Source organism: Achromobacter sp. MUI-25009338 (assembly GCF_057359325.1).
Genome location: NZ_CM170627.1, coordinates 1,938,393 through 2,051,112, shown reverse-complemented (window position 1 = coordinate 2,051,112; position 112,720 = coordinate 1,938,393). Strand labels below are relative to the sequence as shown.

The window sequence follows — 112,720 nt, the reverse complement described above, 5'->3', positions numbered from 1 at the left end:
ACTTCTGGATTCGGGGTCCTGCATTGCTTGAATCGTTGGAGAAAGTCTAAGCCCGTGCTGCAGAGCAAGGTAGGCATATGTCTTATACAAGACAAAAAATATTATTCAATATAATCAATAAGTTATAAACTCAATTTCGTATCACGAAACGCAATTGTCATCTGTGAAATGCACTGACGCTGCTGCGCAGCAGGCACTTTCACATGGCGAGGGTTACATTTCACGATGCGAAAAACAAGGCGCCGCGGAGCGCCTAAAATACGCCCATTCCCCTGCTTTCCAGATACCGCCATGACCTTGTCCCACGGTCCGCTCGGCCAGAGCGTGTCCTACGTCTCGCAATACGATCCGACGCTGCTGTTTCCCATCGCGCGCTCGCACAACCGCGCCGCCCTGAACCTGGCCGACGGCAAGCTGCCGTTCAAGGGCGTGGACCTGTGGAACGCCTATGAGCTGTCGTGGCTGGACGCCAAGGGCAAGCCGCGCATCGCCATGGCCACGTTCTCGGTGCCGGCCGACAGCCCCAACATCATCGAGTCCAAGTCGTTCAAGCTATACCTGAATTCGTTCAACCAGACCCGGCTGGTCAATTCGGCCGCCTTGCGCGGCCGCCTGGAGCGCGACCTCAGCGCCGCGGCCGGCGCGCCGGTCGGGCTGGACTTCTTCCTGCCGCAGCGCTTTTCCGAATTGCGGATGGGCGAGCTGGACGGGATCTATATCGACAAGCTGGACATCGAGATCGACACGTACGAGCCGGCGCCCGAGCTGCTGCGCACGCGCGCCGGCGATCCGGTCGAGGAAACGCTGGCTTCGCGCCTGCTCAAGTCGAACTGCCCGGTGACCGGCCAGCCCGACTGGGCCAGCGTGCAGATCCGCTACCGCGGCGCGCCCATAGACCGCGAGTCGCTGCTGCGCTATATCGTGTCGTTCCGCCAGCATGCGGAATTCCATGAACATTGCGTGGAACGGATTTTCACCGACATCATGCAGGCCTGCCGGCCCGAGCAGCTGACCGTGTATGCGCGCTACACGCGCCGCGGCGGGCTGGACATCAATCCGTGGCGCAGCAATTTCGAGGCGGCGCCGCCGGCGGACCTGCGCACGGTCCGCCAGTAGCGCCGCCCTGCCCCAGCCCGGGCCTTACTTCACGAAGGGCTCGGGCCGCGGGGTGTCATCGGCCGACGGCGGCAGTATCGGGTACTGGATCGCCGGCTGGTCGCCGGTCAGCGTCTTCAGGAAGGCCACGATCTGCCCGTTCTCGTCGGGCGTGAAGGTGCGGCCCAGCTGGAGCCGGCCCATGATGTCCACGGCTTCGGTCAGCGTGGCGGCCTCGCCGTCATGGAAGTACGGATAGGTCAGCGCCACGTTGCGCAGCGTGGGCACCTTGAAGTTGAAGCGGTCGGCGTCCTTGCCGGTCACCGCCGCCCTGCCCTCGGCCTTGTTCTCGGTCTGATATGGCATGACCAGGCCCATCTTCTGGAACGAGTTGCCGCCCACCGCCACGCCGTTGTGGCAGGCGACGCAGCCGCTGTTCTTGAAGAGTTCGTAGCCGGCCAGCTCGCGCACGGTCAGCGCCTTCTTGTCGCCGCGCAGCCATTGGTCGAAGCGCGAGTTGGGCGTGACCAGGGTTTCCTCGAACGCGGCCAGCGCGCCGGTCACTTCCTCGATGGTGATGCCGTCCTTGCCGAAGACCTGCTTGAATTCGGCGCGGTAGCCGGGAATCGAGCTCAGCACCTGGATGGCCAGTTCGTGCGTGGACGCCATTTCCATGGGGTTGGCGATGGGGCCGCCGGCCTGCTCGCGCAGGTCCTTGGCGCGGCCGTCCCAGAACTGCGCGATGTTCAGACTGGAATTGAGCACGGTGGGCGAATTGATCCCGCCCTTCTGCCACTGGTGGCCGATGGAGGCCTTGAGGTTGTCCGAACCGCCCATGCCCAGGTTGTGGCAGGAATTGCAGGAAATCGCGCCGGACCGCGACAGGCGCGGATCGAAGAACAGTTTCTTGCCGAGTTCGACCTTGGCGGGGTCCTTGACGACGGCGGGTTCCACCGGCTGTATCGGTTCCTGCGAGGCCGCCGAAGCCAGGGCGTTCCAGCCGCCCAAGGCGATCCCCGCTGCCAGCAACACGCTTGCCTTCTTCATTTGCTTCTCCTGGGTAATGACCTTTATGACTACAAGGTCATTACATCAGGCTGAAGCCGGGCGGGCTTTGCGTCGTGTCAAGAGGCGGCCGGCGGGCGCCGGCCGTGCGCTCAGGGGCGCGCCACCGCTCCGCCGGCGGCGGCGGGTTCGGCGCGGCGCGCCTGCACCGCGATCCACTGCGCCAGCAGGGCCGCGGCCGCGAACGCCACGCCGGCGCCGACCCACGGGCCCTGGCGCAGGCCGGCGTCGAGCAGCAGGCCGAAGGCCAACGGCCCCAGGGCCGAGCCCACGTCCATGCCGGAATAGACCAGGCCGTAGACCGAGCCGGTGGCGCCCTTGGGCGTGACGCGGCGGATCAGCATGTCGCGCGAAGGCGCGGCCACGCCGGAGCAGAAACCGGCCAGGCCCACCACGGGCGCGGCCAGCACGGCCGGCACCAGGCCCAGCGCCAGCACCACCAGCGTCAGGCCCGCCAGGATCAGCGCCACCATTACCGTGCGCTCGGTGCGCGGATTGGCCGACACCAGAAAGCCGCCCGCGGCCATGCCGACGGCCGAAGCCACCATATAGCCCGACAGCGCCGAGCTGGCGGCGACCTTGGACAAGTCGTACAACTGGCCCAGCAGCGGGATGGTGTAGTTCTGCACCGAGGACAGCGCGATGGAGGTGCAGGCGAAGAACAGGAACGCGCCCCACAGCGCCGGCTTGGACAGCAGCGTGGCCAGCGTGGTCAGCACGCCTTCCTGCGGCTTGGGCGAGGTCTTGCCGGCGGCGGGCTTCGGTTCGGCCTCGCCCTGTTCGGCCTGCGGCAAGGGGCCGCCGAGCAGGTCGCGTCCCAGCACGGTCAGCAGCAGCACCAGCGCGACCAGGCCGGCCGCGCTGTAGGCCGCGACGCGCCAGTCGGCCAGCAGCGTGATGGTGGTCATGAACACCGGCGTCAGCGCCCAGCCCAGGTTGCCGGTCAGCCCGTGCGTGGAAAACGCGTGGCCCAGCCGCGGCGCGGTGATGCGGTGATTGATGATGGAATAGTCGGCCGGATGGAATACCGAGTTGCCGACGCCGCCCACGACGGCGGCCGCGACCAGCATGGCGTAGCCCGTGGCCGAACCGATCAGCAGCCCCGACAGCACGAAGCAGGCCAGCCCGAACCACAGCACCGGCCGCGCGCCGACCCGGTCGACCACGAAGCCCGAGGAGGCCTGGCCGATGCCCGACACCACGTAGAAGGTGGAAACCAGCAGCCCCAGGCGGGCGAAGTCCAGCCCGAATTCATTGCCCAGCGAAACGTACAGCGAGGGCAGCACCAGCTGGAAAAAGTGCGAGGAGGCATGGGCCACCCCGATCAGCAGAATGATTTTCCAGTCGCGCCGGCGGACGGCGGCGTCCACGGCCAGGGTATTCGCAGCGGTATTCATCGCAAAAGGCCGCCGATAGCGGCAAAGTGCGCAGCGCCCGGGGCGCCGCGCGGGTTGTCTCCGGCCGACGTCCGGCATGGGCCCGGCGTCGGATTCTGGTTGAGGTTCAGGGCCGTGACGGGCCCGGCCGCTACATGGCCTTTTCGCGGATCGCGGGCCAGGCGCGCTGCAGGTAATACAGCATAGACCAAACGGTCAGGACCGCGGCGATGACGATCAGCACGTCGCCCAGCAGCTTGGCGTCGATGCCGTAGATCGGCTGGTTGTACAGCAGACAGGGAATCGCCACCATCTGCGCGGCGGTCTTGAACTTGCCCAGGCGGTGCACCGCCACGCTGGCGCTGGCGCCGATCTTGGCCATCCATTCGCGCAGCGCGGAAATGGTGATTTCCCGGCCGATGATGATGAGCGAGATGAAGGCGTCCACCCGGCTCAGGTCCAGCAGCACGATCAGCGCGGCGCAGACCATGAGCTTGTCGGCCACCGGGTCCAGGAAGGCGCCGAACGCGGAAGTCTGGTTCCAGCGGCGGGCCAGCCAGCCGTCGAACCAGTCGGTCAGGGCCGCGATGATGAAGGCCCAGGCCGCGAGCGTATCGCGCGTGGGCACGGACATCCAGCTATCGGGCAGGTAGAACAGCCCGACCACCAGCGGGATCATGGCGATACGCAGCCATGTCAGGATAATGGGTACGTTAATTGGCATAGTGTCCGTATGCTAACCCGGATGGCCCCCCCCCGAAGCGCCTGCGGCGCTTCCCCCCCAGGGGGGCGCCGCTACAGACCGGCGGAGCCGGATCTGTGCGGCCTGGATTGTGGGGCGGCGGTTGCTTGCGGGGGGTGGGGTTCTTTGGTTAATTCCTGGCTTGGAAGTGTGGCACGGGAAGATTAATGCGGGGCTTCAGCGCAAGGCTTCATAGATTCTTATCGCTAGGTCGTAGGAGATGCCGTCTACCGAGGCCAGGTCTTCTATGCTGGCCGACGCCACGCCGGAGAAGCCGCCGAAGCGGGCCAGCAGGCGCTGGCGGCGGCGGGCGCCTACGCCTTCTATTTCTTCCAGGCGCGAGACGTTGCGCGCCTTGGCGCGGCGCGCGCGCATGCCGGTGATGGCGAAGCGGTGGGCTTCGTCGCGGACCTGGGCGATCAGCATCAGGGCCGCGGATTCGCCGCCCAGGGCGACGGGCGGGCGTTCGTCGGCGAAGACCAGGGTTTCCAGGCCGACCTTGCGACCCTCGCCCTTGGCCACGCCCACCAGGGTCTGGATGTCCAGGCCCAGTTCCGCGAACACCTTGCGCGCCACCTCGACCTGGCCCTTGCCGCCGTCGATCAGCACCAGGCCGGGCATCGGCGCCTCGCCGTCGGCGACCTTGGCGAAGCGGCGGGTCAGCACCTGGCGCATGGCGGCGTAGTCGTCGCCCGGCGTGATGCCGGCGATGTTGTAGCGGCGGTACAGCGAGGGCTGCATGTCGTGGTGCTCGAACACCACGCAGGAGGCCTGCGTCGCTTCGCCGGCGGTATGGCTGATGTCGAAGCACTCGATGCGCAGCGCGTCCAGCGCGGCTTCGTCGGTGTCCAGGTCCAGCGCCTCGGCCAGCGCCAGCGTGCGGGCCGCGCGCGCGCCGGATTCGGTGAGCGCGCGCGCCAGGGCCATCTCGGCGTTCTTGCCGGCCTGCTCCAGCCAGGCGCGGCGCGTGCCTTGCGGCCGGGTCAGCACCCTGGCGGGCCGTCCGCCGGCCTGCTCGACCAGCAGTTCGATCAGGCCGGCGTCCGGCAGCGCGTGCGAACACACCAGCACGGGCGGCATGACGTTGTCGGTGTAGTGCTGGGCCACGAAGGCCTCCAGCACCTGGGGCGCGGCCTCCCCCTCGGCATGCGAGGGAAAGAAAGGCTTGTCGCCCAGGTGGCGGCCGCCGCGCACCATCGCGAGATTCACGCAGACCTTGCCGCCGGCGATGGCCACCGCGATGATGTCGGTGTCCTCGCCGCTGACGTTTTCCATGGTCTGCTGGTGCAGCACGCGCGCCAGCGACCCCATCTGGTCGCGCAGCGCCGCGGCCTCCTCGAAGCGCAGTTCGCTGGAGGCCTGCAGCATGCGGCTTTCGATCTCGCCCATCACGTCCTTGGCTTCGCCGTTCAGGAAGCGCACGGCGCGCTGCACGTCGCGTTCGTATTCCGCGGCCTCGATCGCGCCCACGCAGGGCGCCGAGCAGCGACCGATCTGGTGCAGCAGGCAGGGCCGCGAACGATTGGCGAAAACCGTGTCCTCGCAGGTGCGCAGGCGGAAGACTTTCTGCAGGATCTGTATGGTTTCGCGCACCGCCCAGGCGTTGGGGAACGGGCCGAAAAACTGGCCGCGCTTGTTGGTGGCGCCTCGGTAGTAGGCGATGCGCGGCCAAGCATGGCCGGTGATCAGCAGGTACGGATACGACTTGTCATCGCGAAACAGGATGTTGTAGCGCGGCTTCAGGCTCTTGATGAGGTTGTTTTCCAGGATCAGCGCCTCGGCCTCCGAGCGCGTGACGGTGACCTCCAGCCGCGCCACCTTCGCCACCATCTGGGCGATGCGCGGGCTGGCCAGGTTCTTCTGGAAATACGACGAGACGCGCTTTTTCAGGTCGCGCGCCTTGCCGACATACATGACCTCCCCGGCCGCATCCAGGTGCCGGTACACGCCCGGCAGATGCGGCAGGTCAGCCAGGAACGATTTGAGATTGAAGTCGTCGGGCATTCTGGTAACGGGTTTCGGCCTGCAGGGCGTCCCAGTCCGGCGCCGCGTAGCGCGGCATCAGGCGGCGGATCCGAGCCACGGATTCGGGCGGATGCTCGAATTCCAGGCGCGCCAGCAGATCGTCGGCCAGGTCGGGCCGGTTGCACACCAGCACCATATCGCAGCCGGCGCCCAGCGCGGCCTGGGCGCGGGCCAGGATGTCGCCGGCCACCGCGGCGCCTTCCATGGTCAGGTCGTCGGAGAACACCACGCCATCATAGGCCAGGCGCTTGCGCAGAATGTCCTGCACCCAGCGCCGCGAAAAGCCGGCCGGCTGGGAATCGACCTTGGGATAGATCACGTGGGCGGGCATCACCGAGGGCAGCACGGCGTCGCCCAGCCAGGCGTACGGCGCGGCGTCCTCTTCCAGGATGCGTTCCAGCGGGCGTTCGTCCACGGGAATCTCGTGGTGCGAATCGGCCTCGACGAACCCGTGGCCGGGGAAATGCTTGCCGCAGGCCGACATGCCGGCCAGCAGCAGGCCCTGGATCAGCGCGCGCGAGAGCATGGTCACCACGCGCGGATCGCGGTGGAAGGCGCGGTTGCCGATCACCTTGCTCACGCCGTAGTCCAGGTCCAGCACCGGCGTGAAGCTCATGTCCACGCCGCAGGCGCGCAGCTCGGCGGCCAGCACGTAGCCGGCCTCGGTCGCCAGGCGCATGGCCATGAGCGGGTCGCGTTCCCACAGCGCGCCCAGCTCGCGCATCGGCGGCAGCGGCGTGAAGCCGTCCTCGCGGAAGCGCTGCACGCGCCCGCCCTCGTGGTCCACCAGGATCAGCAGCGGTTCCTTGCGGGCCTTGTGGATCTGGCGGGTCAGCTTGGTGAGCTGGCGGCGGTTCTCGAAATTGCGCGCGAACAGGATCACGCCGCCCACCAGCGGGTGGCGCAGGCGCTGCTTTTCTTCCTTGGTCAGCGAGTAGCCCGCCACGTCGACCATCACGGGGCCGGGCGGCAGCGCCTTGCTGGATTTTTTCTTGGCCATGTCAGGCTGTCCTTCTGTCTGTGTCCGGCAAGCCGGCCGGCGAAGCCGGAATCAGGGCTTGCGTTCGACCACCACGTAGGCGGCGGCCATGTCGGATTCGTCGGTAATGGAAACATGGGCGGCGCCGAAGCGCTGCGCATACCAGTCCTGCAATTCGGGCGCGATCACCAGCACCGGACGTCCGCCGGGCGCGTTCAGCGTCTGCACGCGCCGCCAGGTCATGGGCATGCGCATGCCCAGGCCGATCGCCTTGGAAAACGCTTCCTTGGCCGCGAAACGCGTGGCCAGAAAGCGCAGGCCGCGCGCCGGATCGCGCGCGCGGCGGGCGTGGAATTTCTGCAATTCCTCGGCGCCCAGGATTTTTTCGGCGAAGCGGTCGCCGTGGCGCGCCAGCGCGCGCTCGATGCGGTCGATGCGCAGCAGGTCCATGCCGATGCCGGCGATGGCGCCTGCGGGAGCGGGAACGGGAGCAGCCATGCGAAGCCGGGGCTCAGCGCCCGCGCAGCGCCTGCAGGCGGGCCTGCACCATCAGCGCCTTCATGTCGCGCACGGCCTTCTCCCAGCCGTCGAACACCGCCTGCGCCACGATGGCGTGGCCGATATTGAGCTCGGAGATGCCGTCCAGCGCGGCCACCGGCGCGACGTTGCCGTAGTGCAGGCCGTGGCCGGCGTTCACGCGCAGGCCGTGGCGCAGCCCCTCGGCCAGCGCCACGCGCAGGCGTTGCAGCTCGGCCTCGGCGGCCTGGCCTTCGGCTTCGGCGTAGGCGCCGGTATGCAGTTCGATCACCGGCGCGCCGGCCTTGGCCGCGGCCTCGATCTGGACCGGGTCCGGATCGATGAAAAGCGAGACGCGGATGCCGGCTTCGGAGAGCAGCGCCACGGCGTCGGACACCGGGCCCAGGGCGCCGGCCACTTCCAGCCCGCCCTCGGTGGTGAGCTCGGTGCGCTTTTCGGGCACCAGGCAGACGTCGTCGGGCTTGACCGCGCAGGCGATCTCCAGCATTTCGGGCGTGACCGCGCATTCCAGGTTCATGCGCGTGCGCAGCTGCGGCCGGATGGCGTAGACGTCGGCGTCCTGGATGTGGCGCCGGTCTTCGCGCAGATGCAGCGTGATCAGGTCGGCGCCGGCGTCCTCGGCGCGCAGCGCGGCGGCCACCGGGTCGGGATAGGCCGTGTGGCGCTGCTGCCGCAGCGTGGCGACGTGATCGATGTTTACACCAAGTTCTATCATTGCACTTTCGTCGTTGCTTCCCAGCCGCCGCCCAGGGCCTTGTACAGTTCCACGCGGTTGATCAGCGCCGCAAGGCCGGTCTGGACCAGCGCGAGCTGGGCATTGAAAAAGTCCACCTGCGCGGTCTGCACCTGCAGGTAGCTGTCGATACCATTGGTATAGCGCAGATTCGACAGTTCCAGGGTGCGCGCCGACGCGGTCTGCAACGCGCGCTGGGCGTCGAGCTGGGCGGAATAGGTGGCCTCGCCCGCCAGCGCGTCCGAGACTTCGCGGAACGCCTGCTGGATGGTCTGCTCGTACTGCGCCACGGCGATATTGTCGCGCGCCTTGGCCAGGTTCAGCCCTTCGCGGATGCTGCCGCCGGCGAACAGCGGCGTGGTGATCGAGGGCGAGAAGCTCCAGTACCCCTGCCCGCCCTTGAACAGATCGCCCAGCGACGGGCTGGCCACGCCCAGCAGGCCGGTCAGCGAGATGGTCGGGAAGAACGCCGCGCGCGCCGCGCCGATATTGGCGTTGGCGGCCTTCAGCTGGTTCTCCGCGGCGACGATGTCGGGGCGGCGCTCCAGCAGGTCGGACGGCAGGCCGGCCGGCACCGTGGCCAGCAGCTGGTCGCGGCCGAACGTGGCCGGCGCCGGCAGGTCCTGCGGCAGCGGCGTGCCCACCAGCAGCACCAGGGCGTTGGTCGCCTGGGCCTGGGCGCGCGCCAGCTGCGCCAGGTCGGCCGAGGCCGAATCCAGCAGCGACTTGGACTGGTTCAGGTCCAGTTCCGAGGCCACGCCGCCGTCGAAGCGGCGCTTGACCAGGTCATAGGACTCCTGGCGCGAGGCCAGCGTGCGCTGCGTCAGGTCCAGCTGGACCTCGGCGGCGCGCAGGTTGAAATACGACTGGGCGACCGCGCCCACCAGCGTGATGTGCACGCTTTTCTGCGCCTGTTCGGTCGACAGGTATTGCTGATAGGCGGCCTCGGACAGGTTGCGCAGGCGGCCGAACAGGTCGATCTCGAAGGTCGTCAGGCCGATGCCGGCCTGGTAGGAGCTGCTGATCGAGCCGGCGCCCGGCATGCGCATGTTTTCGGGCAGGTGCTGGCGCTGGCCCTGGATGCCGGCGCCGATGCTGGGCCATTGCGCGCCGCGCTGGATGCCGTACTGGGCGCGGGCTTCTTCGACGCGCTGCACCGCCACGCGCAGGTCGCGGTTGTTGACCAGCGCCAGTTCGATCAGGCTTTGCAGGCGCGGATCGCGGAAGAAGTCGCGCCAGCCCAGGTCGGCCGCGGGCGTGCCGTCCTGCGGCATCACCCCGGTCGACGGCTGGGTGCCCAGCGTGGTGGGCTTGGCGTAGCCGCCGTACTGCACCTTGGGCTGGTCGGGCCACAGGCCCGACACCGGGGGATCGGGACGCTTGTAGTCGGGCGCCAGCGAGCAGCCGGCCAACGCCACCGCCACGCAGGCGGACAAGGCGGTCTGTCTGAACTTCAGGGCCATCATTGCTTGCCCTCCGGGCCACCATTGGGTTGTGCGGGTTCCTGCGCGGACTCGCCGGCAGCCTTCCTGGCGGCCTGCTCTTCCTCGAAGGCGCGCAGTTCGGCGCCCAGCAGGCGCGGGCGGGTCTTGAACAGGCCCAGCACCACCACGAAGAAGGTCGGCACGAAAATCACGGCGAACGGCGTGGCGGCGAGCATGCCGCCCAGCACGCCCAGGCCCACCGCGCGCTGGCTGGCCGCGCCCGCGCCGGTCGCCATCGCCAGCGGGACCACGCCCAGGATGAAGGCCAGCGAGGTCATCAGGATGGGGCGGAAACGCAGCCTGGCGGCTTCCACCGCGGACTCGTACAGCCCCATGCCGCGGGCGTACTGGTCCTTGGCGAACTCCACGATCAGGATGGCGTTCTTGGCCGCCAGGCCGATCACGGTCACCATGCCCACCTGGAAGTACACGTCGTTGGACATGCCCAGCGCGCTTATCAGCGCCACGGCGCCCAGCATGCCCAGCGGCACCACCAGCACCACCGACAGCGGGATCGCCCAGCTTTCATACAGCGCCGCCAGCACCAGGAACACGACCAGCAGCGACAGGCCCATCAGGATGGGGGCCTGGTTGCCGGCCTGGCGTTCCTGGTAGGACAGGCCGTTCCACTCGAAGCCGAAGCCCTGCGGCAGCAGCCCGACCAGGCGTTCCATCTCGGCCATGGCCTCGCCGGTGGTGTAGCCCGGCGCCGCGTCGCCGCTGATGCGCATGGACTCGTAGCTGTTGTAGCGCACCACCTGCACCGGACCCTGCTGCCATTCGGCCTTGACGAAGGTCGACAGCGGCACCATGCCGCCCTGGGCGTTGCGCGCGTTGAGCTGCAGCACGTCGTTGAGCTGCATGCGGTACGGCGCGTCGGCCTGCACCCAGATGTTCTGCATCCGGCCCATGTTGGGGAACTTGCTCAGGTAGGCCGAGCCCACCGCCGTGGAGATCAGCGAGGCGGCCTCGTTGAAGTCCACGCCCAGCGCGGCCGCCTTGTCGCGGTCGATCGTCAGGTTCAGCTGCGTGCCGGCGCCCAGGCCGGTGATGCGCACCTGCGACAGCACCGGGCTCTTCATGGCCTCGCCCATCAGCTGGCCGGTGGCCGCGGCCAGCGCGGCCGAGCCCGCCGCCGCGCGGTCCTGCAGGCGGAAGTCGAAGCCGGTGGCGTTGCCCAGCGACGAGATGGCCGGCGGCACCAGGGTGAACACCTGCGCGTCGTGGATGCCCATCAGCTGCGTCTCGAAGGCCTTGAACGCGATCGCGCCGGCGGAATCCTGGCGCTCCTTGCGCTCGGCGAAGTCCTTGAGCGTGACGAAGGCGATGGCGGCGTTCAGGCCGTTGCCGTTGAAGCTGTAGCCCTGCACCGCGATCACGTTCTCGACGGCCGGCACCTCGGAGAAGTATTTCTCGACCTGTTCGATCACCTCGACCGTGCGGTTGGCCGTGGCGCCGGTGGGCAGCTCGATGTTGCTGACCACGTAGCCCTGGTCTTCCTCGGGCAGGAAGGACGAAGGCAGGCGCAGGTACAGCCAGCCCAGCAGCACCACCAGCAGCGCGAACACCAGCATCATGCGCCCGCCGCGGTGCAGGATGCGCGACACCCAGTTCTGGTAGCCGTGGGTGGTGGCGTCGAACTTGCGGTTGAACCAGCCGAAGAAACCCTTCTTCTCGTTGTGGTGGCCCTTGGGCACCGGCTTGAGAATGGTGGCGCACAGCGCCGGCGTGAAGGTCAGCGCCAAAAGCGCCGAGAAGAAGATCGACACGGCCATGGCCACGGAGAACTGGCGGTAGATCACGCCCACCGAACCGCTCATGAAGGCCAGCGGCAGGAACACGGTCACCAGCACCAACGTGATGCCGATAATGGCCCCGCTGATCTGCGGCATGGCTTTCTTGGTCGCTTCCTTGGGCGGCAGCCCTTCGGTCGCCATGATCCGCTCGACGTTCTCGACCACCACGATGGCGTCGTCCACCAGAATGCCGATGGCCAGCACCATCGCGAACATGGTCAGCACGTTGATGGAGAAGCCCAGCGCCAGCATCACCGCGAACGCCCCCAGCATGGCCACCGGCACCACCAGCGCCGGGATCAGGGTGTAGCGCACGTTCTGCAGGAACAGGTACATCACCAGGAACACCAGCACCATGGCCTCGACCAGGGTGTGGACCACCTGCTCGATGGACACCTTCACGTAGGGCGCGGTGTCGTACGGGATGGAATAGGTGATGTTGCCGGGGAAGTACTTCGACAGTTCTTCCATCTGCTGGCGCACGCCCTGCGCGGTGGCCAGCGCGTTGGCGTCCGGCGACAGCACGATGGCGAAGGCCGCCGTGGGCTTGCCGTTCAGGCGGGCGCCGAACTGGTAGTTGTCGGCGCCGACCTCGATGCGGGCGACGTCGCGCAGCAGCACCTTGGAGCCGTCGGTGTTGGCGCGCAGCACGATCTGGCCGAAGCCCTCGACCGTGCTCAGCTGGCCGTTGGCCGTGACCGTGGCGGTGATGCGCTGCGAATCCGGATTGGGCGGCGCGCCGATGCTGCCGCCCGAAATCACCACGTTCTGGCTGGCGATGGCCTGGTTGACCTGCGACATGCTCAGGTTGAAGCCCACCAGCTTGGCCGGGTCCACCCAGACGCGCATGGCGCGCGGGGCGGCGAACAGCTGGAACTGGCCCACGCCGGGCACGCGCGACACCGGGTTCTTGATGTTGCGGGTGATGTAGTCGGCCAGCGCGGTCTGGTCCAGCGAACCGTCGGTGGACGACACCGCCGCCACCATCAGGAAGCCCGTGCTGGTCTGCTCGTATTGCAGGCCCTGCTGCTGCACGGCGGTCGGCAGCTGCGCGACCACGTTGGACACGCGGTTCTGCACGTCCACCTGCGCGAGGTCGGGGTTGGTGCCGGGCCGGAAGGTGGCGGTGATGGTCGAAGTGCCGTACGAGTCGCTGACCGACTCGTAGTAGATCAGGCCCTTGGCGCCGTTGAGCTGGTCCTCGATGATACTGGTGACCTGCTCGGCCACTTCGTTGGCCGAGGCGCCCGGATAGGTGGCCGTGATGGTGATCGCCGGCGGCGCCACGTCCGGATACTGCGAAACCGGCATGTTCGGGATGGCCAGTATCCCGGCCAGCAGGATGAACAGGGCGACTACCCAGGCGAAAATCGGTCTATCGATAAAAAATTGCGGCATGTGGGCTGACTCTGAAAGCGATGCTCACGAAAGAGGAACGCGGCGCAAGCGCCGCGTGCCGCTTAAGATTTCTGGCCTGCGGGCTCGGCCGGCTTGGCTTCGGGCTTGGCTTCCGGCGCTGCGGCGGGCTGGGCGCCCGGCGCGGGCGCCGCGCCCTGCTGCTTGGTCCAGGGGCTGGCCTTGACCGGCGCGCCCGGGCGGACCTTCTGGAAGCCTTCCACGACCACCACGTCGCCGGCCTTCAGGCCGCTGGTGACGACCCATTGGTTCTTGATGGCGCCGCCGGTGGTCACCGGCACCTGCTCGATCTTGTTGTCCTTGACCAGCATCAGGCTCTGCATGCCGTCGGCCGTGCGCTGCAGCGACTGCTGCGGCACCATCAGCGCCTTGTCGTCGACGCCCTGCTCCAGGCGCACGCGCACGTACATGCCGGGCAGCAGGATGCCGTCGGGGTTGGGCACTTCGGCGCGCAGGTTGACCTGGCCGGTGGACGGGTCCACGGTGATGCCGGTGAACAGCAGCTTGCCGGGATGGTCGTACTCGGTGCCGTCTTCCAGCACGATGGTGGCGCGCGCCATGTCCTTGCCGACCTGCTGCAGCTTGCCGCTGGCGAAGGCGCGGCGCAGCGACGCCAGTTCCGCGGTGGACTGGGTGAAGTCCACGTAGATCGGGTCGAGCTGCTGCACGATGGCCATCTGCGTGGCGGACGTGGCCTCGACCAGCGCGCCCTCGGTGACCAGCGGCTTGCCGATGCGGCCCGTGATGGGCGAGGTGACGTCGGTGTAGCCCAGGTTGATGGCGGCATTGTCCTGCGCCGCCTTGGCAGCGGCGACCGCGGCGTCGGCCTGGCGGTACGAAGCCACGGCGTTGTCGTATTCCTGCTTGCTGACGGCGTTGGCCTTGACCAGCGGCGCGTAGCGGTCGGCCAGCAGCTTGGCGCTGAACAGGTTGGCCTGCGCCTGCTTGAGCTGCGCGGTGGCCTGATCGTAGGCGGCCTTGTAGGGCGCCGGGTCGATCTTGAACAGCAGCTGGTTTTCCTTGACGTCGCCGCCCTGCTCGAAGGTGATCTTCTGCACGATGCCGGTGACCCGCGAACGGATCTGCGCATCGCGCACGGCGTCGACCCGGCCCGGCAGCTCCGACACGATGGGCGCGCGCTGCGGCTGGATCGTGATGACGCTTACCTGCGGCATGCCTGGATTCATCTGCGGCTTTTCGCCGCAACCCGCCAATATCAGCGCGAGGACGCCGCCCGAAAAAGCCAGCCTCGAAACACGTTTAGGCGAAAACCGCATTGAAACCCCCGCGTAGGTATCCGTAGTCGCGACAAGCAAGCGCGTTATTTTTCCGCGACTTTTGCCCGCGGTCAAAATAACGCATTCGTCATCAAGGTGTTTGAATAGCCCGTTAATGTAACTCAGTTATCGGGGAAACCACGGATTTTCATCTCGCAAAATCGCCCGCGCGCGCCGGTTTGCGGCATGGAATCAACAATCTGCGCCCTCAGGTGCGCGTGCCATTGCGGTGTATGTCGTGGGTCACGAAGCAGCTGTTCTCGGTGGGCCGGTCCAGGATGCCGGGCTTGGCGAGGGTATGGCGTATATCGGCCAGCCCCGCTTCCCAGTGCTCGCGCATGGCCTCGGTGCCGAATTCATAATCCTTGGAAAATCGCTCTTCGTGCTTGGATTCGTATATCAAGTTGACGATATTGGTGGCCGGCGTATGCGAGAGCTTGCGCAATTCCGCCAGGTCGGCGGCGTTGCGCTCGGCCTCGGGCAGGCGCTCGAGCAGCCGCTGCAGCCCGTGGCGCAGTTTCAGCACGCGCCGCAGCTGGTCGGTGACCAGGCGGGTCCGGCTCGAATACTGGATGTCCTTCTGGCGCTCGGCCACGTCTTCCAGCGAGGCCGGCAAATTGCCGCGCGCCGGCCATAGATCGACCTGGAACGCCAGGGTGTCGCGCATGGTGTCGGTGGTCAGCACCTGCGCCAGCGGCGTATTCGAGACAAGGCCGCCGTCCCAATAATGCTGGCCGTCGATTTCGACCGCCGGAAAACCCGGCGGCAAGGCGCCCGAGGCCATGATGTGCTCGGGTTCCAGCTTGTGCTTGAGGCTGTCGAAATAGGCGAAGTTGCCGCTGCGCACGTTGACCGCGCCGAAGCTGGCGCGCACCGCCCCGCTGTTGACCAGATCGAAATCCACGAATTGCCGCAACGTCGCGGCCAGCGGCGTGGTGTCGTAGAAACTGGTGGAGGCCGCGCCCTGCCCGCGCACCAGATACGGCGGCGGCACGCGCGGCTTGAAAAACCCCGGCTGCCCGGAGAACAGGGCCTGCATCGCCGATATCTGCCCGTTGAGCACCGGCGAGCCGAAGCCGAACGGCACGCCGGCGAACATCTGCGCCAGCGTCTCGCCCCAGGGCAGCGCGGCGAAACCGGCCGGGCGGCAGATGCTTTCCCAGAAGCCGCGCAGCCGCTCCACGCGCTCGTCCTCGGGCGAGCCGGCGATGATGGCCGCATTGATGGAACCGATGGAGATCCCCGAGATCCAGTTGGGCCGGATGCCCGCCTCGTGCAGCCCCTCGTAGACCCCGGCCTGGTAGGCGCCGAGAGCGCCGCCGCCCTGCAGCACCAGGGCGACGACTTCGTAGGGCGGCGTATCGCCGGTGTTCCTGGACTGTGCCTTGCGGCGTGCGCTCATGCGGGAATTCCTTGCTGCTAGGGTTTGCTCTGCTTGTCCGGCACCTGGGGCGCGGCCACGCCGGCGCGGAACGGATACTTGGCGAAGATCTCGGCGACGACCTGGTCCACCTTCTGGGTGGAGCCGGTGCTGTCCGGGTCCTGCACCTCTCCCACCGCCACGCCTTCCCACACCAGCTGCCTGCGGCGCGCGTCGACCAGGTCGATGTTCAGGGTGCCCTCAGTATATTGATAGACGTCCTCGCCCCAGCCGTAGCCGGGCCAGCCGCCGTAGAAGCCCGCGCGGTAGCCGTAGTACGGCCCCATCGGGGCGGCCGGGGTGACCTGCGTCTTCTGCTGCATCTTGGCGCCGAAGTTGACCAGCAGGTCGGGACTGGAGGCGCTATAGGTGTAGCCGCGCATCTCCATCTGGCTGCGCGTAGCGTTCTTGAGCCGCTCGGTCAGCAGCGTGCTGTAGCCGGCCCGGTCTGTGCCCAGCGGCGTCATGAAACCGAACGTGCGGTACTGGGCGAAATCGGCCTGGTGGTCGTAGTCGCCTTTCACCGTGGGGCCCGAGGCGCAGGCCGCCAACAACCCCGTCATGGAACCCGCCGCCAGCCATTTCAACGCTTTCATGTCGTTTTCTCCGAGAGCCCAAGGCGCAAACATAGTGCCGCGAAGCCCGCGAAATATCAACAGAATCTCATTCTCACCGTGCCCGCGCGGCGCGCCGTCCAGTACACTCTGCGCCTGTTTACACACCGCACAGGCCCGCTACCGATGTTGGAACTCGACGGCTCGATCTGGTTTCGTTCCGGCGCCCAGACCTGGGGCGGAAAAAACCGCATAGACCTGCTGGCGCAGATCGACGCCACCGGCTCGATCACCAACGCCGCGCGCGCCGTGGGCATGAGCTACAAGGGCGCCTGGGACGCCATCGACGCCATGAACAACCTGGCCGGCGAACCGCTGGTGATCCGCGCGGCCGGCGGCAAGGGCGGCGGCGGCACCCGCCTCACCGACCGCGCCCGCCGCCTGATCGCGACCTTCCGGGCGCTGGAGGCGGAACACCGCAAGTTCATGGAAAACCTGACCCGCGCCGGCCTGGACGCCAGCGGCGACATCGACCTCATGAGGCGCTTCATGCTCAAGACCAGCGCGCGCAACAAGCTGTTGGGCACCGTCATCCAGGTGCGCGCCGGCGCCGTCAACGACGAGATCGTGCTGCGCATCGCCGGCGGCCAGGCCATCACCGCCACCATCACCCGCGAAAGCACGCAGGAACTGGACCTGGCCGTGGGCAAGGAGGCGATCGCGCTGATCAAGGCCTCGTCGGTCATCGTCGGCGCGCCCGGACCGGGCCTGCGCCTGTCGGCGCGCAACCAGCTGCCGGGCACGATCTCGGCGCTGCATCCGGGCGCGGTCAACAGCGAGATCCTGATTGCGCTGGAGGGCGGGGTCACGCTGGCGGCCATCGTCACCAACGAAAGCGCCAAGGACCTGGGGCTGGACGTCGGCGCGGACGCGGTGGCGATCTTCAAGGCTTCGAGCGTGATTCTCGGGGTGCTGGATTAAAGCGGTCCGGGAGATTACACGCCCACGTCCCCGTCATAGCGGCGCACGCTGCCCTCGCGCACTTCGAACACTTCGTCGGCCAGGGCGTCCACGTCGGCGGGGTCGTGCGTGATCAGCAGCATGGGCACGTCCAGCTGGCGCTGCAAGGCGTTGAGCTCCAGCCGCATTTTGCCGCGCAGCTGCGCGTCCAGGGCCGAGAACGGTTCGTCCAGCAGCAGGATGTCCGGCTGCAGCATCAGGGCGCGCGCCAGCGCCACGCGCTGCTTCTGGCCGCCGGAGATCTCGGCGGGATAACTGCCTACGATGGCGCCCAGTTCGAACGCTTCCACCCAGCGGCGCGCCTGCGGGCCGACCTCGCGTCTGGGCGGGTTGAGCCAGCCGCGGCGCAGTCCGAACGCGATGTTCTGCGCCACGGTCAGGTGGGGAAACAACGCGTAGTCCTGGAACAGATAGGCCACGCGGCGCGACTGCGCCGGCAGGCAGATGCCGGCCGCGGCGTCGTACAGCACGCGGCCATTGATCTCGATGCGCCCGGCGTCCGGGCGCAGCAGGCCGGCCACCGCGCGCAGCGTCAGGCTCTTGCCGGCGCCGGACGGGCCGAACAGCGCGATGCGCTTGGCCGAGGAATCGAAGGCCACGTCCAGCGAAAAACGCCGTTCGCCCGACTGCATCTGCTTGCGCACCTGGATGCTGACGCTCATCGCGCGCCCTCCTCGCGCCGCCCGCCGGCCAGCGGCACCAGCCTGCCGGCCAGCAGCAGCACCACGATGCAGGTCGCGGAAGTCACCAGCACCAGCAGGTTGGCGGTGGCGTCGTCGCCGGCCTGCACCGCTTCGTAGATCGCCACCGACAGAGTCTGGGTGCGTCCGGGCAGGTTGCCGGCGATCATCAGCGTGGCGCCGAATTCGCCCAGCGCGCGGGCGAACGCCAGCAACACGCCGGCGGCGATGCCGCGCGCGGCCAAGGGCAGCGTGACGCGGAAGAACACGCCCGCTTCGCACACGCCCAGCACGCGCGCCGCGTTCTCCAGCTGGTCGTCCACGTTCTCGAAGGCGGCGCGGGCCGACTTGAACACCAGCGGAAAAGCCACCACGGACGCGGCGATCACCGCGCCCTGCCAGGTGAATACCAGCTCTATGTCCCAGCCGGCCAGCGTCTCGCCGATGACGCCGCGCCGGCCCAGCAACACCAGCAGGTAATAGCCCAGCACCGTGGGCGGCAGCACCAGCGGCAAGGTGAAGATGGCGTCCAGCAGGTCGCGGCCCGGCCAGCGCCAGCGCGACAGCGCATAGGCCGCGGCCGTGCCGGACACGGCGGCCAATAGCGTTGCCCAGCCCGCCACTTTCAGGGAAAGCAGCAGCGGGACCCAAACCGGATCAGTCATCGGCGCCTACGATTCAACAGGTCTCAGGGCTTCTGGAAGCCGTAGCGCGACAGTATCGCCTGACCGGCGGGAGACAGCACATAGGCGACGAAACTTTCGGCTTGGCTTGCCGCCGCGTCGCGCGCCGTGATGGCGATGGGATAGGTCACCGGCGTCTGCGAGGGCACGCGCACCGCGATCCTGACCTTGTCGGGCATGATGGCCGCGTCGGTGGCGAACACGAAGCCCGCGTCGACCTCGCCGCGCGCCACGTAGTCCAGGCTCTGGCGCACGTTCTGGGCCAGCACGCTCTTGGCCTGCACCGCGTCCCACAGGCCGGCGGCCTCCAGCGCGCCCTTGGTGTAGCGCCCCACCGGCACCGAGGCCGGGTTGCCGTAGGCCACGCGCTTGATCTCCGGGCGCGTCAGGTCCTCGAGCGCCGCGATGCCCGCCTTGCTGTCGGCCGGCACGATCAGCACCACCTGGTTGGCGGCGAAGTCCACCCGCGACGCCGGCCGCACCGCTTTCTCGGCGACCGCCCTGTCCATGGCTTTCTGGTCGGCCGAGGCGAACACGTCGGCCGGCGCGCCCTTGATGATCTGCTGCAGCAGCACGTCGGAGGCGCCGAAATTCAGGATCACCTTGGCGCCGGCGTGCGCTTTCTCGTAGCCCTGCGCCACTTCCTTGAACGCGTTGGTCAGGCTGGCGGCGGCCGACACCACCAGCTCGCCGGCGTGGACGCCGCCGCCCCAGGCAAGGGCAAGCGCCGCGGACAGCGTGACGAGGGGACGTTTGAACATAGTTTTCTCCGTGCAGATTCACGAAATATATATAGGTATATAACGATCGTCAATTTGGCTCTGCGCGGGAAATTGAGCCAGATCAAGCAGAGAGGCGGCCTCAGCCGCGCGCCACCGTGGTGACGTTCACCGACTCGGGCGCCAGCAGTTCGCGCAGCCGTTCCAGCGCGAGTTCGGGCCGGGCCGCGCCGCACATGAAGATGTCCAGGGCCGCGTAGCGGTGCTCGGGCCAGGAATGGATGCTGATGTGGGATTCGCTCAGCATGACTACGCCGGTCACGCCGGCGCCCTCGCCGAAATGGTGGAAATGGGCGCTCAGCACCTGCGCCCCGGCGGCCCGGGCCGCGTCGACCAGCTGCCGCTCCAGCGCCTGCGGATCGGACAGGCGCCCGGCCTGCACGCCGCGGAAATCGGCCAGCAGGTGGCGGCCGGCGGTGGCGTGCACGGTCACTTGTGGAACCCGCCGGAAGACCAGCCGGAACTGCCCGAACTGCCGCCCCAACCGCCGCCGCCCCGATAGGCGCCGCCGGGGGAGCTGGCGGCGCTGGTCGCGGCCAGCACCACCACCACGGCATAGATGGCATACAGGATCTTGCCCATCGCGCTATTCGTCCTTGCCGGAAAATCTGTCCGCCAGCACGGCGGGGACCCAGAGGAACGCCATGCCGATCACGATGGGCATGAAGTGTCCGCTGAAAATCTCGTCCAGGTTGAGCGCGCCCAGCCCGATCATGGCGATCCAGGCCCACTTGCGGTAGCCGCCGTCCTGCGCGGCGCGGCGCGGCGCGGCCTTCTGCCCGGCCAGCTGGGGCTTGCCGAACCACCGCGCCACCTGGGCGGCCCCCACCGGCGTGCTTGCCGACCAGCCCAGTTCGGTGTCGGTCAGTTCGCGCGTGAGCTTGAGGCTGGTGGCCTGGTAATCCGTGATCGCGGTGCTGTCGCCCACTTTCACGCGCCAGTTGAAGGCGCCCAGCGCCAGTTCGACGCGCGAGGTGTAGTCGTACAGCTTCTTGTACAGCTTGGAACGCCAGCGCACGCTGGTCGCGTCGTTATGGCTGGGCCAGCTGTCGCAGACCTGCACGCGCTCCCAGCCCTCGTCCGTCTCGACCAGCCAGATAAAGCCCTTGGTGGGATTGAACAGCAGGTATTCGATCCAGTCCGAAGGCTCTTCGGGATCGGGATCGGCGCACTTCATCAGGCCGATGATGGTGTAGGCGGCGCCGTCGATCTCGGCGCGCGCGCCCAGCGCCAGCGTGGTCTGGATCGCCTCGACCTTGCGCGCCTTCTCGATGACCTCGGCCGTGGGGCCCGAGCAATCGACCGCCGCCGCGCACGAGGGGCAGATCACCTGCGTGGCCAGGGCCGCCACGAAGCTTATCGGGGCGCCGCAATTGGGGCAGTCCAGCGCCTTGATCTGGCCGCGGAACCGGCCGGCGGTTTCCTCCACCTGCTCCGGGCTGCGCAGCGACGCCGCCTGCATGGCGGACAGGTCGAACGCCTTGCCGATATAGAGCACCGGCTCCGGCCCGTCGGAATAGTCCAGCGTCAGGAACGTGTCCAGGCTGCGGAAGTCCGCGGCCCTGGCCTGCCAGCCGTCGCCGGGCACGAAGGGCAGCTCGCCCTGCGCGCCGCCGGCCTGGCTGACCCGCACGTCGGCGGCCGTGTAGCGCTGGCCGTCCAGCTTTATTTCCACGCCTGGCGCGATTTCCTCGAACGGCGGCATGCCGTGCGCGTCCTTGACCTTGCGCCGCCGGGTCACGGCGTACTGGCCCGAAGCGTCCGACAGCCAGCCGTCCGAGCCGTCCTCGAACCACAGGTACCACTCGTTCCAGTAGCCTTCTTCGTAGCGCAGCTGGATGCGGCCGATGACGTCGAAGCGCTTGTCCTCGTACTTGCCGGCCGCGCCCAGGCACAGCGGCGAATAGTCCTCCAGCACCTCGGCCGTTTCGCCGATGCGCCGGACCGAGTCCGCATCCTTGAGCAAGGTGCTGCGGCACGCGCCGCAGACCGCCATCACGGAAACCGTGGAGGTGAATTTGACGGGAGCGCCGCACTGCGGACACAGAACCTGTTGCATGCGTGGGCCAGGTCCTAGCTGGTGAGTTTCTTCAGCACCTCGGCCTTGGCCGAGTCATAGTCGGCCGCCGTGATCAGCCCCTTGTCCAGCAGGTCCTTGAGCTGCTGCAGGCGCTGCACCGGGTCCGCGCCTGCCGCGGGCTGCGCAGGTTGCTGGCCCGGCTGCGCGGGCGGCTGGCCCTGCGCCGCGCCCAGCCCCTGCGCCATGGTCTGGCCCAGCGCCGCGCCGGCGGCCAGGCCCGCGCCGATGCCGGCGATGCCGCCTTCGTTCTGCGCGGCCAGCGGAATCGAGGTGGCGGTCTGGTACTGGGTGAACTTGCCGAGGTCGCCGGCCATGCCCATCGAGATCCGCGTGTCCAGCGCCTTCTGCAGTTCCTCCGGCAGCGAGACGTTTTCCACCGTGAAGTTGTCCAGCCTGACGCCGTAGCGGTCGAACACCGGCGCGAGCTGTTCGGCGATGCTTTGCGACATCAGGCCCTGGTTGCCGGCCATGTCCAGGAACGGCACCTTGGAGCCGCCCAGCGCCGTGGTCATGGCCGCAACCACCATGTTGCGCAGCTGCGCTTCCAGGTCGTCGACGGTGTATTCGTCGCGCGTGCCGCTGACTTCGCGGTAGAACTTGCCCGGGTCGGAGATCTGATAGGAATACACGCCGAACGCGCGCAGCCGCACCATGCCGAATTCGCTGTCGCGCAGCGTGACCGGCTGCGCCGTGCCCCAGCGCCGGCCCAGCTGCAGCCGCGTGCTGAAGAAGATCACGTCCGACTTGAAGGGCGACTCGAACAGCTTGTCCCAGTTCTTCAGGTAGGTCAGGATCGGCAGCGTCTGCGTGGTGAGCTTGTACATGCCGGGGCCGAACACGTCGGCCACCTTGCCTTCGTTGACGAACACCGCCATCTGCGACTCGCGCACGGTCAGGCTGGCGCCGTACTGGATCTCGAAGTCCTGCATCGGATGGCGCCAGGCGAGCACGCCGTCGCGATCCTCGTTCCATTGCAGGATGTCGATGAACTGCTTGCGGATGAATGAACCGAGACTCATGGAAAGTCCTCCTGTCGGGTCGGAGACTGCGCGCCTTGCGTATCAGGTCAGGCAGGCGGCGTTGACGATGCCGGCGGCGATCGAGATCGAGCCGATCAGGCCGCCCATGGCGATATTGTTTTCCCTGATGGCGTCGTTCATTCCGCGGATGGCCTGCGCCACCACCACGTAGACGACGATCTGCACCAGCATGGCGGCCAGGCCCCAGACCAGGAACATGACGAAGCTGGCGTGCAGCGCGATGCTGGAGCCCAGCGTCAGGCTGAAGCCCACCAGCGCGCCGCCGTAGGACAGCGCGGCGGCGATGTTGCCTTCGTGGATCAGCTCGAATTCCGGGTAGCGCGTCACCGCCGTGTAGACGGCCGTGAAGACGCCCAGCATCGCGAGCGCCGAAGCCATGTAGATCAGATAGGTCACCGCCGGATGCATTGCTTCTCCCATTGCCAGCCCTCCAATTGCGCGCAGTATATACGCCGGCTTCGATATACTGCGAACGCTCTTCGTGTCGGACATCCCATGCGCGACCGCGTACTCATTCTTTCGGTATTGATCGTCGCTTCCTGCGGCCTGGGCTACGAGCTCATCAGCAGCGCGCTGGCCAGCTATCTGCTGGGCGATTCCATCCTCCAATTCTCCTCCGTCATCGGCTGCTACCTGTTCGCCATGGGCATAGGCTCGTGGCTGTCAAAATATGTAAAAGACGAAGACGTTTTGAATCGATTCATCGACGTGGAGCTGCTGGTCGCGCTGCTCGGCGGCGTATCGGCGGCGGTGCTGTTCCTGGTCTTCGCGTGGCTGTCCGCGCCGTTTCGCGCCGCGTTGTACGTGGGCGTGTTCGTCATCGGCATGATGGTCGGCATGGAGATCCCGCTGGTGATGCGGGTGTTCAACCAGCGCAAGGCCGAGTTCCGCGAGATCGTCAGCCGCGTGCTGACCTTCGACTACCTGGGCGCGCTGGCCGTCTCGCTGGTGTTCCCGTTGCTGCTGGCGCCCAAGCTGGGGCTGCTGCGCACCAGCTTCCTGTTCGGCATGCTCAACGCCGGCGTGGCGCTGTGGACCACCTGGCTGTTCCGCAGCGAGGTCCGCCGCCCCGGCGAGCGCGCCATCCGCGCCAGCGTGGTGATGGGGCTGCTGGGCCTGGGCTTTCTGTATTCCGGCAACATGACGGCCTGGGCCGAGAAAGGCCTGTACGGCGACGAGGTGGTGCATGCCGAAACCACGCCGTACCAGCGCCTGGTGGTCACGCGCTGGCACGACGACCTGCGCCTGTACATCAACGGCAACCTGCAGTTCTCCTCGCGCGACGAACACCGCTACCACGAATCGCTGGTGCATCCGGGCCTGCAGGCCCTGCCCTGGGCGCGCAACGTGCTGGTGCTGGGCGGCGGCGACGGCCTGGCCGTGCGCGAAGTGCTCAAGTACAAGCAGGTCGAGCGCGTGACGCTGGTGGATCTGGACCCGGCCATGACCGGCCTGTTCTCGCGCTCCGAGCCGCTGACCCGGCTGAACGGCGGCTCGCTCACCGACCCGCGCGTCACCGTCGTCAACGAGGACGCCGGCCGCTGGCTGGAAACCCATGCCGAGGTCTACGACTTCATCATCGTGGATTTTCCCGACCCGTCGAACTTCGGCCTGGGCCGCCTGTACTCGGTGCCCGTCTACCATCTGATGGCGCGCCACCTGGCCGAGAACGGCTATCTGGTGGTGCAGTCCACCTCGCCCTACTTCGCGCCGCGCTCGTTCTGGAGCGTGGACGCCACGCTGAAAGAGGCCGGGCTGAACACCTGGCCTTACCACGTCTACGTGCCCTCTTTCGGCGACTGGGGCTTCATCCTGGCGGGCAAGCGCCGCGACTACGCGCCGCCCGAGAAGATCACGGTGGCCACGCGCTACCTCGACCCCGCCACGACGCGCGAGCTGTTCCATTTCCCGGCCGACATGCCGGCGCTCGCGATGCCGCCCAACCGCTTGAATGAGCAGTCGCTCGTGCGCTATTTCGACGAGGACTGGCGCCAGGTCATCCGCTGATGCGCCGCCGCAGCTTCCTGTTGGGCGCGGGCACGGCCGCGATCGCCGGCGCCACCGCCGGCTACTGGCGCTCGCGCATCGTCGAGACCACGCCCCAGGTGCATTACCCCGGCATGCAGGCCGGCCACGCGCTGCGCGACGGCGCATCCTGGCCGCAGCCGGCGTCCGTGCGCCGCCACGGCGTGGCGATCCTGGGCGCCGGCGTCGCCGGCCTGTCCTGCGCCTGGAAACTGGCGCGCGAAGGCCATACCGATTTCATCGTGGTGCAAGGCCCGGAGTTCGGCGGCAACGCCGCCGGCGGCCGCCGCGACGGCCTGGACTATCCGCTGGGCGCGCACTACCTGCCGCTGCCGTCGCTGGCGTCCTCGCACGTGCGCGAAATGCTGGCCGACTTCGGCGTCATCCAGCGCGGCGCGAGCGAGGAGCGCCCCTACTACGACGAGGCCGTGCTGGCGCACTCGCCCCAGGAACGTCTGCTGCGCGACGGCCGCTGGGAAGACGGCCTGCTGCCCATGACCGGGCTGCCCGAGGCGGACCTGACCCAGCACCGGCGCTTCCTGGCCCTGATCGAGCGCCTGCGCGGCGCCACCGGCAGCGACGGCCGCAAGCTCTTCTGCATTCCGCTGGCGCTGTCGTCGCGCGATCCCGCGTGGCGCGCGCTGGACACCATCACGTTCAAGCAGTGGCTGCAGCGCGAAGGCTATACCTCGCCGGCGCTGCACTGGTATCTGGACTACTGCTGCCGCGACGACTATGGCGCGCGCTACGACGTGGTCTCGGCCTGGGCCGGCCTGCATTATTTCGCCAGCCGCGACGGCCATGCGGCCAACGCCGCCGAGGGCGCGGTGCTGACCTGGCCCGGCGGCCTGTCGGTGCTGGCGGCCAGGCTGCGCGACGCGGTCACGCGCAAGCTGGGCCATGACCGATGGCTCGTGGCCGGCGCCGCGGTGCGCGTCCAGGACACGCCCGCCGGCCCGCTGGTCACCTGCCTCGCGCCCGGCCCCACGGCCTCGGCCTACAGCGTGCAGACCCGCCGCACGGTGTGCGCGATGCCGCTGTTCGTGGCCCAGCGCATCCTGCCCGACATCCGCGCCTACGGCTACGATCCGGCCGTGCACGCGTCCTCGCACGCGCCCTGGATGGTGTCGAACTTCGTCATGGACGGCTACCCGGCCGAGGCGCCGGGCGAGCCGCTGTCCTGGGACAACGTGGTCTACGGCGGACGCGCGCTGGGCTACGTCGTGTCCACGCATCAGCTGCTGCGCGTGGCGCCGTCGCCGCGCAGCGTGTTCAGCGCCTATCACGCGCTCAGCGGCCAGACGCCGCGGGCCGCGCGCGAATGGCTCGCGTCCGCCAGCCCCGAAGCCCTGCGCGACGAAGCCGCCGCCGACCTGATCGCGGCCTACGGCAAGGCGTTCTGGCGCAACGCGCGAGCGCTGGAGATCACGGTGCGCGGCCACGCGATGGCCTCGCCGCTTTGCGGCTACCTGGCCAACGCCGGGCTGGCGGCGCTGCGCGAGGTCGACGGCCCGGTGCTGTTCGCGCATGCCGACCTGTCGGGCTATTCCGTGTTCGAAGAAGCCGCGTGGTGGGGCGTGGTCGCCGCCGGCCGCATCCTGGGGCAGGCGCCGCCCACGGCCTGAGGGGGCTGCAATACAATTCGGCGTCCCGCCGGCGGCCCGGCGGCTTTTGGCGGAATCCCTATGGCAGCGAAGCAGGTCATCGTTCTCGGCGCGGGCATCGTGGGCGTGTGCTGCGCGCTCGAACTGTTGCGCCGAGGCATGTCGGTCACCCTGGTAGACCGGCAGGAGCCCGGGCGCGAAACCTCGCTGGGCAATGCCGGCGTGATCGCCCGCAGCTCGCTCATGCCGTTCAACCATCCCGGCCTGTGGACCCAGCTGCCGCGGCTGCTGAAAAACGACAGCGTGCAATTCCGCTATCGTCTGCGCTATCTGGCGCGCAACCTGGGATGGGCCGCGCGCTTCCTGCTGAACGCCCGGCCCGCCGTGTTCCAGGAAACCGCCGCGGCGCTGGACGGCCTGATCCGCCTGTCCGCCCCCGAGCACCTGCGCCTGCTGGGCGAGGCCGGCGCCTTGCCGCGCCTGCGCGACACCGGCTGGGTCTTCCTGTACCGCTCGCAACAGGCCTGGGAAGGCGCCGAAGCGGCGCGCCGCGCTTATGCGCAGTTCGATGTGCCGACCCAGGCGCTGAACGCCGCCGAACTGGCCGCGATGGAACCGGCGCTGGCGCCCATCTTTCCGCGCGCGCTATGGATACAGGGCTCGTATTCCGTCGACGACCCGCACGAAGTCACGGCCGCCTACGCGCGGCTGTACCGCGAGCGCGGCGGCGCCTATACCCGCCTGAACGCCCGCGCCATCGGCCGCGACGGGCAACGCTGGACGGTGCGGGGCGACAGCGCCGCGCTATCGGCCGACCGGCTGGTGGTGGCCCTGGGCCCGTGGTCGAAAAGCCTGCTGGCCACGGCCGGCATCGGCCTGCCGATGGCGTTCGAACGCGGCTATCACATGCACTACAGCGGATTGAACGGCGCCAGCCTGTCGCGCCCGGTGTACGACACCGGCGGCGGCTACGTGCTCTCGCCCATGGCCCGCGGCCTGCGGCTGACCACGGGCGTCGAGCTGGACGCCTGCGAGGCGCCGGCGCGCGGCGTGCAGCTGGAGCTGGCCGAGGCCCGCGCGCGCGAGGCCTTCCCGCTGGACCGGCGGCTGGACGCCAGCGCCTGGCTGGGCCGGCGCCCCACCCTGCCCGACAGCCGCCCGATGATAGGCGAGGCGCCGCGCCATCCCGGCCTGTGGCTGGCGCTGGGCCATCAGCACATCGGCTTCAGCACCGCGCCGGGCACGGCCAGGATACTGGGGGAATTGATGGCCGGCGAAGGCGACGCGGCGCGCCACGCGGCCTTCCGGCCGGGGCGCTTCCTGTAGGCCGCCCCGGGCCGCCGGTCAGCCCAGCAGCAGCGCGTCGTCCGACAGCTTCTCGCCGCGCACGCGCTCGAACATCTGCAGCAGGTCCGGCACGTCCATGCCGCGGCGCTCGTCGCCGGAGACGTCCAGCACCACCTGCCCCTGATGCAGCATCACGGTGCGGTCGCCCACGTCCAGCGCCTGGCGCATGCTGTGGGTGACCATCATGGTGGTCAGGTGGCTTTCGGCCACGATGCGGGCCGTGAGCTGCAGCACGAAGTCGGCGGTGCGCGGGTCCAGCGCCGCGGTGTGCTCGTCCAGCAGCAGGATGCGCGACGGCTGCAGCGCCGCCATCAGCAGGCTGACCGCCTGGCGCTGGCCGCCGGACAGCAGGCCGATGCGGTCGGAGAGGCGGTTCTCCAGGCCCAGGCCCAGCGTGGCCAGGCGTTCGCGGAAGCCCTCGCGCATCGAAGCCTTGACCGCGCGGCTGTAGCCGCGGCGCGCGCCGCGCATCTGCGCCAGCGCCATGTTCTCTTCGATGGTCAGGTCTTCGCAGGTGCCGGCCATGGGGTCCTGGAACACCCGCGCCACGCTGCCGGCGCGCGCCCACACGGGCTGGCGCGTGACGTCCACGCCGTTGATGTCGATGCGGCCCGAATCGACCGACAGGTCGCCCGACACCGCGTTCAGGAAGGTGGACTTGCCGGCCCCATTGGAACCGATGACGGTCACGAACTGGCCCTGCGGGATTTCCAGCGACAGGCCGCGCAGCGCGCGCGTCTCGATGGGCGTGCCGGCGTTGAACGTGATTTTCAAATCTTTGGCGGACAACATTTCAGTACTCCATTAATACACTCACCGCCTGAACCCTGCACGGCCCGATCGGGGCCGCCGGGGAGCCGGCTCTGCCGGTCCCCGCGCGGCGCCCCCCGGGGGAGAGGCGCCGCAGGCGCTTCGGGGGGGTTACTTCCTGACTAGACGGCGCTTGAGCATGGGGATCACCAGCGCGATCGTCACCAGCACCGCGGTCACCAGGTTCAGGTCCTGCGCCTTCAGGCCGATGAAATCGCTGTTCAGCGCCAGCGCGATGAAGAAGCGGTAGACGATGGCGCCGATGATGACGGCCAGCGTCGCCAGCACCAGCTTGCGCGACGGCAGGATGCTCTCGCCCACGATCACGGCGGCCAGGCCGATCACGATGGTGCCGATGCCCATGGAGATGTCCGACCCGCCCTGGGTCTGCGCGAACAGCGCGCCGGCCAGCGCGACCAGCGCGTTCGACAGCGCCATGCCGCTCAGGATCATGCGGCCGGTGTTCACGCCCTGGGCGCGGGCCATGCGGCCGTTGGAGCCGGTGGCGCGCACGGCCAGGCCGGTCTGGGTGGCGAAGAACCAGTCCAGCGCGAGCTTGGCCAGGATCACGATGACGACCAGGATCAGCGGCCGCGCGACGTAGTCCGACAGCCATGCGGGCTGCAGGATGGTGAATACGGTGGGTTCGGTGATCAGCGGCACGTTGGGCTTGCCCATGATGCGCAGGTTGACCGAATACAGGGCGATCATCATCAGGATGCTCGCCAGCAGGTCCATGATCTTGAGCTTGACGTTCAGCCAGCCGGTGACCAGGCCCGCGCAGGCGCCGGCGATGGTGGCGATGACGGTGGCCAGGAACGGGTCGGTGCCCGACGCGATCAGCGTGGCGCAGACTGCCCCGCCCAGCGGGAAGCTACCGTCGACGGTCAGGTCCGGGAAGCGCAGCAGGCGGAACGAGATGTACACGCCCAAGGCCACCAGGCTGAAGATCAGTCCGATCTCCAGTGCGCCCAACAACGAAAACAATGACATGGGTCAAATCCAGATGAGGTAAGAAACGAGCATATTAAAGAGTTGAAACGTCGGACTTCTTGCGTTTGCGGGTCAGTTTTACCCCAGCTTTCGCAATAAACGTTTCCCGAATCGCGATTTTCTCTCGTTTCCTGCCAAAAGCTCTCCCGCGCCGGGCGTAGTACGCCGGCGAAACTCAGAATCATCCGGGGAGACAGGCTAGACAAAAACGCAAGAAAAACCCCGCTCACGCTGCTGGAGCATGGCGGGGCTTGTACGATTCCGGTTTACTTCACGACCACCGCAGCCGACTTGAGCACGTCGTCGGACAGGGTCACGCCCTGCTTGGCGGCCGCGCCCGGGTTCACGTAGAGCTCGAGCTTGGAGCTGGTCTCCGAGGCGATGGCGCCGGGCTTCTCGCCCTTGAGGATGCGCACCACGATCTTGCCGGTCTGCACGCCCAGGTCGCGGTAGTTGATGCCCAGGGCGGCGATGCCGCCGCGCTTGACGCTGTCGGTGTCCGAGGCGATCAGGGGGATCTTGGCGTCGTTGCCGACCTTGACCAGCGATTCGTAGGCCGACACCACGTTGTTGTCGGTGTTGGTGTAGATGACGTCGACCTTGCCGATCAGGCTGCGGGCGGCGGAAGCCACGTCCACCGAGCGCGGCGCGGCGGCCTCGACCAGGCTCATGCCCGACTTGGGCAGGATTTCCTGCAGCTTCTTGACCACCACGACCGAATTGGCCTCGCCCGGGTTGTAGACCATGCCCACGCGCTTGGCGTTGGGCACGATGCGCTTGATCAGCTCGACCTGCTTGTCCAGGGCCAGCAGGTCCGACACGCCGGTCACGTTGGTGCCCGAGGCTTCCATGCCGGGAACCAGCTGGGCGGCGACCGGATCGGTGACGGCGGAATACACCACCGGCACGTCCTTGGTGGCGGCCACCACGGCCTGAGCCGACGGCGTGGCGATGGCGACGATGGCGTCGGGGCGGTCGCCCACGAACTTGCGCGCGATCTGCGCGGCGGTGCCGTTGTTGCCCTGCGCGCTCTGGTATTGCCACTTCAGGTTCTTGCCCGGCTCGTAGCCGGCCTGCTTGAGGGCGTCCTGCACCCCGTCACGCACCGCGTCCAGCGCCGGGTGCTCGACGATGGCGGTGACCGCCACCGACTTTTGCTGCGCGGCCACCGGCGCGGCGATAGCCAGCGCCAGTGCCATGGCGCCAACCGTCAGAAAATGTTTTTTTCCGATCAGCATAGGTAAGCTCCTTGAACCCTTGGTTTTTGTCGATTATTACGGCGCCGCCGGCGGCTACCCGCCGGCCGGGCCACCATAAAGCCGTATAGTCTAACTTGCCGCCAAGCAAAATGACTTCGGGGAATCCCTGTGACGAAACATGTCGCCGCGCCCCGTCAACCGCTACAGAGGCCTCATCATGATCAAACGCGCACTGGGCCGTTCCGGCCTGCAGATTCCCCCGCTGACCTTCGGCGGCAACGTCTTCGGCTGGACCGTCGACGAGGCCGGCACGTTCTCGCTGCTGGACGCGCTGGTCGACGCAGGCCTGAATTTCATCGACACGGCCGACGTGTATTCGCGCTGGGTCAAGGGCAACCAGGGCGGCGAATCCGAAACCCTGATCGGCAAATGGCTCAAGCGTTCGGGCAAGCGCGACCGCGTGCTCATCGCCACCAAGGTCGGCATGGAGATGGGACCCGACGCCAAGGGGCTGGCGCCGGCCTACATCCGCCGCGCGCTGGAAGCGTCGCTGGCGCGCCTGCAGACCGACTACGTGGACCTGTACCAGTCGCACGAGGACGATCCCGACACCCCACTGACCGACACGCTGGCCGAATACGCCAAGCACATCGAGTCCGGCAAGGTGCGCGCCATCGGGGCCTCGAACTACACCCCGGTGCGCCTGTCGGAAGCGCTGATCGCCAGCGAGCGGCACGGCCTGCCGCGCTACGAGAGCATCCAGCCCGAATACAACCTGTACCGCCGCGAGACCTTCGAATCCGGGCTGCAAAGCCTGGTGAAGACGCAGCAGATGGGCACGATCAACTATTACGCGCTGGCCAGCGGCTTTCTCAGCGGCAAGTACCGCACGCAGGAAGACGCCGGCAAGAGCGTGCGCGGCCGCCTGATCGTCAAGACCTATCTCAACGACCGCGGCCTGCGCATCCTGAAGGCGCTGGACGAGGTCTGCGAAGAAGCCGGCTGCACGCCGGCGCAGGCCGCGCTGGCCTGGCAGATCGCGCAGCCCGGCATCACCTCCCCCATCGTCAGCGCCACCTCGCTGGATCAGCTGGACGAACTGGTCAAGGCCGCCAGCCTGACGCTGACGCACGAGCAGCTGGCCAAGCTCAGCCAGGCCAGCGAGTGGCGTTGACCGGGCGCTAGAAGCGCTGGGTCAGCGTGACCAGCGCGGTGCGGCCCTCGCCGTAATAGACCGAGTTGTAGAAACCCATCGCGCGGTAGTAGCGCTTGTCCGCGAGGTTGCTCACGTTGAACTGCAGCTGGGTCTGCGGCCCCAGGTCGTAGCGGGCCATCAGGTCGAACAGCGCATACGGCGCCTGCTCCACCGAGGCGGACTGCTCCCCGTAGTACCCCAGCGCCCGGGTGCGGCTCTGCCAGCGCACCCCGCCGCCCACCACCAGCCTGTTCAGGACGCCCGGCAACCGGTAGGCGGTGCTGACCTTCAGCATCTGCTCGGGCTGCGTGGTCTGAACCTTCCTGCCCTGGTTGTCCTTCGACACGCGGTAGGTATAGCCCAGGAACAGGTTCCAGCCGGGCGTCATTTCTCCGGCCAGTTCCAGTTCGAACCCGCGGGTGCGGGTGCCGTCCAGCATCTCGTACCAGGACTCGTTGCGCGCGACGTCGAAGCCGCCGTATTCGGCCACGTCCTTCTGGTTGGTCTGGAACACGGCGAACGAACCGTTCAGGCGGCCTTCCAGGTAAGACGCCTTGATGCCCGCCTCGTAGTTGTGGCCGTAGGCCGGGCCGGTCATTTCCCAGTCTCGGGTCTTGTACATCTGCGGCTGGAAGATGTTGGTATAGCTGGCATAGGCGGTATAGGTGTCGTCGAGATCGTAGGTCACGCCCAGGTAAGGTGTGAGTTCGGAATAGCGCTGCGATTGCGACAGCGTGGTCGGGACCGCCTCCGGGGACCATTGGTTCCAGCGGTATTCGTCGGCCTCCCAGCGCGTCCAGCGCGCCCCCGCCAGCAGATGCAGGCCGCTGGCGAGATTGAAACGCGCCGTGCCGAAAATGCCGGTCTGCGTGGTGCGCAGCTGCTGGTCCGAGACCGCCTGGTCCCAAACCGGTTCGGGCCAGTCGCCGCTCCAGTCATGGATGTTGGGAATCGGATAGCTCGCCTGGTCGGAAGAGTTCCAGCCCTTGGTGCGACTGCGCGTCCTGGAATGCGAGAAGCCCAGATTGAATTCATGCGTTGCGCCAAACAGGCCGAAGTCGCCGTTCAGAGAGCCTCCGTAGACGTCCTGTTCGCTATTGCCGCGGTATTTGCGCAGGGTCGGCGTGCCAGACAGATAGCCGGTTTCGGCGTCGACCGGGAAGTCCGCGGCGAACAGCAACGAGGCGTCGAAATCGTTGTCCAGGCGCGAATACGACAGGCGGCCTTCCCAGCCGTTGGCGAAACCATGTTCGAGCTGGGCGAAGTATTCGGTGGAGTCGGTGTCCCAGGTGGTCCACTTGGCGCCCACCGTCTGCCCCTTGCGCCAATCGACCTGCTCGCCGTTGGTGTCGAATATCGGCAGGCCGCCCCACATCACGCCCTTGGGACGCGAGCGCTGCGCGGACGCGCCGGCGCTGAGCGTGGTCGATTCGGCGATGTCCGCCTCGACGATGCCATAGGCCACGTCGCGCTTCTTGCTGTAGAGATCCAGGGTATCGCCGCGCCGCTCCTTGGCTCCGACCACGCGGGCGCGCACCGCGCCCGAACCGGTGAGCGGCGCCGACAAATCGACCTCGCCGCGATAGGTGTCGTAGCTGCCGCCCATGGCCCTCAGGCTGCCCTGGAACTCGCGCGTCGGCCGTTTGCGAATGAAATTGACCGACCCGCCCGGATTGCCGGTGCCGCTCATCAGGCCGGTCGCGCCGCGGATGATTTCCACGTGGTCATAGATGACCGGGTCCAGATTGCCTTCGCCGAACTGGTAGGTATTGTCCAGCGGCTTGACCACGCCGTCGAACTGCATGGTGTCCATCTGGAAGCCGCGCGAATAATAGCTGAGCCGGTCGGTCTCGCTTTGCTGGACGTTCATGCCGGTGGCGTGTTCCATGACGTCGCGCACGCTGCCCATGGCCTGATCGTCGAGCTGCTGGCGCGTCACGATACTGGTGGACTGGGGCGTGTCGCGCTGCGTCAGCACCAGGCCGTTGGCCGACCGCATCCAGTCCGCGGTATAGGAGCCGCTGCCTTCGGTGGTTGCGCCGGCGCCCAGCACCACCACGGCGTCGAGTTCGGCCGCCTGCGCGCCGGGGGCATGCTGCAGCAGATAATCGCCGTCGGCGCGGCGCACGGCTTGCAGGCCGGTGCCGGCCAGCAGCGCCGCGAAGCCCTGCTCCACGCCATAGGCGCCGTGCAGCCCGGCGGTCTCCATGCCCGCGGCCAGCGCCGGGTCGAAGGACAGCAGCACGCCGGCCTGCCGGGCGAAACCGGACAGCGCCGCGCCGAGCGCGCCGGCCGGCACGTCCACCGAATGCAGCGCCGGCACGGCGCCCGCAGGCTGGGCCAGCGCGGGCAGGACCGCGGCGCCGGCGGCCGCGGCCAGCGCCAGCGCGGCCAGGGCCTGCATGCGCGGGCGCGCCGGCGCAACGGGACGGGAGGAGGAAAAAGGCAGAGACATATCGTTGGTTCCAGGCGAAGTAATTCGATGCTTCACCTGTATGCCAATCGAAAACCGGAAAGTGACAGCCGTTCCACCGGGCAGGCGACGCCAGCCGGATCAGCCTGCCGGCCGCAGCACCACCCAATAGCGCGTATGGCGTTCCACGCGCACCGGCAGCGTGCGCGCCACGGCGGCCAGGGCGCGGTCGGTGTCGTCCAGCGGGAACGAACCGGAAATGCGCAGCGCCGCCACCGCGGGATCGCAGGCCAGCCTGCCGGGCCGGTAGCGGGCCAGTTTCTCGACGAAGGCATCGAGCCGCATGCCGTCGGCGTACAGCGCGCCGTGCAGCCAGTCCTCGGCCTGCGCGACAGGGACGGCCGGCTGCACCGCGCGCCGGTCGAAGTACGCACCCGAGCCTGCCTGGAGGACGCGCGCCGCGCCCCCGTCCGCCGCCGGTTCGATCCGCACGGCGCCTTCGGTCACGGCGATCCATGCGCCTTCATCGGCCAGCCGGACCGTGAATCGGGTTCCCAACGCGGTGACGCGGCCGGCCGGCGTGGACACGGCCAGCGGCCGCGGCGGCGCCAGCGCATCGGCGTGCGAGGCGAGGTGCAGTTCGCCGCGGCGCAGGACGACCAGGCGCCGCGCCGCATCGAAGCGCAGATCGGCGGCGCTGTCGGAATTGAGGGTGAGCACGCTGCCGTCGGGCAACGTCGCGCTGCGCCGCTGCCCGACCGCGGTGGCGTAGTCGGAAGTCCATTCCGTCCAGGGCAGGCCCGCCGCCGCCAGCCCGCCCGCGCCCAGCACCAGCGACAAGGCCTTCAGCGCCCGCCGCCGGCCGCGCCGGGGCGTGCGTTCCAGCGCCGCGAGACCTGCGTGCGGTTCTATCAGGCCGAACTGGCGGCCCAGCATTTCCACGCGCTCCCAGGCCTGCCGGTGCGCCGGGCTGGCTTCTATCCAGCGGCGGCAGGCGGCGCCGTCCTCCGCGGTGGCGTCATCGGCGCCCAGGCGGACGAACCAGAGGCTGGCCTCGCGGATGACCGACGCCGGCAGCTCGGCCGGGCCCGTGGCGCGCCCGCTCACCACGCCGCCAGGCAATGCTGCATGGCGCGGGCCAGGTACTGGCGCACCGAACTGACCGACACCTGCATGCGTCCGGCGATCTCGGCGTGCCGCAGCCCTTCCAGCTGCGCCAGCAGGAACGCCTTGCGCACCTTGGGCGGCAGGCCGTCGAGCAGGCGGTCGATTTCGATCAGGGCCTCCAGGGCCAGGGCCCGGCGCTCGGGCGACGGCGCGGCCGCCTCTCCGAGCGACGCCAGGCTGTCCAGGTAGGCGCGCTCGATGTCGCGGCGGCGGAACAGGTTGACCATGAGCCCGTGCGCGATGGTCGTCAGATAGGCGCGCGGTTCGCGCAGGCTGCGCGTGTCGTCCTCGCGCACCAGCACTTTCAGGTAGGTATCGTGGGTCAGGTCCGCCGCGTCGAAGGGGCAGCCGGTCTTTCGGCGCAGCCAGTCGCGCAGCCATGACTGATGCTGTATGTAGAGCCCTTCGACGGGCGCTGGGGTTCCGCTGTGACTCATGGCATTCGACGGGCCGGACCGCAAATTCAAAATTGATAACGATTATCAATATTAATTCAAAATCCGGCCCGCGCATGCCTCAATCCAGCTTCACCCCCGAGTCCTTCACCACCTTGGCCCAGCGTTCGACTTCGCTGTCGACGAACTTGCCGAACGCCGGTCCGGTCAAGGTCGGCACGGCCGAGCCGTTGCTGGTCCAGGTTTCCTTGATCTTGGGCGCGTTCAAGGCCTTGGTGATTTCGGCGCTCATCTTGTCCACCGCTTCCTGCGGCGTGCCGGCAGGCGCCCAGATCGCGTACCAAGTCGAGACCACGTAGTTGGGCACGCCCGCCTCGGCGGCGGTGGGCACGTCGGGCAGCGAAGGCGAGCGCTCGGCCGCGGCCACCGCCAGCGGCTTGATCGTGCCGGAGCGGATATGGCCGGCCGAGGAGCCCAGGCCGTCGAAGGCCAGGTCCACCTGCCCGCCGATCAGCGCCGACAGCATCGGCCCGGCGCCCTGGTACGGCACGTCCACCAGCTTGATGCCGGTCTGCATCGCGAACAGCTCGCCGGCCAGGTGGTGGGTGCTGCCCTTGCCGGCGGTGCCGAAGTTGATTTCGCCCGGACGCTTCTTGACGTAGGCGATCAGCTCCTGCACGGTCTTGACCGGCAGCTTGCCCGGATTGATGACGATGACCTGCGGCGGCTGCGCCACCAGCGCGACCGGCACGAAGTCCTTCTGGATGTCGTAGCTGAGGTTCTTGTAGAGCGAGGGGGCCAGCGCGTGGTGGGCGCCGCCCATGAAGAAGGTGTAGCCGTCCGGCCTGGCCTTGGCCGCCACGCCGGCGCCCACGGTGCCGCCGGCGCCGCCCTTGTTGTCGATGACCACGGTCTGGCCCAGCTGGGTGGTCAGTTGCTGGGCCAGCGGACGGGCGAAGGTGTCGGTGCCGCCGCCGGCCGGGAACGGCACGATCAGCGTGATCGGACGTTCCGGCCATTGGGCGGCGGCCGCGCCGCCGTAGCCCGCGGCGCAGACGGCGACCAGGGCCGCGGCGATAGTGCGATATTTCATTTTGTCTCCTCTTGCTGCAGCTCGGGGAAGCCCCTTGGGGTCTTCCGGTTTTTTTATGGAATGATGCTGCTCGGTCTTTGGGGCTTTATCTTGGCATGGGCTCCTGGGAAAAGGATTCGGGACGGGCGAACGGCCTCACAACGTGCCGTACGTTTCGCGCAGCACGTTCTTCTGGACCTTGCCCATGGTGTTGCGCGGCAGCTGATCGACGATGTGCACGCGCTTGGGCACCTTGAAATTGGCGATGCGCGCCTTCAGCTCGGCCTGCATGGCGTCCGCGTCCAGCGCCGCGCCGTTCCTGGGCACCACCACGGCGACCACGGCTTCGCCGAAATCGGCATGCGGCACCCCGATGACGGCGGACTCGGCCACGCCGGGCATGTCGTCGATCAGGGTCTCGATTTCCTTGGGGTAGACGTTGTAGCCCCCCGAGATGATCAGGTCCTTGCTGCGGCCCACGATGGACAGGTAATCGGCGGGCACGTCGCGGCCGGCGGATTCGCCGCCCCAGCGGCCCACGTCGCCCGTCTTGAACCAGCCGTCCTCGGTGAATTCCTCGCGGGTCTTTTCCGGCATGCGCCAGTAGCCCGAGAACACGTTGGGGCCGCGCACCTGCACGTTGCCGATCTCGCCCGGCGCCAGCGCGACGCCCGCGTCGTCCACCACCCGGACCTGCACGCCCGGCAGCGCGCGGCCGACGGTGCCGGCCAGGCGCTCGCCCAGCGCGGGATCGTAGGGGTTGGAGGTCAGCATGACGGTTTCGCTCATGCCGTAGCGCTCCAGGATGGCGTGGCCGCTGCGTTTCTGGAACTCCGAGAAAGTCTCGGCCAGTAGCGGCGCCGAGCCCGAGATGAACAAGCGCATGCGCGCGCAGACCTTGCGGTCGAAGCGCGGGTCGGCCAGCAGCCGCACATAGTAGGTGGGCACGCCCATCATCACCGTGCTCTGCGGCAGGTAGCGCAGCGCCTGGTCGGCGTCCAGCTTGGGCAGCCAGATCATCTTCGCGCCGGCCAGCAGCGCGCCGTGCGAGGCGACGAACAGGCCGTGCACGTGGAAGATGGGCAGCATGTGCAGCAGCACGTCGTCGCTGCGCCAGCCCCAGTAGTCGTGCAACACGCGGGCGTTGGCGGCCAGGTTGCCGTGCGACAGCATCGCGCCCTTGCTGCGCCCGGTGGTGCCGGACGTGTACAGGATGGCGGCCAGGTCGCCGGGCTCGCGCGCCACGGTCTCGAAGCGCTGCGACAGGCCGCCCGCGGCCTCCAGCAAGGTGCCGGTGCGGTCCTCGTCCAGCGTGTAGACGTGCGCGCAGCCGGCCTTGTCGGCGGCGCGGCGCACCCATTCCAGGTTCTTGCTGGCGCAGACCACCACGGCCGGCTCGGCGTTGCCCAGGAAGTATTCGATTTCCGATTCGCGGTAGGCGGTATTCAGCGGCAGGTACACCAGGCCGGCGCGCAGCGTGGCGAGGTACAGCAGCAAGGCTTCCGGCGACTTCTCCACCTGCACCGCCACGCGCGATCCGTCGGGCAGGTCCAGCGAGGCCAGCAGATTGGCCAGGCACGCGGTGGCGCGGTCGATGTCGTCCCAGGTGTATTTCAGCTCGGGGGTTTCCAGCGCGACTTTGCTGCGGTCCGCGGGAAAGCCGCCTTCCAGCACGGCATATAGATTAGCGTTGCTCACCTTGTCTAGTCTCCGGAGAAGTTGGGATCTGTGCCGGCCAGGAACGCGCGCACGCCTTCTTTGTGGTCGCGGCTGTCGGCGTAGGAAAAGTAATCCTGGTATTCGTCCTCGCTGAGCGCGCCGCCGGCGGCGAGCCTGCGGGACAGGCGTTTGTTGATGCGGGCGGCCAGGGGCGCGCCGCGGGCGATGCGCTCGGCGCTCTGGCGGGCGGCGTCGGCCACCTCGGAATCGGCCACGATGCGGGTCAGCAGGCCCAGCTCGCGCGCTTCTTCGGCGCCGAATACACGGCCCTCCAGCAGGATGGCCAGGGTCGCGGCCCGCCCGGCCAGCGCCAGCAGGCCGCTCATTTCGTCGGGCGCCATGGGAAAGCCCAGCCGGTTGATCGGCACGCCCAGGCGCGCCGAACTGCCGGCGATGCGCAGGTCACACTGGCTGGCGATTTCCAGGCCGCCGCCCACGCACACGCCCTCGATCTGCGCCACCACCGGCTGCGGGCACAGCGCCACCGCGCGCAGCGCCGGCGCCAGCAGTTCGCGGTGGTAGCGCTGCACCGCGGCCATGTCGCCCCGCTGCTGCGGGAATTCGCGTATGTCGGCACCGGCGGCGAAATTGCCGCCGGCGCCGCGCACGATCACGCAGCGCACGCCGTCGTCGGCCGCGATGTCCTCGAAGACCTCGCGCAGTTCCTGCCACATGCCCACCGTGATGGCGTTCAGGCGCCCCGGGTGCGACAGCGTGACCCAGGCCAGATGGCCCTCGCACGCCAGCAGCACGCGGCCAGCCGCGTTTTCCGTCATGTCCCCTCCTCTATGGTCCCGCGGCTGCCGCGGGACCGGATCAATCTTGTAGTTTCGCCACGCGCCCCACGCCCCGGCTGACCTGGGGCTTGCCCTCGCCCAGGCGGGCCAGGTTGTCGTCCAGTTCGTCCAGGTCGTACAGGTAGTTGACCATCATGGCGCAGGACTGCTTGAGCCCCTTGGGCGAGGTATCCGCCGCCCAGTTCAGCCTTTCGATGCGCGCGCCGTTGCCCAGGTGGAAACGCGCCACCGGGTCCAGCGGCTGGCCGTTCTTCATGGATTGCAGGTAACTGGCCGCCAGCCGCAGTCCGGCCCGCTTGACCACGTCCGGCGCCTTGCCCTGGGCGGCCCGCGCCAGGCGCGCGACCCAGCGCTGTCCGTCGGGCGCGGCCTCGCGCTTGCGGGCTTGCGCGCGCGCCTTGTCCTCGCGCACGATGGCCTCGACCGCATCGGCCTCCAGCTTGCCCAGCCAGTCCGCGAAGCCCGGAATGGGCGACAGCGTGGCGAAGGACTTGAGCTTGGGCAGTTCGTCCAGCAATTGCTCGACCACGCGCTTGAGCAGGAAGTTGCCGAAGCTGATGCCCTTCAGGCCGGGCTGCGTGTTCGAAATGGAATAGAAGATGGCCCAGCGCGCCTTGTCCAGGTCCTGCGGCGGCAGCGTGCTGTCGAGCAGCACCTGCACGTCGTCGGCCATGTGGCTGGCGAAGGCCACTTCCACGAAGATGAGCGGCACGTCCGGCATCTGCGGATGGAAATAGGCGTAGCAGCGGCGGTCCGGCGACACGCGGCGGCGCAGGTCGTCCCAGGACGTGATCTCGTGCACGGCCTCGTAGAGGATCAGCTTTTCCAGCAGCGAGGCCGGCGAATCCCAGGTCAGCGGACGCAGTTCCAGCAGGCCCACGTCGAACCAGGCGGACAGCAGCCCTTCCAGGTCCTTGTCCAGCGCCTGCAGGCCGGCGACCTGCTTGCGCCAGCGCAGCATGTCGGCGCGCAATTCCACCAGGAAGCGCAGCCCCTGCGGCTGGGCGTTGAAGCGCTTGAACAGGCGCGCGCCCTCGCCGGCGGATTCCGCGAAACTGCCGCGGACCTGGGCCAGCGCGGCCAGCATCAGCCGGCGGTCCTTGGACTGGGCCGCGGCGTACTGCTCACACCAGCGGCGCGCCAGCTTGTTGGCGGCCACGTCGGTCAGGCGCGCCTCGAACAGGCGACGCACTTCGGATTCGCTGGGCAGGCGGCCGCGCTCCCAGAGCCGGCCGAGCCGGGTGATCAGGCCCGCGGCTTCCTCGGCGCCGTCGGTCTCGGGCTCAGGCGTGCGCGCGCCGCGCGCGGGTGCGAGATTGGCGGGTGCGGACATGGGCGGGCTCCTCGATGACGATGGGTTCCGGCGGCGCCGGCTCGCCGGCCTCCGCAAGGCTCAATGCGCGCAGCGCTTCCAGCTGCCGCATCAGGTGGGTATGCGCGAGCGCCTGCGCGGCCTCGCCGTCGCGCGCCTTGAGCGCTTCGAAAATGGCCAGGTGCTCGGCGCAGGACTGCTCGATCCGGCCCGGCTGCGACAGGCTGCGGTGGCGCGACAGGCTCAGCACCTTGCGCAGGTTGCCGACCATGTCCGACAGCCACTGGTTGCCGGCCAGCGCCTGCACCGCCTCGTGAATCAGATAGTTGGTCTTGTAGTAGGCGTCGATGCGCCCGGCCCGCGCATGGCCGGCCAGCGCCGCATGCAGCGGCTCCAGCGCCGCCAGCTGTTCGTCGCTGGCCTTGCGCGCGGCCTCGAACGCGCAACGCCCTTCCAGCATGGCCATCAGCGGAAAAATGTCTTCCAGGTCCTGCGCCGACAGCTCGTTGACGAAGCAGCCGCGGCGCGGCTCCAGCCGCACCAGGCCTTCGGTGGCCAGCACCTTGAGGGCTTCGCGCAAGGGCGTGCGCGAGATGCCCAGCTCGCCCGCCAGACGCAGCTCGTCTATCCATTCGCCGTTGCGCAGCGAGCGCGCATGGATCATGCCGCGCAGCCGGTCGGCGACTTCCAGGTACAGCGCTTGGCGGACAATGGGCTGGGTCATGGGCGCGGCTTGCCTGTAATTCATAATTATGAATAAGCCCATGATAGGCCCCGTTCGCGCAGGCCGTAAAGCCCCCGCCGCCCTGGGGCCTACCCTAGTGTTCCGGTCCTAGAAATGCAGCACGCCGTCCACCGCGTGGCGCGTCAGCGAGCGCGCCCAGCGCCGCGCCGGCAGGCCGTAGCGCGCCTCTACCTCTTCGGCGCGGGCCAGCAGCTGCGCCGGCGTGATCGCCAGGGCCGGGCCGGAGAAGGCCAGCACGATCTGGTTGCCCGCGTCGATTTCGGGCAGCAGCAGCACGCGGTCGTCGAAGGCCTTGGACAGGTTGTCGATGTTGCGCCCGAAGCTCTCGTGGCGCCCGAACAGGTTCACCGCCAGCACCCCGACCTCGCCCAGCACGCGGCGGCAGTCGCGGTAGAACTTCACGCTGTCGCGCACCGGGCCCTCGGCCGCGGCGTCGTAGAGGTCCACCATCAGCACCGGGCAGCGCCCGGCGTTGAGCGGGTCGGCCACCCAGACGCCGGCGTCGGCGTGCTCGACCTCGAGCCGGTTGGCGCCGGGCAGGCGGAAGAACATGTGACAGGCGGCGGTCACGCGCGGATTCCATTCCACCGCCAGCAGCGGGCTGCGGGTGTGCTTGACGCAGAACCGCGCCAACGATCCGGCGCCCAGGCCCAGCATGCCGATGGGCTCGTCCTTGGGCGGCTCCAGGAACAGCAGCCAGGCCATCATCTGGGCGGTGTACTCCAGCACCAGCTCGGCGGGGCTCTTGATGCGCATGGCGCCCTGCACCCATTCGGTGTTGAAGTGGAGGTAGCGGATGCCGTCCACTTCGGAAAGGGTCGGCTGGTCGAGTTCGGACGGGAAGGCGGATTTTTTCATGGCGCGATTGTAGGCGGATGCCGGCGTTTGTCTCTTGCCACGAAAGGCGGCGGCTGGCGTCGCCTGATGGGTTTCGCGCGCTCGATATCTGAGTTTTTTTGCAAGGAATCTCGCGCTGCACCCATCCTACGCATCAGGGCCCGAACGTAGGATGGGTGCAGCGCGAGAGAACGCAACTGCCGAGCGCGCGAAACCCATCAGGCGGCCTCCCAGATCCGCTCCAACAGATCCGCGCAAGACACCTCTGCCTCCAGGCTGGCCGCCAGCCGCAGCACGCGCTTCAGATACAGATGCGCGTCGCATTCCCAGGTCACGCCCATCGCGCCGTGGGTCTGGATCGCGTTCTGCACGGCCCGCCTGCCGGCCTCGACCGCCAGCAGCGGCACGAACAGGGCGTCGCGCGGCGCCGAAGCCGCGGCCTCGTCCAGCGCGGCCGCGGCCGCCCAGCCGGCCAACCTGGCGTCGTCCAGGGCCATCCAGTCTTCGGCCAGCCGATGCTTGATGGCCTGGTTGGCGCCGATGGCGCGGTCGAACTGGCGGCGTTCGCGCGCGTAAGCCGCCGCCATGTCGAGCGCGGCCGAGGCCGCGCCCAGCAGTTCGGCCGAGCGCAAGAGCCGCAGGCGCGTGCGCAGGCGTTCCCAGACGCCGGGGGCCGATTCGAGTTCGACGCTCTCCAGCACTTGCACGCGCGCGGCCTGCGCCACCGGCATGGTCGGGTCCAGCCCGGCCTCGCCCGCCAGCGGCGCCAGCAGTTCGGCGCGCAGCGAGGCCTCGCCGGTGCGGCGCAGGGCCAGCGCGCGCACGCCCTCGCCCGCGCCTTCGACATAGGCCGAGCCGTCGGGACGCAGCGCGGCGTCGGCGTAATAGGTTTCGCCCGCCATCATGGCGGCGGCCCATTGCGACGCCGGGCCGCCCGCGCCGGCCTCGCACAGCGTGGGCAGCAGCGTCATGTTGGCCGCCAGCGGCAGGCCCAGCAGATGGCGGCCGGCGGCTTCGGCCACGATCCAGGCTTCGCGCATGCCCAGGCCCAGCCCCTCGTGCGCGGCGGGCGCCAGCAGCGCCGGCCAGCCCTGTTCGGCGATGCCGCGCCATTGTTCCAGGCGCGTGCGCGCGGGCTGCTCGCAGGCGGCCCGGGCCGTGGACAGGGGATGGCGTTCGGCCAGGTAGCGCCGGGCCGCGTCTTGCAGCATGCGCTGGTCTTCGGTCGGATGCAGGTCCATGGAATTCAAGCCTTGGGCAGGCCGAGCATCTGCTCGGCGATGATGTTGCGCTGGATCTCCGAAGTGCCAGCCAAAATGGTTTCGGCGCGCGACCACAGGTAGGCGTGCACCAGCCCCGCCGCGCGCGGATCGGCCGGGCCTGCCGCCACGCAGGCCGCTTCGCCCAGCAGTTGCAGCGACAGTTCGAGCAGGCGCTGGTGCGCCTCGCTCCAGTGGATCTTGGTGGACGAGCCTTCCGGTCCCGGCGGATCGCCGCGCATGGCGCCGGCCAGCGCGCGCTGCGACTTCAGCGCCAGCACGTGGCTGTCGGCGGCCAGCCGCGCCCAGCGCTGGCGCACGGCGGCCGAGGCCGCCGGCACCCGGCCGTAGGCGTCGGCGCGCTGCGCCAGTTCGCGTATCTGCTGCAGCTCCTGCGCGAAGCGCACCAGGCGCGGGATGAAGTAGGTGCCGCGCTCGAAGCTGGCCGCGGCCATGGCGATCTTCCAGCCCTGGTTTTCCTCGCCCAGCAGGTCTTCGCGCGGCACGTGGACGTTCTCGAAGAAGACTTCGCAGAACTCGGCCTCGCCGGTGAGCTGGCGGATGGGCTCGACGCGCACGCCCGGGCTGCGCATATCCACCAGCAGAAAGCTCAGGCCCTTGTGGCGCGCCGACTGCGGATCGGTGCGCGCCAGCACGAAGCAGCGCTGCGCGCGATCCGCGAACGAGGTCCAGATCTTGTGGCCGTTGAGCACGTAGCCGCCCGGCGCCGGCTCGGCGCGGGTGCGCACCGAGGCCAGGTCGGAGCCGGCGCCCGGCTCCGAATAGCCCTGGCACCACACTTCGCGGTTGGACAGGATGCCGGGCAGGAAGCGGCGCTTCTGCTCCTCGCTGCCGAAATGCAGCAGCGTGGGCGCGAGTATGCCGTGGCCGATCAGGTTCACGCCCAGCGGCGCGCCGCAGCGCGCATGCTCTTCGTGAAAGACCGCCTGGCGCGACAGCGGCAGCGCCTGCCCGCCGTACTCTCTGGGCCAGCCCAGCCCGGACCAGCCGTGCGCGCACAGCGTGTCCTCCCAGGCGCGCCGGAAGTCCAGATCGCGCGGATCGGCCGCGCCCGGCCAGCCGCGGACGAAGTCCGCATAGGCCGATTGCAGCCACGCGCGCAGCTCGCGGCGGAAAGTCTCGTCGTCCGCCGCGGCGGTTTCCAACTGGGTCATGCCTTTACTCCAGGCGGATGTTCGAATCGCGCGCGACCTTGGCCCAGGTCGTCACGTCCTGGCGGATGAAGGCGGCGAAGGTCTTGGGATCGCTGCCGATGATGTCCAGCCCCAGCCCCACGAACTGCGTCTTGACCTCGGGCTGCTGCAGGATCTGGGCCAGGTTCTGGTAGAGCTTGTCGACCACCGGCTGCGGCGTGCCGGCCGGCGCCACCAGGCCCAGCCACGGCATGGCGGAGTAGCCGGGCAGGCCCGAGGCCGCCACGGTCGGCAGGTCCGGCACCGAAGCCGAGGGCTTGGTGGTGGTCACCGCCAGCGCGCGCAGCTTGCCGTCCTTGACGAAAGGCCCGGACGAGGCCCAGGCGTCGAACATGACCTGCAGGCGGCCGGCCACCAGGTCGTTCAGGGCCGGCGAGCTGCCCTTGTACGGGATGTGCGTCATCTGCACGCCGGCCATGCTGTTGAACAGTTCGGCCTCCAGGTGGGTGGAGCTGCCGGTTCCCACCGAGCCGTAGCTCACCTTGCCCGGGTTGGCCTTCAGGTAGGCGATGAGTTCGCCCACGTTCTTGGCCGGCACGGAGGGATGCACTTCCAGCACGTGCACCACCGAGGCCACCTGGGTGACGGGAGTGAAGTCCTTGATGGGATCGTAGTTGACCTTGGCGTAGATGCTGGGCGCGATGCCCAGCGAGGACGCCGCCATCAGCAGGGTGTAGCCGTCGGGCGCGGCGCGCGCCACGTAGTCGGACGCGATCATGGTGCCGCCGCCGGGCTTGTTCTCGACGATGACCGGCTGGCCCAGCCTGGCGCCGAGCTTCTCGGCCAGCACGCGGCTCATGATGTCGGCCGCGCCGCCCGGCGAGAACGGCACCACGATGCGCACGGGGCGATTGGGATAGTCGTCCCGGGCCAGCGCCGGACCGGCGGCGCCCAGGCAGGCCAGCGCCACGCCGGCCAGCAGTTTCTTCATCATGCTTTGCTTCATCATGTCTCCTCCTGGGATTACGGTGAGCGCCTGCGCGCTACGGGGTTACGGGCAGAATCAGGGCGTCCAGCACCGCGACGCCTTGTCCCGCCTCTTTGATCAGCAAGGGATTGACTTCGATTTCCGACACGGCCGCCGGCGCGGCCAGCAGGGCGTTGCCCACGGCCACGATGCTGCGGCAGGCGGCCGCCAGGTCGGCGCGCGGCTTGCCGCGGTAGCCGTCCAGCAGCGCGAACGCCTTCAGTTCGCGCAGCATCTGCAGGGCGATGTCCTCGTCCACCGGCAGCAGCCGATGGCTGGTGTCCTGGTACAGCTCGGTCAGCACGCCGCCCAGGCCCACCGTCAGCACCGGGCCGAACACCGGATCGCGGGTCGCGCCCACGATGATCTCGGCGACGCCGCGTTCCATCTTCTGCACCAGCACGCCGTCGATGCGCGCATCGGGCTGGGCCCGCGCCGCGGCCTGCGTGACCGCGTCGTAGGCGGCGCGCACGGCCGCGTCGTCGGCCAGGTTCAGGGCCACGCCGCCGATCTCGGTCTTGTGCGCGATGTCGGCGCTGAGGATCTTCAAGGCCACCGGATAACCGGCAGCGCGCGCGTCCGCCACGGCCTCGTCGGCACTGCGCGCGGCGCGCGCCCGGGCCTGCGGCAGGCCGAAGGCGGCCACATAGGCGCGGGCGTCGGCCTCGTTGCACGGCAGGGCCGGCACCGCGGCCGGCACGGCCGCCGGCGCGGCGGCGATGCGGCGGGCGCCGCGCGCCTCGCACCACAGCAGGTAGGGCGCCAGCGCCGAGACCGCCAGGCCCAGGTCTTCGAACACCGCCACCCCGGCCTCGCGCAGCGCGGCGCGGCTCTGGGCCAGGCCGGTGTCGATGGCCACGAACAGCCGCGGATGCTGGCGCGACACCTTGGCCAGGGCGTCGGCCATGCGGTCCAGCATGTAGCCGGGCGCATATACCACCACGGCGTCGATCGCGTCGCTGGTGGCCAGCGCCTGCAGCGCGGTGCGCACGAATTCGGGATCGTTGACCACGTTGCCGGTCACGTCCACCGGGTTGCCCACCATGCCGTAGTCCGGGATGCCGCCGCGCAGCACCGCCTGCAGATCGGCCGGCAGGTCGGGCAGTTCCAGCCCGGCGCCGATGAACTTGTCGGCCAGGATGGCGCCCAGCGCGCCCGACATGGTCAGCACCGCGACGCGCTTGCCCGCGCTGCGGTGGCGCAGCGTCGCCAGGCTGGCCAGGTGCGCCATCTGCGCGAAGTCGGTGGCCTCGATCACGTTGAGCTGGCGGAAGGCCGCGCCGTACACGCGCCGGTCGCCGGCCAGCGCCGAGGTGTGCGACTGCACCGCCTGCGCGCCCTTGTCCGTGGTGCCGGCCTTGAGCGCGATCAGCAGCTTGCCCTGGCGCTCCAGCTCGCGGCAGGCGCGCACGAAGCGTTCGCCGTCGCGCAGCTGTTCGATATAGCCCAGCACGATTTCGGTCTGCGGATCGGCGGCCAGGTATTCGAGGTACTGCGAGAAATCCAGGCAGGCCTCGTTGCCGGTGTTGATGAAATGCGAGAACGGCAGGTCCAGCCTGCGCGCGATGGCGTAGACCGCGGCGCACACGTTGCCGCTTTGCGTCAGCAGGCTGACGTTGCCCGGCCCGCTTTGCCGGGGCGACGTCTTGAAGACCGAAGCGAACGCGGTATAGGCCTGGGTGTTGAGATTGGCGAAGCCCATGCAGTTCGGCCCGGCCACGGCCATGCCGCTCTCGGCCACGAAGGCTTCCAGCTCCTGCTGCAGGCGCGCGCCCTCCCCGCCAGCCTCGGCGAAGCCCGCGGCGTAGACGATGGCGGCCCGCACGCCCTTGGCATGGCAGCGGCGCAGCATGGGCGTCACGTCGGCGGCCGCGATCGCCAGCACCGCCAGGTCCACGGCCTCGGGCACAGATTCGATATCGGGCCAGCAGCGCTGGCCGAACACTTCCTGGTACTTCGGGTTCACCGGATAGATGCCGCCCTCGTAGCCGAAGCGGGTCAGCAGGTCCAGCGGCATGCCGCCGATGCGCCCGGGATCGGCGCTAGCGCCGATCATCGCGATGGAGCGCGGATTGAGCAAGGGGTCCAGGCTGAGGGTCATGCCGTCTTGCCCTCCTTGTTGCGCTGGATGGCCTGGGCCAGTCCACGGTCGCGCACGGCGCGGAATTCTTCGCTCATGTGCGACAGCTGGTGCGTATCGAAGTGCGCCGACAGCGCCGTGCGCAAACCCTGGGCGTCGGCGGTGCGGTTGAGCGAACGCTTGATCAGGCGCAGGCCGAAAGGCGGCGCCTGGGCGATGCGCTGCGCCAGCGCCAGCGTCGCGGCCTCCAGCTCGGCCTCGGGCACCACGCGATTGACCATGCCGATCCGCAGCGCTTCCTGGGCGTCGACCTTCTCGCCCGTGTAGAGCATTTCCTTGGCCTTGCGCAGCCCCATCACCCAGGGATGGATCAGCACCTCGGTGGCCGCGGCCGCCAGCGTGTGGCCGACGGGGTCGGAAAAATAGGCGTTGTCGGCGCAGACCACCAGGTCGCACATATTGGCGATCATGAATCCGCCGGCCACGCAGGCGCCCTGCACCTGCGCCACGGTGGGCTTGGGAAAGTCCCAGATGCGCATGCAATAGCCGTAGTAGCGGCGCGATTCATATTCCCAGCGCTCTTCCACCGTGAAGTCGGCGCGCTTGGCCTGGGCTTCCTTGAGGTCGTGCCCGGCCGAGAAATGCGCGCCGCGGCCCGCCAGGACCACGACCCGCACCGAGTCGTCCTGCTCGGCCCGGGTCAGGGCGTCGTCGAGTTCGTCCAGCATCTGCTGGCTCTGGGCATTGCGCGCGGACTCGCGCGCCAGGCTGATGCGGCATACGGCGTCGTACCGATCGACGGCCAGGGTGGCGTATTCCATGGTCTCCTCGTCCTTGTCTTGCCGCGCCATCGAGGGCGGCGCGGTCCGTTGGATTGAATTAACGCACCCGGAATCCTAAAATACAAAATATTCATCAATTTTTTCCCACATTATGAACAAACAGGCGTCAACCGGCGGGACCCAAAGCATGCGGCGGGCGCTGGCCCTGCTGCGCGTGCTGGCCCAGCACCAGGAAGAAGGCATCGATCTGCAAGGCGTGATGGCCGCCACCGGGCTGGAGCGCTCGACCGCGCACCGCCTGCTGAGCAGCCTGCTTGAGGAACAATTCGCCGAGCGCGATCCCGGCACCCGGCGCTACCGCCTGGGCGTGGATTCCATGCAGCTCGGCTTCGCGGCGCTGCGGCGCGCGCCGCTGCTGGACGCGCTGCGGCCGTTCGCGCAAAGGCTGGCGCGGCTATCGGGCGATACGGTGTTCCTGGTGATACGCCAGGGCGATTACGCGCTGTGCCTGCTGCGCGAGGCCGGCTCGTTTCCGGTGAAGGTGTTCACCACCGACCAGGGGGAGCGGCGCCTGCTGGGCGTGGGCGCCGGCGGGCTGGCGCTGATGGCCGCCCTGCCGGACGAAGAAATCGCCGCGCTGTACGCGCGCCATGCCGCCGGCTACGCGCAAAGCGGCGTCACCGGCGCGGCGCTGATGCAGGCGGTCAGGCAGACCCGCAAGGCGGGCCATTCGGAGATCGTGGACACCATCACGCCGGGCGTCTCCGGCGTGGGCGTGGCGTTCCAGGTGTCGGAACTGACGTGGGTGGCTTTCAGCTTCGGCGCGATCAGCAGCCGGCTGGACGCGCCCCGGCGGGCGCAGATGGGCGCGCTGCTGCAGGCGGAATGCCAGGCGTGGGCGCGCGACTACGCGTCCCCCGCCTGAGACCTGGCTGCGGTCAGATGCGCTCGAAGATCGCGGCGATGCCCTGCCCGCCGCCGATGCACATCGTCACCAGCGCATAACGGCCGCCCACGCGCTGCAGTTCGTGCAGCGCCTTGACGGTGATGATGGCGCCGGTCGCGCCGATGGGGTGGCCCAGGCCGATGCCGCTGCCGTTGGGGTTCACCTTGGCCGGGTCCAGCTTCAGCTCGCGCGTCACCGCGCAGGCCTGGGCCGCGAAGGCTTCGTTGGCTTCGATCACGTCGAGCTGGTCCACGGTCAGGCCGGCGCGCTTGAGCGCGGCCTGGGTGGCCGGCACCGGGCCGATGCCCATGATTTCCGGGTCCACGCCGGCGTGGGCGTAGGCCACCAGGCGGGCCAGCGGCTTGATGCCGCGCTTGGCCGCGACCGAGGCGTTCATCAGCACCACGGCGCCCGCGCCGTCGTTCAGGCCCGAGGCGTTGCCCGCCGTGACGGTGCCGTTTTCTTTCTTGAACACCGGCTTGAGCGTGGCCAGGCTGTCGGCGGAGACGTCGCGGCGCACGTGCTCGTCGGTGTCGAACACGACTTCGCCCTTGCGCGACTTCAGCACCACCGGCACGATCTGGTCGCGGAAATAGCCGGCGTCGATCGCGGCCGCGGCGCGGCGGTGCGATTCGGCGGCCACCGCGTCCTGGTCCTGGCGGCTGATGTCGAAGCGCGCCGCCACGTTCTCGGCGGTCACGCCCATGTGCATGCGGCCGAAGGGATCGGACAGCGCGCCGGTCATCATGTCCAGCATGACGCTGTCGCCCATGCGCGCGCCCCAGCGCTGGGCCGGGGCGATGTAGGGCGCGCGGCTCATGCTTTCGGCGCCGGCGCCGATGGCGATGTCGGCGTCGCCCAGCATGATGGTCTGGGCCGCCGACACGATGGCCTGCAGGCCCGAGCCGCACAGGCGGTTGACGTTGAAGGCCGGGGTTTCCTTGGAGATGCCGGCGTTCATGGCGGCCACGCGCGACAGGTACATGTCGCGCGGCTCGGTGTTGATGACATGGCCGACCGCGACGTGGCCGACCTCGTCGCCCTTGACGCCGGCGCGTTCGAGCGCGGCCTTGATGACGGTGGCGCCCAGGTCGCACGGCGGCACGTCTTTCAGCGCGCCTCCGAAATCGCCGATGGCGGTGCGCATGGCGGACGCGACGATGACTTCATTCATGGTGTTTCCTCCTTGTGATGCTTCCCATCATACTGCCGCGCCCGGCCCCGCGTCTGCCGTTCAGGCCTTGCGCGCGGCGCGGCGCGCGACGAATTCCTGCACCGCCTGCGCGTGCGCCGGCGTCTTGTGGGCGAGCGCCTGATAGGCCGCCGACAGCTCCAGCAGCGTGTCCAGGCGCGCGTGCTGGCTTTCGCGCAGCAGGCGCTTGGTCAGGCGCACCGCGTCGGGCGAATTGGCCGCCATGCGCGCGGCCAGCGCATGCGCCGCGGGCAGCAGTTCGGCCGCCGGCACCACGCGCGAGACCAGGCCCCATTCGGCCGCGGTGCGCGCGTCGATGGCGTCGCCGGTGAAGGACATCTCGGCCGCGCGCGCCATGCCGATCAGGCGCGGCAGGAACCAGGCGCCGCCGTCTCCGGGCACGATGCCCAGCTTCACGAAGCTCTCGGCGAAGGCGGCTTCCTCGGCCGCGATGCGCACGTCGCACATGCAGGCCAGGTCGCAGCCCGCGCCGATGGCCGGGCCGTTGACCGCGGCGATGGTCGGGACTTCCAGCGCATGCAGCGCCAGCGGCAGGCGCTGGATGCCGTGGCGGTATTCCTGGCGCAGCGCCGCGCTGCCGACTTCCGGGCCGATCTGGCGCTGCATGTCATTGACGTTGCCGCCCGACGAAAACACGCTGCCGGCCGCGGTGATCACCAGCACCCGGACTTCGGGGTCGCGTTCGATCCGCGCGAACGCCGCCAGCAGTTCGTCCACCATCGTGCTGCCGGTCAGGGCGTTGCGGGTCTTGGGATCGTTCAAGGTCAAGGTGACCACGCCGTCGGCGCGCTGCTCGTACTGCACCAGATCCGTCATGGATCTCCTCCTGTTCGATGAAAAAAGCCAGCCGGGCGACGCGACGCGCGCGCCCCCTCCATCAGCGTAGGGATGCGGGAGGTTGCCGTCCAATATTAAATTTTTCCATCCCGATACGGGATCGGTATCGTCCATCCTTGCTCATTCGATTCGAAACCGATATCGGAAATCAAAAAAATAATATTGGACAGCTTTCACCATGCTCATCGATAGTGAAGCCCGGCGCCATGCTGCGGCGCCTGGCCTGCATCGGAGCGCCCCATGATAGATACGCTGGAACTTACCGCCATCCCGCCCGAAGACGAAGCCTTGCGCGCCGAGGTCCGGGACTTCCTGGCGCAGACGCTGGACGGACTCGAACCCGACGCGCGCGCCCGCTCGTGGATGGGCTACGACGCCGAATTCAGCCGGCGCCTGGCCGAACGCGGCTGGCTGGGGCTGACGCTGCCGCGCGAGCATGGCGGATCGGCGCGCGGCCATTTCGCGCGCTTCGTCCTGTCCGAAGAGCTGCTGGCCGCCGGCGCCCCGGTCTCGGCGCACTGGATCGCCGACCGCCAGAGCGCGCCCCTGATCCTCAAGTACGGCACGCCCGCGCAGCAGGCGTTCTACCTGCCCCGCATCTGCCGCGCCGAAGCGTTCTTCTGCATCGGCATGAGCGAGCCGGGATCGGGCTCGGACCTGGCCAGCATCCGCACGCGCGCCGAACCGGCCGCCGGCGGCTGGCGCCTGAACGGCAGCAAGATCTGGACCACCAACGCGCACCGCTCGCACTACATGATCGCGCTGGTGCGCACGTCCGGCACCGCCGAAGACCGCCACCAGGGGCTGTCGCAATTCATCGTGGACCTGTCGCTGCCCGGCGTCTCGGTGCGCCCCATCGAAGACCTGGCCGGCGATGCGCATTTCTCGGAAGTGTTCTTCGACAACGTGGCGCTGCCCGCGGACGCCCTGATCGGCGCGGAGGGCGCGGGCTGGGCCCAGGTGAACGCCGAACTGGCGTTCGAGCGCAGCGGACCCGAACGCCTGTATTCCAGCATCGCGCTGCTGCAGTGCTGGCTGACGCATTGCCGCGGCCAGGACCCGGACGCCGGCGACCGCGCGCTGCTGGGCGGCATCCTGTCGCAGATGGCGGTGCTGCGCGCCATGTCGCTGGCCATCGCCGGCAAGCTGGCGGCCGGGCTCAGCCCCGCCACCGAGGCCGCGCTGGTCAAGGACCTGGGCACCGAACTGGAACAGGCCATCCCGCGGCTGATCGGCGACGCGCTGGCGCGCCGGCCGGACCAGCCGCCTCCCCCGCCGCTGCTGCGCACGCTGGCGTACCTGGAACAGGTAGCGCCCACGTTCTCGCTGCGCGGCGGCACCCGCGAAATCCTGCGCGGCATCATCGCCCGCGGCCTTGGCCTTCGATAAGGACAGACTCATGGACAATATTTTTGGCGACGCGGCAGAACGCCTGTTCGCGCAGACCTGCACGCCCGACGTCATCCGCCGCGCCGAGCAGGGTCAGCGGCCCGCCGAGGCCTGGCAGGCCTGCGAAGACGCCGGCTTCGGCGACGCGCTGGTGCCCGAGGCGGACGGCGGCGCCGGACTGGAGCTGGCCGAGGCGCTGCCCGTGGTGCTGGCCGCCGGCCGCCACCTGTGCCCCTATCCCATCGCCCACACCGTGCTGGCGCGCCCCTGGCTGTGCCGCGCCGGGCGGCCGCAGCCCACCGGCTCGATCGCGCTGGCCCCGCACGGCGTGACGCTGCGCGACGGACGCCTGCACGGCGCCGGCGTGCCCTGGATGCGCAGCGCGGACTACGTGCTGGCCCAGGCCGACGGCCAGGCCTGGCTGCTGCCCGCGCAGGCCGCGCGCATCGAAGCCGGCGGCGTGCACGCCAGCCTGTCGGCGGATGCGTCCTGGGATCTGGCCGACGCCGAGCGCATCGAGGGCGGCGGCGCGCTGGACACGCTGGCCGCGGCCGCCTATGCCGGCCTGATGGCCGGCGCGATGGAACGGGTGCTGGCCATGACGCTGGACTACGCCAACCAGCGCGCGCAGTTCGGCAAGCCCATCGGCCGCTTCCAGGCCATACAGCAGCAGGTCAGCGTGATGGCCGAACAGGTATGGGCCGCGCGCATGGCCGCGCAGCTGGCGTTCCAGGGCGCCGAGGGACGGCCCGCGCCGCTGCTGGCCGCGACCGGCAAGGCGCGCGCCAGCCTGGCCGCGCCGCTGGTGGCCGATATCGCGCACGCCGTGCACGGCGCCATCGGCGTGACCGAGGAATACGACCTGCAGCTCTACACCCGGCGGCTGCGCGAATGGCGGCTGGCCGGCGGCTCGGAAAGCCACTGGCACGAACGCATCGGCGCGCAGGCGCTGGCCGATGGCGGCGATGCGCTGTCGTTCCTGCGCGGCGCGCTGTGCGCCAAGGAGGCCGCATGAGCGACGCGCCGCGCGACGACCTGCCGCTGGCCGGCATCCGCGTGCTCGACCTGAGCCGCGTGCTGGCCGGCCCCTGGTGCACGCAGACCCTGGCCGACCTGGGCGCCGAAGTCTGGAAGATCGAGGCCCCCGGACAGGGCGACGACACCCGCAGCTGGTCGCCCCCCGACGTGGGCGGCGAATCCACCTATTTCCTGTGCGCCAACCGCAGCAAGGAATCGGTGGCCGTCAACCTCAAGCATCCCGAGGGCCAGCGCATCGTGCGCGAGCTGGCGCGGCAGGCCGACGTACTGGTCGAGAACTACCGGCTGGGCGCGCTCGAGGCTTTCGGGCTGGGCTACGAAGACCTGGCCGCCATCAATCCCGGCCTGGTCTATTGCTCCATCAGCGGCTACGGCCGCAGCGGGCCGCGCGCGGCCGAGCCGGGCTACGACTTCGTGATCCAGGCCGAAAGCGGGCTGATGTCGATCACCGGCGAACCGGAAGGCGCGCCCATGAAGCTGGGCGTGGCCATCACCGACCTGGTCACCGGCATGAACGGCGTGCAGGCCATCCTGGCCGCGCTGCTGGCGCGCGCGCGCAGCGGCCGCGGCCAGCACATCGACCTGGCGCTGCTGGACGGCGCGGTCAGCGTGCTGGCCAACGTGGGCGCTGGCTACCTGGCGGCCGGCCACAAGCCGGGACGCCTGGGCAACGGCCATCCCACCGTGGTGCCCTACCAGATCTTCGCCACGCGCGACGGCTCTTTCGCCCTGGCTGTCGGCAACGACGGCCAGTTCGCGCGCCTGTGCGCCCTGCTCGGGCATCCGGAATGGAGCGCCGACCCGGACTACGCCACCAACCGCGCGCGCGTGCTCAACCGCGAGCGCCTCATTCCCATGCTGCAGGCCGAGTTCGCCGAGGCCGGCACGGAGCACTGGCTCGAACGGGTGCGCGCCGCCGGCATACCCGCCGGCGCGGTGCGGCGCGTGGACGAGGCCCTGGAGGCGCCCGAGATCGCGGCGCGCGGCATGATCGCCGACACGCCCGACGCCCGGCACGGCACGCTGCGCCTGCTGCGCTCGCCGCTGCACCTGCGCGGCACGCCGCCGCGCGAACCCGCCGCGCCGCCGCGCCTGGGCGAACACACCGACGCCGTGCTGGGCCGCGCGCTGGCCCTGGACGACGCGGCGCTGGCCGCGCTGCGCGCGGCCGGCGCGATCGCCTGATAGCGGCGGGATAGCACCGATGCCGGAAACGATATGCAGCCCGTATCATCTGTGGCACGCCCCAACCGGACCGCCACCATGGATTTCCGTCACCTGCAGCAGTTCCTCGTTCTGGCCGAAACGCTGAACTTCCACCGCGCGGCCGAAAAGCTGCACATGTCGCAGCCGCCGCTGTCGGTGTCCATCCGCAAGCTCGAAGAGACCGTGGGCGTGCCGCTGTTCATCCGCGGACGCCAGGGCGTCAAGCTGACCGAAGCCGGCCTGGCGGCGCTGGACGAGGCGCGACGCGCCCTGTTCCATGCCGAACAGTTCCGCCAGGCCGCGCGCGCCGGCGCGGCCGGCGAAGGCGGCACGGTGCGCATCGGCTTCGTGGGCTCGGCCACCCACGCGGTGCTGCCGCGCATCCTGCCGCCGTTTCGCCAGCGCTATCCGGGCGTCAACGTGGTGCTGCGCGAAGCCACGTCGATACGCATCATGCAGGAGCTGGAAGAAGACACGCTGGAGATCGGCATCGTGCGCGTGCCGGTCGCGATGGGCTCGAACGTGCGGCTCACGCCGCTGACCACCGAGAACTTCGCGCTGGCCGTGCCCAAGACGCATCCGCTGGCGCGGCGCGGCCGCATCCGGCTGGCGGACCTGGCCGACGAAGCCTTCATCATGTATACCGCCGACGAGGCGGCCGGCCTGCGCATGGCCGCCATCAACGCCTGCCAGCTGCGCGGTTTCACGCCGCGCATCACGCAGGAGGCGGTGCAGGTGCAGACCCTGCTCAGCCTGGTCGAAAGCGGCCTGGGCGTGGCCCTGGTGCCGGCCGGGGGCCGCCGCCATCCCGGCACCAACGTGGTCTACAAGACGCTGGCCGATTTTCCCGGCGACGCCACCATCGGCATTTCGCTGGCCTGGAACCCGGCCACCGAACGCAGCGCCGCCCGCAACCTGCGCGCCATGGCCAGCCAGGCCTTCCGTGACAAGGCGATGAAATAGTCAAGCCGAAAAAACCACAGGGAAGCGGGCGGCTTGCGGCAACACGGCCGACCGGCTTAGGATGGAGCATGGTTCGACTTCACCAGCGATTCGGGAGCACATCGTGAAGACAGTTGCTGAGCTTCTCAGGGAAAAGGCCAACCAATCCGTCGTGACGGTCTCGCCGGACGCATCGGTCTACGACGCAATCAAGACCATGGCCGAACGCAGCATAGGCGCCGTGGTGGTGGTCCAGGGCGACGCGGTCCTGGGCATGCTGACCGAGCGCGACTACGCCCGCAAGATCGTTCTGCAGGACCGCTCGTCGCGCACCACCAAGGTCCGCGACATCATGACCGACTCGGTGTATTACGTGGGCCGCGCCGACACCCGCGAACACTGCATGGCGATGATGACCGAAAGGCACTTCCGCCACCTGCCGGTGATCGAGGACGGCAAACTGATCGGGCTGCTGTCCATCGGCGACCTGGTCAAGGATGTGATGAGCGAACAGAAATTCATCATCCACGAACTCGAACGCTACATCACCGGCGAACGCGGCTAGCCCGCCAGCGTCCTGAAGGCCGGCACGATCAGCCCCAGGCCGGCCGCCAGCAGCAGCATGAACACCAGGCGCTTGACGGTCTGCATCGAGCCGGCCGTGGCGTAGCGGCGCGCCACCCAGGTCACGCCGATCACGATCGGCAGCGCCAGCACGCTCAGCCAGAACGAGGACGCCATGAATTCGCCCTGCCCCGTCACCAGGGTCAGGCGCGCCATGGCGTTGACCGAGAACAGGATCAGCAGGCTGTTGCGGATGGCGGCCAGCGGCAGCGGCTGGCGGTACAGGTGATAGACCATGGGCGGCCCGGCGCTGGAGAACAGCCCGCCCAGCACGCCCGACACGGCGCCGAAGAACAGGAACGACCCGCGCGAGGACACCTGCGCCAGCGGCTGTGCGCGCGCCACCAGCAGGACGGCGCAGGCCACGATGGTGCAGCCCAGCAGCAGCTGCAGCAGCACCGCCATGGAACCGCTGATCCACGCCAGCGCGGTCACGCCCACGCCCACGCCGACCAGGCTGCTAAACATGGCAGGCCGGATCAGCGACCAGTTCACCTGCGGCCTGGCCCGCGCCAGCGTGACGGCGGCGTTGACCAGCGACAGCACGCTGACCACGTTGGCCACCTCGGCCACGGAGGCCAGCTGGAACACGCCCGACAGGCCCAGCAGCACCAGGCCGAAGGCGAAGCCCGTCATCGTCTGCGCATAGGTGGCCAGCGCCACGCAAACCAGGAACAGCAAGTGTTGGGAAATACTCATTGCTAGGGGTAGAGCCTGACCTGCCTCGGCTCTGCCCGGCGCCGCGCGGGACGGCGGCATGGGAGCGGATCGACGGGGGGAACGGCGTACTAGGGGATGGGCGATTTTCAGGCGGCGATGATAGCATCGGCCCGCGCACCGTCGCTCATGTTTTGTCACAAATGGATGCGCTCATGCACGCGGCCCCGCCCGCGGTCCGCTATCCTTGCCGCCCTGCCTTCCGCTCGCGCCCCGCTATTCGCGCCCCCTACTCGCGCCCATGACGCCCCGACAGACCACGATCAATACGGTGACCCTGACCTGCTCCACCTGCGGCAGCGCGCAGTTCACCAAGCTGGACACCAACGAATACCGCTGCAGCCACTGCCATGCCGTGACGCTGGTGGAAGACAACGTCGCCCAGCGCCTGGAGAAGATCCTGCGCAACATGCAGCAGCCGGCCGCCAAGCCGCGCTCCGGCAGCGTGGCCGCGGCCGCCGTCGCCGTGGCGCTTGCCGTCGCGATTCCGGTGGCAGCGGTGCTGCTGACCGAAGGCGGCCGCAGCAGCCCCGTGCGCCAGCCGGCGCCTGCGCCCGCGATCGACGCTTCCCTGGTCAAGCTGACCGACGTGCGCGAAGTGCAGACCCGCGGCGGCCGCCAGCTCGTCATGATGGTGCGCAACGAGACCGGCAGGAAAATCGACATGCCGCGCGTCACGGCCTCGTTCTTCCAGGGCGAGCTGTCGCTGTCCTCGGCCTCGGGATCGGCGCCGGCGCGTTCGCTGGAGCCGGGCGAATACGCGCCGCTGACGATCCAGGCGCCGGACAAGGCCTACACCCGCTACGCCCTGGAAGTGGCCAGGCCCATGCCCGCGCGCGGCAAGAACAACGCCGTCACCGCCAGCCGGGTCCAGCTGGTGCGCAACGACGGCAGCTACCGCCTGGTGGGCCTGCTCAAGAACGAAGGCGCCGAGGCGGCCAACAGCAGCCAGGTCACAGTCATGCTGTACGCCGACGACGGAACCCTGATCGGCATCGGCAACGGCTACGGCTCGGCCAGCCCGCTGGCGCCGGGCGCGCTGACCGCCTTCGACGCGCGCTGCGAAATGCTGGCCGACAGGCCGGTGGCTTCTTACGACTACATGGTGCAAAGTGAACGCTAGCCATTCCCATTCCGGACGCCTGTCCCGGCCGGCCATGGCCGCGCTGGGGCTGATCCTGCTTGCCGCCGGCGGCTACGCGCTGTGGAAATACACTGCCATCCTGCCCTGGAGCGCGCGCGCCGACGCGCCCGCCTCCGCCGCGCCGCGCGAGGAAGCCCCGCGCGAGAGCGCCCCGACCACCCGCATCGTGCGGGTCAGCCCGGCCAACGTGCGCGTCATCGACCACGTGCGCCTGAGCACGGAGGAACTGCTGGACCCCGGCTTCGCGCTCTTCGACCCGGCCGCGCTCAAGCTGTCGGCGCCGCGCCGGCTGCTCGACGAAATCGAACGCCCGGTCCTCTACGCCGAACTGGTCAACACCAGCAAGGAATACGTGATGCTGGCGCCCAAGGCCGAGATCACGGTGTACGACGGCTCGCGCGCGCTGGACCTGCGGCAGTCGTGGAGCCTGCCCGCGCGGCTCTATCCCGGCGAACGCGTGCCGGTCGCGCTGACCGGCCGCGTCGAGCGCTACACCGAAGTCAAGACCGACTGGCTGCCGGCCAAGCGCGCCGCCCTGCCCGGCCCGCGGCCGCAGCTGGCCGTGACCGTGGAGAACACCGAGGCCGCGGTCGGCACCGGCACCCTGAACTTCACCTACCGCTATCGCTACAAGTACGTCACCGTCCACGGACGGGTGCGCAACGACAGCGCGGCCGAGGTCGAGAACGTCAAGCTGTGGGTCAGCCTGTACGACGCCCAGGGCCAGTTGACCGGCGCCACCTTCCAGACGCCGCGCGTGTCCCGGCTCAAGCCCGGCGAGAGCGCGCCGTTCCAGGCGCACGTGAAGCAGCATGGCGCCAATTTCGCCCGGGTGGAAATCGTCTACGACGCGGACGCGCGCTAGCGCCGCCTTGCGGCCCGCCCGGGGTCGCGCTTAAGCAACGTCTATCATGCCAAGTCTTATATAAGATATAAGACATTTGCCTGCGCCCCCCTCTTCCCTCTACAATTCGGGCCGACAACCCTTCTTCCAACCCGACTTTGAGCAGGCCTCACATGCTGGATAACTATCGCCAACACGTTGCCGAACGCGCGGCTCTGGGGATTCCCCCGCTGCCCCTTACGGCCAAACAAACCGCTGAACTGATCGAACTGCTGAAGAACCCGCCCGCCGGCGAAGAGCAGAACCTGGTCGAGCTGTTGACCCACCGCGTGCCGGCCGGCGTGGACGATGCCGCCAAGGTCAAGGCCTCCTACCTGGCCGCCGTGGCGCTGGGCAAGGAAAACTGTGCGCTGGTCAGCCGCGCCAAGGCGACGGAACTGCTGGGCACGATGCTGGGCGGCTACAACATCGGCCCCCTGATCGAGCTGCTGGACGACGCCGAAATCGGCACCATCGCCGCCGACGCGCTGAAGAAGACCCTGCTGATGTTCGACGCCTTCCACGACGTGAAGGAAAAGGCGGACAAGGGCAACGCCAACGCCAAGGCCGTGATGCAGAGCTGGGCCGACGCCGAATGGTTCACCAGCCGTCCGGAACTGCCGGAAAGCCTGACCATCACCGTCTTCAAGGTGCCGGGCGAAACCAACACCGACGACCTGTCGCCGGCTCCGGACGCCACCACCCGCCCCGACATCCCCATGCACGCCCTGGCGATACTCAAGAACAAGCGCGAAGGCGCCGCGTTCCAGCCGGAGGAAGACGGCAAGCGCGGCCCGGTGCAGTTCATCGAATCGCTCAAGGAAAAAGGCCATCTGGTGGCCTACGTCGGCGACGTGGTCGGCACGGGCTCCTCGCGCAAGTCGGCCACCAACTCGGTGCTGTGGTTCACCGGCGAAGACATCCCCTTCGTGCCGAACAAGCGCTTCGGCGGCGTGTGCCTGGGCGGCAAGATCGCCCCGATCTTCTACAACACCATGGAAGACGCGGGCGCCCTGCCGATCGAGCTGGACGTCTCCAAGATGGAAATGGGCGACGTGGTCGAACTGCGCCCCTATGAAGGCCGCGCCCTGAAGAACGGCGAAGTGATCGCCGAGTTCCAGGTGAAGTCCGACGTGCTGTTCGACGAAGTGCGCGCCGGCGGCCGCATTCCGCTGATCATCGGCCGCGGCCTGACGGCCAAGGCGCGCGAAGCGCTGGGCCTGGCGCCCTCGACGCTGTTCCGCCTGCCCAAGGACCCCGCCGACAGCGGCCGCGGCTACACCCTGGCCCAGAAGATGGTCGGCCGCGCCTGCGGCCTGGCCGAAGGCAAGGGCATCCGCCCGGGCACCTACTGCGAACCGAAGATGACCTCGGTCGGCAGCCAGGACACCACCGGCCCCATGACCCGCGACGAACTGAAGGACCTGGCCTGCCTGGGCTTCTCGTCCGACCTGGTGATGCAGTCGTTCTGCCACACCGCCGCCTATCCGAAGCCCGTGGACGTCAAGACCCACCACACGCTGCCGGAATTCATCAGCACCCGCGGCGGCGTCTCGCTGCGCCCGGGCGACGGCGTGATCCACTCGTGGCTCAACCGCATGCTGCTGCCCGACACCGTCGGCACCGGCGGCGACTCGCACACGCGCTTCCCCATCGGCATCTCGTTCCCGGCCGGCTCGGGCCTGGTGGCTTTCGCCGCCGCCACCGGCGTGATGCCGCTGGACATGCCTGAATCGGTGCTGGTGCGCTTCAAGGGCAAGATGCAGCCCGGCGTCACGCTGCGCGACCTGGTCAACGCCATCCCGCTGTACGCGATCAAGCAGGGCCTGCTGACCGTGGCCAAGCAAGGCAAGAAGAACATCTTCTCGGGCCGCATCCTCGAAATCGAAGGCCTGCCCGACCTGAAGGTGGAACAAGCCTTCGAACTGTCGGACGCCTCCGCCGAACGTTCGGCCGCCGGCTGCACGGTGCGCCTGAACAAGGAACCGATCATCGAGTACATCAACAGCAACATCGTGATGCTGAAGTGGATGATCGCCAACGGCTACGAAGACGAGCGCACGCTGGGCCGCCGCATCAAGGCCATGGAAGCCTGGCTGGCCGATCCCAAGCTGCTGGAGCCGGACGCCGACGCCGAATACGCCGCGGTCATCGAGATCGACCTGGCCGACGTGCACGAGCCCATTGTGGCCTGCCCGAACGACCCCGACGACGTCAAGACGCTGTCGGACGTGGCCGGCGCCAAGATCGACGAAGTGTTCATCGGCAGCTGCATGACCAACATCGGCCACTTCCGCGCGGCTTCCAAGCTGCTGGAAGGCAAGCGCGATATCCCGGTCAAGCTGTGGGTCGCTCCGCCCACCAAGATGGACGCCACCCAGCTGACCGAGGAAGGCCACTACGGCGTGTTCGGCACGGCCGGCGCCCGCACCGAAATGCCGGGCTGCTCGCTGTGCATGGGCAACCAGGCGCAGGTCCGCGAAGGCGCGACGGTCATGTCGACCAGCACCCGCAACTTCCCGAACCGCCTGGGCAAGAACACCAACGTGTACCTGGGTTCGGCCGAACTGGCCGCGATCTGCTCGAAGCTGGGCCGCATCCCGACCAAGGACGAGTACATGGCCGACATGGGCGTCATCAACAAGAGCGGCGACCAGATCTACCAGTACCTGAACTTCGACAAGATCGCCGACTACAAGGACGTGGCCGACGTCATCGAGGTCTAAGCACCCGCCAGGCCCGCGCCTGCAAGACGGCCCCGGAGCGATCCGGGGCCGTTTTTCATTTGCGGCCGCCCTGCGCGGCGTCCGGTTGCCTCGCATACACGACCAGGCGAAGATGCCGGTCCTCGTCGATGGTCAGCGAAGTGTGCTCGTAGGGCTCGGCCCGGCCGTCCATCGCCAGGGTGCGCACGCCGCTGCATGGCGCATGCACGTCATGCTTGCGCCACCATGCCTTGAACTCCGGCGACACCTGCTGCAGCTCGTCGACCAGCTCGTGGATGTCGGCTTCCTGCGTGGCGCGCGCGAAATCGCGGCGAAAGCTCGACAACATCAACGGCGCCTGTGCTTCCCAGTCGTGCACGCGCTCGCGCAGCAAGGCATCGGTGAACAGCATCCACAGCAGGTTGCGCCGCCCGGGCGGATGCGAACCGAAGGCGAACATGGCATCGGCCAACGCGTTGTAGCCCAGCACGTCCCAGCGCAGATTGAGCACGAAGGCCGCATGCGGCAGATCGTGCATCAGGCGCGCCACCAGCGGCGGCAGTTCGCACCAGGTCTTGCCGGGTTCGGCGGGCGGCCGTTCGTGGGCCAGCAGGAACAAATGGCGGCGTTCGGCGGCGTCCAGTTTCAGCGCGCGCGCCAGGTTCTCCAGGAACGCGGCGGACACGCCGATGTCGCGCCCCTGCTCCAGCCAGGTGTACCAGGTCAGTCCGACTCCCGCGAGCGCGGCGACCTCTTCGCGGCGCAGGCCCGGCGTGCGCCGCCGGCCGCCGCTGGGCAGGCCCGCATCCGCCGGCGACAGGCGCTCGCGGCGCGCGCGCAAGAAGGCGGCAAGGTCGGCGCGGGTGCGTTCCAGGGTGCGCATGGCTTATCTCATTGCTTTAAGTAATAGCATAAACGGTTAAATTGTAATTGCTTAACCAGGCCAGCAGAATAATTGCCTCTCTATTCTGGATAAGCAAGATGAACCCGCATTCCTGTATTTCCGCGCCGCCCACGGGCGCGCTCGCCGCCCCGCCCTGGCTTGGCCTGTCCGTGCTGCTGCTGGGGGGCTTCGTCACCATCTTCGACCTGTTCGTGGTCAACGTCGCCATCCCCGCCATGCAGGCCGGACTGGGCGCCAGCTTCGCGCAGATAGGCTTCATTGTGGCCGGCTACGAGCTGGCGTTCGGCGTGCTGTTGATCACGGGCGGGCGGCTCGGCGATCTGTATGGGCGGCGCCGCCTGTTCGCCGTCGGCATGGCCGGATTCACGCTGGCCTCGGCGCTGTGCGGGCTGGCCCCCGACGCCGGCTTCCTGATCGGCGCCCGGGTGTTGCAGGGCCTGGCGGCCGCCTTGCTGTTCCCGCAGGTGTATGCGTCCATCCGCGTCAATTTCGAGGGCGAGCACGGCCGCCGCGCCTTCGGCCTGCTGGGCATGACGCTCGGCCTGGCGGCCATCGCCGGACAAGTGCTGGGCGGCTGGCTGGTGCACGCGGATCTGTTCGGGCTGGGCTGGCGCAGCATCTTTCTCATCAACGTGCCGATCGGCCTGGGCGCCATCGCGGCCGCGCGGCGCATTCCGGAATCGCGCGCGCCGCAGCGTCCGGCGCTGGACTGGAGCGGCGTGCTGCTGGTCAGCCTGGGACTGGCGCTGCTGCTGGTGCCGCTGATCGAAGGCCCCGGACAGGGCTGGCCCGCCTGGAGCCTGTGGGCGCTGGCCGCGTCGGCCGCGCTGCTGGCGGCGTTCTATCGCCACCAGGAACGGCGGCGCATCGCGGGCGGCCTGCCGCTGGTGGACATGCGCCTGTTGGGCGAACGGCGCTTCGCACTGGGCGCGCTGCTGGTGCTGCTGATCTATTCCACTTCCAGTTCGTTCTTCCTGTGCTTCGCGCTGCTGACGCAGACCGGACTGGGACTGGACCCCTTCGTGGCGGGCAGCATATTCGCCCCATGCAGCGTGGGCTTCGTCGCCGCCTCGCTGGCCGCGCCCCGGCTGGTGTCGCGCTGGGGCATCCGGGCCATCGCCGCGGGCGCGCTGGCCTATGCCGCGTCGCTGGCGCTGCTGATCGCGCAGGTGTGGGCCGCGGGCGCCGGCCTGGAGCCGCTGCGGCTGATTCCGGCGCTGATCGCGGTGGGCGCCGGCCAGGGCATCATCATGACGCCGCTGCTGAATCTGGTGCTGGGGTTCGTCAGGCAATCGCAGGCGGGCATGGCGGCGGGCGTGGTCTCCACCGTGCAGCAGGTCGGCGCGGCGCTGGGCGTGGCGGCGGTCGGCATTCTGTTCGGCGCGACGCTGGCCGACGGCGTTGCGGCGGCCCGGGCGGACCTGTACGTCTCGGCCTTCGTGGCGGGCATGCTGTACAACCTGGGCGCCGCCTTGCTGGTTTGCGTGCTGTTGCGGATGCTGGCGAGCATCCAGCGGGAGGCGGGCCGATAGCGGCGCACTGCGATACGTTTCAATACAATCGCAACACCCGTCTACATAGCCCCGGAGGAAATCCCGCCAATGACCCGGCTCCTGCTGCCGCCGCTGCTGCTGGCGCTCGCCGGCTGCGCCACCGCGCCGCCGTCCAACCCGGAGAACATCTGCGCCATCTTCCGCGAAAAGCCGGACTGGCACGACGCCGCGCTGCGGGTGCAGAAGAAATGGGGCGCGCCGGTGGCGGTGCCGATGGCGATGATGTACCAGGAATCCTCGTTCAAGCAGGACGCGCTGCCGCCGCGCTACTACTTCCTGGGCTTCATCCCGTGGGGCCGGGTCAGCTCGGCCTACGGCTACGCCCAGGCCAAGGACGAAACCTGGGCCGACTACAAAAAGGACGCAGGCGGCTGGGGCGCCAGCCGCGACGACTTCGCCGACGCGCTGGACTTCATGGGCTGGTACATGAACAAGACCCAGCGCATCAACGGCGTCTCCAAATGGGACGCCTACGGCCAGTACCTGAACTATCACGAAGGCTGGACCGGCTACCGCAACCGCAGCTACGAGCGCAAGGCCTGGCTCAAGACCGTGTCGGGCAAGGTCCAGGCGCGCGCCGAGAAATTCAGCGCGCAGTACAAGAGTTGCGAAGCCAGCCTGACGCGCGGCGGGTGGTTCTGGTAAAGGCTGCCGAAGCGTGGCTGGTGCGGATGGTGCGGATGTCGTGGGTGGCGCGGATGGTGCGGATGTCGTGGGTGGCGTAGGATGGGTGCAGCGCGGCAAGCCCTTTGCAAGAATACTGGCGCTGACCGCGCGTAACCCATCGGCCGGCGGGAGCCGGCGTTTGCCTCTTGCCACGAAAGGCGGCGGCTAGCGCCGCCTGATGGGTTACGCGCGCTCGATATTCGTGTTTTTGCGCAAGAACTCTCGCGCTGCACCCATCCTACGCCACCCACGCCACCCACACCGGCCACGCCATCCACCCCCCCTAGAAATCCATGCTCGCGCTCAGCGAGAAGGTGCGCGGCCCGCCCAGCGCCAGATAGCCGTTGCCGGGATACCCGCCCACCGAGGACCAGTAGTTGCGGTTGGCGATGTTGTCCACGCGCGCGCGCAGGGTCAGCACGTGGCCGTCCACGTCCATCATGTAGCGCAGGCCGGCGTCGAAACGGGTCCAGCCCGGGACCTTGAGCGTGTTGGCGTCGTCGGCGTAGGACGAGCCGGTATAGACCACGCGGCCGTCCACCGCCAGGCCGGGCACGCCCGGGATGTCCCATTCCACGCCCAGGTTGGCCTGAAAGCGCGGCACGCCGATCACGCGGTTGCCGTCGATGGAGGGCGTGCCGGTGGCGCGCTGCTCGGCGTCCAGCCAGGTCAGCCCGCCCAGCAGGCGCACGCTGTTGACGGGCTCGCCGTAGAAGGTCAGCTCGGCGCCCTGGTGGCGGTCCTTGCCGGAGATCGTGAGCGCGTTGCTGGCGTCGTACATGGCGCGCGGCCGGTCGGTGGAGAACAGCGCCAGGCCCGCGCCCAGCCCGTCGCCCTCGTACTTCACGCCGATTTCCTTCTGCTTGGAAACGAAGGGCGGCAGGCTCTGGCCGACGTTGGGCACCGGCTTGCCGCCGGCCATGGCCGGGGCGGTCGGGCCTGCCGTCAGGGCCTCGATGTAGTTGGCGTACAGCGAAACGTCGGGCGCGACCTTGACCACCAGGCCGGCGGCCGGCGAATTGTGGCTGGCGTCATAGGCGCTGCTTTCGTTGCCGGTGTTGTACGCGTACGCGCGCTGCGACAGGCGCTGGTGGCGGATGCCCGCCGTCAGCCGCACCCGGTCGTCGAGGAACGACAGCGTGTCGCCGATGGCGTAGCTGCTCAGGCGGATGCGGTTCTGCAGCGCCGGATCGTCCAGGTCGTTGCCGCGCAGCGCGCCGGCGCTGAACGCCGGCTTGTCGTACGAAACCGGGTCGTAGATGTTGGTGGGGAACTTGTTGCCGAAGTCCATCACGTAGGCGTTCCTGGTCTTCAGGTCGAAGAACGAGGCCGACACCACGAATTCGTGGCCCACCGGGCCGGTGCGGGCCTTGCCGCGCAGGCCGAACTCGCCGGTGTTGACGCTGTCCTCGCGCGTGTTGTCGAACCGGTAGAAGGTGCCGTCGCCCGTGCTGCCGTTGGTCAGCGTGACATTGCCCAGCGAGTTGGCTTCGTCGCTGCGGCGCATGCCGAAGGCCGCGTAGGCCGTCAGCCGGTCGCTGAAATCGTGTTCGGCGCGCACGGTGCCGAAGAGATCGCGTTCGTTGGAATAGGTCCAGGGCTGCGCGTAGTTGGAACTGGCGTCGGGCGCGTCGGGCACCGTGGTGACCCCGGCGCCCAGCGTGACGTTGGGACGCGCGCGCTTGAGCTTGTTTTCCTGCCAGCCGATGTCGGCCGACAGGCGCGTATCGGCCGAGCGCCAGTCCAGGCCCAGCGACACCAGGCTGGTGCGCGAATGTTCGTCATCGATGCCGGTGTCGCCGCTATGCTGCGCGGCGTTCAGGCGGATGCCGGTGCTGTCGCCCGGCCCGAAGCGGCGTGCGACGTCGGTGGACAGCTGGATGCGGCCGCCGCTGGACACGCCGGTGGTGACGCGCGTCAGCGGTTCGTTGGGCGCGCGCTTGGGCACCAGGTTGATCACGCCGCCGATGCCGCCGCCGCCGGGCGCCGCGCCGGTCAGGAAGGTCGAAGCGCCCCGCAGCACCTCCACGCGCTCGAACAGTTCGGTGGCGATGTACTGGCGCGGCAGCAGGCTGTAGAGACCGTTGTAGGCCACGTCGTCCGAACCCAGGATGAAGCCGCGGATGAAGTACGACTCCTGGAAATTGCCGAAGCCCCGCGCCACGCGCACGCCGGCGTCGTTCTGCAGCACGTCGCCCACGCTGCGCGCCTGCCGGTCCTGGATCAGCTCGTTGGTGTAGCTGGTGATGCTGAACGGCGTGTCCATGATGTCCTGCGTGCCCAGCACGCCGATGCGCCCGCCGCGGGCCACCTGCCCGCCCGCGAACGGCGCGGCCAGGCCGCCGGCCGAGGCGTCGGCGCTGGCTTCGACGGTAATGGCGTCCATGGAAACCACCGGCTCCTGGCCGGTGGCGGAAGAGGCTGCGTTCTGGGCGTAGACGGAAGCGCAGCACGGCAGCGCGGCTGCCATGCAGGCTAGGGCTTTGATCTTCATATCGGGATGTCCGCGTGGGCGGGTCTTGAGTGGAAAACTGCAGAATCCCGATCGGCCGGGCTTCAATTCATCCCGGCCATGATACACAAAACGGAATCGTTCTCATTAGTTTTACTAATTACTGAACATGTGAATGTTGTGGTGGGGCAACGTCGATTCCCGTTGTTCGATGGGTCATCAGCTACGCGGGTCGTAATCCTCGGGGGCCATCGGCTCCAGCGGAAAATGCGGGCCCGTGCGCTTGCGGAATTCGAACAGAGACCAGTCCGAACTGGTCACGCCGGGGCTGTCGCACTCCACCAGCGCCGATGAGATCGGCACGAATACGGGCCGGCAGTACATGCGCGACTTGACCAGGATGTAGCGCGCCTCGGTGGGCTCCACGCCCAGGCTGCGGAATACGCCCAGGTCCCAGGGCTCGTGGGTGCGTTCGGTGATGACCAGGCGCGCCGCGCCGATGTCGAGCACGGCGCTGCGGCCCATGCAGGCCATCTGCCCGGTGTAGGTGGGCCCCGTGATGAGATATTCGCCGTTGCTGAGCGCCTCCACCCGGCCGCGCAGCGTGACCGGGCGGGCCGGACGACCGATGCTGTCGATGGCGCGCTTGTTGCCCACCGGCAGTTCCACCTGCGCCCCCACGCCGGCGCGCGTGAGCGCAGCGACCGCTTCCGGATCGCAATACAGCCCCGCCACGATGCCGTCCAGTCCCGCGTCCAGCGCCGCCGTCAGCACGTCCATGGTGTCGCAGGTGCCGCCGCTCATGCAGTTGTCGCCGTGGTCCAGCAGCAGCACGGGCCGGCTTGCGCCTTCGGCCAGCTGGCGCGCGCGCGCCAGCGATTGCGCCAGCGGCTCGCTGCGGTACAGAAAGCCCTCGCGGTCGGCCCAGATGGACGCGGCCATGTCGCCGGCGATGCGCTCGGCCTCCTCCTGGCTGCCGTCGGCCACCGCCACCACGCTGAGGCAGGGATGGGGGATGTCGGCCAGCCCGAAGCCGGCCAGCACCGAGACGCCGAGCGCGCCGGCGGCTTCGGCGCGCCGCGCGGCCTCGACGGCTGCGCGCATCGCGCCCTCGCCGGTGTTGCTGCGCAGCGTGTGCGATACCAGCGGCAGCCGGCGCCAGGCCATGAACGGCCTGGAGCGGCCGTCGATGGCGTCGAACAGCAGGCGGCCGGCGTGCTCGCCGGTTTCGTACATGTCGATGTGCGGATAGGTCTTGAAGCTGACGATGACATCGGCGTTGGCGACCATCTTCGGCGTCACGTTGCCGTGCAGGTCCAGCGCGACCGCGATGGGCGCGTCCGGCGCCGCGCGGCGCACGCGTTCGAGCAGGTCGCCTTCGCCGTCGTCGGTGTTTTCCACCGCCATCGCGCCATGCAGGTCCAGCAGGATGGCGTCGCAGCCCGGCGCGGCCGCGACGATGCGCGCGCACAGGGTTTCGTAGGCGTCGGCGGCCACCCGGCCGCTGGGATAGGCGGTGGCCGACACCGGCGTCACCAGCTGCGCGCCGCGCGCCTCGGCCAGGTCGATGAACGCCGCCATCGCGGTGCGCTTGCCATGGTTCTCGGCATAGGCCTCGGCGTCGAAGGTCGGCCCCGCCACGCCGAAGGCCGACAGCGGCGTGGGCACCGGCGAGAAGGTGTTGGTCTCGTGGTTCATGCGGGCGATCAGGACTTTCATGCCGGCGCTCCCTGGGCGGATTCGATGCGGCCGCAGCAGCGCAGCATGGCGTGCAGCAGCACGTTGCAGCCGGCCTCGAGGTGTCCGGGCTGCGCATCCTCGATCTCGTTGTGGCTGATGCCGTCCTTGCACGGCACGAAGATCATGGCGGTGGGCGCGACCCGCGCCATGTAGACCGCGTCGTGGCCGGCGCCGCTGATCACGTCCAGCGAATCCAGCCCCAGCGTGCGCGCGCCGTCGCGCACGGCCTGCACCAGCCGCGGCTCGAAGGGCTGCGGCGGGAAGTACACCACTTCCTTGCGTTCGACCTCGAAGCGGCCCGGCTGGGCCAGTTCGTCGCAGGCCCGCGCCAGGGCCGCGGCCATGCTGTCGAGCGCGGCGTCGTCGGCCGCGCGCAGGTCCACGGTCAGCGAGACCCGCCCCGGAATCACGTTGCGCGAATTCGGATAGCCGTCGATGCAGCCCACCGTGGCGCGGCCGTGCGGGGCGTGGTCCAGCGCGATCCGGTTGACCGCCAGCACCAGCTGCGAGGCCGCCACCAGGGCGTCGCGGCGCAACTCCATCGGCGTCGGGCCGGCATGCGCCTCCTGGCCGGTGATGGTGATGTCGTACCAGCGCTGGCCCAGCGCGCCCTGCACCGCGCCGATGGTGATGCCGTGCGCCTCCAGGATCGGCCCCTGCTCGATGTGCGCCTCGAAATAGGCGCCCACGGCCCGCGGGCGCGCCGGCTCCGGTCCGGCATAGCCGATGGCGCGCAGCGCGTCGCCGACGCTGACGCCGTCGCGGTCGCGCGCGGCCAGCGCGTGTTCCAGCGTGAAGGCGCCGGCATAGACGCCCGAGCCCATCATCACCGGCACGAAGCGCGAACCTTCCTCGTTGGTCCACACCACCACTTCCAGCGGCGCCTCGGTGACGAGGCCGCGCTGGTGCAGAGTGCGCAGCACCTCGATGCCGGCGAGCACGCCATAGTTGCCGTCGAACTTGCCGCCGGTGGGCTGGGTGTCGATGTGGCTGCCGGTCATCACCGCCGGCAGGTCGTCGCGCAGGCCGGCGCGGCGCATGAAGATATTGCCGATGGCGTCGACCCGCACGGTGCAGCCCAGCTCGCGCGCCCAGCGGCAGACCAGGTCGCGCCCCTGGCGGTCCAGGTCGGTCAGCGCCAGCCGGCACACGCCGCCCTTTTCGGTGGCGCCGATGCGCGCCAGTTCCATCAGCGACGCCCACAGGCGCGCCCCGTCGATGCGGATGCCGCTCACGGCCTCCAGTGCGTTCATTTCCATGATGATTTCCTCGTAGATCTCAGACCCCCACCCCCAGGTAGCGGTCTTTGACGTTCTCGTCCGCCATGAATTCCGCATTGCTGCCCTGGTAGACGATGGTTCCCTGTTCGATGACGAAATGCCGGTCGGCCAGCTGGGTACAGACCTCCAGGTTCTGTTCGACCAGCAGGATGGTGACGCCGGCGCGCTTGATGGACTGGATCTGCGCCACGATTTCCTCGACGATCACCGGCGCCAGGCCTTCGACCGGCTCGTCCAGCATCAGCACGCGCGGATGGTTCATGAGCGCGCGCCCGATGGCCAGCATCTGCTGCTCGCCGCCGGACAACTGGCCGCCGCCGTTCTTGCGCCGCTCCTTCAGCCGCGGAAAGATGCGGTAGACATCTTCCAGCTGCCACGGCGAATCGCGGCGCATGCCCAGCTTTAGGTTTTCCTCCACCGTCAGCAGCTTGAAGATGCCGCGGTGTTCGGGCACCAGGCACACGCCCATGGCGGCGATGCGGTGGGCCGGCAGCCCGGCGATGTCGCGCCCGCCGAAGCGCACCGCGCCGGCCTTGGGCGCGATCACGCCGGCGATGGTCTTGAGCGTGGTGGACTTGCCCGCGCCGTTGCGCCCCAGCAGCGTGACCACCGTGCCCTGCTCCAGCTGCAGCGACACCCCTTGCAGGATGTGGCTCTTGCCGTAGTAGCTGTGTATGGCGTCGACGTCCAGGATCATGCCCGGCCTCCCGTGATCATGTTGCCCAGGTACGCGGCGCGCACCCGTTCGTCGCTGCGGATGGCGCCGGGCGGGCCTTCGACCAGCACCCTGCCCTGCTGCATCACCGTGACGGTGTCGGAGATGTCCATGACGATGTTCATGTTGTGCTCGATCAGCACCACCGTATGGTCGTCGCGCAGGCTGCGGATCAGGCGCTTCATCTCTTCCAGGTCGTCCACCCCCATGCCGGAGGTGGGCTCGTCCAGGAAGATGGCGCGCGGCCGCGCGGCCAGCGCCATGCCCACTTCCAGGCGCCGCTGCTGGCCGTGCGACAGCGCGCCGGCGGCCACCTGCGCCAGGCGCGGCAGGCCCAGGCGTTCGAGCGCGGCGTCGACCACCTCGCGCTGCGCCCGCGCCCCGGTCGGCGGATGCCAGCAATCGAACGCGCCGGCGCGGTGCGCGCCCTGCGCCGCCAGCCGCAGGTTCTCGCGCACCGACAGATTGGCGAACAGGCTGGTGACCTGGAACGAACGGGCGATGCCGCGCTGCACGCGCTGGTGGTCGGCCTCCTGCGTGACGTCCTGGCCGTCGAACACGATGCAGCCCTCGCTGGCGCGCAGCGTGCCGGTCAGGATATGGAACAGCGTGGTCTTGCCGGCGCCGTTGGGGCCGATGACCGAATGCACCGTGCGCGGCCGCACCTCCAGGTCGACCCCATGCAGGGCCACAAACTTGCCGAAACGCTTGACGATGCCGCGCGCCTGCAGCAGCGGCGTGGAAGCAGCCTGGTTCATGCGCGGTTCTCCTCGACGGCGGACTGCCCGCCGGGACGGCGCCGCAGCGCCAGCCAGATGCGTTCGCCCAGGCCCCACAGCCCTTTCTGCATGAACAGGCTGACGGCGATCAGCAGAAAGCCCAGCAGCATCAGCCAGCGCGGCCAGAGCGTGGAGAGCCAGTCGGCGGACAGCACATAGAACGCCGCGCCCAGCACCGAGGCGAACAGATTGCCGGTGCCGCCGATGACGGTCATCACCAGGATCATTTCGCTGCTGTGGTATTCGATGCTGGAGAGCGGCGCGATGCCGGTCATCATGGCCAGGAAGGCGCCGGCCAGCGCCGTCACCGCCCCGGAAATGGCGAAGGCCGCCAGCTTGAACAGGCGCACGTCGTAGCCCACCGCCATGGCGCGCGCCTCGTTGTCGCGGATCGCCAGCAGCGTGCGGCCGAACACCGAATTGGTCACCCGCAGCAACAGCCAGAACACCGCCAGGAAGCACGCGGCCACGAAGGCGTAGAAGCGCCAGGGCGTGTCCAGCGGCAGGATCTCCAGCCCCGCCACCGACAGCGGCGGACGCGGCACGTCCAGCAGGCCGTTGTCGCCGCCGGTCAGATCCGGCAGGCTGTAGGCCAGGAAATAGAACATCTGGGCGAAGGCCAGGGTCAGCATCACGAAATACGCGCCGCGCTGGCGGATCGCGAACCAGCCCACCAGCGTGGCCGCCAGCGCCCCCACCGCCATGGCCGACAGCAGCGCCAGCGGCATCGGCATGCCGGTGCGCGTGAGCAGCAGCCCCGCCGCGTAGCTGCCCAGGCCGAAGAAAATGCCCTGCCCGAACGACAGCAGCCCGGTAAAGCCCAGCAGCAGGTTGCAGCCCAGCACGGCCAGGGCGTAGATCAGCACTTCCGCGGCCAGCGAACCCGACTGCATGACGAGCGGCAGCAGCAGCGCCACGGCCAGCGCCAGCAGCAATTGCGCGTGCGATTTCAAGCGCGTCATCATCCTCTCCCCATCAGGCCGTGAGGCCGCAGCAGCAGAACCGCGGCCATCGCCACATAAATCATCAGCCGCGCGCCTTCCGGCCACAGCGTGCTCATCACGCTCTGCACCACGCCGATCAGAAGGCCGCCGACCAGCGCGCCGAAGAAACTGCCCATGCCGCCGACCACCACGATGACGAAGGCGATGCCCAGGGCCTCCACGCCCATGAAGGGCTCCACCCCGCGGATCGGCGCGGCCAGCACGCCGGCCAGCGCCGCGGTGGCCGCGCCCAGCGCGAACACCAGGCTGAACATGCGGAACACGTTGATGCCCAGCATCGACACCATCTCGGTGGACTCGCTGCCGGCGCGCACCGCGCTGCCCAGCCGCGTGCCTTCCAGCACGTACCAGAGCAGCAGCGAGAACACGGCGGTGAAGCCGATCACGAACAGGCGGTACTTGGGATAGATGAAGCTGCCCCACATCACCACGCCCTGCAGCGAGGCCGGCACGGCCACGTTGTCGCCGATCGGCCCCCACACCACGATGACCAGTTCCTGCAGCACCAGGGCCAGGCCCACGGTGATGAGGATGTGGAACTCGTGCGCCTGCGCGTAGACGTGGCGCAGCACGATTTTTTCGGCGGCCCAGGCGCATGCGCCCACCAGCAGCGGCACCACCGCCAGGGCCAGCCAGAAGTCCAGCCCCCATTCGATGGCCTGGAAGCAGAAGTAGGCGCCCAGCAGATAGAACGCCCCGTGGGCGAAGTTCACGAAGCGCAACAGACCGAAGACGATGGACAGGCCGACTGCCAGCAGGAAGTACAGCATGCCCACTCCGATCCCGTTGATGACCTGGAGCAGATAGACGTTCATGGAAAAGCCCGGAAGAAGTGGCGCCGGGCCGCGGGACGGCGCCCGCGGCCTCCCTGGGTCGGGCTGCTAGAGCTTGCAGCCGGTTTCCGCGGGCGGCAGGAACGAGCGGCCGCTATGCACGATCTCGGCGTAGTCGTCCTTGTCCTTCATGTCCTTCTTGGCGCGTCCCTTGAGCAGGTAGTAGTTCTTCATGACCTGGTGGTCGGCCTTGCGGATCTCCTCCGGCCCGGTCAGCCCTTCGTAGGCCATGCCTTCCATCATGGCGACCACCTTGGCCGGGTCGGCGCTGCCGGCCTTGACGATGGCGTCGAGCATGATGCGGGTGCAGATGTAGGAGCCCGCCAGGCTGTAGTTGGGATTGGCGCGGGTCTTTTCCCGGGAGAGCTTGACCAGCTCCTTGTTCAGCGGGCTGTCGATGCCGTGCCAGTACTGCGCGCCGAAATACACGCCTTCGCACAGGTCGGCGCCCAGGCTTTCGAACTGCTCCAGGCCGGACGCCCAGGCCACCAGGATGGTGCAGTTCTGTTTCATGCCGAAGCTGACCGCCTGGCGCAGCGTGTCGGACGACTGCGAGCCGAAGTTCAGGATCAGCAGCACGTCGGGCTTGGCGGCCAGTGCGTTGGTGAGGTAGCCGCTGAATTCCTTTTCGGTCAGCGAGTGATAGCTGTTGCCGACGTGCTCGATGCCTTTTTCCTTGAAGATGGCCTTGGCCGCGTTGAGCAGGCCGTCGCCGAACACGTATTGCGGCGTGATGGTGTACCAGCGCTTGGCCTTGGGCAGTTTTTCCAGCAGCGGGCGCACGGTCTGCTCGATGGCGCCGAAGGTCGGCACCGACCAGCGGAAGGTCGCCCGGTTGCAGTCCTTGCCGGTGATCTCGTCGGCGCCGGCGGTGGTGATGAACACGCCGCCGGCGCGCTCGATCTCCTTGCCCATGGCCAGCGCTTCGGACGACAGGATGCCGCCGGCGAAGAACTTGACGCCTTTCTGCTGCGAGACTTCCTGGACCTTGCGCACCGCCGTGGCCGGCTTGCCCTCGGTGTCCAGCACGGTATAGGCCAGCGGCCGGTCCAGCGCGCGGCCGTACTGCTCCAGCGCCAGCTTCATGCCCAGGTCGGCGTATTTGCCGTTGGCGGCGAACGGGCCCGACATGGGCACGGGACAGCCGAACTGGATGGCCTCGGCCGTCTTGGCCTGGGCCAGCGCGGAGCGGGCGGTCCACAGCGATCCGGGCAGGGCGCCGAGCGCGGCGATTTTCAACAGGTTGCGGCGATTCAAGATGATTCTCCCCTGGACGCCGCGGACTGCCGCCGCGGCATGTTGACGATGTCGGGAGCGCCCCATGCGCGTCCCCCTTCCGACTCTGTCTGCTCCAAGCTGCGGGCCGGCCGGCCCATACCGCGATCCTATTTATCATGATAAATAGGATAATTATCATGATCAGATTGCGGGTCCGGCCCTGTCAATACCGGCCGCATCAGGTATAACCCTGGGCCGCGGCCCGTCCCGCAGCAACGGAGAAACGCGATGGCGTTCGACAGTCAGGACCTACCGGCAGGCGGCATCGCGAGTCCGCCCAAGCGCAGCGATCTGGTCGCCGAAGAGATCAAGCGGCTGATCACCGCCAAGAACCTGCTGCCCGGCGACAAGCTGCCGCGCGAAAGCGAGCTGCAGAGCATGTTCTCGGTCAGCAAGAGCACCATGCGCGAGGCGCTCAAGTCGCTGGAGGTGCAGGGGCTGGTTAAAGTCAGCACCGGCCCGGGCGGCGGCGCCACCGTGGTCGAGGTGCCGCTGGACCGCACCTTCCAGCTGATGCAGAACTACCTGTTCTTCAAGGAAGTCAGGATCGAGGACATCTACCAGGTGCGCCGGCTGCTGGAGCCGGAGCTGGCGGCCAGCGCCGTGCCCTTCCTGACCGAGGCGCACTTCGCCGCGCTGCAGGAGAACATCGCGTGCTGCGATCCCAGCGCCGGCCACGTGCACGATCCGCTGGCCCAGCGCCAGGAAGAAATGAACTTCCATGACATCCTGGCGTCGGTCTGCCCCAATCCGTTCCTGCGCTTCAGCTGCGAAATGACCAACGAGATGATCCGGCAGCTGACGGTGTTCGACAACGACATGCCGCTGGCCGAACAGCAGCGCTTCGGCAGCGCCAACACGGGCTTTCACCGCCAGATCCTGGCCGCGGCGCGCGAGCGCGACGTCGAGAAAGTGCGCGCGCTGATGAGCGAACACATGCAGGACGCGATGCGCTCGGTCAAGCGCATGCACGGCAAGCTCGAAGGCCGCCTGATCCTGGATTCCGAAATGTCGCGGCGCAACGCCGCGCGCAACGTCCGCCGCGTGCGCCGCCGGAAAACGTCCTGACTCTTGCGGCCGGGACGTCCGCCCGGGCGTTGCCGGCGCGCATACGTCTGTAGGATTTTTCTGGATATATTCCGGGCATCTTGCAGGGTTGGCGCGCATCCGCCACAGTATGGGATCGCGACCGCTGCACGGAACTTTGACGTGCCGTTTAAGTCTTATATAAGATACAAGACATACCACTGCGCGCGGCCTTGTCTCACATACAATGACAAACGCGCAAAAACGCCAGAAAATGCCGGCTTTAGGCGGGCAAAACCACGGAGTCCATCATGCCGCACAACACCCTAGACACTCTCAAGAATTTCAAGATCGGCAGCAAGGCCTGTCAGTACTACTCGCTGCCGGCGCTGGGCAAGGCCCTGGGCATCGACGTGCAGCGGCTCCCGGTCTCGATCCGCATCGTCCTGGAGTCCGTGCTGCGCAACTGCGATGGCAAGAAAGTCACCGAAGAACACGTCCGCCAGCTCGCCAACTGGCAGGCCAACGCCAAGCGCGAAGACGAGATCCCCTTCGTCGTGGCCCGCGTGGTGCTGCAGGACTTCACCGGCGTGCCGCTGCTGGCCGACATCGCCGCCATGCGCTCCGTGGCCGACAAGATGGGCAAGAGCCCCAAGAGCATCGAGCCGCTGGTGCCGGTGGACCTGGTGGTGGACCACTCGGTCATGATCGACTACTTCGGCACCAAGGACGCGCTGGACCTGAACATGAAGCTGGAGTTCAAGCGCAACCAGGAGCGCTACCAGTTCATGAAATGGGGCATGCAGGCGTTCGACACCTTCGGCGTCGTGCCGCCGGGCTTCGGCATCGTCCACCAGGTCAACCTTGAATACCTGGCCCGCGGCGTGCACCACGACAAGAAGAACAACGTCTACTACCCCGACTCCCTGGTGGGCACCGACAGCCACACCACCATGATCAACGGCATCGGCGTGGTCGGCTGGGGCGTGGGCGGCATCGAGGCCGAAGCCGGCATGCTGGGCCAGCCCGTCTACTTCCTGACCCCCGACGTGGTCGGCGTGGAACTCAAGGGCCAGCTGCGCGGCGGCGTCACCGCCACCGACCTGGTGCTGACCATCACCGAAATGCTGCGCCGCGAAAAAGTGGTGGGCAAGTTCGTCGAATTCTGCGGCGAAGGCACGGCCAGCCTGTCCGTGGCCGAGCGCGCCACCATCGGCAACATGGCGCCCGAATACGGCGCGACCATGGGCTTCTTCCCGGTCGACGAGCGCACCATCGACTACTTCCGCGGCACCGGCCGCACCGAAGAGGAAATCGCCGCCTTCGAAGCCTATTTCAAGGCCCAGAAGATGTTCGGCATCCCCAAGGCCAAGGACATCAACTTCACCAAGCTGCTGACGCTGGACCTGTCCACCGTCGCGCCGTCGCTGGCCGGTCCCAAGCGTCCGCAGGACCGCATCGAGATCGGCAACGTCAAGAACACCTTCATCGACCTGTACTCCAAGCCGATCGCCGAGAACGGCTTCAACCAGCCGGCCGAGAAGCTGGAACAGACCTTCACCACCAGCGCCGGCACCAAGATCAAGAACGGCGACATCCTGATCGCGGCCATCACGTCCTGCACCAACACGTCCAACCCCAGCGTGCTGCTGGCCGCCGGCCTGCTGGCCAAGAAGGCCGTCGAAGCCGGCCTCTCGGTGCCCAAGCACATCAAGACCTCGCTGGCCCCCGGATCGCGCGTGGTCACCGAGTACCTGACCAAGACGGGCCTGCTGCCCTACCTGGAAAAGCTCGGCTTCGACGTGGCCGCCTACGGCTGCACCACCTGCATCGGCAACGCCGGCGACCTCAGCCCCGACCTGAACGAAGCCATCATCGGCAACGACCTGATCTGCTCGGCCGTGCTCTCGGGCAACCGCAACTTCGAGGCCCGCATCCACCCGAACATCAAGGCCAACTTCCTGGCCTCGCCGCCGCTGGTGGTGGCCTACGCGCTGGCCGGCACCGTCACGCGCGACCTGATGACCGAACCGGTCGGCCGCGGCAAGAACGGCGACGTCTGGCTGGGCGACATCTGGCCGACCACCGAGGAAATCAACTCGCTGCTGAAGTACGCGCTGGACCCCAAGGCCTTCGAGGCCAACTACGGCCAGGTCAAGAGCAACCCCGGCAAGCTCTGGGAGAACATCAAGGGCGTCAAGGGCGACACCTACAACTGGCCCGACTCGACCTACATCGCCGAGCCGCCGTTCTTCGATGGCTTCGGCATGACGCCGGGCGCGATCCCGACCGTCAAGGGCGCCCGCGCGCTGGGCGTGTTCGGCGACTCGGTCACCACCGACCACATCTCGCCGGCCGGCTCCATCAAGGAAACCTCGCCCGCGGGCAAGTGGCTGAAGGAGAACGGCGTCATGAAGGCCGACTTCAACAGCTACGGCTCGCGCCGCGGCAACCACGAGATCATGATGCGCGGCACCTTCGCCAACGTGCGCATCAAGAACCTCATGATCCCGGCCCTGCCCGACGGCAGCCGTTTCGAAGGCGGCGAAACCCTGTTCCAGCCCACCGGCGAACAGATGTCCATCTATGACGCGGCCATGAAGTACGTGGCGGCCGGCACGCCCACCGTGGTGTTCGGCGGCGAAGAGTACGGCACCGGCTCCTCGCGCGACTGGGCCGCCAAGGGCACCCAGCTGCTGGGCGTCAAGGCCGTCATCACCCGCAGCTTCGAGCGCATCCACCGCAGCAACCTGGTCGGCATGGGCGTGCTGCCCCTGCAGTTCAAGGGTTCCGACAGCGTGCAGTCGCTGGGCATCACCGGCGAGGAAACCTACGACATCTCGGGCCTGGCAAACGGCATCAAGCCGATGCAGGACGTCACGCTGACCATCACCCGCAAGGACGGCTCCAAGCAGGACGTCACGGTGCTGCTGCGCATCGACACCCCGATCGAAGTCGACTACTACCAGCACGGCGGCATCCTGCCCTTCGTGCTGCGCCAGCTGCTGGCGGCCTGATCGGCGGCAGGCTGCACAAAAAACCCCGGGACCGCGAGGTTCCGGGGTTTTTTCACGTTTCGAGGGGCCGGCAAAGCCGGCAACCCCATCAATCGTCGAACGCATACGCGTCCATCGCCAACGCCCCGTACGAGATTTCATCGGTCAAACGGGTGGCCGACGCGCCGCCCGCGCCCAGGGCCACATAGAACGGCATCAGGTGGTCGTCATGCGGATGCGCCTGGGCCGCGCCCGGGGCCTGGGCTTGCCAGTCCAGCAGCGCGGGCAGGTCGCGCGCGGCCAGCCGGCCGGCGTACCAGTCCTGGAAGGCCGGCACGTACGGCAGCGCCGGCGCGTTCTGCGGCATGCGGACGTGGCGCAGGTTGTGGGTCAGCGAACCCGATCCGACGATCAGGATGTCCTCGTCGCGCAGCGGCGCCAGCGCGCGGCCCAGCGCCAGCTGGCCGGCCGCGTCGCGCCCCATGTCCAGCGACAGCTGCACCACCGGCACGTCGGCCTCGGGGTACAGGTAGCGCAGCGGCACCCAGGCGCCGTGGTCCAGCGGGCGGCGCGGATCGTCGGCCGCTTCGATGCCGGATTCCGCCAGCAGGGCCTGCACGCGCGCGGCCAGCGCCGGCGAGCCGGGCGCGCCGTATTGCAGCGTATAGAGTTCCGGCGGGAACCCGCCGAAATCGTGCCAGGCCACCTGGCGGTCGCGGGTCGACAGCGCCAGCCCCTCGCCCATCCAGTGCGGCGACACCACCAGCACGCCCTTGGGCTTGCGGCCTTGCGCGGCGCTCCAGCCCGCCAGCGCGGGGCCGGTCAGGCCGGGTTCGACGGCCAGCATGGGCGAGCCGTGGGAAACGAAAAGCGTGGGCCAGCGCATGGCGGGGCCTCCTGATAATGCGTCGATGACAGCATTCTCCGCTGTTTCCGATCAGCAATAAACTACCCACAAAGGGATGGTATGTTGCTCATTCGGCATCAATAGGCGTGCATGCCCGGCCCGGAGCCCGGCTTGGGGTCGACCGCAAGCGGGGCGTTCCACGGGCGTTAAACTATCGCGTTGCACACTTTCTGGATGTACTCCGAAGTTATGGCCCGATCCCGCAGCCAATCCACTCCCCGCATGTCGCGCGACGCCACCCGGCTGGTCACGCTGGCCCAGGCGCTGAACCGCTCGGGCAGCCGCCTGGAAGACGTGTTCTGGGAGACCCAGCTTGGCGAAGCGATCCCGAAGCTGCTCAAGGGAGGGCAGGACGCTCCCCTGGAGGCGGCCCTGGACCACCTCGCGCAGAGCGACGTGGGCGCTTATGAAATCCTGATCGAACAGGCTGAAACCCTGTCCGAATCCATGAAGATCGAGAAGAACGGCGTGCGCTACGACGTTCTGCTGATCGTGGCGCCCATCGTCGCCTGGACGCGCTACGCCATTCCCACCGGCTCGATTCCCGCCGGCGCCCAGCAGGCCCTGCTCGCGCAGCTGCACGGGCACGTGCTGTCCAGCAAGGCGCGCAGCGCGCTGATGCCCGTGCTGGTCAGCGTCGACCAGATGCCGCGCACCTTCTCGGAAACCTGGCAGTGGCTGCAGCGCCTGGGCTCGCAGGCGCTGGGCGCCGAGACCACCAAGCCCTCGCTCAACACCGAGGTCGAGACCGCCAACATGCTGGCTGACACCCGCTACATCGTGGCGGCCGTGGCCGTGCCGGAGAACGAGCCCATCTTCCGCTGGCAGGAACAGATGGGCGAAGCCGACGCCAGCCGCGACGCCAGCCAGCAACAGTGGGCCGCCCAGGCCCAGCCCACGCTGGCCGCCCTGCTGCCCGGCTGCGGCTTCGAAATGCTGCTGCCCGACGCCTATTACGTGAGCAACCGCGAAGCGGACCGGCGCGTGCGCCCGCTGTCGCTGCGCGCGGCGGTCAGCTGGCTCGAAGGCGCGGTCAGCCTCGAGGCCTCGCAGCTGCGCGCGGTGGTGGCCGGCTGCGGCGAAAACCGCATCGACGAATACCGCGTCGGCTTCACGGCCCGCAACAGCAACGACGTCTATTACGGCTGCGTGTGGCCGCTGTACGGCCGCGAGGAAGACCTGCCGGTCGACGAAGGCCAGCCCGACGTGATCGACGAGATCGCGGCGTTGCTCAAGGAGTACGGCGTGACCGACGTGCGCCGCATCCCCGGCGTGCTGCCGCCCGAGTACTGCGAAGACTGCGGCGCGCCCTACTTCCCCAACCCGCTGGGCGAACTGGTGCACGCCGAACTGCCCGAGGACGCGGAAGCCTCCCCGGCCAAGTTCCACTAGGCCGCGCGCTGCCATGCAGGCGGACATCTTCTGCCGGGTCGTCGACAACTACGGCGACATCGGCGTGTGCTGGCGCCTGGCCCGCCGCCTGGCGCACGGCCGCGGCTGGGACGTGCGCCTGTGGGTCGACGACCTGGCCAGCTTCGCCCGCATCCAGCCCGGCATCGCGCCCGGCCTGGCGCAGCAGCGGCTGGCCGGCATCGATATCCAGCACTGGAGCGACGCGCCGGCCCCCGCCCTGGCCTCGCGCGACGTGGTGATCGAGGCGTTCGCCTGCGATCCGCCCGCGGCGTTCCTGGAAAGCATGCGGCGCCGGCCTCCCGTCTGGATCAACCTGGAATACCTGAGTGCCGAGTCCTGGGTCGAAAGCTGCCACGGCCTGCCCTCGCAACGGCCGGACGGGCTGGTCAAGCATTTCTTCTTTCCCGGTTTCACCGAAGCCACCGGCGGCCTGCTGCGCGAGCCCGGCCTGTCGGCCGAACGCGACGCGCTGCAGGCCTCGACGGACGCGCAAACCGCCTTCCTGCGCTCGCTGGGCGTGGGCGAGGAGCTGCTGTTGCGCCGCCGCGACGGCGCCCGCACCGTGTCCCTGTTTTGTTATCCCAGTGCGCCGGCAGCCGAACTGGTCGGCGCGCTGGCGGCCGATCCGCGCCCCAGCGTGCTGCTGGCCCCCGAAGGCGTCGCGCCCGGGCTGGAAGCCGCCTGCGCGGCGCCCGGCGCGCCGCTGCTGGCCCGTCTGCCCTTCGTGGCGCAGCCCGACTTCGACCGCCTGCTGTGGTGCTGCGACCTGAACTTCGTGCGCGGCGAGGACTCTTTCGTGCGCGCCGCCTGGGCCGCGCGCCCGCTGGTCTGGCAGATCTACCCCCAGGACGGCAACATCCACCTGGAAAAGCTGGAGGCCTGGCTGGCGCGCTATCCGGCCCCGGAAACCGCCCAGGCCCTCATCCGCGCCTGGAACCAGCCCGAGCCCGGCCGGACGGCGGCCGCGCTCGCCGCCGCCCTGGCGCCGGATGCCTGGAACGGCTGGGCCGAGGCGGCCCGGGCCTGGGACGCCAGCCAGGCCGCGCGGCCCGACCTGGGCGAAAATCTGGCCGATTTCTGCGCAGAGTTGGCGAAGAAACGTTAGAATAGAGAGTTTTCCGAGAGCCCTGTAGTATTTTGTCGGGCCTCAACTATGACGCCTCCCGGGGTGTGCACTAAGCCCAGGCGCCGGCCTTACGGCCAGCTTCCCGGGGGCTTTCTGCTAGCACGGCGAGTGCACCTATCACCCCGGAGTTTTATCGATGAAAACCGCTCAGGAACTGCGAGTCGGCAACGTGGCCATGGTTGGCAAGGACCCCCTGGTGGTCCAGAAGGCCGAATACAACAAGTCCGGCCGTAACGCCGCCGTGGTCAAGCTGAAGTTCAAGAACCTGCTGACCGGCGCCGCCAGCGAATCGGTCTACAAGGCCGACGAAAAGTTCGAAGTCGTCCAGCTCGACCGCAAGGAGTGCACCTACTCCTACTTCGGCGACCCGATGTACGTCTTCATGGACGAAGAGTACAACCAGTACGAAATCGAAGCCGACAGCATGGGCGACGCCCTGAACTACCTGGAAGAAGCGATGCCCGTGGAAGTGGTCTTCTACGACGGCCGCGCCATCTCGGTGGAACTGCCCACGACCATCGTGCGCGAAATCACCTACACCGAACCCGCCGTGCGCGGCGATACCTCGGGCAAGGTGACCAAGCCGGCCAAGATCAACACCGGCTTCGAACTGAACGTGCCGCTGTTCTGCGCCATCGGCGACAAGATCGAAATCGACACCCGCACCAACGAATACCGCAGCCGCGTCAACAACTGATCGGCCACGGACGAAAAAAATGCCAGACCTTCGGGTCTGGCATTTTTTTTGGCTCTTTACCTCTCTACTATTGCAGGCGTTCGTCGTCCAGGAAGTCGGGTACCGCCATCACCTCGATGCCGTCGTCGGCCAGTTCGGCGCGCTCCTGCGGCGTGGCGGTGCCGCGGATGGGCCTGTCGTCGGCGTCGCCGGCATGGATGCGGCGGGCCTCTTCGGCAAAGCGCGGGCCGACGTTTTCGGTGTTGCGCAGCACGGCGCGGACCTGGCGCATGACCACGGCCTGCAGCGCCGCCATTTTTTCGGCTTCGCTGGCGTTGGCCGGCAAGGCGGGCCGGGAAGCCGGCTCGTGCAGATTGGCCACGTTCAGCCGCGGCGCCGACAGGCGCTTGGTGATGCTGGCCGACGCACAGACGGGGCACGTGACCAGGCCGCGCGCCTGCTGCGCGTCATAGTCTTCGTGCGAACCGAACCAGCCTTCGAAGAGGTGGCCGTGTTCGCACTCGAGGTCGAATACTTTGAGAGCCATGGCATTCATATGGGGTGCAATGGCCAGAATACAAGAAAACGCCGCCCGGCCCGCGCCCGCCTCGGGCTACTTCCCGCGCTTCTGAGCCGGCGCGCCCGCCACCTGGGCCTGCTGGGCCTGCAGCGCGTCGATCTGGCGCTGCAGGTCGCGCAGCTGCTGGCGCACGTCCTTTTCCTGTTCGGCCAGCGCCGTCGCTTCCTGGCGCGACTGTTCCTGGCGCGCGGCGACCTGCTGCTCCTGCTGCAGGCGCAGCGCGCGGTCGGCCTGCAGGGTGCTCAGTTCGGCGCTGCGCGTGGCCAGCAGTTTTTCGGCGTGGGCGGTTTCGGCCTGCAGCTTGATGCGCTTGATGTCCACCTCGGCCAGGTCCGCCGATTGGGCGGCGAAGGCGCGATAGGTCGATTCGGCCTGCTTGTCCGATTGGGTCTTCAGCACGCGCCAGAAATCCTTCTGCTGGAACAGCGCGACGTAATAGGTCAGGTCATCGGGCTTGAACAGCAGGCTCGCGCCATAGGTGCCGTTATAGGCCGTGCGCAGTTCGGAAACCTGGCGGTTCTGTATCAGCGACTGCAGTTCGGAAACGGTGGACGAGGGCCGCGCGGCCAGCGCCGGCGCGCTCGCCGGCGGCGTCACGGGCGTGGACGCCGCCTGCGTATCCTCCACCTGTTTAACCGTGGGACGCGGCTCCTCGGGCTGCGCGACGGCGCAGGCCGCCAGGCCGGACAGGGCCGTTCCCAACAGCGCCATGCGTGCGGCGCCACGGATAAAGTGGACTTTCATGCCTACCCCAAAAAAAAGTTTGCGGAACTATAGCAATTTATTTCACCGTGGACGCCCGGATTTACACCTCGGCGGCCTCTCCCTGCCCTGCGCCCAGGTGCAGCTTGCGCATTTTTTCCCATAGCACCTTGCGGCTGATTCCCAGCGCGTTGGCGGTATCCTGGCGGCGCCAGCCGTTGCCGTCCAGCGCCGCCAGGATGCGGGCGCGTTCGGCGCGCTCGGCGTCGGTGAACACCGGCGGCTCGCACTGCGCGCCGGCGGCCGCCAGCGGCTCGGCGAGCTGGCCGAAGATGCGTTCGATGCGCGGCGGGTCCCAGGCACCGAGCTGGCGCCGCATGATGGCCACGCGCTCGGCCACGTTGGACAGTTCGCGCACGTTGCCGGCGAAGCGCGTCTGCGCGACGCGCTCCAGCAGCCACGCCGGCGGCTCGTCCGGCGCGCCCAGCCGCTCCAGCAGGGCGCGGAAGATCGCCGCCTTCTCGGCGCCGCCGCGCTCGTCCAGGTTGGGGATGCGCAGTTCGATCACCGCCAGCCGGTAATAGAGGTCGGCGCGGAACTCCTCCTGCCCCACCAGGGCGCGCAGGTCCTTGTTGGTGGCGGCGACCAGGCGGAAGTCCACCGGCACTTCCACCGTCGAGCCCAGGCGCGTCACACTGTTCTGCTCCAGCACGCGCAGCAGCTTGACCTGCTGGTAGCGCGGCAGGTCGCCGATCTCGTCCAGGAACAGCGTGCCGCCGTGGGCCTGTTCGAAATAGCCCTTGTGCGCGCCGATCGCGCCGGTGAACGCGCCCTTGGCATGGCCGAAGAAATGCGCCTCGAACAGGCCTTCGGGAATGGCGCCGCAGTTCACCGCCACGAAGGGGCCGTCCGACCACGGCGCGCGCTCGTGCAGCAGGCGCGCCACGCGCTCCTTGCCCACGCCGGTTTCGCCGTGGATCAGCACGTTGCTGCGGCAGTCGGCGTACAGCTCGGCTTCGGCCAGCAGTTCGCGCATCGGCGCAGACACCGCGATCAGCGGCTGTTCGCGCCGGGGCGCGGCGCGCTTGACCTGGTCCAGCACGCCCAGCAGTTCGAACAGCAGCTTGCGCAGATCGGAGGCGGTGAACGATGGCGGCAGCGTGTACGAGTATTCGGGCGGGTAGTAGCGCGGATCGCGCCCGCGCGCCTCGGACGCCACCCAGATGATGGGCAGGCCCTGCGCGGCCAGCCAGTCGTAGCCGCTGAAGCGCGTATCGCCCATCACCGACACCGACACCAGGGCCACCGCCGGCCGTCCGGCATCGCGCGGCGGCGGAAAGGCCGTGCCGGCGTCGGCCCGCAGCAGCGCCACGTCCATGCCGGCCAGGCAACGCTCGGCGCGGCTGGCGATGTCGGAGGTGCCCTCCCAGACATAGAGATCGAATTCGTCGCGCATGAATTTCTGGCTCATGGCGCGAACCTCGCGGGCAGACAGGCAGCGGAAATCACGATATTCACCATCAGTACACCAGGCGGGGCTTGCCGCAATCGACGGAAATCAGGGAGACGTCGGTCTGGCCCAGGCTCAGGCCCAGCAGATTGAGCAGCTGCTGCAGCAGCACCGACAGCGTGTCCAGCAAAGGCGTCAGCAGCGCGACGACCACCGACAGCACGCCGCCGACCTGCCCGCCGTCGCTCAGGGCGAGCGCGCCGACCGCGTCAACCCGACATTGCCTGATCCGGTCGGGCGTCCAGGTCAATACACAGCCCAAGTCGCTCAGCGGCGCCGCCAGCAGCGTGTTCAGGATGCCGCCGACCAGCTGCAGCGTGCCGCCCAGCACGCCGGTCAGGCCGCCGGTGCTCAGGCGAGTGCCGAGCCGCTCCATCGCGTCCTTGGACCACTGCATGTCGTTGACGACCTTGGACACGGTCTTGCCGGCATGCGAGGCGTCGCCGCCCACCAGCCTGGCGGCAAGGTCCGCGCGCTCCTTGTCCGTCAGCGGCGTGCCGGTACTGAACAGATCGCCCAGGATGCCGCCGATCAGCGCGTCCGACAGGTTGGACGCCAGCTGCGCCAGGTCGACCTGGGAGGCGTTGATCGTGGTGCTGGAGTTCGGCGACGGCGGCTCGGTCAGCAGCACCGATACCGGCGTGGACGACGGAAACACCGACAGCGGCGGGTCGGCGATCTTGGCGGTCAGCGGCAGGATGCCCAGCACGTTCAGCACCTCGTGGCGTCCGATGGCGGCCGAGGCCGAGGACTCGCAGCTATTGGTCAGCGACACGAAATGATTCGGGTCCCGGTCGGTACTGGACTGCATGGCGGGGAAGCTGCCCAGGCACAGGTTCACCAGCGACGAAGACACGTCGATGACGGCCTGCGATTCGGTCAGCGGCGCCTCGCACAGCTTGCTGACGGTGCCCGTCGATTGCGCCACGTCGATGATGATGGGCAGGTCCACGCGGGTGCCCAGCGTGTCCGACAGCAGCGGGCCGACCAGCGGGATGGTGGCGGTATTGACCCGCAGGTACACGCGGATGCCGGCGCTGGTGGCGCGCGCGCCCACGCCGCCGATGCCGATGGAAGGCGGCTCGACCACGCGCACCTGCGCGTCCACGCCCAGCAGCGGCACGCTCAGCCCGAGGTTGATAAGGTTCTCGCCGTTGGCGATCACCAGCGCGGTCTCCAGGATGTTGCGCGCGTTGATGTCGGCCTGCAGCGCGGAATGCGCGCCGCCGCCCTGCACCGACAGGTCGAGCAGGCCGCCGTCGCCGAACAGCTTGACCGGCAGGTCCAGCGGCATCACGTCCAGCGCCACGCCGATAGCCTTGGCCAGCAGCCCCACGTCGGCGCTGGCCGTGCCCATCTTGTCGATGACGCTCAGGGTCGCGTTGAGCAGCTGGCCCAGCGTCAGGTTCTCCACGGCCGCCAGCTGTTCGGGCGTGCCCACGCCGGTTGCGACCGACAGCGGCAGGCCCAGGGCCTTGAGCAGGCCGGCCGGCGTGATCTGGACGTTGGCCAGCCCGGCCGCGTCCAGCACGTCGAGCTGGGCCGGCGAGGCGCCGACGGTGGCCAGCAGCCGCGACAGCAGGCCGCCGCGCTCCAGGCGCAGCAGGCGCGAGCCGACCGAGAAGACGGCGACCGGCCTGGAATTGGCCGCCACCGCCGAGACCGAGGCCGGCAGGCCGCCATCGCCGCCGCTGAAGCTGGGGATGATGCGGCTCAGCCGCTTGCTGACCGTCACGCGCACGGCGTTGAACGCCTCGTCGCCGGCCGGATCGAACAGGTGCATGCCGGCGGCGTCGGCGCGGTCCGGGTCCCAGACCTTGCATTCGACGGTGATGTCGGCGTCCGTGAAGCGGTCGATCAGCGTGGGGATGTTGCGCCGCGCCGAGGCCCGGCCGGCCGCGATCGCCGGCGCGCAATCGGCTGGCGCGCCCAGCCCCAGCGCCTGCACCGCCGACAGCGCGGCAAGGTCCGCGCCCTTCTGCATCTCGCGCTTCATGTAGAAGCCGTAGGCCAGCTGCGCCGCGCCCAGCAGCACCACCCCCACCAGGATCGCGAAGACCACGGCCACGGTGATGCTGCCGCGCTGGCGCGGCAACGGGACGGGACGCGAAGAATGAACGCGCATGTTCGGTTCCGGCTCGGGTCCGGGCATCAGTTTGTGTTCTTGGTTTCGACGCGCTTCTGCAGCCACTCGGGGATCGGGTGCTTGAAGCTGTCCAGATAGCGGTTCCAGGCGGCGGTGGACACCGGCCCCAGGATGGGCAGCGCGCCGCCCGCGCGCCGGCCGTCGGCCTGCGCCGCCAGCAGGCCGCGCGTGACGTCGCCGAACGCTTCCGGCGCGGCCTCCTGCGGCGCGGCGCTAGCCTGTTGCGGCAGCGGCGTGGAAACCTGCTGCACCACCGGACGGTCGGGCATGGCGGCCGGCGCCGCAGCCGGGGCGGTCGGGGCCGCGGGCGTCGGCGCGCCGGCGGCCATGCCGCCGGTCAGCGGCGCATTCGACTGCGCATGCGCGGCGGGCGCGGCCAGCGCCAGGGCGGAGAACAGCAGCGTGGTGTAGGAACGGATGTGGGACATGTCGAAATTCCTGGCTGAATACGGTTAACGCACGATGGGCCCGTTGCCCAGGCCCTCCATCAAGGGGCTCATCATCGGCATCACGGCGCCGCCCGCGCCGGAGACGCGGGTGGCCGGCAGGCCGGCCGCGGGCATGGGCATGGGCGCGACCTGGCCGCGGATCTCGGCAGCCAGGCGCAGCACCTGGCTGCGGGCCTCCTCGCCCAGCTGCGCCTGGTCCATCAGGCGCTGCGCCTTGAGCGGGTCGCCTTCGACCAGCAGCAGCACCGCCATATTGGCCAGCACCCGGCCGTTCTCGGGCGCGAGTTCGGCCGCCTGGCCCAGCGGCACGCGGGCGCCGTTCAGGTCGCCGGCGCGCAGCCTGGCGTAGCCCAGGTCGCCCAGGATCTGCGCGTTCATCGGCGCCAGCCGCGCCGCCTGCGCGAAGTCGTCGGCCGCCTGCTCGTACTGGCCGCGGCCGCCGGCGATCAGGCCCAGGCCATGCCAGCCCTGCGCGGCCTGCTCGCCGCGGGTCAGCGCGCGGTAGGCCTGTTCGCTGGCGGCGGTCTGGCCGGTCTGGCGCAGCGCGTCGGCGCGCATGACGGCCACGCGGCTGTCGGCGCCGAACTTCTGCTGATAGGCGTCGATGTAGGCCAGCGACGCGAAATAGCGCTCCTGGCGCTGCGCCTCGGCGATCATCGACAGCATCATCTCCGGCTCGCGCGGCCGGTTGCGGCCCTGGGCCTCGTCTTCCTGCTGGCGCGCCAGCGCCTGCTCCTGCTGCTGTTGCTGGATCAGCTGCCACGCCGACTCGGCGCCGTTGCTCTTGCACCCCGCCAGGCCCGCCAGCACCGCCGCCGTGGCCATGCCGCGCGCGCAGCCGCGCCGCCAATTCATCGCGCCCGCCATCATGATCCCCCCATGCGCGACAACGCGCGTATCACCGCTATGAATCCCGCTCCGCCCGTGACGATCAGCAGCGCCGGCAGCAGGGTCACGATCATGACGCCCGTCATCTTGACGGTGGTCTTGCCGACCCGCTCCTTCAGTTCCAGGCGGCGCGATTCGCGCAGCCGCTCGCCGAAGCGGTTCAGCGGCTCCTGCACCGCGCCGCCGTGCTGGTCCACCTGCGCGATCAGGCGGCAGATGGCGGACAGATCGTCGTTGTCGAAGCCGGTCGCCAGCCGCGCCAGCGACTGTTCGCGCGTGCGGCCGCGCACGTAGAGTTCGGAGGCCAGCCGCAGTTCCTGCGACAGCACCGGCAGCACCTGGCCGAATTCCGCCACCAGCACCTGCAGGCTCTGGTCGATGGACAGCCCCACTCCCTGCAGCAGGCGCAGCAGGTCCACCAGCAGCGGCAGTTCGTCGGCCGCCAGGCGCCGGCGGCGCGCCACGCGGCGGCGCAAGGCCCATTTGGGCAGCATGTAGCCGAACCCGAAGCCGAAGAAGGCGGCGAGCAGCATGCCGCCCAACGAGCCGATGTGGCCATAGCGCAGGCCCGCCGTCACCGCAGCCACCGGCAGCAGCAGCGCCAGGCCGAAGCGCGCCACCACGAAGCGCGAGCGGGCCGTGGCGGCGTCGGCATAGCCGGCCATGTCCACCAGCTTGCGGTCTTCGGCGGCCAGGAGCGCATCGGCCAGGCGCCCCTGGCTCAGGCGCCTGCCGAACGAATCGGCGGCGCGCGCGGCGGCCGCGAGGCGGCCCTGCGCGTCGGCGGCCGGCAGCGGCGCGGCCGCGCCCTCGCCCATCTGGCGCGCCGCCAGCGCCTGGTCCACCACCTGGCGGCTGCGGCTCTGGCCGCGCAGGCGCCGCACCAGGCCCACGCCCAGCACCAGCATGGCCGCCGCGATCAGCATCAGCGCCGCAGCCAGCGTGGTCGAGGCGTTCCAGGATTGCAGGATATGCATCGCGCCTCTCCTCAGATCGACTTGGCCATGCGGTACAGCCAGTAGCTGCCGCCGATCTGCAGCGCCACCGCGGTCACCAGCATCTTGAAGCCCGCCGGGTCGTGCCACAGTCCCATGAAGAGATTGTTGTTGGTCACGATGATGAAGCCGGCGATCCCCACCGGCAGCAGCGCCAGTATCCAGGCCGACAGCCGCACCTCGGCCGAGCTGGCCGACAGTTCGTTGCGCGCCTGGGCCACGTCGCGCATGAACGCGGCCATGCGCTCCAGCACCTGGTCGCTGCGCCCGCCGAAGCGCATCGCCAGCGACACCACGGCGGCGATCATGTACAGCTCTTTCAGCCCGTACAGGCGCGACACGTGCACCAGCGCCGCGTCCAGCTCCTTGGCCGAGCGGCTCAGGCTGGCCGCCGTCTCCACCACTTCGCGCAAGGGTTCGTCGGTGTTGGCGGCGGCGGTCTGGAAGGCCGAGCCCATGCTGTTGCCGATGGTGACCAGGCGCACGATGTTGTCCAGGAACGCCGGCAGCTGCGCGATCATGCGGCGCTGGCGCTTGTCGGCGCGCAGCCACAGCAGGAAATACTCCAGCACCGCCACCAGCACCAGCGTCACCGCGCCGGACAGCCCGCCCAGCAGCAGCCAGGCCAGCGCCGCGCCGCCGAACAGCGGCGCCGCCAGGCGCAGATAGAAGCCGGGGCTCTGGCGTATGCCGGCCACCAGCAGCAGGCGGTCCCATCCCAGCAGGCCGCTGCGCATGGCGCGCGAACCGGCCGCGAACGTGTCGTCGTCCGGGCGCGCGTCGCGCACGCGGTTGAGCTGGTTCTCCAGGAACGCCGAGCTCGCGGCGCGGCGCGCGCCGCGGCTGGCGTGGCGCCACAGCAGCGCCGCGCCCAGCATCAGCGCCAGCGCCAGGCCGGCCAGTATCAGGACCCGCTCCATCAGCGCCTCCGGCTCCAGAACCCGCCGCCACCGCCGCCATCGCCGTCGCCGGACGCGGCGTCGTTGGCGCGCGCCTCGCTGCGCATCCTGGCCAGCTTGGGCGTATGCGGATGGATGCCCAGCCATTTCCAGCGGTCTTTTTCCTCGCCCTCCGGCGTCAGGAAGGTTTCGTGGCGGTACAGCTCCTGCGTGGAAATCACGTTGTCGCCCATGCCCGTCACCTCGGTCACCGACAGCACGCGGCGCTTGCCGTTGGACAGGCGGCCGATCTGCACGATGAAGTCGAGCGCGCTGGCGATCTGGCGGCGCAGGCTGTCCTCGCTGCCCTGGAAGCCGGCGAAGCCCGCCAGCATCTCGATCCGGTACAGGCACTCGCGCGGCGAGTTGGCGTGGATGGTGGCCATGGAGCCTTCATGCCCGGTGTTCATGGCCTGCAGCATGTCCATGACTTCGGCGCCGCGCACTTCGCCCACCACCACGCGGTCCGGGCGCATCCGCAGGCTGTTGCGGATCAGCTCGCGGATGGTCACCGCGCCGCTGCCGTCGAAGCCGCCCTGGCGCGATTCCAGCCGCACTACGTGCGGGTGGTTCAGCGACAGTTCGGCCGTGTCCTCGACCGTGACCACGCGCTCGGTGCCGGGGATGAAGAACGCCAGCGCATTGAGCAGCGAAGTCTTGCCCGAACTGGTGCCGCCGGACACCAGGATGTTGCAGCGGTTCTTCACCGCCTCGTGCAGCAGCCGGTAGATCTCTTCGTCGAACGTGCCCAGCGTCAGCAGGTCGGCGGGCTTGAGCGGGTCCTGGCGGAACTTGCGGATCGACACCATGGGGCCGTCCACCGCCAGCGGCTCGATCACCACGTTCAGCCGCCCGCCGTCGGGCAGGCGCGCGTCCACCATGGGGCTGGATTCGTCCAGGCGGCGGCCGATGGGCGCCAGGATGCGGCGCACGATGCGCAGCACGTGCTGATTGTCGGTGAAGCGCAGCGTCTCGCGCGCCAGCACGCCGCGGCGCGACACGAACACGTTGTCGTAGCCGTTGATCAGGATGTCTTCCACCGCCGGGTCCGCCAGCAGGTCCTCCAGCGGCCCCAGGCCCGCCAGTTCCTTGGTCAGGGCCTCGGCGATCTGCCGCATCTCGCCTTCGTTGATCGGCACCCTGCGCAGCCGCACGAAGCTCGCGACCTCGATGTCCACGAACTCCTGGATCGCCGAGCGCGCCCAGCGGCCGAACTCGGCGCCCAGCTCCTCGATGCGGGAAAGCAGGTGCTCGTAGGCCGCCGTCTTCACTTCCTGGTAGCGGTTCGACGCCGAAAAACCGGAGTCGCCTTCGCCGCCGAACTCAACCGTCGCTGTCATGATCATGTGGGATTCCGTTGCTGTCCGTCCGTGTTGCCGTCAACCCGCCATGCGGCGGTGCACGCCGGGCAGCCAGGTCGCGAGCCAGCCGGCGCGCCCGCCGGCGGCGTGTTCGTGGGCGCTCAGTTTTTCGGCCAGCGCCTGCACCGCGCGCACGTAGATGTCGCGTTCGGCTTCTTCATGCAGCAGATGGCCCTGGTTGGTGCACACCATCAGCGCCAGCGTGCGGTCGGGCAGCGTGCCCACCAGGTCCAGCTGGAAGCGCTCGGCGATCTGCTGCGCGGTCATGCCGTAGCGCTCGTCGTAGCGGTTGACGATCAGCCCCAGGCTGCGGCGGTCCACGTGCATCTGCTCCAGCTCCTGCAGCAGGCCGGCCAGCGACACCAGCGCGCCCACGCTCTGGTCCGTCACGATCCAGTTCTGCTCCGAGGCGCGCGCCAGGCCGGCCACGAATTCGGGATTGGTGAAGCCGCCGGCATCGGCCACCACCACGCCGAAATGCTGGCGCATGCGCTCGAACACCAGCAGCGAATCGGACAGCGAGGCGTCGCGCATCTGCGCCAGGTCGCGCGGCAGCGACAGCACGCTCAGACCATTGGCCGTGTGCGGCATGGCCGAGCCCAGCAGCGTGGAGTCCAGGCGGCGCAGGTTGCGCGCCGCCTCGGCGAAGTCGAAGTCGCCGCCGATGTTCAGGTACAGCTGGCAGTCTCCCACTGGCCAGCCCAGGTCCATCAGCGCCACGCGGCTCGACAGCGGCAGCGTCGAGCCGGGCTCGGCCGCGGCCGCACGCGCAGCCTTGCCACCGGCCGCGTTGCGCGCGCAATGGGCCTGTTTGAGGCGGTCCTGCACCATGCCGGCCAGATGCACGGCCAGCGTGCTGGCGCCCACGCCGGGGCGCGCGCTCAGCAGCAGCACGCTGCGCCGCGATCCGCCGCCGGGCGCGTCGCCCGCCTGCGCGTTCATCAGGCGCTGCACGATTTCCTTGATTTCCTGCGGCGCCACCGTGGGATCGACGAAGTCGCTGACCCCGGCGCGCAGGGCCGCGATCGCGCCTTCGGGCTGGCTCAGCAGCCCCACCGCCACGCGCGGCAGGCTGGGCGCGATACGCGCCAGCAGGCGCGCCAGCTCGGCCGACTTGAACAGCTTGCCGGGCTCGTCCTCGCTCAGCGTGAAGTCCAGGAACACCACCTGCGGCGCGATGTCCGCCAGGCGCCGCGCCAGTTCTTCCGTGCCGGGCGACTCCTGGGTCAGCATGCCCATGTCGCCCAGCGCCTGCCCCAGCTGGGCGGCGATGTCCGCCCCGCGGGAGCAGAACAGGAATCGCCTGCCGTTCTGCAGGCCCTTCCATTCGCTCGTATGTGTCTTCATATCGTTCACCGCGAAAATCCCGGCATCTGCTGGCCGCCCATCGGGCCGGTCAGGTAATAGCCCCAGGCGTTGAAGCCGTTGTCGGCGCGCTCCTGCCTGGCCCCCGGCAGCGGCAGCGTGACGCCGCGCGCGATGGGGCGCACCAGGCGCGGCGTCACCACGATGACCAGCTCGGTGTCCTCCTGCTTGTAGTCCAGGCTGCGGAAGAAAGTGCCGATGATGGGCAGGTCGCCCAGCAGCGGCACCTTGCTGACCATCGCCTTGGTCTGGCGCGACACCAGGCCGCTGATCACGAAGCTCTCGCCGTCGCCCAGCTCCACCGTGGTGTCCGCGCGGCGCGTGCGCAGCGCCGGAATGATGGAGGCGGAGTTCTCGCCGTTGCTGATCGCGATGCCGTTGCTGTAATCGAGTTCGCTGGCCTCGGGCGCCACCTTCAGCGAGATGCGGTCGCGCGACAGCACGGTGGGCGTGACGGTCAGGCCGATGCCGAACGGCTTGAACGTGACCGACACGGTGCCCAGCCCGCCGGATTCAGGGATGGGCAGCTCGCCGCCGGCCAGGAAGCTGGCGCTCTGGCCCGTCAGCGCCACCAGCGTGGGCTCGGCCAGCACGCGCGCCATGCCGTTGTTCTGCAGCAGCCGCAGATTGGCCGAGAAGTTGTTGGTGTCGTAGAACAGCGAGAAGCCCGAGGCCGCCGCGCCCAGGTTGGCCGGCACCAGGCTGGCGCTGGCGCTCCACGGGCCGCTGCCGCCGGCCGACCAGTTGATGCCCGCTTCTTTCATGACGGAGCGCGACACCTCGACCACTTTTACCTCCACCTGCACCACGCCGCTGGTGCCGGCCGAGGACACGTCCACCACGTTCTTTTCGCCGCCCACGGCCGAGGCCGCCATCGCCACGGACGCGACCTGCCCCATCGGCGTTTCGGCGTGGCCGGACACCACCGCGCGGTCGCCGGCAATGTCGATGTTGGCGCCGCCGGCGATGCCGCGGCTGGCCAGCGCGCCCTGCACGCTGCCGCCCACGCGCAGGTTCCAGACCTGGGGCGCGGGATTGGAGCCGCTCCAGACCTGCAGCTGCGTGGTGCCGGCCTTCTTGCCGTAGACCAGGATGGCGCCCGCGCGCTTGCCGCCGGCGGGCAGGATCTTGACGTCGGCCACTTCCGGGTCGCCGATGGCCAGGCGCGAGGGCACGGCGCCGTCCAGCAGCAGGGTCTGCTGGCCCTTGACCGCCAGGTTCAGGTCGCGGACCGGCGCCGGCGCGCTCGCGGCCGGCGTCGCGGTTTGCGCTACGGCGCTCGCGCCGCAGCCGAACGCGGCAAGCGCCGACAGGACACAGATGACGGTGGTGCGCTGATGTTTCTTCATGGTGCTGGATCGAGTTATTTGGGAGAGTCCAGCCGCCGGGGCCCGCATCGGCCCCGCGGCCGCTGTCAGTAACGCACGCGCTCGGTCTTGTCGCCGCGCACGATTTCCACCGACCGGCCGCCGCCGGCATTCGCGCCGCGCGCCACGGCCGCGGGCGTACGCGCCGCCGTCGTGGTGCCGTCGAGCTGCACCAGGCTTTCGCCGGCATAGGCGCGGTTCGGCGCGAGCTTGAGCGCATCGCGCTGGGCCGGCGTCAGGTCGGCGCGCACCGGCAGCACGCTGCCGCGCTGCACGAACAATTCCGTGTCCGGCAGGGCCTCGTCGCCCAGCGGCCGCAGCGCCAGCTGCAGGCGGCCGGCGCGGCTGGCCAGCATCAGTTCATTGACGCGTTCCAGCGGCACGGCCAGCACCGCGGTCTTGGCCGGCTGGTTCGGCACGCCCGCCTGCCCTGCCGGCTTTTCCTCCGGACCGTCCACCGAAGCCTTGCCGTAGGCCAGCACGCGCAGCTGCGATTGCAGCAGGCGCGCCTGCGCGCCAGGCACTTCCTGGCCTTTCTCGATCATGAAGAACACGTCGACCCAGTCGCCCGGACCGATGCGGTTGCCGCCGCCCACGACTTCGTCGACCGCGATGGCCACGGCGCGTTCTCCTTCCTTGAGCTGGCGCGCCAGTCCCTGCGCCAGCAGGCTGGGCAGCATGGGATCGCCCGCGGCGATATCGACCTTGGCCACTGCGCCTTCCAGCGGCGCGGCCGCCTCATAGCCGCCCGACAGCGCCGCCTGCCACTGCGCCACTTCCAGCATCCGGGCCGCGTCGATGCGCGTGCCGGCCGCGATCGGCGTCTTGGCCACGACCACCGGATAGCGCTTGACGGGCGCGGCGACCGGCGCCGCCGGCGCGGGCGCCGACGCCGCGGCGGCTGGCGCGCTGGCCGGCGCGGACGCCAGCCTCCAGGCGATGAAGGCCAGCACCAGCCCCGCTACCAACAACATCCCTGCGACGATCTTGCTCAAACTGCTCATGGTGTCCCCTGCGATATCTGTACGACGGCTTGCGAATGCAATTGGTTGGGAATCCAGTTCCGGCCCATGCCCGGCAACGAGGTGATCAGGCCCTGCAGGGTGGCCAGCAAGGGCCAGGACTGGGTTTCATAAGTCAGGTTCACGGTGGCGCAGTCGGACTGCCGGCCGGCCGGGCCGCTCCACTCGCAAGGCGCGCGCGAGGCCGCACACACCACGCTGGAGCCGGACGAGAACGCGCTCATGGCGGCGGAACAGGCCGCCGCCGGCACGTCGGGCTCGCCGTTGTAGCGGGCCGAAACCGCGGCGCGCGCGCCGTCGGTCGCGGCCGCGGCCAGTTGCTGCTGCATCCAGAACAGCGCGCTCACGCCCAGCACGCCGCAGATGAACAGCAGCAGCACGATCAGGGTCAGCGAAAACTCCAGCGCCGCGACGCCGCGCTGGCGCCGCGGCCGGCAATGGAGCGGATGAGGGGTGCGCATCTCAGCCCTCCCCGTCCAGCTGGTCCAGATGCACGGTCGCGCGCGCGCTCAGCACGCCGGAGGCCGGCATCAGCGCCGTGCGCAGCAGCGGCACCGTGGGGATGAGCGGATGGGCGCCATACGGATAGGACACCGTCACTTCGATCTGGCCGTCGGCCAGCGGCAGGCCGCTGCACGCACCGCCGCCCGAACTGCTCAGCGCGCCCGCGCTGCCGCACACCGCCACCCGCACCGGCGAGGCCGACAGCGTGCTGATCCATTCGGCCCGCTGCAGCGCGGTGTCGCGTCCCGCCCCGGCCCGCGCCGCCAGCGAAGCGGCGCCGCCCTGCCATTGCAGGATCTTGCGCGCGCCGTCCTGCGCGGCCAGCGCGACGGAGTTCTGTGCGGCGGCGACCAGCGAATAAGTCAGAATCCCGTAGAACAACAGGAAGAACACTACGAATACCAGGCCGAATTCCAGGGCATAGACGCCACGCTGAGCGCGGCGATTCCCATGTACGCGGCGTACGGAATCTGGCGCAGCCGCGCGCCCGGCGCCCACACGCGCGAGAGCGCCAGCACCAGCAAGGCATGCAGGCCCGCCAGCAGGCTCGACAGCACGAGCACCGCCAACAGCGCAGGCAGCCCCAGCAGCAGTCCCAGCACGGCGATGGCCTTGACGTCGCCCGCGCCCATCAGGCGCCGGCTCCACAGCAGCAGGAACGGCAGCGCCGCGGCGAACCCCAGCCAGGCCATGAGCCAGCCGGACCAGCGCGGCGGATAGGCCCAGCCGGGGACCAGCCACGCGGCCAGCAGCCACAGCAGCTGAAGCGCGAACCCCGACACCACCAAGGCGTTCGGGACGCGGCGGTAGCGCAGGTCGTTGTAGACCAGCGCCAGATTCCAGCTTGCGAACAGCAACCACCACAATGCTTCCCCTGGAGACAAGGCAGGACCTTCAAGAATCGGAAATCGGATACGACAGCGGACGCGCGGCGTGCTTTTCGAATCAAATAAAAAAAGCTGGACGGGAGCCGCGGCAGCGGGCGGGCGGCCCGCCGTCGCGGCATGGGAAGCGATCGGGATCAGCCCGGCGTGTTGTCGCTCAGCGCGCCGCCCAGTCCCGTGAACAGGCCTTCGAGCGCGTCGGTGAACGTGCCCACCACGGCCAGCAGCGCCACCGCGATCATGCCGGCGATCAGGCCGTATTCGAGCGCGGTGATGCCCTCTTCTTCATTCCAGAATTGCATGAGTTTTTGCTTCATTTTCGAACCTCACTGGTCTCGATTGATCATCAAGCCGCCCCGCCGGCGGCAGGCCCGGCCACACTTCCAGAACCACTCGCACACCGTCGCAACTGCAAGGCGGCGCGCGTCCGGAATCCTGCTTATTCCGGCCCCTGGACGGACCCGGGATACTTGCCCGGATGCGCCACCGGCGCCGATTCAATGATCGAGTCAATGCGCTGCGCCGTGCGCACGCGAAACCGCCGGGACGCCCGCTGCAGATGCCAGCGCATCAGCAGCATGGTCGCCACGGATAATGCAAACGCGATATAGGGCAGCATTGCGCCGCCGATCTGCGCGCCGGAATATTCGCGGGACGTGGTGCAGACCACGGTCCCGGCCGCGGCGCCGGTGTAATGCATGCCGCAGATCGCCACCGCCATCAAAATGGCCGCGCCGGCGCGCTGGCGTTCGTTCTGGGTATTGAAGGCGAGCCACAATGCGGCCGACGCGGCCACCACGGCGATAAACACCGAGGCCGTCACCATGGGCAGGTCCCAGGCCAGCACGGCCGGCATGCGCATGGCGCTCATGCCTACATAATGCATGGAAACCACGCCCAGCCCGGTGGCCACGCCGCCCGTCAGGCAGCGCAGGAAAGTAAAACGCTGGCGGCCGACAAACCAGAATGCCCAGCCGGAAAAACCCGCTGCGACCAGGAAACTGAGCAGCGTGAGGTCGAATTGATAACCCACGTCGAAAGGCAGGTTCTGGGCCTGCATACCGATGAAATGCATGCTCCAGATACCGACACCGCCCATTGCGACGGCGCCGATCAGTATGTAGCCGAAACGGATTTCGCCATCGCGGGTTTCCGCCCGGATACCCGCCGCGGCCAGCATCGCCACGTAGGAACCGAGCACCGCAACGAAAAACGAAAGCGCCACCAGGCCACCGTGGAACGAAAGCGGAACGATTTCACCTGACGTCATGGACAGCCTCTTTTGAAACTGGCCGCACGCAGCGCTGCGGGCCCATGATTCTGCTTGCGGTCACCCTTTTCAAACTTGCGGATTTCCTTGGGCTGAACATTTCGATGCAATGAGAAGATACGTTATTTGTAGTCTTGTATATTACCATTTAATACACATCAGGGTTTTCCCTTATATTCGCAATAATGCTGTATTTAAATGTAAATAACGCTCTTTAAGTTAAGAATATCTCATTGAAAAACATATGGTTATCTATCGAACACGCCAGTTTATGCAGTTTCAAATTTGCAACAACTTAGCGAAAACGCTAATTCACTATATGGTCCAATGAAATAAATTGTCATTTTAGTCAGCGACTGGCACCATAACGCGACCCCGGCGGCCGGCGGTGGAAATAGTCGATAAATATCGGAAAGGCCATGGAACTGCGCCGCGGAAACAAGAGACATCAAAAGGCATGAGACGTACATTTCCGGCAGCTTCAGTTTCCCTGGTCCTCGCCTGCGCCCTCGCGGCAGCCGGCAATGCTCGCGCAGACGGCCCTTTGCGCGGCAATCCCGTCGATTCCATGCCCAAACTGGAGCGGCCGCCGTCGGCCACGCAGCCGCCGCCCGTGGTGCAGACGGCGACGCCGGAACAAATGGCTTTGCAGGCGCGGCTGGCGCAGCGCATCGTGCCGCGCAATTTCGACGTCAGCGGCGTGCGCGCGATTCCCTTCGAAGAAGTGGCCGCATTGCTGAGCCCGCTGGCCGGCAAGGAAATAAGCCTGGGCGAACTGGTCCAGCAGGTCGACAAAATCACGCTGCTGTACCGGGAAAAAGGCTATCCGCTGTCGTTCGCGCTGGTGCAGAACCAGAGTTTCGCCAACGGCCTGGTGGTGGTGACGGTGGTCGAGGGATATATCGGCTCGGTGCGCATCGAAGGCGATATCGGCAACGCGCAAGACCGGCTCGATACCCTGGCCGGCCCGTTGAAAGAGGAAAGGCCGCTCAAGCAGGCCACGCTGGAACGCCAGCTGAATCTGATGCGCACGGTGCCCGGCGTCAAATTCACGCCCAGCCTGGATCTGCCGCGGCGCGCCGACGGCGCCACAGAACTGGTATTGGCGGCCAGCCGCCAGCCGGTCAGCCTGACCGGCGGCATCGCCGACCTGGGCACCGGCATGCAGCCGCTGGTGAATATGGCGACCAACAGCCTGACGCCGCTGGGCGAACAGGTGAAGCTGACCGCCGCCGTGCCCTTCAATACCGACGACGTGAAATACTTCAACGGTGAAATCCGCGTGCCGATCGGCGCCGACGGCCTGGCGCTGAAAATCGACGGCTACCACTACGACGCGCGCCCCGAGGACGATGCCATCGAATATCTCGGTTTCGAGCGCCGCGTCAAAAACGACCGCGTCGGCCTCGGCGTGAGTTATCCGTTCCTGCTCAACAACAGCCGTTCGCTGACCGGCACGCTGGGCGTCTATGCCGCCAATTCCAAGGACCGCTACGACGCGCGCAACAGCGACCGCTGGCTGCAGCAGGACGCCCGCGTGCGCGCCGCCAACGCGGAACTGCGTTATATCCAGGTATCCGAGAGCCAGGCCACCGACATCACGTTAGGCGTCGCCAAGGGTTTCGACGCCGCCGGCGCCAAAAAAGACATCTCAACCAATTACGGCTATTCCGCCACCCCGATCCTGGACCTGGATTTCACCCGCTATAACCTCAACGCCAAGCAGACCTTTGCGTTGCCGGGCCAGTTCGGGCTGGTTTTCTCGGGCGCCGGGCAATATTCCAGCAATATCCTGCCTTCCTCGGAGCAGGTCTCGTACGGCAGCTGGCGCTACGCCATGGGCTATCCCCAGGGAGAACAAAGCGGGGATAAAGGCATAGGCGTCTCGGCGGAAATAAACCAGCGCTTCGGCACCGGCTGGCAGTACCTTTCCAGCGTGCAACCCTATGCGATGGTCGACTATGCGCGCACCTGGTACAACAACAAAAGCCTGCAGGAACTGAACCAGCGGCATTTGTCTTCGGTGGCGCTGGGGCTACGGATCACGGACGATAAGTATTATCTATTCGATTTCAACGTCGCCAAGCCGGTGGGGTCGGCGACGGTCGACAATGACCGCGACCTGCGTTTCAACGCGAATTACTCGCTTTATTACGACGCGTTCTGAGCGCGGCGTTACGTAACGCCGCCCGTAACGTAACGGCCGATAACCGGCCATTCGTAACATTCGCAGCCTGCGCGAGATCGTAAATCTGCGTATTTCTCGAATAAGGGTAAACCCTTAATAACTCATAACAACATGAATTGAAAGGGTTTTATCCTTGAAAATCCCGCCCGCCGCGCCGCGGGCGTTTTTTTGAAAAAAGTTGGCACGCTTTGTGCATGTGTAGATGTATCGGGCCGTTTCTTGCCTGACTCTTCCAACACAAGGAGTTCGCCATGCATACCAATATCGAGACTCGCCGCATTTCGCGCATCCTGACATCCACCGTCCTGGCCGCGGCGCTGATGAGCGCCCTGGCCGCCTGCGGCGGCGGCGGTGGCGGCAGCAAGTCGGCGAGCCTGCCGGGCACGGTCATTCCCGAAACGCCGGGAGGCGGCGGTGGTGGCAATGGCGGTGGCGGCGGCAATGGCGGCGGCGACGGCGGCACCAACCCGGGCGGCACCGATCCCACCAATCCGACCAACCCGATCACGGCCGGCCTGCTCGAAACCACGCTGGGCAACACCGGCGCCGCGGTGGACAACACCCTGCCCCTGAACCTGGACACCACGCTGGGCGGCGTAGGCAAGGCGCTGGACCCCACCATCAAGCCGGTGGCCGACACCGTCGTCGGCCTGACGCAGGAAATCGGCGCCACCACGGGCCTGGGCCAGCCGGTGGACGGCACGGTCAAGCAGGTCGGCGGGCTGGTGAGCGATCTCGGCACCACGGTCAAGGGCACCGGCCTGCCCGGCGGGCTGAGCACCGGCCTGGGCGGCCTGGTGGACGGCCTGGGCAAGACCGTGGCCAGCACCGGCGGCCTGCTGCATGCCGATCCGAACAACCCCAATCCGCTGACGACCGTGCTGGGCAACGCCACCGGCGCCGTGGGCGCGCTCACCGCCGGCCTGTCGGGCCAGGGCGGCCTGCTCAACCCGGTGACCCAGGTGGTCGGCGGCATCACCGGCGGCGTGCTGGGCGGACCCTCGACGCCGCTGCTGGAGCCGGCGCTGGGCAACGTCGGCAAGACCGTGGACAACGTTCTGCCGCTCGGCCTGCAGCCCACCCTGGCCGGCCTGGGCGCGGCGCTCGACCCCACCGCCAGCCCGCTGGCCGGCACCGTGACCGGACTGACCCAGCAGGTGGGCGACACCACCAGGCTGGGCGCGCCGGTGGCCGGCCTGCTGAACAGCCTGGGCGGCACGGTCAGCAACCTGGGCGGCTCGCTGCCCGGCGGCGCGGTCGGCCTTAATGGCGTGCTGCAAGGGCTGGGCGGCGCGGTGGCCAGCGCCGGCGGCCTCCTGCACGCCACGCCGGGCAACCCCAACCCGCTGGGCGCGACGCTGGCCAACGCCACCGGCGCGGTCGCCTCGCTCACGGGCGGCCTGGGCCTGGGCGGCGTGACCGGCGGCCTGACCGGCGGCGCCAACGGCAACGGCGGACTGCTCAGCCCCATCACCGGCCTGCTGGCCGGCGTGACGCAGCCGGGCGGCGCCAACGGCGGCCTGCTGGCGCCGGTGACCGGCCTGCTGGCCGGCGTCACGGGCGGCCTGGGCGGAGCCGCGGGCGGAACCGCCGGCAACGGCGGCCTGCTGGGCGGATTGCTCGGCGGCGGCGCCGCCGCGGGCGGCACGGCCGGCGGCTCGGGCGGCGCGGCCGCCAACGGCGGGCTGCTGGGCGGCCTGGTCGGCGGACTGGCTGGCGGCGTCTCGGTGAGCGCCAACACCGGTTCCGGCGCGGGCGCGAACGTGAGCGCAGGCGGCGGTGCGGCGGCCGGCACGGCCAACGGCGGACTGCTGGGCGGCTTGCTGGGCGGCGTCACGGGCAGCCTGAGCGGCGGCGGCACGGCCGGCGCTCCCAACGGCGGCCTGCTGGGCGGCCTCCTGGGCGGCCTCTCGGCCCGCAAGTAATCCACGCCATCGGCCCGGGAGCACGAACCATGCTGCAACAAGAGACCTACTTTCACCAGGAGCCCGCGGCCGGGCGCAGCAGCGAACTGCGTCCCGGCGTGCTTGAGGACATCGCGCTGATGCTGGGCAGGCAGTTCGCCGTCTATAACGCGGCGTGCCAATCCGCTCTGGCCGAAAAGCTGGGCATCCCCCTGGTGGACCTCAAGGCGCTGGAACTGGTGATGGAGTTCGACGCCCTGCCCACCGGGCAGCTGGCCCAGTTGATGGGCATCAGCTCCGGCGGCGCGACGGCGCTGATCAACCGCCTGGAGGCGGCCGGCTACGTGCAGCGCGGCCGCCATCCGCTGGATCGCCGGATGATCGTGATCCGGCCGGTGGAAGAGCAGTGCCAGCTGGTGGCGCAGGAACGCCAATGGGTCGCCGACGCGGTCATGCTGACGGCGCGCCGCCATGACCCGGCGGAGCTGGAATCGGTGCACGCCTATCTGGCGCAGTGCGTGCGCGCCCTGCGCCACGACACGCTGGTCTGGCTGGAGGCGCGCAGCGCGCACCACTCCGTCTGAACGGGCCGCGCCCGGGTCAGGCCGGCCCGGGCGCGCCGAACTGCAGGCGCGGCACGGCCGCCAGCAGCCTGCGCGTCATTTCCTCGCGCGGCGCATGCAGCACCGCGTCGGCCTGCCCCAGCTCGATGATGCGGCCGCCTTCCATGACGGCGATGCGGTCGGCCAGATATTCGACCACGCCGAAGTTGTGCGTGATGAACAGGTAGGCGATCCCCAGCTCGTCCTGCAATTCGCGCAGCAGGTCCAGGATCTGGGCCTGCACCGACACGTCCAGCGCCGAGGTCGGCTCGTCGCAGATCAGCACCTTGGGCTCGACCGCCAGCGCCCGCGCGATCGCGATGCGCTGGCGCTGGCCGCCGGAGAACTCGTGCGGATAGCGGGCCAGCGTGTTGGCCGGCAGGCCGACCCGCTCGACCAGGCGCGCCGCGAGCGCGGCGCGCGCCGTCCTGTCCATCCCGCGCCGCAGCGAGGCCAGGCCTTCGTCCAGGATGTCGCCCACGCGCATGCGCGGATCGAGCGAGGCGTAGGGGTCCTGGAACACGATCTGGATGTCCTGCCGCAGGCGTTGCAGCTGGCGGCGGTCGGCGGTCAGCAGGTCCTGGCCCTCTAGCAGCGCGCGGCCCGAGACGCGCGCGCCGTCGATCAGCCGCAGCAGCGCCTTGCCGGTGGTGGTCTTGCCGCAGCCCGATTCGCCCAGCAGCGCCAGGGTCTCGCCGGCCTTGAGATCGAACGTCACCCCGTCGGCGGCCTTGACCCACGACACGATGCGCCGCAGCGGCCCCTTGCGCACGGGGTAATGCACTTTCAGGTCAGCGACCTCCAGCACCACCTCGCCCGTACGCCGGACGCGCGCCCCGCCTGCCTCGGCCAGCGTCTTGCGGCCCGGCTCCGTCAACGGGACGCCGCGTTTCTCGAAGGTGGGAATGGCCTCGAACAGCTGGCGCGCATAAGGGTGGCGCGGCGCGCGGAAGAACTCCTCGGCGCTGGCGCTCTCGACGATTTCGCCGGCGCGCATCAGCGCCACGTGATGGGCCACGTTCTTCACCACCGCGAGGTCGTGCGTGATCAGCAGGATGGCCATGCCCATCTCGCGCTGGATGTCGGCCAGCAGATCCAGCACCTGCGCCTGCACGGTGACGTCCAGCGCCGTGGTGGGCTCGTCGGCGATCAGCAGCAGCGGCTCGGCCGCCAGCGCGATGGCGATCATGACGCGCTGCTTCTGGCCGCCGGAGAACTGGAAGGGATAGTCGTCCACGCGCCGCTCGGGCTCGGGAATGCCCACGCGCCGCAGCCACTCGATGGCGCGCTCGCGCGCGGCCGCGCCGCGCAGCGACGTATGCGCGAGCAGGGTCTCGATGATCTGGTCGCCAACGCGCATCACCGGATTCAGGCTGGTCGACGGTTCCTGGAAGATGATGCCGATGCGCCCTCCGCGCACGCCGCGCATCGCGCTTTCCGGCAGGCGGTTCAGGTCCTCGCCGTCCAGGTCGATCTGCCCGCCCACGATGCGGCCGGCGTCCGGCAGCAGGCGCAGCAGCGCCAGCGCCGTCATGCTCTTGCCGCAGCCGGATTCGCCCACCAGCGCGAAGGTCTGGCGCCGGGAGATGGCCAGCTGCAGGCGCTTGACCGCCTGGGTCATGCCGCTTTCGCCGGCGATGTCCACTTCCAGTTCGCGGACCTCGAGCAAGGGCGTCTGGCTCATGGCGCGTCTCCGGAGCGCGAAGGCGCGACCGCGGCGCCGCGCCTGAACAGGCCCAGGCCGCGGCGCGCCGGCTTGTAGCGACGGGTGCGCGGATCGAACGCGTCGCGCACGGCGTCGGCGAACAGATTGGCCGCCAGCACCAGGGCCAGCATGAAGATGAATGCGGTCATCAGGTTCCACCAGATCATGGGATCGCGGGACATTTCCAGCCGGGCGCCGTCGATCATCGAGCCGAAGGAATTCATGCTGGGGTCCACGCCTATGCCCAGGTACGACAGCACCGCCTCGTACAGGACCAGCCCCGAGAACTCCAGCACCATGGTGATCAGGACCAGGTGCGCCACGTTGGGCAGCAGGTGGCGCGTCATGATGCGCCAGTGCGATACGCCGAAGGCCCTGGCGGCCTGCACGTATTCCAGCTCGCGCAGCTTCAGGGTTTCGGCGCGCAGCAGGCGGCACAGCCCGGCCCAGCCGGTAAAGCCCAGGATCATGCACAGCAGGAACAGGCGCAGGTCGGCGCGCGCGGCCGAGGTGTCGAACAGGTCCGCGTTATTGTCGATGTAGACCTGCATCATCAGCGCGCAGGCGGCCACCAGCAGCACGCCCGGAATCGAGGTGATGGTGGTGTACAGGTACTGGATGGCGTCGTCGATCCTGCCCTTGAAATAGCCGGCCGCGATGCCGAAGACGATGGCCGGCGGCAGCATGGCCACGGTGGTGAGGCTGCCGATCACGAGCGCGGTGCGGATGCTTTTCAATGCCTGCCACAGCACGTCGTTGCCGATGCGGTCGGTGCCCAGCGCGTGGTAGCCGCTGGACAGCCCCGCCAGCGCCCCCACCGCCAGGCACAGCAGCGTGAAGGTGAGCGTCATGGCGCCCCAGGGCACGCCGGCATGATCGCCGGACGCCGCGCGCCGCCGCCGCAGGCAGGCGTACAGCACCCCGGCCGCCGCCAGCGCCACGGCCAGGCCGCCGGCCAGGCCCAGCCCCAGCCGCCTGAGCAGGTCGCCGCCGCGGTCGCGGTCCGGGTCCTCCAGGTGCAGGCCGGCGCCGCGCAGCCGGGGAAAATCGCGCACCGGCTTGCCGTCGACCAGCTCGGTTTCCTTGGTGAACTGGCGCACGGCCAGCGGTTCGGAATAGGTTTTCTCCGGCCGCATCAGCACCGTGCCGGCAAGCAGGCCGTCCAGCGCCGAGCGCACCGCGGGCGCATAGACCGGGGCGGCGTCGGCCGGCGCGCCCGGCGCGGGCGGCAGCTGGGGCCGGTAGTGCACCGAATCCAGCAGGCCCACCGCGACGAAGGCGGCCAGCACCACGGCCGAGCACATGGCCGGCGTATCGCGGGCGACGCGCGCCCAGGTCGAGCGCAGATTCGGGCTGCGGCGCACCCGCCAGGCGTAGGCGGCCGCGCCCAGCACCATCAGCCATAGCGCGATATCGGTCCAGAGAAAGACGAACTTGGGCATGGCGGCTACTCGAATCTGACGCGGGGATCGGCCAGCGTGTAGGAAATGTCGGCCAGGATCAGCCCGACGATATAGAGCGCGGCGCCCAGGAACACCATGGCGCGCACGATGGAGAAGTCCTGCGCGTTGATCGCGTCGATGGTGTAGCTGCCCAGGCCGGGAATGCCGAAAAAGGATTCGGCGATCAGGCTGCCCATGAAGAGCAGCGGCAGCGCGGCCACCGTGCCGGTCAGGATGGGCAGCATGGCGTTGCGCAGCACGTGCCTGAACAGCACCACGCGCTCGGCCAGGCCCTTGGAACGGGCGGTGCGCACGTAGTCCTTGCCGATCTCCTCCAGGAACAGGGTGCGGTAGAAGCGCGCCTCCGGCCCCAGCCGCGACACGATGGCGACCAGTACCGGCAGCGCCAGGAACTTGACCGCGTCCAGCCCGCCCGAGAAGCCCGAGAACGGCACCAGCCGCAGCAGCTTGGCGAACACCCACTGGCCGGCGATGATGTAGAACAGGCTGGAGATGGACAGCAGCAGCACGCACAGCACCACGCCCCAGAAATCCAGCCGCGTGGCCCGGAAATACACCAGCGTCAGCGAGAACACGATGCTGACGAAAAGCCCCAGGATGAAGGTGGGCACCGCCAGCGCCAGGCTGGGCCCCATGCGCGTCTGGATCTCGCGGCCGATGTCGCGGCCGCCGTCGGAGGCGCCGAACTCCATGGCCAATAGCGGCACCGAGCGCTGGTAGAACACCGTGTCGGTCAGCCGGGCCGCGCCCTCGGCCTTGCTGTTGAAAAACAGCGGCTTGTCGTAGCCGCGCTCGGCCTTCCACTTTTCCACCGCCTCCTGGCTGACGCGCTGGCCGCCGATGGCCAGGCGCGCCATGTCGTCGGGCGTGTTCACCGCGAAGAACAGGATGAAGGTAAAGAGATTCACGCCGATCAGAATCAGCACGCCGTACAGCAGACGGCGGATCACGTAGCCGATCATGATTGATGCTCCTTGCCGGCGCGCGGCGCGAATGCCGTCTGGCGTTCGCGCCGCTTGAGCGCCACGTACGAAGGCCAGATCGCCAGCGCCAGCAGCAGCACGAAGACGCCGACGGGCCACCATCTGGGGGAATTCCATTCGTCGATCTTGCGCTGGCGCAGCTCGGGATCGATCTTCATGTATTGCAGCGTGTTGCGCACCATCTGGGTCGGCTTGGCGTTGCCCACCCATTGCTGGTAGGCGCCGCCCGACATCGGGAAGTAGCCGAACATCCAGGGCGCGTCGCGCTGCACGATGGCCACCATTTTCGCGATCAGCTTTTCTTTCTCGGGGCCGTCGTCCAGGAACTTGAGCTGCTCGAACAGCCGGTCGTATTCGGGGCTGGCGTAGTTGGCCGCGTTTTCGCCGCCGCCCTTGGCCTTGGCGTTGGGGCCGTACAGCAGGAACAGGAAATTCTCGGCGTCGGGATAATCGGCATTCCAGCCCCAGAAGAAGATCTGCGCGGCGCCGCGCATCATCTTGTCCTGGAAGCGGTTGTAGTCGGTGGCGCGCACGTCCAGCTGCACGCCGATCTTGGCGAGCTGGCGCCGCATCCAGTCGAACTGCGGATTGGAGCCGCCGCCCGACATGGAGTCGTAGTACAGCACCAGCGGCGCGCCGGTCTCGGCGTTGCGGCCGTCCGGGTAGCCGGCCTCGGCCAGCAGGCGCTTGGCCACGTCCACCGATTTGCGCACGGGCTTGCCGTCCACCAGGTCGTAGACCACCGGGTTGATGCCCTCGGGCGGCTCGCGGTAGCCGAGCACGCCTGGCGGCACCGGGCCGTAGGCCACCGAAGCCTGGCTGTTCTCGAACACGGCCACGTATTCTTCCCAGTCGAAGGCGATGCTGATGGCCTGGCGCAGCTTGCGGTTCTTTTCCTGCTGCTCGGGCGTATCGCCCTTGCCCACCACCGGGTCCAGCCAGTTGAAGCCCATGTACCAGTTGGCCGTCTCGACCGTGGTGGGCAGCTTGATGCCGTGCTCGCGGTACAGGCGCGCCTTGTCCTGGCTGTCGCCGGCCGCCACCAGCATGGCCACGCCGTATTCGCCGCGCTCGATCTGCGGCATGTCGTAATAGCCCTGCATGAACTTGCCGGTCAGCGGTATGGCTTCTTTTTCGACGCTGAATTCCGCGCGGTCGATGAAGGGCGTGGGCTTGCCGCAGTCGGCCAGCAGGCCGGCGGCCTCGTCGCCGGGTTCGCCTTCGCAGGGATAGGGTTCGCCGTGGTAGTTGGGATTGCGGGCCAGCACGTGGCGGCGGTTCTGCAGCGACTCCGCCAGCATGTACGGGCCGGTGCCCACCGGCCAGGTGTTGAACGACAGGTCATGCTCGGCCATGCCCGGCTGGCTGTAGAAGCGGTCCGCCTCCCAGGGAATGGGCGCGGTGAAAGTCATGGCCAGCCAGTACTTGAACTGCGGATACTTGCCCTTGACGCGGATGCGCAGGGTGTGGGCGTCCAGCGCCTGCACGCCGGTGAAGCCGTCGGGCTCGCGCAGGTCCAGCCAGGGCGGCGCGCCGGCGCCGCCCGGCGCGTCGCGCCGCAGCGCCTGGTCGCGCTGGCGCAGGCGCTCGCCGTATTCTTTCAGGCCCACGATGTGCTCGGCCATCAGCGCGGAGATCGGCGACACCACGCGCGGGCTGGCCAGGCGCCGCAGGCCGTAGACATAGTCGTCGGCGGTCAGCTCGCGCGTGCCGGTGCGCGGGAAATCGGGAATGTAGTACTTGCCTTCGAGTTCGCCCGGCGCCAGCGGAAAGTATTCATAACCGCCGTCGGCCTTGCGCGCGAAGGCCGGATGCGGCGCGTAGCGCGAGCCGGGGCGCAGCTTGATGTCGTACACGCTCTCGGCGATCTGCTGGCCCGGCGCGTCGGCCGGCAGCGTGTTGCCCTGGGCGTCCAGGTAGACCGGCGGGTCGATCGAGGCCGCCGCGCGCGGCACCAGTTCGTAGGGCCGCTTCAGATAGTGGTAGCCGTAAAGCGTCTCGTAGATGTTGTAGGTATAGGGGGTTTCGTCGCCGGAATAGGAGCTGGCCGGGTCCAGGTACTTGGGCGAGCGCTTGACGAAGGCCGAATAAAGCGTGTTCTGGCCTTCGGCGCCGGCCGGATAGGGGCTGTTGATGGGGCTTTCCCGCGAGCAGCCCGCCAACGCCAGCGACAACAGCAAGGCCATCGCCCAGAGCCGCTTCAATGCACCCATGGAAACCTTCCCTTCGAATCGTTGCGACAGAGGATAGCAAACACGGGCCCGGACCCATAGGGCCGCGCCGCGCTCAGCCGCACTGGCGCTGCCGCCAGCAGTCGTAGCGCCATTTCCAGGGCTGCACGGCGCCCGGCTGCGCCCACAGGCCGCGCCCGGCCGCCTTGGCCTGGCGCTGCAGCGCCGGCATGGCCTGGTCGCGCAGGTAGTCGCCGCGGCGCGCCGTGTAGGCCCAGGCGTAGCCGGCCTCGACCTGGGCGCGGTTGGCCGACTGCCCGTTCTCCAGCATCAGCGCGCACACGTCGCGGCCGTACTGGTCTTTTTCATAGCACTGGGCGGTCAGCGTCTTGCCCGCCACCAGGCCGGCCAGATGCTTGCGCGCGGCCTCGGCATAGGGCTGGCCGGGCTGTTCGGCGCCATGCCCTTCCTCGGGCGCGTCGATGCTGTCCATGCGGATCTTGCGCTGCCCGTCCGGCGCCCGCAGCGTGACGGTGTCGCCGTCGGCGACATTGACGATCATGCCCGTCAACGTATAGCTGCCGGCAGGCACCCCGTCCGCCCGGCCCTGCGCCGGCGGCGCCGGCTGCGGCTCCTGCCGCCCGGAAGGCTGCAGCCAATCGACCACGGCCGCCGCCGCCGCAAGGATAAGGGCGACGACCACGGCGGCCAGCTTGCCGCCGCCGCGAAAATAAGGATTGCCACGCACCGGCAGGGCTCCAGAATGGAAAACGCAGGAAGTTTGCCATAAGGAGGGGGGGCGGGGTGGCTGCGGGTGGGGTGGCGTAGGATGGGTGCAGCGCGAGAGTTTTTGAGCAAGGACGCAGACGCTCAGCGCGCGAAACCCATCAGGCGGCGCCAGCCGCCGCCTTTCGTCGCATGCTGATTATTTGTCTCTTGCCACGAAAACCGGCGGCTGGCGCCGCCTGATGGGTTACGCGCGCTCCATATTCGGGTCCTTGCTCAAGAACTCTCGCGCTGCACCCATCCTACAACCACCCCGACTTCCGGAACCGCCAGTACAGCACCGAACAGACGCTCGCGATCACGCCCAGCGTGACGGGATAGCCCCAGGGCGATTTGAGTTCGGGCATGAACTCGAAGTTCATGCCGTAGATGCCGGCGATGGCGGTGGGCACCGCCAGGATGGCGGCCCAGGAGGCCAGCTTGCGGGTGGTGTCGTTCTGCGCCGCCTGGCCGATCATGAGGCTGGCTTCGAACGCGAACGCCAGCGATTCGCGCAAGGCGTTGAACAGCTCGTCCACCCGCAGCACGCGGTCGGCGACCTCGCCGAAATACGGGCGGGCGTGCTCGTCCACGGCCGACATCTCCACGCGCGCCAGGCGGCGGCATATCTCGGCCAGCGGCGAGACCACCGTGTGGATGCGCAGCAGGTCGCGGCGCTGCCGGTACAGCCTGCGGATGTCGGAGTCCTTGGCGCCGCGGATCAGCAGCTTCTGCTCGGCGCCCTCCACCACCGCCTCGATCTTGCCGGCCGCCGCCACGTAGCGGTCGACCAGCCAGTCCAGCAGCTCGGAAGCCACGTAGTCGCTGCCGCGCTTGAGCAGGTCGGGCGCGGCTTCCAGCCGTTCGCGCAGCGCGCTGTGGCCGGCGGTGGCGCCGCGCCGCACCGTGACCAGGAAACCGTCGCCGATGAGGAACTGGGTTTCGCCGAAGATCGGCCGCTCGGCCTCGACCTCCACCGTGATGGCCACGATCAGGATCATGTTGCCGTAGTCGATGATCTTGGGCCGGCGATGGGCCTCCAGCATTTCTTCCTGGTTCTTGTCGCAGGCGCCGAGTTCGCTCGCGATCCTGCCCAGCAGTTCCGGGCCGGGATTGCGCAGGCCTATCCACAGCATGCCGTGGCCCTGCCTGACGTACTGCCCGACCTCGTCGATGGGAACCTCGCGTTCGCGCCGCCCGTTCACGTAGGCGATCGACGCGACGACTTCGCGTTTCGCCGCGTCGGCGGCGAG

The 112,720-nt window shown here is 68.7% G+C and carries 98 protein-coding genes (1 of these 98 running past the window's edge); 25 read left to right on the top strand and 73 right to left on the bottom strand.

Translation table 11 applies throughout. The features are described 5' to 3' along the window. Nucleotides 1–291: 291 nt before the first annotated feature. On the top strand, nucleotides 292–1,116 hold the full coding sequence (queF, locus tag AC1IQ6_RS09750) for an NADPH-dependent 7-cyano-7-deazaguanine reductase QueF (RefSeq protein WP_111824680.1): 825 nt from the start codon (nucleotides 292–294) through the stop codon (nucleotides 1,114–1,116). A gap of 24 nt (nucleotides 1,117–1,140) precedes the next feature. Here the strand turns inward: queF and AC1IQ6_RS09745 are convergent, their stop codons facing one another. The 12 genes from AC1IQ6_RS09745 to AC1IQ6_RS09690 form a co-directional block, all read right to left on the bottom strand. After that, a complete protein-coding gene (locus tag AC1IQ6_RS09745; RefSeq protein WP_102772359.1) occupies nucleotides 1,141–2,142 on the bottom strand; it encodes a cytochrome-c peroxidase in 1,002 nt (333 codons plus the stop codon). A gap of 110 nt (nucleotides 2,143–2,252) precedes the next feature. Continuing rightward, nucleotides 2,253–3,557 (bottom strand): MFS transporter, encoded by a 1,305-nt coding sequence (locus AC1IQ6_RS09740; protein WP_485866235.1) that lies wholly within the window; start codon nucleotides 3,555–3,557, stop codon nucleotides 2,253–2,255. A gap of 130 nt (nucleotides 3,558–3,687) precedes the next feature. Then, nucleotides 3,688–4,260 (bottom strand): CDP-diacylglycerol--glycerol-3-phosphate 3-phosphatidyltransferase, encoded by a 573-nt coding sequence (gene pgsA, locus AC1IQ6_RS09735; protein ID WP_102772361.1) that lies wholly within the window; start codon nucleotides 4,258–4,260, stop codon nucleotides 3,688–3,690. Between the two features lie 195 nt (nucleotides 4,261–4,455). After that, nucleotides 4,456–6,282: an excinuclease ABC subunit UvrC gene (uvrC, locus tag AC1IQ6_RS09730; RefSeq protein ID WP_102772362.1), complete on the bottom strand. Its 1,827-nt coding sequence runs from the start codon at nucleotides 6,280–6,282 to the stop codon at nucleotides 4,456–4,458. After that, nucleotides 6,245–7,303 carry a beta-N-acetylhexosaminidase gene (gene nagZ / locus AC1IQ6_RS09725; protein ID WP_485866234.1) on the bottom strand — a complete coding sequence of 353 codons (1,059 nt, stop codon included), beginning with the start codon at nucleotides 7,301–7,303 and terminating at the stop codon, nucleotides 6,245–6,247. The genes uvrC and nagZ overlap by 38 nt, the downstream gene beginning before the upstream one ends. A 51-nt stretch (nucleotides 7,304–7,354) precedes the next feature. Next, nucleotides 7,355–7,780 carry a holo-ACP synthase gene (acpS, locus tag AC1IQ6_RS09720; RefSeq protein WP_102772364.1) on the bottom strand — a complete coding sequence of 142 codons (426 nt, stop codon included), beginning with the start codon at nucleotides 7,778–7,780 and terminating at the stop codon, nucleotides 7,355–7,357. A 13-nt stretch (nucleotides 7,781–7,793) separates the two neighbouring features. Then, complete coding sequence (locus AC1IQ6_RS09715; RefSeq protein ID WP_102772365.1) at nucleotides 7,794–8,534, bottom strand: pyridoxine 5'-phosphate synthase; 741 nt, start codon at nucleotides 8,532–8,534, stop codon at nucleotides 7,794–7,796. Then, on the bottom strand, nucleotides 8,531–10,018 hold the full coding sequence (locus tag AC1IQ6_RS09710; RefSeq protein ID WP_102772366.1) for an efflux transporter outer membrane subunit: 1,488 nt from the start codon (nucleotides 10,016–10,018) through the stop codon (nucleotides 8,531–8,533). Before AC1IQ6_RS09710 ends, AC1IQ6_RS09715 begins: the two co-directional genes overlap by 4 nt. Further along, nucleotides 10,015–13,230, bottom strand: a complete 3,216-nt coding sequence (locus tag AC1IQ6_RS09705) for a multidrug efflux RND transporter permease subunit (RefSeq protein ID WP_485866233.1) — start codon at nucleotides 13,228–13,230, stop codon at nucleotides 10,015–10,017. The genes AC1IQ6_RS09710 and AC1IQ6_RS09705 overlap by 4 nt, the downstream gene beginning before the upstream one ends. Nucleotides 13,231–13,292: 62 nt before the next feature. Next, nucleotides 13,293–14,525, bottom strand: a complete 1,233-nt coding sequence (locus AC1IQ6_RS09700; protein ID WP_485866232.1) for an efflux RND transporter periplasmic adaptor subunit — start codon at nucleotides 14,523–14,525, stop codon at nucleotides 13,293–13,295. Nucleotides 14,526–14,733: 208 nt separating this feature from the next. Next, on the bottom strand, nucleotides 14,734–15,927 hold the full coding sequence (locus AC1IQ6_RS09695) for a DUF3734 domain-containing protein (RefSeq protein WP_485866231.1): 1,194 nt from the start codon (nucleotides 15,925–15,927) through the stop codon (nucleotides 14,734–14,736). A 17-nt stretch (nucleotides 15,928–15,944) separates the two neighbouring features. Next, nucleotides 15,945–16,541, bottom strand: a complete 597-nt coding sequence (locus AC1IQ6_RS09690; protein WP_485866230.1) for a DUF4136 domain-containing protein — start codon at nucleotides 16,539–16,541, stop codon at nucleotides 15,945–15,947. 144 nt (nucleotides 16,542–16,685) lie between these two features. Here AC1IQ6_RS09690 and AC1IQ6_RS09685 point away from each other — a divergent pair, with 144 nt between their 5' ends. Beyond that, nucleotides 16,686–17,480, top strand: coding sequence for a TOBE domain-containing protein (locus AC1IQ6_RS09685; protein WP_111824671.1), 795 nt, complete (start codon nucleotides 16,686–16,688; stop codon nucleotides 17,478–17,480). Nucleotides 17,481–17,494: 14 nt separating this feature from the next. On the opposite strand, the gene AC1IQ6_RS09680 is transcribed toward AC1IQ6_RS09685, so the two are convergent. From AC1IQ6_RS09680 to AC1IQ6_RS09645, 8 genes are all read right to left on the bottom strand, one after another. Further along, on the bottom strand, nucleotides 17,495–18,181 hold the full coding sequence (locus AC1IQ6_RS09680; RefSeq protein ID WP_111824670.1) for an ATP-binding cassette domain-containing protein: 687 nt from the start codon (nucleotides 18,179–18,181) through the stop codon (nucleotides 17,495–17,497). After that, nucleotides 18,178–18,864, bottom strand: coding sequence for a molybdate ABC transporter permease subunit (modB, locus tag AC1IQ6_RS09675; RefSeq protein WP_485866229.1), 687 nt, complete (start codon nucleotides 18,862–18,864; stop codon nucleotides 18,178–18,180). Before modB ends, AC1IQ6_RS09680 begins: the two co-directional genes overlap by 4 nt. Nucleotides 18,865–18,887: 23 nt before the next feature. Then, complete coding sequence (modA, locus tag AC1IQ6_RS09670) at nucleotides 18,888–19,643, bottom strand: molybdate ABC transporter substrate-binding protein (protein ID WP_485866228.1); 756 nt, start codon at nucleotides 19,641–19,643, stop codon at nucleotides 18,888–18,890. Between the two features lie 100 nt (nucleotides 19,644–19,743). After that, nucleotides 19,744–20,094 (bottom strand): adenosylmethionine decarboxylase, encoded by a 351-nt coding sequence (gene speD, locus AC1IQ6_RS09665; protein WP_485866227.1) that lies wholly within the window; start codon nucleotides 20,092–20,094, stop codon nucleotides 19,744–19,746. Further along, complete coding sequence (locus tag AC1IQ6_RS09660; RefSeq protein WP_168202097.1) at nucleotides 20,091–20,243, bottom strand: hypothetical protein; 153 nt, start codon at nucleotides 20,241–20,243, stop codon at nucleotides 20,091–20,093. Before AC1IQ6_RS09660 ends, speD begins: the two co-directional genes overlap by 4 nt. 4 nt (nucleotides 20,244–20,247) lie before the next feature. Beyond that, the gene (locus AC1IQ6_RS09655; RefSeq protein ID WP_485866226.1) at nucleotides 20,248–21,720 is read right to left on the bottom strand and encodes a DUF4178 domain-containing protein; all 1,473 of its coding nucleotides are present in this window, start codon (nucleotides 21,718–21,720) and stop codon (nucleotides 20,248–20,250) included. A 14-nt stretch (nucleotides 21,721–21,734) separates the two neighbouring features. Further along, nucleotides 21,735–22,760 carry an SPFH domain-containing protein gene (locus AC1IQ6_RS09650; protein ID WP_102772378.1) on the bottom strand — a complete coding sequence of 342 codons (1,026 nt, stop codon included), beginning with the start codon at nucleotides 22,758–22,760 and terminating at the stop codon, nucleotides 21,735–21,737. A gap of 42 nt (nucleotides 22,761–22,802) precedes the next feature. After that, nucleotides 22,803–23,189: a DUF350 domain-containing protein gene (locus tag AC1IQ6_RS09645; RefSeq protein ID WP_102772379.1), complete on the bottom strand. Its 387-nt coding sequence runs from the start codon at nucleotides 23,187–23,189 to the stop codon at nucleotides 22,803–22,805. Nucleotides 23,190–23,276: 87 nt separating this feature from the next. Between AC1IQ6_RS09645 and AC1IQ6_RS09640 the strand changes: the two genes are divergently transcribed. Genes AC1IQ6_RS09640 through AC1IQ6_RS09630 form a run of 3 tightly spaced genes read left to right on the top strand, consistent with a single transcriptional unit; the run spans nucleotide 23,277 to nucleotide 27,736 of the window. Further along, nucleotides 23,277–24,788 carry a polyamine aminopropyltransferase gene (locus AC1IQ6_RS09640; protein ID WP_102772380.1) on the top strand — a complete coding sequence of 504 codons (1,512 nt, stop codon included), beginning with the start codon at nucleotides 23,277–23,279 and terminating at the stop codon, nucleotides 24,786–24,788. After that, nucleotides 24,788–26,431 carry an NAD(P)-binding protein gene (locus tag AC1IQ6_RS09635; RefSeq protein ID WP_485866225.1) on the top strand — a complete coding sequence of 548 codons (1,644 nt, stop codon included), beginning with the start codon at nucleotides 24,788–24,790 and terminating at the stop codon, nucleotides 26,429–26,431. Before AC1IQ6_RS09640 ends, AC1IQ6_RS09635 begins: the two co-directional genes overlap by 1 nt. Before the next feature lie 60 nt (nucleotides 26,432–26,491). After that, nucleotides 26,492–27,736, top strand: coding sequence for an NAD(P)/FAD-dependent oxidoreductase (locus AC1IQ6_RS09630; RefSeq protein WP_485866224.1), 1,245 nt, complete (start codon nucleotides 26,492–26,494; stop codon nucleotides 27,734–27,736). 18 nt (nucleotides 27,737–27,754) lie between these two features. On the opposite strand, the gene AC1IQ6_RS09625 is transcribed toward AC1IQ6_RS09630, so the two are convergent. The 3 genes from AC1IQ6_RS09625 to AC1IQ6_RS09615 form a co-directional block, all read right to left on the bottom strand. After that, complete coding sequence (locus AC1IQ6_RS09625) at nucleotides 27,755–28,549, bottom strand: ABC transporter ATP-binding protein (RefSeq protein WP_102772393.1); 795 nt, start codon at nucleotides 28,547–28,549, stop codon at nucleotides 27,755–27,757. 129 nt (nucleotides 28,550–28,678) lie between these two features. Next, nucleotides 28,679–29,560 (bottom strand): ABC transporter permease, encoded by an 882-nt coding sequence (locus AC1IQ6_RS09620; protein ID WP_102772394.1) that lies wholly within the window; start codon nucleotides 29,558–29,560, stop codon nucleotides 28,679–28,681. 266 nt (nucleotides 29,561–29,826) lie between these two features. Beyond that, nucleotides 29,827–30,798: an ABC transporter substrate-binding protein gene (locus AC1IQ6_RS09615; RefSeq protein WP_102772395.1), complete on the bottom strand. Its 972-nt coding sequence runs from the start codon at nucleotides 30,796–30,798 to the stop codon at nucleotides 29,827–29,829. Nucleotides 30,799–30,976: 178 nt separating this feature from the next. On the opposite strand from AC1IQ6_RS09615, the gene AC1IQ6_RS09610 reads away from it, so the two are divergent. Further along, nucleotides 30,977–31,933: an aldo/keto reductase gene (locus AC1IQ6_RS09610; RefSeq protein ID WP_485866223.1), complete on the top strand. Its 957-nt coding sequence runs from the start codon at nucleotides 30,977–30,979 to the stop codon at nucleotides 31,931–31,933. 7 nt (nucleotides 31,934–31,940) lie between these two features. On the opposite strand, the gene AC1IQ6_RS09605 is transcribed toward AC1IQ6_RS09610, so the two are convergent. The 14 genes from AC1IQ6_RS09605 to AC1IQ6_RS09540 all read right to left on the bottom strand — a co-directional run bounded on the left by AC1IQ6_RS09605 (nucleotide 31,941) and on the right by AC1IQ6_RS09540 (nucleotide 48,752). Beyond that, complete coding sequence (locus AC1IQ6_RS09605; RefSeq protein WP_111824664.1) at nucleotides 31,941–34,409, bottom strand: TonB-dependent siderophore receptor; 2,469 nt, start codon at nucleotides 34,407–34,409, stop codon at nucleotides 31,941–31,943. A gap of 99 nt (nucleotides 34,410–34,508) precedes the next feature. After that, nucleotides 34,509–35,474: a FecR domain-containing protein gene (locus tag AC1IQ6_RS09600; protein ID WP_485866222.1), complete on the bottom strand. Its 966-nt coding sequence runs from the start codon at nucleotides 35,472–35,474 to the stop codon at nucleotides 34,509–34,511. After that, nucleotides 35,471–35,971 (bottom strand): sigma-70 family RNA polymerase sigma factor, encoded by a 501-nt coding sequence (locus AC1IQ6_RS09595; protein WP_102772397.1) that lies wholly within the window; start codon nucleotides 35,969–35,971, stop codon nucleotides 35,471–35,473. The genes AC1IQ6_RS09600 and AC1IQ6_RS09595 overlap by 4 nt, the downstream gene beginning before the upstream one ends. A gap of 79 nt (nucleotides 35,972–36,050) precedes the next feature. Continuing rightward, nucleotides 36,051–37,022 (bottom strand): Bug family tripartite tricarboxylate transporter substrate binding protein, encoded by a 972-nt coding sequence (locus AC1IQ6_RS09590; RefSeq protein WP_102772398.1) that lies wholly within the window; start codon nucleotides 37,020–37,022, stop codon nucleotides 36,051–36,053. A 135-nt stretch (nucleotides 37,023–37,157) separates the two neighbouring features. Then, complete coding sequence (locus AC1IQ6_RS09585; RefSeq protein ID WP_111824660.1) at nucleotides 37,158–38,699, bottom strand: malonate--CoA ligase; 1,542 nt, start codon at nucleotides 38,697–38,699, stop codon at nucleotides 37,158–37,160. Nucleotides 38,700–38,704: 5 nt separating this feature from the next. Continuing rightward, entirely contained in the window at nucleotides 38,705–39,496 is a 792-nt protein-coding gene (locus AC1IQ6_RS09580; protein WP_102772400.1) for an enoyl-CoA hydratase/isomerase family protein, read from the bottom strand. Nucleotides 39,497–39,536: 40 nt separating this feature from the next. Next, a complete protein-coding gene (locus AC1IQ6_RS09575; RefSeq protein WP_168202096.1) occupies nucleotides 39,537–40,850 on the bottom strand; it encodes a malonyl-CoA decarboxylase domain-containing protein in 1,314 nt (437 codons plus the stop codon). After that, a complete protein-coding gene (locus AC1IQ6_RS09570) occupies nucleotides 40,801–41,553 on the bottom strand; it encodes a GntR family transcriptional regulator (RefSeq protein ID WP_102772401.1) in 753 nt (250 codons plus the stop codon). The genes AC1IQ6_RS09575 and AC1IQ6_RS09570 overlap by 50 nt, the downstream gene beginning before the upstream one ends. Nucleotides 41,554–41,661: 108 nt before the next feature. Then, complete coding sequence (locus AC1IQ6_RS09565) at nucleotides 41,662–42,432, bottom strand: class I SAM-dependent methyltransferase (RefSeq protein WP_485866221.1); 771 nt, start codon at nucleotides 42,430–42,432, stop codon at nucleotides 41,662–41,664. 197 nt (nucleotides 42,433–42,629) lie between these two features. Further along, on the bottom strand, nucleotides 42,630–43,652 hold the full coding sequence (locus tag AC1IQ6_RS09560) for an acyl-CoA dehydrogenase family protein (protein ID WP_485866220.1): 1,023 nt from the start codon (nucleotides 43,650–43,652) through the stop codon (nucleotides 42,630–42,632). Between the two features lie 5 nt (nucleotides 43,653–43,657). After that, entirely contained in the window at nucleotides 43,658–44,845 is a 1,188-nt protein-coding gene (locus AC1IQ6_RS09555) for an acyl-CoA dehydrogenase family protein (protein WP_102772405.1), read from the bottom strand. Nucleotides 44,846–44,849: 4 nt separating this feature from the next. Next, a complete protein-coding gene (locus tag AC1IQ6_RS09550; RefSeq protein WP_485866560.1) occupies nucleotides 44,850–45,818 on the bottom strand; it encodes a Bug family tripartite tricarboxylate transporter substrate binding protein in 969 nt (322 codons plus the stop codon). 49 nt (nucleotides 45,819–45,867) lie between these two features. Next, complete coding sequence (locus AC1IQ6_RS09545) at nucleotides 45,868–47,952, bottom strand: acetate--CoA ligase family protein (RefSeq protein ID WP_485866219.1); 2,085 nt, start codon at nucleotides 47,950–47,952, stop codon at nucleotides 45,868–45,870. Next, nucleotides 47,949–48,752 carry an enoyl-CoA hydratase gene (locus AC1IQ6_RS09540; RefSeq protein WP_102772843.1) on the bottom strand — a complete coding sequence of 268 codons (804 nt, stop codon included), beginning with the start codon at nucleotides 48,750–48,752 and terminating at the stop codon, nucleotides 47,949–47,951. The genes AC1IQ6_RS09545 and AC1IQ6_RS09540 overlap by 4 nt, the downstream gene beginning before the upstream one ends. A 112-nt stretch (nucleotides 48,753–48,864) precedes the next feature. On the opposite strand from AC1IQ6_RS09540, the gene AC1IQ6_RS09535 reads away from it, so the two are divergent. Further along, nucleotides 48,865–49,638, top strand: coding sequence for an IclR family transcriptional regulator (locus AC1IQ6_RS09535; protein ID WP_102772407.1), 774 nt, complete (start codon nucleotides 48,865–48,867; stop codon nucleotides 49,636–49,638). A 13-nt stretch (nucleotides 49,639–49,651) separates the two neighbouring features. Here the strand turns inward: AC1IQ6_RS09535 and bktB are convergent, their stop codons facing one another. Both bktB and AC1IQ6_RS09525 read right to left on the bottom strand, forming a co-directional pair. Next, complete coding sequence (gene bktB / locus AC1IQ6_RS09530; protein ID WP_102772408.1) at nucleotides 49,652–50,833, bottom strand: beta-ketothiolase BktB; 1,182 nt, start codon at nucleotides 50,831–50,833, stop codon at nucleotides 49,652–49,654. A gap of 60 nt (nucleotides 50,834–50,893) precedes the next feature. Next, nucleotides 50,894–51,688 (bottom strand): crotonase/enoyl-CoA hydratase family protein, encoded by a 795-nt coding sequence (locus AC1IQ6_RS09525; protein ID WP_102772409.1) that lies wholly within the window; start codon nucleotides 51,686–51,688, stop codon nucleotides 50,894–50,896. A gap of 261 nt (nucleotides 51,689–51,949) precedes the next feature. On the opposite strand from AC1IQ6_RS09525, the gene AC1IQ6_RS09520 reads away from it, so the two are divergent. The 5 genes from AC1IQ6_RS09520 (at nucleotide 51,950) to AC1IQ6_RS09500 (ending at nucleotide 56,849) form a co-directional block, all read left to right on the top strand. Continuing rightward, the gene (locus AC1IQ6_RS09520) at nucleotides 51,950–53,098 is read left to right on the top strand and encodes an acyl-CoA dehydrogenase family protein (protein ID WP_102772410.1); all 1,149 of its coding nucleotides are present in this window, start codon (nucleotides 51,950–51,952) and stop codon (nucleotides 53,096–53,098) included. Nucleotides 53,099–53,108: 10 nt separating this feature from the next. Further along, a complete protein-coding gene (locus AC1IQ6_RS09515; RefSeq protein WP_102772411.1) occupies nucleotides 53,109–54,113 on the top strand; it encodes an acyl-CoA dehydrogenase family protein in 1,005 nt (334 codons plus the stop codon). Further along, a complete protein-coding gene (locus AC1IQ6_RS09510; protein ID WP_485866218.1) occupies nucleotides 54,110–55,321 on the top strand; it encodes a CaiB/BaiF CoA transferase family protein in 1,212 nt (403 codons plus the stop codon). The genes AC1IQ6_RS09515 and AC1IQ6_RS09510 overlap by 4 nt, the downstream gene beginning before the upstream one ends. A gap of 78 nt (nucleotides 55,322–55,399) precedes the next feature. Further along, nucleotides 55,400–56,305: a LysR family transcriptional regulator gene (locus AC1IQ6_RS09505; protein WP_102772413.1), complete on the top strand. Its 906-nt coding sequence runs from the start codon at nucleotides 55,400–55,402 to the stop codon at nucleotides 56,303–56,305. A gap of 103 nt (nucleotides 56,306–56,408) precedes the next feature. Then, on the top strand, nucleotides 56,409–56,849 hold the full coding sequence (locus tag AC1IQ6_RS09500; RefSeq protein WP_102772414.1) for a CBS domain-containing protein: 441 nt from the start codon (nucleotides 56,409–56,411) through the stop codon (nucleotides 56,847–56,849). On the opposite strand, the gene AC1IQ6_RS09495 is transcribed toward AC1IQ6_RS09500, so the two are convergent. Beyond that, nucleotides 56,846–57,607 (bottom strand): TSUP family transporter, encoded by a 762-nt coding sequence (locus tag AC1IQ6_RS09495; RefSeq protein WP_102772415.1) that lies wholly within the window; start codon nucleotides 57,605–57,607, stop codon nucleotides 56,846–56,848. The two genes, AC1IQ6_RS09500 and AC1IQ6_RS09495, sit on opposite strands and share 4 nt — an antisense overlap. 259 nt (nucleotides 57,608–57,866) lie before the next feature. Here AC1IQ6_RS09495 and AC1IQ6_RS09490 point away from each other — a divergent pair, with 259 nt between their 5' ends. The 3 genes from AC1IQ6_RS09490 (at nucleotide 57,867) to acnB (ending at nucleotide 62,378) form a co-directional block, all read left to right on the top strand. Continuing rightward, the gene (locus AC1IQ6_RS09490) at nucleotides 57,867–58,748 is read left to right on the top strand and encodes an FxLYD domain-containing protein (protein WP_485866217.1); all 882 of its coding nucleotides are present in this window, start codon (nucleotides 57,867–57,869) and stop codon (nucleotides 58,746–58,748) included. Next, nucleotides 58,738–59,634: an FxLYD domain-containing protein gene (locus AC1IQ6_RS09485; RefSeq protein WP_246842342.1), complete on the top strand. Its 897-nt coding sequence runs from the start codon at nucleotides 58,738–58,740 to the stop codon at nucleotides 59,632–59,634. Before AC1IQ6_RS09490 ends, AC1IQ6_RS09485 begins: the two co-directional genes overlap by 11 nt. Nucleotides 59,635–59,786: 152 nt before the next feature. Beyond that, nucleotides 59,787–62,378 carry a bifunctional aconitate hydratase 2/2-methylisocitrate dehydratase gene (acnB, locus tag AC1IQ6_RS09480; RefSeq protein WP_485866216.1) on the top strand — a complete coding sequence of 864 codons (2,592 nt, stop codon included), beginning with the start codon at nucleotides 59,787–59,789 and terminating at the stop codon, nucleotides 62,376–62,378. Between the two features lie 55 nt (nucleotides 62,379–62,433). On the opposite strand, the gene AC1IQ6_RS09475 is transcribed toward acnB, so the two are convergent. Continuing rightward, nucleotides 62,434–63,240: a helix-turn-helix transcriptional regulator gene (locus tag AC1IQ6_RS09475; protein ID WP_485866215.1), complete on the bottom strand. Its 807-nt coding sequence runs from the start codon at nucleotides 63,238–63,240 to the stop codon at nucleotides 62,434–62,436. Between the two features lie 98 nt (nucleotides 63,241–63,338). Between AC1IQ6_RS09475 and AC1IQ6_RS09470 the strand changes: the two genes are divergently transcribed. Both AC1IQ6_RS09470 and AC1IQ6_RS09465 read left to right on the top strand, forming a co-directional pair. Then, complete coding sequence (locus AC1IQ6_RS09470; RefSeq protein WP_485866214.1) at nucleotides 63,339–64,793, top strand: MFS transporter; 1,455 nt, start codon at nucleotides 63,339–63,341, stop codon at nucleotides 64,791–64,793. A 69-nt stretch (nucleotides 64,794–64,862) separates the two neighbouring features. After that, nucleotides 64,863–65,459, top strand: coding sequence for a transglycosylase SLT domain-containing protein (locus tag AC1IQ6_RS09465; RefSeq protein ID WP_102772421.1), 597 nt, complete (start codon nucleotides 64,863–64,865; stop codon nucleotides 65,457–65,459). A gap of 304 nt (nucleotides 65,460–65,763) precedes the next feature. On the opposite strand, the gene AC1IQ6_RS09460 is transcribed toward AC1IQ6_RS09465, so the two are convergent. The 8 genes from AC1IQ6_RS09460 to AC1IQ6_RS09425 all read right to left on the bottom strand — a co-directional run bounded on the left by AC1IQ6_RS09460 (nucleotide 65,764) and on the right by AC1IQ6_RS09425 (nucleotide 75,540). Beyond that, nucleotides 65,764–67,974, bottom strand: coding sequence for a TonB-dependent receptor (locus tag AC1IQ6_RS09460; protein WP_485866213.1), 2,211 nt, complete (start codon nucleotides 67,972–67,974; stop codon nucleotides 65,764–65,766). A 177-nt stretch (nucleotides 67,975–68,151) separates the two neighbouring features. After that, nucleotides 68,152–69,651, bottom strand: coding sequence for a M81 family metallopeptidase (locus tag AC1IQ6_RS09455; protein WP_485866212.1), 1,500 nt, complete (start codon nucleotides 69,649–69,651; stop codon nucleotides 68,152–68,154). After that, nucleotides 69,648–70,931 carry a Zn-dependent hydrolase gene (locus AC1IQ6_RS09450; RefSeq protein WP_102772423.1) on the bottom strand — a complete coding sequence of 428 codons (1,284 nt, stop codon included), beginning with the start codon at nucleotides 70,929–70,931 and terminating at the stop codon, nucleotides 69,648–69,650. Before AC1IQ6_RS09450 ends, AC1IQ6_RS09455 begins: the two co-directional genes overlap by 4 nt. Before the next feature lie 19 nt (nucleotides 70,932–70,950). Next, complete coding sequence (locus AC1IQ6_RS09445; RefSeq protein ID WP_102772424.1) at nucleotides 70,951–71,649, bottom strand: ABC transporter ATP-binding protein; 699 nt, start codon at nucleotides 71,647–71,649, stop codon at nucleotides 70,951–70,953. Continuing rightward, on the bottom strand, nucleotides 71,646–72,425 hold the full coding sequence (locus tag AC1IQ6_RS09440) for an ABC transporter ATP-binding protein (protein WP_485866211.1): 780 nt from the start codon (nucleotides 72,423–72,425) through the stop codon (nucleotides 71,646–71,648). Before AC1IQ6_RS09440 ends, AC1IQ6_RS09445 begins: the two co-directional genes overlap by 4 nt. Further along, on the bottom strand, nucleotides 72,422–73,408 hold the full coding sequence (locus AC1IQ6_RS09435) for a branched-chain amino acid ABC transporter permease (RefSeq protein ID WP_102772426.1): 987 nt from the start codon (nucleotides 73,406–73,408) through the stop codon (nucleotides 72,422–72,424). Before AC1IQ6_RS09435 ends, AC1IQ6_RS09440 begins: the two co-directional genes overlap by 4 nt. Continuing rightward, nucleotides 73,408–74,265: a branched-chain amino acid ABC transporter permease gene (locus tag AC1IQ6_RS09430; protein ID WP_102772427.1), complete on the bottom strand. Its 858-nt coding sequence runs from the start codon at nucleotides 74,263–74,265 to the stop codon at nucleotides 73,408–73,410. The genes AC1IQ6_RS09435 and AC1IQ6_RS09430 overlap by 1 nt, the downstream gene beginning before the upstream one ends. Nucleotides 74,266–74,331: 66 nt before the next feature. Continuing rightward, the gene (locus AC1IQ6_RS09425) at nucleotides 74,332–75,540 is read right to left on the bottom strand and encodes an ABC transporter substrate-binding protein (RefSeq protein ID WP_485866210.1); all 1,209 of its coding nucleotides are present in this window, start codon (nucleotides 75,538–75,540) and stop codon (nucleotides 74,332–74,334) included. A 249-nt stretch (nucleotides 75,541–75,789) separates the two neighbouring features. Between AC1IQ6_RS09425 and AC1IQ6_RS09420 the strand changes: the two genes are divergently transcribed. Together AC1IQ6_RS09420 and acnA are read left to right on the top strand one after the other, a co-directional pair. Further along, on the top strand, nucleotides 75,790–76,629 hold the full coding sequence (locus AC1IQ6_RS09420; RefSeq protein ID WP_111824647.1) for a FadR/GntR family transcriptional regulator: 840 nt from the start codon (nucleotides 75,790–75,792) through the stop codon (nucleotides 76,627–76,629). A gap of 269 nt (nucleotides 76,630–76,898) precedes the next feature. Beyond that, a complete protein-coding gene (gene acnA, locus AC1IQ6_RS09415) occupies nucleotides 76,899–79,604 on the top strand; it encodes an aconitate hydratase AcnA (RefSeq protein WP_485866209.1) in 2,706 nt (901 codons plus the stop codon). A gap of 88 nt (nucleotides 79,605–79,692) precedes the next feature. Here acnA and AC1IQ6_RS09410 read toward each other — a convergent pair whose 3' ends face one another. Then, a complete protein-coding gene (locus AC1IQ6_RS09410) occupies nucleotides 79,693–80,469 on the bottom strand; it encodes a DODA-type extradiol aromatic ring-opening family dioxygenase (protein ID WP_102772431.1) in 777 nt (258 codons plus the stop codon). A 210-nt stretch (nucleotides 80,470–80,679) separates the two neighbouring features. On the opposite strand from AC1IQ6_RS09410, the gene AC1IQ6_RS09405 reads away from it, so the two are divergent. The 3 genes from AC1IQ6_RS09405 (at nucleotide 80,680) to efp (ending at nucleotide 83,726) form a co-directional block, all read left to right on the top strand. Beyond that, on the top strand, nucleotides 80,680–81,882 hold the full coding sequence (locus AC1IQ6_RS09405; RefSeq protein WP_485866208.1) for a DUF2863 family protein: 1,203 nt from the start codon (nucleotides 80,680–80,682) through the stop codon (nucleotides 81,880–81,882). Between the two features lie 13 nt (nucleotides 81,883–81,895). Beyond that, a complete protein-coding gene (gene earP, locus AC1IQ6_RS09400) occupies nucleotides 81,896–83,008 on the top strand; it encodes an elongation factor P maturation arginine rhamnosyltransferase EarP (RefSeq protein WP_485866207.1) in 1,113 nt (370 codons plus the stop codon). Between the two features lie 157 nt (nucleotides 83,009–83,165). Beyond that, a complete protein-coding gene (gene efp / locus AC1IQ6_RS09395; RefSeq protein WP_102772434.1) occupies nucleotides 83,166–83,726 on the top strand; it encodes an elongation factor P in 561 nt (186 codons plus the stop codon). Nucleotides 83,727–83,793: 67 nt separating this feature from the next. Here efp and AC1IQ6_RS09390 read toward each other — a convergent pair whose 3' ends face one another. The 17 genes from AC1IQ6_RS09390 to AC1IQ6_RS09310 all read right to left on the bottom strand — a co-directional run bounded on the left by AC1IQ6_RS09390 (nucleotide 83,794) and on the right by AC1IQ6_RS09310 (nucleotide 99,686). After that, nucleotides 83,794–84,252, bottom strand: a complete 459-nt coding sequence (locus tag AC1IQ6_RS09390; protein ID WP_485866206.1) for a DUF1178 family protein — start codon at nucleotides 84,250–84,252, stop codon at nucleotides 83,794–83,796. Nucleotides 84,253–84,318: 66 nt separating this feature from the next. Next, nucleotides 84,319–85,029, bottom strand: a complete 711-nt coding sequence (locus tag AC1IQ6_RS09385; RefSeq protein ID WP_102772435.1) for a DUF2968 domain-containing protein — start codon at nucleotides 85,027–85,029, stop codon at nucleotides 84,319–84,321. A gap of 61 nt (nucleotides 85,030–85,090) precedes the next feature. After that, nucleotides 85,091–86,458: a sigma 54-interacting transcriptional regulator gene (locus AC1IQ6_RS09380; RefSeq protein WP_485866205.1), complete on the bottom strand. Its 1,368-nt coding sequence runs from the start codon at nucleotides 86,456–86,458 to the stop codon at nucleotides 85,091–85,093. Between the two features lie 49 nt (nucleotides 86,459–86,507). Beyond that, nucleotides 86,508–88,622 carry a TadG family pilus assembly protein gene (locus tag AC1IQ6_RS09375; protein ID WP_485866204.1) on the bottom strand — a complete coding sequence of 705 codons (2,115 nt, stop codon included), beginning with the start codon at nucleotides 88,620–88,622 and terminating at the stop codon, nucleotides 86,508–86,510. Nucleotides 88,623–88,648: 26 nt separating this feature from the next. Beyond that, entirely contained in the window at nucleotides 88,649–89,071 is a 423-nt protein-coding gene (locus AC1IQ6_RS09370) for a DUF3613 domain-containing protein (RefSeq protein WP_102772438.1), read from the bottom strand. Between the two features lie 24 nt (nucleotides 89,072–89,095). Beyond that, entirely contained in the window at nucleotides 89,096–89,947 is an 852-nt protein-coding gene (locus tag AC1IQ6_RS09365) for a tetratricopeptide repeat protein (protein ID WP_485866203.1), read from the bottom strand. A gap of 11 nt (nucleotides 89,948–89,958) precedes the next feature. Next, nucleotides 89,959–90,957 carry a type II secretion system F family protein gene (locus AC1IQ6_RS09360; protein WP_485866202.1) on the bottom strand — a complete coding sequence of 333 codons (999 nt, stop codon included), beginning with the start codon at nucleotides 90,955–90,957 and terminating at the stop codon, nucleotides 89,959–89,961. 11 nt (nucleotides 90,958–90,968) lie between these two features. Beyond that, nucleotides 90,969–91,895: a type II secretion system F family protein gene (locus AC1IQ6_RS09355; RefSeq protein ID WP_102772440.1), complete on the bottom strand. Its 927-nt coding sequence runs from the start codon at nucleotides 91,893–91,895 to the stop codon at nucleotides 90,969–90,971. Then, entirely contained in the window at nucleotides 91,895–93,259 is a 1,365-nt protein-coding gene (locus tag AC1IQ6_RS09350) for a TadA family conjugal transfer-associated ATPase (protein WP_102772441.1), read from the bottom strand. The genes AC1IQ6_RS09355 and AC1IQ6_RS09350 overlap by 1 nt, the downstream gene beginning before the upstream one ends. A gap of 33 nt (nucleotides 93,260–93,292) precedes the next feature. Next, complete coding sequence (locus AC1IQ6_RS09345; protein WP_168202095.1) at nucleotides 93,293–94,630, bottom strand: response regulator/pilus assembly protein; 1,338 nt, start codon at nucleotides 94,628–94,630, stop codon at nucleotides 93,293–93,295. Beyond that, nucleotides 94,627–95,988, bottom strand: a complete 1,362-nt coding sequence (locus AC1IQ6_RS09340) for a type II and III secretion system protein family protein (RefSeq protein ID WP_102772443.1) — start codon at nucleotides 95,986–95,988, stop codon at nucleotides 94,627–94,629. Before AC1IQ6_RS09340 ends, AC1IQ6_RS09345 begins: the two co-directional genes overlap by 4 nt. A 65-nt stretch (nucleotides 95,989–96,053) precedes the next feature. After that, nucleotides 96,054–97,010, bottom strand: coding sequence for a Flp pilus assembly protein CpaB (gene cpaB, locus AC1IQ6_RS09335; protein ID WP_102772444.1), 957 nt, complete (start codon nucleotides 97,008–97,010; stop codon nucleotides 96,054–96,056). Continuing rightward, a complete protein-coding gene (locus tag AC1IQ6_RS09330) occupies nucleotides 97,007–97,489 on the bottom strand; it encodes a TadE/TadG family type IV pilus assembly protein (protein WP_102772445.1) in 483 nt (160 codons plus the stop codon). The genes cpaB and AC1IQ6_RS09330 overlap by 4 nt, the downstream gene beginning before the upstream one ends. Nucleotide 97,490: 1 nt before the next feature. Further along, the gene (locus tag AC1IQ6_RS09325) at nucleotides 97,491–97,925 is read right to left on the bottom strand and encodes a TadE/TadG family type IV pilus assembly protein (protein ID WP_246842340.1); all 435 of its coding nucleotides are present in this window, start codon (nucleotides 97,923–97,925) and stop codon (nucleotides 97,491–97,493) included. Further along, nucleotides 97,925–98,398 (bottom strand): prepilin peptidase, encoded by a 474-nt coding sequence (locus AC1IQ6_RS09320; protein ID WP_485866201.1) that lies wholly within the window; start codon nucleotides 98,396–98,398, stop codon nucleotides 97,925–97,927. Before AC1IQ6_RS09320 ends, AC1IQ6_RS09325 begins: the two co-directional genes overlap by 1 nt. A gap of 155 nt (nucleotides 98,399–98,553) precedes the next feature. Further along, on the bottom strand, nucleotides 98,554–98,718 hold the full coding sequence (locus tag AC1IQ6_RS09315) for a Flp family type IVb pilin (protein WP_440130625.1): 165 nt from the start codon (nucleotides 98,716–98,718) through the stop codon (nucleotides 98,554–98,556). A 137-nt stretch (nucleotides 98,719–98,855) separates the two neighbouring features. Continuing rightward, complete coding sequence (locus AC1IQ6_RS09310; protein WP_111824639.1) at nucleotides 98,856–99,686, bottom strand: MHYT domain-containing protein; 831 nt, start codon at nucleotides 99,684–99,686, stop codon at nucleotides 98,856–98,858. A 568-nt stretch (nucleotides 99,687–100,254) separates the two neighbouring features. On the opposite strand from AC1IQ6_RS09310, the gene AC1IQ6_RS09305 reads away from it, so the two are divergent. From AC1IQ6_RS09305 to AC1IQ6_RS09295, 3 genes are all read left to right on the top strand, one after another. Continuing rightward, nucleotides 100,255–101,853: a ShlB/FhaC/HecB family hemolysin secretion/activation protein gene (locus AC1IQ6_RS09305; protein WP_485866559.1), complete on the top strand. Its 1,599-nt coding sequence runs from the start codon at nucleotides 100,255–100,257 to the stop codon at nucleotides 101,851–101,853. Between the two features lie 272 nt (nucleotides 101,854–102,125). Then, nucleotides 102,126–103,799: a collagen-like triple helix repeat-containing protein gene (locus AC1IQ6_RS09300; protein WP_102772450.1), complete on the top strand. Its 1,674-nt coding sequence runs from the start codon at nucleotides 102,126–102,128 to the stop codon at nucleotides 103,797–103,799. A 29-nt stretch (nucleotides 103,800–103,828) separates the two neighbouring features. Next, a complete protein-coding gene (locus AC1IQ6_RS09295) occupies nucleotides 103,829–104,362 on the top strand; it encodes a MarR family winged helix-turn-helix transcriptional regulator (RefSeq protein ID WP_485866200.1) in 534 nt (177 codons plus the stop codon). 16 nt (nucleotides 104,363–104,378) lie between these two features. On the opposite strand, the gene AC1IQ6_RS09290 is transcribed toward AC1IQ6_RS09295, so the two are convergent. The 6 genes from AC1IQ6_RS09290 to AC1IQ6_RS09265 form a co-directional block, all read right to left on the bottom strand. After that, nucleotides 104,379–106,064: an ABC transporter ATP-binding protein gene (locus tag AC1IQ6_RS09290; RefSeq protein WP_485866199.1), complete on the bottom strand. Its 1,686-nt coding sequence runs from the start codon at nucleotides 106,062–106,064 to the stop codon at nucleotides 104,379–104,381. Further along, a complete protein-coding gene (locus AC1IQ6_RS09285; protein ID WP_485866198.1) occupies nucleotides 106,061–107,527 on the bottom strand; it encodes an ABC transporter permease in 1,467 nt (488 codons plus the stop codon). The genes AC1IQ6_RS09290 and AC1IQ6_RS09285 overlap by 4 nt, the downstream gene beginning before the upstream one ends. A 5-nt stretch (nucleotides 107,528–107,532) precedes the next feature. Then, the gene (locus tag AC1IQ6_RS09280) at nucleotides 107,533–108,510 is read right to left on the bottom strand and encodes an ABC transporter permease (protein ID WP_102772453.1); all 978 of its coding nucleotides are present in this window, start codon (nucleotides 108,508–108,510) and stop codon (nucleotides 107,533–107,535) included. Further along, complete coding sequence (locus AC1IQ6_RS09275; protein ID WP_479731411.1) at nucleotides 108,507–110,744, bottom strand: ABC transporter substrate-binding protein; 2,238 nt, start codon at nucleotides 110,742–110,744, stop codon at nucleotides 108,507–108,509. The genes AC1IQ6_RS09280 and AC1IQ6_RS09275 overlap by 4 nt, the downstream gene beginning before the upstream one ends. A 73-nt stretch (nucleotides 110,745–110,817) precedes the next feature. Beyond that, nucleotides 110,818–111,450, bottom strand: coding sequence for a thermonuclease family protein (locus tag AC1IQ6_RS09270; protein WP_209165165.1), 633 nt, complete (start codon nucleotides 111,448–111,450; stop codon nucleotides 110,818–110,820). A 280-nt stretch (nucleotides 111,451–111,730) separates the two neighbouring features. Continuing rightward, a protein-coding gene (locus AC1IQ6_RS09265) for a magnesium and cobalt transport protein CorA (protein ID WP_209165163.1) crosses the window boundary here: on the bottom strand, nucleotides 111,731–112,720 show its 3' portion. 15 nt of this gene lie beyond the right edge of the window; only the last 990 of its 1,005 coding nucleotides appear in the window; its start codon lies beyond the right edge, outside the window — the gene reads right to left on this strand; it ends in the stop codon at nucleotides 111,731–111,733.

Bases quoted from the DNA above. Each gene is read 5' to 3' on its own strand.
- nagZ (WP_485866234.1), bottom strand. From the start codon at position 7,303: ATGGCCAAGAAAAAATCCAGCAAGGCGCTGCCGCCCGGCCCCGTGATG.
- AC1IQ6_RS09550 (WP_485866560.1), bottom strand. From the start codon at position 45,818: ATGATGAAGAAACTGCTGGCCGGCGTGGCGCTGGCCTGCCTGGGCGCC.
- AC1IQ6_RS09695 (WP_485866231.1), bottom strand. From the start codon at position 15,927: ATGAGCGCACGCCGCAAGGCACAGTCCAGGAACACCGGCGATACGCCG.
- AC1IQ6_RS09370 (WP_102772438.1), bottom strand. From the start codon at position 89,071: ATGTCCCACATCCGTTCCTACACCACGCTGCTGTTCTCCGCCCTGGCG.
- AC1IQ6_RS09625 (WP_102772393.1), bottom strand. From the start codon at position 28,549: ATGTTGTCCGCCAAAGATTTGAAAATCACGTTCAACGCCGGCACGCCC.
- AC1IQ6_RS09315 (WP_440130625.1), bottom strand. From the start codon at position 98,718: ATGCAATTCTGGAATGAAGAAGAGGGCATCACCGCGCTCGAATACGGC.
- uvrC (WP_102772362.1), bottom strand. From the start codon at position 6,282: ATGCCCGACGACTTCAATCTCAAATCGTTCCTGGCTGACCTGCCGCAT.
- AC1IQ6_RS09305 (WP_485866559.1), top strand. From the start codon at position 100,255: ATGCCCAAACTGGAGCGGCCGCCGTCGGCCACGCAGCCGCCGCCCGTG.
- efp (WP_102772434.1), top strand. From the start codon at position 83,166: ATGAAAACCGCTCAGGAACTGCGAGTCGGCAACGTGGCCATGGTTGGC.
- AC1IQ6_RS09570 (WP_102772401.1), bottom strand. From the start codon at position 41,553: ATGACCCAGCCCATTGTCCGCCAAGCGCTGTACCTGGAAGTCGCCGAC.
- AC1IQ6_RS09705 (WP_485866233.1), bottom strand. From the start codon at position 13,230: ATGCCGCAATTTTTTATCGATAGACCGATTTTCGCCTGGGTAGTCGCC.
- acnB (WP_485866216.1), top strand. From the start codon at position 59,787: ATGCTGGATAACTATCGCCAACACGTTGCCGAACGCGCGGCTCTGGGG.
- AC1IQ6_RS09420 (WP_111824647.1), top strand. From the start codon at position 75,790: ATGGCGTTCGACAGTCAGGACCTACCGGCAGGCGGCATCGCGAGTCCG.
- earP (WP_485866207.1), top strand. From the start codon at position 81,896: ATGCAGGCGGACATCTTCTGCCGGGTCGTCGACAACTACGGCGACATC.
- AC1IQ6_RS09385 (WP_102772435.1), bottom strand. From the start codon at position 85,029: ATGAAAGTCCACTTTATCCGTGGCGCCGCACGCATGGCGCTGTTGGGA.
- AC1IQ6_RS09465 (WP_102772421.1), top strand. From the start codon at position 64,863: ATGACCCGGCTCCTGCTGCCGCCGCTGCTGCTGGCGCTCGCCGGCTGC.
- AC1IQ6_RS09375 (WP_485866204.1), bottom strand. From the start codon at position 88,622: ATGCGCGTTCATTCTTCGCGTCCCGTCCCGTTGCCGCGCCAGCGCGGC.
- AC1IQ6_RS09715 (WP_102772365.1), bottom strand. From the start codon at position 8,534: ATGATAGAACTTGGTGTAAACATCGATCACGTCGCCACGCTGCGGCAG.
- AC1IQ6_RS09540 (WP_102772843.1), bottom strand. From the start codon at position 48,752: ATGGAATACGCCACCCTGGCCGTCGATCGGTACGACGCCGTATGCCGC.
- AC1IQ6_RS09650 (WP_102772378.1), bottom strand. From the start codon at position 22,760: ATGAGTCTCGGTTCATTCATCCGCAAGCAGTTCATCGACATCCTGCAA.
- AC1IQ6_RS09700 (WP_485866232.1), bottom strand. From the start codon at position 14,525: ATGCGGTTTTCGCCTAAACGTGTTTCGAGGCTGGCTTTTTCGGGCGGC.
- AC1IQ6_RS09365 (WP_485866203.1), bottom strand. From the start codon at position 89,947: ATGAATTGGCGGCGCGGCTGCGCGCGCGGCATGGCCACGGCGGCGGTG.
- AC1IQ6_RS09595 (WP_102772397.1), bottom strand. From the start codon at position 35,971: ATGAGTCACAGCGGAACCCCAGCGCCCGTCGAAGGGCTCTACATACAG.
- AC1IQ6_RS09505 (WP_102772413.1), top strand. From the start codon at position 55,400: ATGGATTTCCGTCACCTGCAGCAGTTCCTCGTTCTGGCCGAAACGCTG.
- AC1IQ6_RS09645 (WP_102772379.1), bottom strand. From the start codon at position 23,189: ATGCATCCGGCGGTGACCTATCTGATCTACATGGCTTCGGCGCTCGCG.
- bktB (WP_102772408.1), bottom strand. From the start codon at position 50,833: ATGAATGAAGTCATCGTCGCGTCCGCCATGCGCACCGCCATCGGCGAT.
- AC1IQ6_RS09565 (WP_485866221.1), bottom strand. From the start codon at position 42,432: ATGAAAAAATCCGCCTTCCCGTCCGAACTCGACCAGCCGACCCTTTCC.
- AC1IQ6_RS09580 (WP_102772400.1), bottom strand. From the start codon at position 39,496: ATGACGGAAAACGCGGCTGGCCGCGTGCTGCTGGCGTGCGAGGGCCAT.
- AC1IQ6_RS09515 (WP_102772411.1), top strand. From the start codon at position 53,109: ATGGACAATATTTTTGGCGACGCGGCAGAACGCCTGTTCGCGCAGACC.
- AC1IQ6_RS09740 (WP_485866235.1), bottom strand. From the start codon at position 3,557: ATGAATACCGCTGCGAATACCCTGGCCGTGGACGCCGCCGTCCGCCGG.
- AC1IQ6_RS09655 (WP_485866226.1), bottom strand. From the start codon at position 21,720: ATGCAACAGGTTCTGTGTCCGCAGTGCGGCGCTCCCGTCAAATTCACC.
- AC1IQ6_RS09355 (WP_102772440.1), bottom strand. From the start codon at position 91,895: ATGGAGCGGGTCCTGATACTGGCCGGCCTGGCGCTGGCGCTGATGCTG.
- AC1IQ6_RS09470 (WP_485866214.1), top strand. From the start codon at position 63,339: ATGAACCCGCATTCCTGTATTTCCGCGCCGCCCACGGGCGCGCTCGCC.
- AC1IQ6_RS09710 (WP_102772366.1), bottom strand. From the start codon at position 10,018: ATGATGGCCCTGAAGTTCAGACAGACCGCCTTGTCCGCCTGCGTGGCG.
- AC1IQ6_RS09440 (WP_485866211.1), bottom strand. From the start codon at position 72,425: ATGAACCAGGCTGCTTCCACGCCGCTGCTGCAGGCGCGCGGCATCGTC.
- AC1IQ6_RS09275 (WP_479731411.1), bottom strand. From the start codon at position 110,744: ATGGGTGCATTGAAGCGGCTCTGGGCGATGGCCTTGCTGTTGTCGCTG.
- pgsA (WP_102772361.1), bottom strand. From the start codon at position 4,260: ATGCCAATTAACGTACCCATTATCCTGACATGGCTGCGTATCGCCATG.
- AC1IQ6_RS09300 (WP_102772450.1), top strand. From the start codon at position 102,126: ATGCATACCAATATCGAGACTCGCCGCATTTCGCGCATCCTGACATCC.
- AC1IQ6_RS09310 (WP_111824639.1), bottom strand. From the start codon at position 99,686: ATGACGTCAGGTGAAATCGTTCCGCTTTCGTTCCACGGTGGCCTGGTG.
- AC1IQ6_RS09340 (WP_102772443.1), bottom strand. From the start codon at position 95,988: ATGAAGAAACATCAGCGCACCACCGTCATCTGTGTCCTGTCGGCGCTT.
- AC1IQ6_RS09280 (WP_102772453.1), bottom strand. From the start codon at position 108,510: ATGATCGGCTACGTGATCCGCCGTCTGCTGTACGGCGTGCTGATTCTG.
- AC1IQ6_RS09635 (WP_485866225.1), top strand. From the start codon at position 24,788: ATGCGCCGCCGCAGCTTCCTGTTGGGCGCGGGCACGGCCGCGATCGCC.
- AC1IQ6_RS09410 (WP_102772431.1), bottom strand. From the start codon at position 80,469: ATGCGCTGGCCCACGCTTTTCGTTTCCCACGGCTCGCCCATGCTGGCC.
- AC1IQ6_RS09405 (WP_485866208.1), top strand. From the start codon at position 80,680: ATGGCCCGATCCCGCAGCCAATCCACTCCCCGCATGTCGCGCGACGCC.
- AC1IQ6_RS09495 (WP_102772415.1), bottom strand. From the start codon at position 57,607: ATGAGTATTTCCCAACACTTGCTGTTCCTGGTTTGCGTGGCGCTGGCC.
- AC1IQ6_RS09490 (WP_485866217.1), top strand. From the start codon at position 57,867: ATGACGCCCCGACAGACCACGATCAATACGGTGACCCTGACCTGCTCC.
- AC1IQ6_RS09545 (WP_485866219.1), bottom strand. From the start codon at position 47,952: ATGACCCTCAGCCTGGACCCCTTGCTCAATCCGCGCTCCATCGCGATG.
- AC1IQ6_RS09450 (WP_102772423.1), bottom strand. From the start codon at position 70,931: ATGGAAATGAACGCACTGGAGGCCGTGAGCGGCATCCGCATCGACGGG.
- AC1IQ6_RS09475 (WP_485866215.1), bottom strand. From the start codon at position 63,240: ATGCGCACCCTGGAACGCACCCGCGCCGACCTTGCCGCCTTCTTGCGC.
- AC1IQ6_RS09460 (WP_485866213.1), bottom strand. From the start codon at position 67,974: ATGAAGATCAAAGCCCTAGCCTGCATGGCAGCCGCGCTGCCGTGCTGC.
- AC1IQ6_RS09430 (WP_102772427.1), bottom strand. From the start codon at position 74,265: ATGAACGTCTATCTGCTCCAGGTCATCAACGGGATCGGAGTGGGCATG.
- AC1IQ6_RS09360 (WP_485866202.1), bottom strand. From the start codon at position 90,957: ATGCATATCCTGCAATCCTGGAACGCCTCGACCACGCTGGCTGCGGCG.
- AC1IQ6_RS09295 (WP_485866200.1), top strand. From the start codon at position 103,829: ATGCTGCAACAAGAGACCTACTTTCACCAGGAGCCCGCGGCCGGGCGC.
- AC1IQ6_RS09330 (WP_102772445.1), bottom strand. From the start codon at position 97,489: ATGCGCACCCCTCATCCGCTCCATTGCCGGCCGCGGCGCCAGCGCGGC.
- AC1IQ6_RS09575 (WP_168202096.1), bottom strand. From the start codon at position 40,850: ATGTCCGCACCCGCCAATCTCGCACCCGCGCGCGGCGCGCGCACGCCT.
- modA (WP_485866228.1), bottom strand. From the start codon at position 19,643: ATGTTCAAACGTCCCCTCGTCACGCTGTCCGCGGCGCTTGCCCTTGCC.
- AC1IQ6_RS09445 (WP_102772424.1), bottom strand. From the start codon at position 71,649: ATGATCCTGGACGTCGACGCCATACACAGCTACTACGGCAAGAGCCAC.
- AC1IQ6_RS09350 (WP_102772441.1), bottom strand. From the start codon at position 93,259: ATGATCATGACAGCGACGGTTGAGTTCGGCGGCGAAGGCGACTCCGGT.
- queF (WP_111824680.1), top strand. From the start codon at position 292: ATGACCTTGTCCCACGGTCCGCTCGGCCAGAGCGTGTCCTACGTCTCG.
- AC1IQ6_RS09390 (WP_485866206.1), bottom strand. From the start codon at position 84,252: ATGGCTCTCAAAGTATTCGACCTCGAGTGCGAACACGGCCACCTCTTC.
- AC1IQ6_RS09680 (WP_111824670.1), bottom strand. From the start codon at position 18,181: ATGAGCGTCAGCATCCAGGTGCGCAAGCAGATGCAGTCGGGCGAACGG.
- AC1IQ6_RS09590 (WP_102772398.1), bottom strand. From the start codon at position 37,022: ATGAAATATCGCACTATCGCCGCGGCCCTGGTCGCCGTCTGCGCCGCG.
- cpaB (WP_102772444.1), bottom strand. From the start codon at position 97,010: ATGAGCAGTTTGAGCAAGATCGTCGCAGGGATGTTGTTGGTAGCGGGG.
- AC1IQ6_RS09745 (WP_102772359.1), bottom strand. From the start codon at position 2,142: ATGAAGAAGGCAAGCGTGTTGCTGGCAGCGGGGATCGCCTTGGGCGGC.
- AC1IQ6_RS09525 (WP_102772409.1), bottom strand. From the start codon at position 51,688: ATGACGGATCTGGTGCAGTACGAGCAGCGCGCCGACGGCGTGGTCACC.
- AC1IQ6_RS09520 (WP_102772410.1), top strand. From the start codon at position 51,950: ATGATAGATACGCTGGAACTTACCGCCATCCCGCCCGAAGACGAAGCC.
- AC1IQ6_RS09435 (WP_102772426.1), bottom strand. From the start codon at position 73,408: ATGACGCGCTTGAAATCGCACGCGCAATTGCTGCTGGCGCTGGCCGTG.
- AC1IQ6_RS09615 (WP_102772395.1), bottom strand. From the start codon at position 30,798: ATGCTGATCGGAAAAAAACATTTTCTGACGGTTGGCGCCATGGCACTG.
- AC1IQ6_RS09555 (WP_102772405.1), bottom strand. From the start codon at position 44,845: ATGACCCAGTTGGAAACCGCCGCGGCGGACGACGAGACTTTCCGCCGC.
- modB (WP_485866229.1), bottom strand. From the start codon at position 18,864: ATGACTGATCCGGTTTGGGTCCCGCTGCTGCTTTCCCTGAAAGTGGCG.
- acpS (WP_102772364.1), bottom strand. From the start codon at position 7,780: ATGGCTGCTCCCGTTCCCGCTCCCGCAGGCGCCATCGCCGGCATCGGC.
- acnA (WP_485866209.1), top strand. From the start codon at position 76,899: ATGCCGCACAACACCCTAGACACTCTCAAGAATTTCAAGATCGGCAGC.
- AC1IQ6_RS09455 (WP_485866212.1), bottom strand. From the start codon at position 69,651: ATGAAAGTCCTGATCGCCCGCATGAACCACGAGACCAACACCTTCTCG.
- AC1IQ6_RS09685 (WP_111824671.1), top strand. From the start codon at position 16,686: ATGTTGGAACTCGACGGCTCGATCTGGTTTCGTTCCGGCGCCCAGACC.
- AC1IQ6_RS09690 (WP_485866230.1), bottom strand. From the start codon at position 16,541: ATGAAAGCGTTGAAATGGCTGGCGGCGGGTTCCATGACGGGGTTGTTG.
- AC1IQ6_RS09535 (WP_102772407.1), top strand. From the start codon at position 48,865: ATGAACAAACAGGCGTCAACCGGCGGGACCCAAAGCATGCGGCGGGCG.
- AC1IQ6_RS09290 (WP_485866199.1), bottom strand. From the start codon at position 106,064: ATGAGCCAGACGCCCTTGCTCGAGGTCCGCGAACTGGAAGTGGACATC.
- AC1IQ6_RS09610 (WP_485866223.1), top strand. From the start codon at position 30,977: ATGATCAAACGCGCACTGGGCCGTTCCGGCCTGCAGATTCCCCCGCTG.
- AC1IQ6_RS09640 (WP_102772380.1), top strand. From the start codon at position 23,277: ATGCGCGACCGCGTACTCATTCTTTCGGTATTGATCGTCGCTTCCTGC.
- AC1IQ6_RS09630 (WP_485866224.1), top strand. From the start codon at position 26,492: ATGGCAGCGAAGCAGGTCATCGTTCTCGGCGCGGGCATCGTGGGCGTG.
- AC1IQ6_RS09510 (WP_485866218.1), top strand. From the start codon at position 54,110: ATGAGCGACGCGCCGCGCGACGACCTGCCGCTGGCCGGCATCCGCGTG.
- AC1IQ6_RS09620 (WP_102772394.1), bottom strand. From the start codon at position 29,560: ATGTCATTGTTTTCGTTGTTGGGCGCACTGGAGATCGGACTGATCTTC.
- AC1IQ6_RS09285 (WP_485866198.1), bottom strand. From the start codon at position 107,527: ATGCCCAAGTTCGTCTTTCTCTGGACCGATATCGCGCTATGGCTGATG.
- AC1IQ6_RS09560 (WP_485866220.1), bottom strand. From the start codon at position 43,652: ATGGACCTGCATCCGACCGAAGACCAGCGCATGCTGCAAGACGCGGCC.
- AC1IQ6_RS09605 (WP_111824664.1), bottom strand. From the start codon at position 34,409: ATGTCTCTGCCTTTTTCCTCCTCCCGTCCCGTTGCGCCGGCGCGCCCG.
- AC1IQ6_RS09380 (WP_485866205.1), bottom strand. From the start codon at position 86,458: ATGAGCCAGAAATTCATGCGCGACGAATTCGATCTCTATGTCTGGGAG.
- AC1IQ6_RS09660 (WP_168202097.1), bottom strand. From the start codon at position 20,243: ATGGGCAAGATCCTGTATGCCATCTATGCCGTGGTGGTGGTGCTGGCC.